The organism is Bacillus altitudinis (assembly GCF_001191605.1).
In the GTDB taxonomy this organism is placed as follows: Bacteria; Bacillota; Bacilli; order Bacillales; family Bacillaceae; genus Bacillus; species Bacillus altitudinis.
On record NZ_CP009108.1, the window covers coordinates 1,613,377 to 1,728,719 of the forward strand.

The following is a 115,343-nucleotide window of genomic DNA, read 5'->3' on the forward strand; positions in this document are numbered from 1 at the left end:
AATTCCAAGAGACAAAATGGGAAAATGGCGGGCTCGAACCATTAGATTTAAGCTATGACCTGACGATGAGTGACTTGCAATTCTCAATGCCGCTTGGTGTCAAAATGCGAAATGCTGTCATTATGGAGCCTTATACAGTGGAGATTGATAACTCTGTCAATCAGCTGTCCTGTGACCATGATCAAAGCTTCTTCAGTCTGATTGATCGAAAAGGCGAGTGGCGCGTGAACACAATGTTAAAAGGATTTGCAAACAAGGTGCAAGGATTTGTCAGCTCATTTTCAACCACTGGTGACATTTTAGTGATTGGGAAAAATAAAGATGATATGATGCTTGCTCATAAGCGAATGAAAGAAATTGGCGGGGGAATTGTGCTCGCAGAAAACGGAAAGATTTTGCATGAAATCCCGTTGCAATTATCAGGCTGTGCATCAGCTGAATCGTTTGAAACGGTTCTTCAGCAGGAGCAAACGTTACGCGAGCTACTCATTGAGCGCGGGTATCCATTTGACTGCCCGATTGATACACTTGTCTTTTTCCAAAGCACACACTTGCCGTATATTCGGGTGACACCAAGAGGAATATTTGATGTCATGAAAAAAACTGTACTCTTTCCGTCTATAATGCGTTAAAATATAACAGAGTGGAGCTGTATCATATTTGCTAGATTTCTGACCGCTGTTATAGGGCAGGAGTGAGCAATGGATCTCTTCGCTGCTAGATATGGTGACAAAGCATAGGGCTTTGACATGACGAATGAAGTGCCCAATTGTAAAATGAATCTGTCGGTTACGCTGGCCGACCAACATATTTTGAATAATTAAGCAAGGCGGGGCGCAGGTTTGTCGTCTCGCCAAGCTTTCTACACATACTGTTTTTTTAGGGAAAGACTTAACAGAGCAGAAGTGTTCTAGATATCGGAGGCAAACAAGTTTGTCAGATTGTCGCACAAGGAATATGACAAAACTTGTCGAATTTGTTTACGATAAAGAAGCTTCGGCTTACGAAAGAACCTGATGGCATTTTCAGCGTAGAACCAAACCTGTCATGATTCGTTCAAAGCTCATTGCTGAGGTTGAAAAAAATGAGTCAGGAAAGATACCGCTTTCTCGGAAAAGTCAGTGCGGAGCGGTGTGCCAATAGTAAAGGAGAAGATGTATAAAGATGCAAATTGATAAATTAAGGGGCAAAAGCTTAGATCAGCTATTCAACTCCATCTTATCCCTTAAAGACCTGGAAGAATGTTATCGATTTTTTGATGATTTGTGCACCATCAATGAAATCCAATCTTTATCACAGCGTCTTGAAGTAGCGCGTATGCTTCGCGAGGGAAATACGTATCATAAAATTGAGACGGAAACAGGTGCAAGTACAGCCACTATCTCACGTGTCAAACGCTGCTTGAACTACGGAAATGATGCCTATACGATGGCACTTGACCGCGTAGCAGAGCAACAAGCAACGGACGAAACAAAATAAAGCAGCTTTCACTGCAAACATTCTTTATGATTTGTCGTTTTGAAGTTGAACAAATAGAGCCATTTCATTTGAAATGGCTCTATTTGATGTCATCAAGTTCTCCCATAAACCATCGTTCACCTTCATAGGACACTTCATCGTCATCAGTGATTACTTCCTTAAAACCGATGGTTCGCATATTTTGTGCAACAGATAAATCCCATTCTTTTTGAATATTTCTCTGATCAGAAAGGGGAAGCCATGTCTGATACTCATCTTGTCTGTTGAAGAAATCTTTCACATAAGAAACCCCTTTAAACACAATAATTTGTGAATGCCATAATCCAGGCAGATCGACTGCGACCACGACACGATATATGTCCCCGTCGTTTGGTTTCAAATCAATGAGATGCTCAGCTCTATTCAATAGAGTTTGAATGCATAGACGTTTGATCTTTTTCGGTGTTCTGTTGGACGTCATAAAATCATAAGCCGCTGGTAGAGGCAGGTGCCAGTAGTCAGAAACATTCGCCGGAAACGACTGCGTATGTGCGTTCATTTCTTTTATGATCTGTTGAGTCTTTCGTTTCATACCGCGGACCTTTTCAAGCTAGACAGACTGCTCTGTGCCTGAGAACATAGGGACTTCACTTGTCTGGCCGTTTTCTTGTCTAAAAATAATATGTTTTTCGTTAAAATGAATAGGTGATTCAATTCCAGCTGCTGCGCATAAATTAAACAAACCTTCTCTAAGGGACAGGATATAATTGCAGACTCGGTATTTCTTTTCTTCAATGGATAAACCTTTTTGCAGCTTTGGATCTGTCGTGGCAACCCCAACAGGGCATTTATTTGTGTGGCATACTTGCGCCCGAATACAGCCAACCGAGAACATCAATCCTCGTGCGATATTCACAAAATCTGCTCCCATGGAAAGGGCAATGGCAATTTTATCAGGGGAGAGAAGTTTACCAGACGCAAACAGCTTGAGTTGATCTCGAACCGCATATTTTTTCAAAATTTGATGGACCATCGGTAGTGCGGTGAAAATGGGCAGGCCTGCGGAATCAGCCAGTTCATGAAAGGAAGCACCTGTGCCACCTTCTCCGCCATCCACTGTAATGAAATCAGGATGTTTTCCGCTTTTTTTCATATAGAGAGCAAGCTCCTCGATATCTTCTTTATGTCCAACAACTAGCTTGATTCCAACTGGTTTTCCACCGATGTTTCGCAGTTGTTCAATAAAATCAAGCATGTCAGGAATGGAGTCAAACATCTCGAACCGGTTCGGACTGTCAATGGATTGGTGTGGCGGCAGTTTACGGATTTGGGCAATTTCCTCTGTGACTTTTTCACCATCAATGTGTCCCCCGCGTGTTTTCGCCCCTTGTGCCAGCTTGAGTTCAAAGGCTTTTACCTCATCATGCTCACTTTTTTTCTTAAACTCTTCAAATGAAAATGCGCCATCCTCTGTTCGAACCCCAAATAAACCAGGCCCAATCTGGCAAATGATATCGGCGCCCCCTTTGAGATGGTAAGGCGAAAGCCCGCCTTCACCTGTGTTCATCCATGTGCCGCCAGCCATTTTTAAACCGGAGGATAGAGCCGTAATCGCCCGGTCGCCTAAGGAGCCGTAGCTCATGGCTGATTGACCGATCAATCCTTTGACGCGGAAAGGTTTTTGGCACGTATGTTCACCAATGATTTGTACATCTTCTTCATGGAGATAATAAGGTTTTGCTTCGACTTCTTTCGTGTGTTCACTTCTTCTCAGTAAATTGTCTTGATCGATCTGATACACTTTTGTTTGGATTTTTTCAGATTGATCGATGCGTAACTCATCTCGCTGCTTTGGAAATAGGACGTTGCGAATATAGTAACCAGGCTTGTCAAAATCACGTTTTGATCCAAAGCCCATTGTCCGGCTTTTGTACTTCCCAGACATGACAGCTTGCTCGTATTCTCTTCTTGAGAAAGGAAGCTCCTCTCGATCATTTAGAAACAGATATTGACGAAGCTCAGGTCCTATTTTTTCAAAAATAAACCGCAATTTTCCAATGACCGGATAATTTCGTAGGACAGAATGCTCTTCCTGTTTTTCATCTCGCATCCAAATCCAGATGAATAAAATGATTGGTATGATGAAAAAAATCACTAATAATGCGCCAATGACAATGAAAGTTGTTGTCACGAAAATCCCCTCTTTTCTCTATCATTACTGTTGTTATTCCACTTTTCATTGAAAGAGAAACCACTTCAACAGATTGTGACGTTTAGAAATGAAAAGGCGGGGTAACTTACAAATAAGATCATAAGGGGAGGGAACATACATGAATAAGCGTCCGAATGCGTATGTACTTGCAGGATTAGGGGTTGGTGGTGCCGTGTTATTAGCAGTGAAAAATAAACAGCATCTCAAAAAATGGGCAAGCATGTTCCGCTCAGATGAAAAGGTTCCTGAAAAAGCTGGTCACCCTGATCCGTTAGATATTCAAGACAACAAGATGGTCGATGAAGGGGCCATGACATCTGTTCATTATTTTAATGAAGTGAGACAATAGTTTAGAAAAACCGTTTTGACCATTCAAAACGGTTTTTTCTTGTCTTTTTTTTGATGTGATATCGAAGAGGATCGACAAGCGTAAAACCGATCAACCCTTCGTGATCAGGCGTCGAGAAAAGAAATTCAATGCCCGATAAATGATAGGTTGAGAGAACTTCCTGATCCGTAAAACGTAACGAAAGCTCGTCCTCATAAACGGGTGTGAGTTTCAACACCTTGGCTTCTTCTGCAAATAACTCCAGCCCAGCCACTCGGCCCTCTTTGTCGATGTCTACGTTCACACATTCATTCACGTCTAATTCAATGGTTTCTTTGATTGTCCCGATTCGAGGCGGGATGAGATAGATATATCCAATGCCGATCGTTTGATCATATGTGATGGTTCTTTTCAAATCATTCACCTGCTTGGTCGATAGTAAAATGTTCCTTTCATGTATAATATCATGTGATGAGATGAAGTAGCTCTCATTTCAGTTCAGCATCGATCTATTTATCTCCCTCAGCGCCTCTTGAATCATTCACCTCGCCTAAAATGAAAATCGACTATTTTCAAAAGAATGAAACTTTTAGCTGAAGGAGGTTACCCATTTTTTGCGGTGTCTGATTTTGTTATAATATTTAAATGGAATGAAACGAATGGAGGAACGTTTTTCATGTATGATGTTACCGAGTGGAAGCATGTCTTTAAACTCGATCCAAATAAAGAGATTTCCGATGAACAACTTGAAGCGATTTGTGAATCTGGTACGGATGCCATTTTAATTGGCGGCAGTGACAACGTGACAGAAGACAACGTGCTGCAACTGATGTCAAAGGTGCGCCGCTTTCTTGTGCCATGTGTCCTTGAAATCTCGACACATGAGATGATTGTGCCTGGCTTTGACCTGTATTTTATCCCCACTGTGTTAAACAGTGCTCATCCAGATTGGATTGTTGGTCTGCATAAGGATGCGATGAAGGAATACGGTGATTTGATGTCAATGGAAGAGATTGTGCCGGAAGGATATGTCATCTTAAACGAAGAGTGTAAAGCGGCTAAGCTGACAGAGGCAAATACGGCACTGGATATAGATGACGTAAGGGCTTATGCGAGAGTGGCAGAGCACTTGATGAAACTGCCCATCTTCTATTTAGAATACAGCGGAACGCTTGGAGATATAGAGCTTGTGAAAGAAACGAAAGCAGTGCTACATGAAACGGTTCTATTTTATGGCGGCGGTATTGAAAGCGAAGAGCAGGCGAAAGACTTTGCACAGCACGCAGACGTTGTCGTCGTGGGAAACGTCATTTATGACAATTTTAAAGAAGCGTTAAAGACAGTCGACGCAGTGAAAAAGTCATCATAGTCAAACAAGACGAAACGGGTTAAAATAGAACATAAGTTCGAATTGGCGGTGAATGAAATGAATGAAATATCGAATCATCTATTAGAAGGGCTGAATGACGCGCAGAAAGAAGCGGTCAAAGCAACAGACGGGCCGCTGCTACTGATGGCAGGAGCAGGTAGTGGAAAAACACGAGTGCTCACGCATCGAATTGCGTATTTAATGGCAGAAAAGCATGTGGCACCGTGGAATATTTTAGCGATTACCTTTACAAATAAAGCAGCAAGAGAAATGCGTGAGCGTGTACAAGCCATTTTAGGGCCTGGTGCGGATGACATTTGGATCTCTACGTTCCACAGCATGTGTGTACGCATTTTACGACGCGATATTGACCGTATTGGTGTGAATCGCAACTTTTCTATATTAGACACATCTGATCAGCTTTCAGTCATTAAGAACATTTTAAAAGAACGAAATATCGATCCTAAAAAGTTTGATCCACGTAGCATTTTAGGGTCAATCAGTAGTGCAAAAAACGAACTCATTGACGCAGAGGAATACGCAAAAACAGCCGGTGACTTTTACGATCAAGTCGTCAGCGACGTCTATACAGATTATCAAAAACGATTACTCAAAAACCAATCACTCGATTTTGATGATCTTATTATGATGACGATTCGTCTGTTTGAGCGGATACCTGAAGTATTAGAACACTATCAGCGAAAATTCCAATACATTCATGTCGATGAGTATCAGGATACAAACAGAGCGCAGTACATGCTTGTGAAACTGCTCGCGCAGCGTTTTCAAAATATATGTGTGGTCGGTGACTCGGATCAGTCTATCTATCGCTGGCGTGGAGCGGATATTACAAACATTCTTTCCTTTGAAAAAGATTATCCGTCCAGTGAAGTGATTTTGCTTGAGCAAAATTACAGATCGACCAAACGTATTCTGAATGCCGCAAACACGGTCATTCAAAACAATTCAAACCGTAAGCCGAAAAATCTTTGGACAGAAAATGATGAAGGAGCGAAGATTGCCTATTACCGTGCGGATAATGAATTCGGTGAAGGTCAATTTGTCGCTGGAAAGATTCATCAGCTTCATCAGAGCGGCAAGCGTAAATTATCTGATTTTGCGATCCTCTATCGAACGAACGCTCAGTCACGTGTCATAGAGGAAACGTTAATGAAGGCGAACATTCAATACAATATCGTCGGCGGTACGAAGTTCTATGACAGAAAAGAGATCAAGGACATTTTGGCATACTTACGCCTTGTGGCAAATCCAGATGACGATATTAGTTTTGCGCGCATTGTCAACGTACCAAAGCGTGGAATTGGGGCGACTTCTGTTGATAAAATTGCTGCATATGCAGAAATGAATGATCTTTCTATGTTTGAAGCACTTGGTCAGGTGGATTTCATTGGACTCAGTGCAAGAGCTGCCAATGCACTTGATGAGTTCAAGCAGCTCATTGATCAAATGACAAATATGCAGGATTATTTATCTGTCACAGAATTAACGGAAGAGATCCTAGAGAAAACAGGTTACCGTGAAGCGCTGAAGATCGAAAAAACGATTGAAGCACAAAGCCGCTTAGAAAATATTGACGAGTTTCTATCGGTCACCAAAAACTTTGAAGAACAAAATGAAGATAAATCACTTGTCACCTTCCTGACAGACCTCGCCCTTGTCGCAGACATTGATAAGCTAGATGAGGCTGAGGAAGAAGATCAGGATGCCGTCATTTTAATGACCCTCCACGCAGCAAAAGGACTTGAATTCCCCGTTGTGTTCTTAATGGGAATGGAGGAAGGCGTCTTCCCGCACAGCCGTTCATTAATGGAAGATGCTGAGATGGAAGAAGAGCGCCGTCTCGCTTACGTGGGGATCACACGGGCCGAAGAAGAGCTTTATTTATCAAGTGCGAAGATGAGAACGTTATTCGGCCGGACGAACATGAATCTGGAATCACGATTTATCAGAGAAATACCAGCTGATTTATTGGACAACCTAAATGAGAAAAAAGAAACGAAAACACCGTTTGGCCAAACGAGAGAAAGACCGCAAAGACGAGGGCCTGTCTCACGTCCACAAACGCAAACCATTCAAAACACAGGCGGCGGCAGCATTGGCTGGGCTGTCGGTGATAAAGCCGCTCATAAAAAATGGGGCGTTGGCACGGTTGTGAGTGTAAAAGGTAGTGGAGATAGTACAGAGCTTGATATTGCCTTCCCAAGCCCTACAGGCATTAAGCGTCTCCTTGCCGCATTTGCGCCAATCGAAAAGCAATAAACTGATAGGACTGACAAAACGGATGAAGTGAAAGGAAGAAGCAGATGGATAAAGAAGCAGCGAAACGCCGGATCGAGGAACTACACCAGATTTTGAATCAATACAACTACGAATATCACACACTGGATCGTCCAAGTGTTCCTGACGCTGAATATGATGCGCGGATGCGTGAGCTGATCTCTTTGGAGGAAGAATACCCTGATTTAAAAGCAGCGGATTCACCCTCTCAAAGAGTAGGAGGTGCTGTTTTAGACGCCTTCCAAAAAGTACGTCACGGTACACCGATGCTCAGTCTCGGCAATGCGTTTCATGAACAGGACCTTCTTGATTTTGACCGCCGGGTTCGTCAAGCAGTCGGTGACGACGTCGCTTACAATGTCGAGCTGAAAATTGACGGACTCGCTGTTTCTCTCCGTTATGAAAATGGCGTGTTTGTCCGGGGTGCCACGCGGGGTGATGGGACAACAGGTGAGGATATTACCGAGAACCTCAAAACCATTCGTTCCATCCCGCTCAAAATCAATCGGCCTCTGTCGATTGAAGTGAGAGGCGAGGCATTTATGCCAAAACCTTCTTTTGAAGCCCTTAACGAAAAAAGATTACAAAACGAAGAAGAGCCGTTTGCGAACCCGCGTAATGCGGCTGCTGGGTCACTTCGTCAGCTCGATACGAAAATTGCAGCGAAACGAAACCTTGATATCTTCGTCTACAGTATAGCGGAGCTTGATGAAATTGGTGTTGAAACGCAAAGCGCAGGACTTGATCTTCTCGATGAGCTTGGCTTTAAAACGAACAAAGAAAGACGGATGTGCCAAACCATTGAAGAAGTGATCGACCTCATTGAAACACTGAAAACAAAGCGTGCTGATTTCTCATACGAAATCGATGGCATTGTCATTAAAGTCAATTCATTGGCTCAGCAAGAAGAACTAGGCTTCACAGCAAAAAGTCCACGCTGGGCTGTTGCGTACAAATTTCCGGCCGAAGAAGTCGTGACGAAGCTGATTGATATTGAACTAAGTGTGGGGCGTACTGGCGTCATCACCCCAACAGCGATTCTTGAGCCTGTAAAAGTGGCAGGAACGACAGTGCAACGTGCTTCTCTTCATAATGAAGATTTGATCAAAGAGAAGGATATCCGCCTTTTTGATCAAGTGATTGTCAAAAAAGCGGGCGATATTATCCCAGAGGTTGCAGGGGTTCTTGTTGATCAGCGAACAGGAGAAGAAAAGCCGTTTCACATGCCGACTGAATGTCCAGAGTGTCATAGTGAGCTGGTCAGAATAGAAGGAGAAGTGGCGCTTCGGTGCATCAATCCACAATGCCCCGCCCAAATACGTGAAGGACTCATTCACTTTGTGTCTCGTAATGCGATGAATATTGATGGGCTAGGCGAGCGAGTCATTACACAACTTTTCAAAGAACAGCTTGTCTCTCGTGTATCAGACCTTTACCGTTTAACAAAAGAAGAGTTGATTCAGCTAGAACGAATGGGCGAAAAGTCAGTCGATAATTTACTGCGTTCGATCGAGCAATCGAAAGAAAACTCTCTTGAACGGTTATTATTTGGACTCGGTATTCGATTTATTGGTTCTAAAGCTGCGAAGACATTGGCCATGCACTTTGAGGATATCGATCAGTTAAAACAAGCGACGAAAGAGCAATTACTTGAAGTAGATGAAATTGGTGAAAAAATGGCCGATGCAGTTGTCACGTACTTTGAGAAAGAAGAAATTCTAGATCTGCTAAATGAACTAAAAGAACTTGGGGTCAATATGACCTACACAGGGCCAAAACCCGTGAAAGTAGAAGAAAGTGATTCCTACTTTGCAGGAAAAACGATTGTGCTGACGGGGAAATTAGAAGAAATGTCTCGTAATGATGCAAAGGCAGCGATCGAAGCATTAGGCGGCAAGTTAGCAGGTAGTGTAAGTAAAAAAACAGACTTAGTCATTGCCGGCGAAGCAGCTGGAAGTAAGCTGACAAAGGCAGAAGAACTCAATATTGAAATTTGGGACGAAGCCAAAATGCTCGAGGAGCTAAAGAAATAAGAGGAGTGTTTTCTATTGAAAAAGTTGCTATTGCTGCTGACAATGCTCACACTGGTATTGTCAGCGTGTGCACCTTTTGGGGGAAAGGATGAGGAAGAGGTCACACAAAAAACGGATGAAACGAAAGAAACAGCGATCATCCCAATGTACAACATCTCTGATTCCTATTACAAAATGGTGCTGCCGTTTAAACAAGGAGCGGCAAGAGGACTAACTGCAGAGCGTCTCAATACACGCTTAGACATTGATGAATTTGAAACAGGACTCATGCGCCTGGCAACAGAATCATTCAATACAAACGATTATCTATTCCAAGAAGGACAGCATTTAGATGAAGATACTGTTCTCAGCTGGCTTGCCCGCAAAAAAACAGGCAGTGATCTGAAAAAAGCTGAAAAAGAAGACAAAGACTTTAAGAACTTAGGCTTAAACCCTGCTCTTCCAAACTCAGGTTCAACAAAGTCAAAAAATGAAAATAGTCCAATCTACTTAGCTTCCATGCTAGAACATAATTACTTAATCAGAAAAGATAAAAATAGCTTACAGCTTGGCGGGGTTGTTATCGGTCTTGCGCTTAACTCTGTCTATTATTATCGCGAAAATATCGGAGATCCTCAGCAAGAGGTGACCATCGATTCATCGAAAAATTCAAAGAAACTTTTAGCAGAGGGCGAAAAAATTGCGGAACAAGTCATTAAACGAATTCGTCAAATGGACGGACTGCAAAAAGTCCCAGTCATGATTGCTCTTTATAAACAATCACCAAAATCATCTATTGTTCCAGGAAACTTCATCGCTAAAACTGATGTAAAAGCAGGATCAGCTGATATTGGCAGTTGGGATGCGATTAAAGAAGAGAATGTCTTCTTCCCTTCAGATAATGCCAAGAGCAGCTACAAAGATGATTCAGAGCGATTTGACCGCTTCAAGACAAAGGTAGAAGACTACTTCCCGAATTACACAGGTGTGGTAGGCAAAGGTTTCTATAAAAACGGGAACTTGCAAAAAATGAAAGTAGAAATTCCAATGCAATTCTACGGAAAAACAGAAGTCGTGGCATTCACGCAATACTTAACAGGTGAAGTCATGGATTACTATAAGAGCACCAATATAGAAATCAACATCACCTCTTCTGATCAGCAAGAAGCCCTCATCACAAAAAATGCTGAAGATAAAGAACCAACGGTCCATATATATGACTAAATAAAAACCGCCTTTTGGCGGTTTTTAGCGTGTAGACAAACCTCGCATTCTTTGTCAGTCCTGCGTGCTGGTGCTCACGAATGTGAAATTCGCTCCGCGCCAGTACTCGTCCTTCCTAGGGCTGCAAAGGTTTTCATCACGCTGAAAAGAAGACAAAGGGCTAAAATCAAGTTCATTTTCGCCCTTTGTCAACAATCTGAAAACCGCCTTTTGGCGGTTTTTTTATTTCTAATTAGAGGAATCTTTCAACTTTTGTCAAAGTATGTGAAGAAACCAAAAGGAAAGGCAGGTATGTTGATGCTCGTATAAATGCTGATTACCGTCATGTATAAGTAAAAAGACGATAAAAGGAGAATCAGCATGCATAAAGAAGTAAAAGCACGATACGATGAACAAATGGTCTTAAAGAAAGCGGCTCTACTCTATCATTTTCAGCCAGAACAGGTCACATTTCTAGCCGATGCAGAAAATTATGTGTATGAATATACGGATGAAAAAGGGTCGAGTTATATATTGAAAATCACCCATACCATTCGCCGCTCCCGCACATATATTCTAGGAGAAATGGACTGGATTCGGTATTTATCTCAACATGGAAGCTCAGTAGCTAAACCGGTTTTATCCGCAAGAGGAAAAGATGTTGAAGCGATTCCCGATCAAGCAGGAGGCGCTTTTTTGCTGAGAGTGTACGAAAAGGCGCCTGGCAGAAAAGTGACCGAAGCAGATTGGAATGGACAGTTGTTTCAAGCGTTAGGAGCCTATACAGGGCGTATGCATCAAACGACTAAACAATATCAAGTGAAAGATCCTCGCTATAAGCGTCAAGAGTGGTATGAGGAGGAGCAATTAAAGCTTGAAACGTATATTCCTTCTGATCAAACGGTTGTGTTGCAGCGAAAAGATGAACTGATGCAAAAGCTTCACCAGCTCCGAATATCCAAGGATGTCTATGGACTGGTGCATGCGGATTTACATCACGGGAACTTCCATTATCATCAGGGAGAAATCATTGCATTTGATTTTGATGATTGTGGGTATCACTGGTTTATCAACGATATGAGCATTTTGCTATACAACGTTCTTTGGTATCCGGTGATTCCGTATGAGGATAAAGCTGAATTTACGGGTGAATTTATGAGCCATTTTCTCAAAGGCTATCGACAGGAGAATGAGCTTGATGACGCATGGCTGGCGACAATACCAGATTTCCTTATGCTGCGTCATATGCTTATTTATGGGCTTTTACATCAAGCATTTGATCTCCGAACACTAAGCGCTGACGAAAGTGCCATGCTGGCGCGTTTTCGAAAGGAGATTGAGGACAAAACCCCAATTACGCCTTTTGACTTTCATCAGCTAACAACATAAATCAAAAGCCCCTTGCTGTTTGACATAGCAAGGGGCTTTTTATCCTACACTGTATCACACTTCACACCAACAACGCCTTCTAAATCTTTAATATCAAAGTACACATCGGTTGTATAGCGGTCTTTATGTACGCGAACACGTACTTCCATGATCGGATAGTCTTTTTCCTTTAAATCATCAATACGTACAGAATGAATCCGAATATTGAGTGCTTTCATTTCTTTTAAAATCTCTGTCATGCGGTTTCGATCAGAAAGTGACATTCTGATGCGGATTTCTTTTTCCTGTAAGCGAATGGGTCCAATCCGCTGGAAGAGCCAAGGTAAAAATTCCACACTGACAAGAATAAAGAAAAGACTGAGGAAGGCTTCTTTATAAAAACCTGCACCTGTTGCAACCCCAAGTCCTGCTGCTCCCCAAATCATCGCAGATGTCGTAAGACCTGAGATGACGTCATTGCTTTTGCGAAGAATCACACCTGCTCCAATAAAACCAACACCAGATATAATTTGCGCCGGTAACCTGAGTGGGTCCATTTGAAGCTTAGAGACTCGAGGGAAATTGTAGGCTGCATCAATGCTGATGATGGTTAATACGCAGGAGCTGACAGCAATGACAATACACGTTTTTAGCCCAAGCGGCTTTTTCTTAAGTTCGCGTTCAAGACCGATGATCAAACCGATTAAGGTGGCAACGGCTAATTTCAAGACCGTATCCCATTCAATTGTCCAAAACATGCGTATCGCTCCTTTCACTTCATGTACGTTTCACATCATGTATATGATCTTCTCACAGCCCATATGGCTGCACAACTTCTATTTTATTCAGAAACGGGAGAAAGAAAAGCATTTTATTTAAAAATAAAGAGAGTCATCCGCATAATGCAGATGACTCCTCATGTCTGGTTATTTTGTTTCTTCTTCGAGATGGTCTTCCATTTTGTTAAATAGCTGCTTTGATGCTTTTGTCGGTTTACTTGTCATTAAGCTCACAACAATTGCGGCTAAGCCACTTAACGTAAAGCCAGGAATCATTTCATAGATACCTGTTGAATGGTTGAGACCTGTCGTGATCCATGTAAGAACCACAACGGCACCCACAATCATTCCGACAAGTGCACCGTGATGATTCATTCGTTTCCAGTATAGGCAAAGCAAGATGACTGGACCGAATGAAGAACCAAATCCTGCCCAAGCATAACCGACGAGGTCAAGAATGGTGTCGCTTGGGTTTAGAGATAGACAAAGAGCAATAATCGCAACAACGAGTACAGACATACGACCAATCATCACAAGCTCTTTATCTGAGGCTTTCTTTCTAAAAAACGTTCTGTATAAATCCTCTGTCATGGCACTTGCTGTCACAAGCAGCTGAGAAGAAATTGAACTCATAATGGCTGCTAAAATGGCAGAAAGTAAGAATCCAGTAATGTAAGGATGGAACAATACTTTAGAAAAGACGATAAAGATCGTTTCAGGATCAGCAAGGTTCATACCCGTTTCATGTACGTATGCGACACCAACTAAACCAACAGATAGTGAACCAATGACAGAGATAATCATCCAGCTCATTCCGATTCGGCGTGCTGGTTTTAAATCTTTTACGGACGTAATCGCCATAAAACGTACGATAATATGAGGCTGTCCAAAGTAACCTAATCCCCAAGCGAGGAAGGAAATAATGCCAATGACGCTCGTTCCTCTAAAAATATCAAGCAATTTAGGGTCAATCTGTTGAATATCATTGAATGTGGCAACAGGTCCACCTAATTGAGTAAAGGCAACGATCGGCACGAGCACTAATGCTAAAAACATAATAGCTCCTTGGACAAAGTCCGTTAAGCTCACTGCTAGAAATCCACCGAACAGTGTATACAAAATCACGATACTTGATGTCAATATCAGACCAAACATGTAGTGAGCACCGAATGCTGACTCAAATAAACGTCCGCCTGATACCATCCCAGATGATGTATACAACGTAAAGAAGATTAAAATGATGACGGCTGAAACTGCTTTTAATAAAGCAGATGATCCTTTGAATCGTTTGTCAAAGAAATCAGGAATCGTAATGGCATCATCAGCAATTTCTGTATAAGAACGTAAACGAGGTGCAAGAATTAAATAGTTCAAATAAGCACCGACAATTAAACCAATTGCAAGCCAGGTTGTCGATAAACCTGTTTTATACATTTCACCTGGTACACCCATCAGCATCCAACCACTCATATCCGCAGCACCTGCTGATAGAGCTGTAACGAATGGACCAAGACCTCGTCCACCAAGCATATAATCATTTAAATCATGTGTTTTCCTAAACGCATACCAACCAATGGCAAGCATCCCGATAAAATAGATAGATAAGGAAATCGTAACTTCAATACTCATTTTGTTTTCTCACCTTTTTCGTATTAATTTGACATCACCTCAATCAAAATATACAGAAGTGCTAGACAGAAATGACATTTCACTGCCCTGCTCACTGCTATGGTTACTTAACCTATCAGAGTATTCCCAAGTGATCAACCTTCTTAAACATCTTTATCTTTAAGAAAAAATGCACGGATCGGTGATAAGCTTCTATATGTATGCGTTTACAAAAATAAACTAAAGTAAAAATTTTCTGAAAAATAAAAAGTCACCTTGATGAATATTTTAGACACTGGCTACACCACAATGACATATTAGTGGACAAAGCCTTTCTAGGCGTCCTCGTAAAGTTGCTTTAGAACAGTAAAATTTGATATGATAAAGTGTATATGACTTATGATCATGACCACGAACACGTATCATTTTTGGAGGTGAACCTGCATGTCAAGAATTTCAATAGAAGAAGTAAAGCATGTTGCGCATTTGGCACGGCTTGCAATTACAGAAGAAGAAGCTGAGATGTTTACAGAACAGCTTGATAGCATCATTTCATTTGCAGAGCAGTTAAACGAGGTAGATACGGAAAACGTTGAACCAACAACACACGTATTAAAAATGAAAAACGTCATGAGAGAAGATGTTCCGAATAAAGGTCTTTCCATTGAGGCAGTCATTAAAAACGCGCCTGATCATAAAGACGGCTATATTCGTGTGCCATCAATTTTGGACTAAAGGAGGCCTGAGGCATGTCACTGTTTGACCACAAAATTTCTGAATTAAAAGAGCTTTTACATAAAAAGGAACTGTCTGTTTCTGATTTAGTGGACGAGTCTTATAAACGAATCCATGAAGTAGACGGGAAAGTACAAGCATTCCTAGCGCTGGACGAAGAGAAAGCACGTGCGTACGCAAAAGAATTGGACGAGGCCGTTGGTGAAAAGGACGAGCTTGGTCTATTGTTCGGTATGCCGATCGGTGTCAAAGATAACATCGTGACGAAAGATTTACGTACAACGGCATCAAGTAAAATCTTGCAAAACTTCGATCCTATTTACGATGCAACCGTTGTGAACCGCTTAAGAGAAGTGGAAGCTGTCACAATCGGTAAATTAAACATGGACGAATTTGCGATGGGATCTTCTACGGAGAACTCGGGCTTCAAAGCAACGAAAAACCCGTGGAATTTAAACACCGTTCCAGGTGGGTCAAGTGGTGGATCAGCAGCATCTGTTGCAGCTGGAGAAGTACCATTCTCTCTTGGATCAGATACAGGCGGCTCCATTCGTCAGCCGGCATCATTCTGTGGTGTTGTTGGTCTTAAACCAACGTATGGCCGTGTATCTAGATACGGTTTAATCGCATTTGCTTCATCATTAGATCAAATTGGGCCGATTACGCGTAATGTTGAGGACAATGCATATGTTCTTCAAGCGATTTCTGGTGTTGATCAAATGGACGCAACGAGTGCAAATGTCGATGTCCCAGATTTTCTTTCTTCATTAACTGGCGACATCAAAGGCTTGAAAATCGCTGTGCCAAAAGAATATCTTGGCGAAGGTGTTGGCGAAGAAGCAAAAGAGTCTGTTCTTCAAGCGTTGAAAGTATTAGAAGGACTTGGTGCCACATGGGAAGAAGTGTCTCTTCCGCATTCTAAATATGCGCTTGCGACTTACTACTTGCTTTCATCTTCAGAAGCATCTGCAAACCTTGCGCGTTTTGACGGTATTCGCTATGGCTACCGTACAGACAATGCAGACAACCTGATTGATTTATATAAAAATACCCGTTCTGAAGGCTTTGGAGACGAAGTCAAACGCCGCATCATGCTAGGCACATTCGCTCTAAGCTCAGGATATTACGATGCATACTATAAAAAGGCACAAAAAGTCCGTACGCTGATCAAAAAAGACTTTGAAGATGTTTTTGAAAAGTATGATGTCATTGTAGGACCAACAACACCAACTCCGGCATTTAACATTGGTGAAAAGACAAGCGATCCACTCACGATGTATGCAAACGACATTTTAACGATCCCTGTTAACCTTGCAGGCGTTCCAGGAATCAGTGTGCCTTGTGGATTTGCAAATGGTCTTCCGTTAGGACTGCAAATCATCGGTAAACACTTTGATGAAGGAACCGTTTACCGCGTGGCTCACGCTTTCGAACAAGCAACAGATCATCATAAAGCAAAACCTGAACTGTAAGGGGTGAATCAGAATGAACTTTGAAACGGTAATTGGACTTGAAGTCCACGTAGAGCTCAAAACACAATCAAAAATTTTCTCAAGCTCACCGACGCCTTTTGGTGCGGCTGCCAATACGCAAACAAGTGTCATCGATCTTGGTTATCCTGGCGTACTGCCTGTGCTGAACAAAGAAGCGGTGAACTTTGCGATGAAAGCAGCAATGGCACTGAACTGTGAGATTGCAACTGATACAAAATTTGACCGTAAAAACTATTTCTATCCTGATAACCCAAAGGCGTATCAAATTTCTCAATTTGATAAACCGATCGGTGAAAACGGCTGGATTGAAATTGAAGTAGACGGCAAAACAAAACGAATTGGTATTACACGTCTTCATTTGGAAGAGGATGCAGGAAAACTGACGCACACAGGCGACGGTTATTCACTCGTCGATTTCAACCGTCAAGGTACACCACTTGTTGAAATCGTATCTGAGCCTGACATTCGTACGCCAGAAGAAGCGTATGCTTACTTAGAAAAATTAAAATCCATTATTCAATATACAGGCGTCTCTGACTGTAAGATGGAAGAAGGCTCACTTCGTTGTGATGCCAACATTTCTCTTCGTCCGATCGGCCGTGAAGAGTTTGGAACGAAAACAGAGCTGAAGAACTTAAACTCATTTGCTTTCGTCCAAAAAGGTCTTGAGTTCGAAGAAAAACGTCAAGAGCAAGTATTGCTTTCTGGCGGCTTGATCGAACAAGAAACTCGCCGCTATGACGAGGCGTCTAAAAAGACGATCCTCATGCGTGTCAAAGAAGGTTCTGATGATTACCGTTACTTCCCAGAACCAGATTTGGTGGAGCTGTATATTGATGACGAGTGGAAAGAACGTGTAAGAGCATCCATTCCAGAGCTTCCAGACGAGCGCCGCAAACGCTACATTGATGAACTAGGACTTCCTGCATATGACGCAATGGTACTGACGCTGACAAAAGAAATGTCTGATTTCTTTGAAGCGACCATTTCAGAAGGTGCTGAAGCGAAGCAAGCATCAAACTGGCTCATGGGTGAAGTATCTGCCTACTTGAACTCGGCTCAAAAAGAGCTGGAAGATACGAAGCTAACGCCTCAAGGACTGGCTGGCATGATCAAGCTTATCGAAAAAGGAACGATTTCTTCTAAGATTGCCAAAAAGGTATTCAAAGAACTTATCGAAAATGGGGGCGACGCAGAAACAATCGTCAAAGAAAAAGGACTTGTCCAAATTTCTGACGAAGGTGCACTGCTCAAACTTGTCACAGAAGCTCTTGATAACAATCCGCAATCCATTGAAGACTTCAAAAATGGAAAAGACCGCGCAATTGGTTTCTTAGTCGGACAAATCATGAAAGCATCGAAGGGACAAGCAAACCCACCGATGGTCAACAAGATTCTTCTCGAAGAAATCAAAAAACGATAAATCGCAAAAACCGCCTCATGGAAGAGGCGGTTTTTTTGTTGATGGATAATGACAGGGTCTTATCACAGATTCAGACCACCGCCGTATATCAATTCATTGGTTCTTTTTTTATAATGAAGCATAAGCTTTAGCACATATTCGAAGGGGATAAAGGTGAACTAAAGTGAACATCGCCACGTATTGTCATTGGAGGAATAGCTTCAATTGTTCCACAGCTCTTTGGACAGCGGAGTCCTCACACGTTTCTAAATTTGTCAGCATCCCTTGAATGACCGGCTTGCGCGGCTCATCTTTGGCCAATTCTTCTTCAATAACTTCAATGGATACAAGGGTATCATCCGAAAGCAGATGCTCAGATTTTAACAATCGAAGCTCTTCTTGAAGAGTAGCGGCATTTGGCGCTTCATCATCCCAAATGTTTTGCTTTAGAATCGGCTTCGCATGAGAACGGAGAAGCCCATGCACCAAATCATCAAATCGGTCGAGAATAAAGGATGAGAGCTCATCACATGATAATTGCATCTGATCTTGCAAAAGCAGTACTTGCACATAAGATTGGATGATTCCTTGAATCATGACTGACAGGTCAGTTATATATGGTTCGATCTCCTGTCCATACGTGGTCAAAATAGAAATTTGGATTTCATCATTCATCTGCTTTTTAACCGTTTTGGAATACTTTTTAATTTGCTGATTTTCCGGAATAATGTTCTCGCTGAGGATCAAAATGATAAAATCCTTGTTCTCAGCAAAGTGCTGGAACTGTTCAGCGATTTGTTTCTGAAAGATATCTCTAGGCGCAAGATGTTGATTTTCTTTTCGAATCTTTTCAATACTTTGCATAGACGTGTCGATATAATATTCAAACGCTCTGTTGAAAAGCTGTTCTTTTGATTTGAAATGCAAATAAAATGCACCTTTAGAAATTCCGCATTCATCTGCAATTTCCTGAATGGTCGTAGAAGAAAAACCTTTTTTCGCAAACAACTGAATGCTTGCTTTAATGATTTTTTCTTTTTTTTCGTTCATGAAATAAGGCCCCTTCAGCTTTAGAATGTTACGTCAAACGCAAGTGAAATGGTTGACGGCATTGTATATCACCGTTTATTATGATATAGAATGACCAGTCAGTCAATACATAAAGGAAAATGGAGGACATAATGAATTCGATCATCAATTTTGTATTAAAGAACAAGTTCGCTGTATGGCTCATGACGATTATCGTAACAGTTGCTGGTCTATATGCCGGATTGAATATGAAACAAGAATCAATCCCGAATATCAACACTCCAGTCATTACGGTTTCTACAACGTATCCTGGCGCAACGCCGGACGAAGTATCAGATAAGGTGACAGATCCAATTGAGAAGTCGATACAAAATCTCAATGGGGTGAATGTGGTCACTTCTAATTCTTTTGAAAATGCCTCATCGATTCAAATCGAGTACGATTACAATAAAGATATGGATGAAGCAAAGAAGGAAATTGAAGATGCCATTAGCAATATCAATTTTCCAGAAAATGCAGAAAAACCAAAAATCACACGTTTTAGCATCAATGCGATTCCAATCTTAGCTCTAAGTGTCTCCGGTGATAAAGAATCATTACAAGACCTGACACAAAAAGTGGAAAATGACCTTATTCCTTCTCTTCAAAGCTTAGAGGGTGTCTCGTCTGTCGAAGCTTCTGGACAACAAATCAAAGAAGTAGAATTTTCTTTTAAACAAAAGAAATTGAAGGAATATGGTTTAGATGAAGAAACTGTCCAAAACATGATCAAAGGCTCTGATGTCAATGTACCTTTAGGGTTATACACATTTGGCAACAAGCAAAAATCAGTCGTAGTGGATGGCAATATTTTAAGTGTTAAAGATTTGAAAAACATGCGAATTCCTGTCACACCAAGTGCAAGCGGCGGTGCGGGAAGCGCAGGAGCTGGTGCATCTGCTAGCGGCTCAGGAAATGCAGGTGCTCAAGGTACCGATCAACAGGCTGGAAGTGCAAGTCAGCAGCAAGCAGCAGCTCAGCAACAAACTGGTGCAGCAAGCGGTCAATCTGTAGAACTGCCGACGATCAAACTTTCTGAGATAGCAGATATTAAAGTCGTGAAAGATGCAGAATCGATTTCTAGAACGAACGGAAAAGACAGTATCGGTTTGCAAATTGTCAAAGGCTCTGATGCCAACACAGTGAGTGTAGCAGAAGCAGTCACAAAAGAACTTGAAACATTCAAAAAAGACAATAAAGGAATCAAAGTCAGCACGACATATGATCAAGCAGAGCCGATTAAAGAATCTGTCAGCACAATGCTGAACAAGGCGATCATCGGAGCAATCTTTGCGATCATTATCATCATGTTGTTCCTTCGAGATATCAAATCAACATTAATTTCGGTCATCTCCATTCCGTTATCCCTGTTGATTGCTGTTTTATTATTAAATCAGCTCGATATCACATTAAATATCATGACACTCGGTGCCATGACAGTCGCCATTGGACGTGTTGTCGATGACTCGATTGTTGTCATAGAAAACATCTATCGACGAATGGCGTTAAAAGATGAACCGTTAAAAGGCAAAGCACTCGTTAGAGAAGCCACAAAAGAAATGTTTATTCCGATTATGTCTTCGACGATTGTCACAATTGCGGTATTCTTGCCATTAGCGCTAGTGGGTGGAATGATTGGTGAACTATTCATCCCGTTTGCATTAACCATTGTGTTTGCTCTAATGGCTTCACTACTTGTCGCCATTACAATCGTTCCAATGATGGCTCACAGCCTATTTAAAAAGAACCTGTATGGCAAAGCGAAAAAGGTGAAAGAACACAAACCAAGCAAACTTGCTGGTGGTTATAGACGTGTACTCAATTGGACATTGAACCATAAATGGATCACGTCAGGAATTGCGATTCTGATGCTGGTCGGAAGCTTATTCCTCGCACCACTTGTCGGTGTCAGCTTCTTACCACAGGAAGCAGAAAAAACGGCAATGGTGACATACACGCCAGAGCCTGGACAAACAAGAGAACAAGCCATTGCTGAAACGAAAAAGGCAGAAGATTACTTAATGAAACGTGATCATGTCAATACAGTTCAATATTCATTAGGCTCTTCAAATGCAATGACAGCAAGTGTTGGCGGAAATTCTAACGGTGCATTATTCTTCGTACAATACGACGAGGACACACCGAACTTTGATAAAGAAAAAGATCGTATGGTTAAAGCCCTTCAAGACAAAACGTCTAAAGGGGAATGGAAATCACAAGACTTCTCATCTGCTGGCGCAAGCAATACAGTGACGTACTATGTGTACGGTGACAAAGCAAGTGATATTGAAGGCACAGTCAAAGATGTCGAGAACATTTTAAAAGATGAAAAGAACTTGAAAAACGTCAGCACAAGCTTATCTGAGAAATATGACGAATATACGTTTAATGCAGATCAAGAAAAACTGGCGAAACTAGGCTTAACCGCTTCACAAATCGCACAGGCGATCGCTCCTCAAAGTAATGAAACAACGTTGACGAAAGTAACAGAGGACGGCAAAGAACTAGATGTGAAGCTTCAAACGGAAAAAGATGAATACAAGAGTAAAAAAGATCTAGAGAATAAAAAGATCACAACATCAACAGGACAACAAGTCCGAATTGGCGATGTGGTGAAAGTGAAAGATGGCACAACAGCAAACACTGTGACAAAGCGTGATGGGAAGATTTACGCTGAAGTATCTGGTGACATGACAACAGACGACGTATCAAGTGTGACACAAGATGTCCAGAAGAAAGTTGACAAGCTTGATTTAAAATCTGGCGTTACGATTGATACAGGCGGTGTAAGTGCGGATATTGAGGAATCCTTTACACAGCTAGGACTCGCAATGCTTGCAGCGATTGCGATTGTATACCTCGTTCTCGTCATTACATTTGGCGGAGGTCTTGCACCATTTGCGATTCTGTTCTCACTTCCATTTACAGTTATTGGTGCACTCGTTGGATTGTTTGTAGCGAAAGAAACCATCAGTTTAAATGCCATGATTGGATTGCTGATGCTAATCGGAATCGTTGTAACAAATGCCATTGTCTTGATTGACCGAGTGATTCATAAAGAAAAAGAAGGCCTTTCAACAAGAGAAGCTTTACTTGAAGCAGGTACAACAAGATTACGCCCAATCTTAATGACGGCACTTGCGACAATTGGTGCATTGCTGCCACTCGCATTAGGTTTTGAAGGCGGAAGTCAGATCGTATCAAAAGGACTTGGCGTCACCGTTATTGGCGGTTTAACAAGTTCTACACTTCTCACATTGGTCATCGTGCCAATCGTGTATGAAATCTTAAGCAAGTTTAGACGTAAGAAAAAGTACGCTGAAGAAGAGTAAGAGGAAGCCCCGCTCATGAGCGGGGCTTTCAGCGTGTAGACAAACCCTCGCATTCTTTGTCAGTCCTGCGTGCCGGTGCTCACGAATGTCAAATTCGCTCCGCGCCGGTACTCGTCCTTCCTAGAATTCAAAGGTTTTCTATCACGCTGAAAAGAAGACACAGGGCTAAAAAAGTACATTTTAGTCCTTTGTCAACAATCTGAGCCCCGCTAATAAGCGGGGCTTTTTTATGATGAAATCTGACAAACCGCTTTTCTCATCAGCTCTTCAAATGCCTCGAAAAAGGCATCCCGATCGACGTGGTCAATGACTTGAATCAATTTTCCATCTGGATGTTCTTCAGTACGTCCTTGTCTTGGTGTTTCGGTATAAACAATTGCATTCATTTCTTTTGAACGGGTAAATGAGGTGGATGCAAGAGTGATCGTTGTCAGCACATCCCATAAGTAGTAAGTCGAGTTCGTTTCGTGATGAATGAGAGGCGGACAAAAGGCATAACATTGTCCAATAAAGTCAATCCCGATGTGAGAGCGAAGGGAAGCCCATCGTTGACGGACATCGAGTGTGAGCGGAACCTGATTTGTACTTTCCAGTGCGACCATTTCAATTGGAAAACGCTCTTGAAATACGGTGCTCACAGCATAAGGGTCCCAAAAAGCATTCCATTCTGCTGTTCCATCATGCTCTGGTTCTTCGACATTGCCTTTTTCAAGGAATGTGCCGCCCATCCACACCAGTTTCTCAATTTTATTTGAGATGGAAGGATCTTCTTCTAACGCGCGTGCAAGGTCTGTAAGCGGTCCTGTAAAGAGCAGCGTAACAGGTTCGGTTGACTTTTTCACCGTTTCAATCAGGTGAAGATGTGCAGGAAGCTTAGATACTTTTGTATCAACAGCGCCTTTTTCATTTAAAATCGGCAAAGCATCTACATAAAAAGCATGCATACGCCATTCCTTTGGAAATGGATTGACACCTCTAGAATTGGAAGCGGCTACTTCAATCTCATATGGGCTAAAACGATCAATAATTTTCTGAGAAGCGCTCAGCGCAGGCTCTAAATAACAATCAGCAGGAATCACAGACATCCCGATCACTTTCAGGTGTTCCATTTGAAGAAGTAGAAATAAGGACACAAGATCATCAACACCGCCGTCATGGTTGAAATAGACAGGCTTTTTCATGGCATACCATCCTTTTCATCGTTTTCTTTTATCTTATCAGAATGCTGATCTGCTGAGGGAAACGTACCGTGAGATTTCAAATATTAGGGGGGTGTTCTGTTGCCATTTTCAAATCTCATAGTATAATTAAAGGTTGTTAGTGGTGAAAATAGATTGCATAATGATAATAGGATGATGATGAATGAAACGTGCTCGAATTATATACAATCCGACATCTGGACGTGAACTCTTTAAGAAGAATTTACCGCAGGTTTTGCAAAAATTTGAACAGGCTGGCTATGAAACATCTTGTCATGCGACGACATGTGCAGGAGATGCAACACAAGCAGCCGAAAAAGCCGCACAGAGAGATTTTGATTTAATTGTAGCAGCTGGTGGAGACGGCACGATTAATGAAGTCGTCAACGGATTAGCGCCGCTTGAAAAAAGACCAAAATTAGGAATCATTCCAGTTGGAACGACCAATGACTTCGCAAGAGCACTTGGCATTCCAAGAGAAGATATTTTAAAAGCGACAGATGCCATCATTGATGGTGTAGCAAAGCCGCTTGATATTGGTAAAGTGAATGGACAGTATTTCATTAATATTGCGGGAGGCGGCCGATTAACAGAGCTGACCTATGAAGTGCCTAGTAAGCTGAAAACCATGCTAGGACAACTTGCGTATTATTTGAAAGGCATGGAGATGCTTCCTTCCATTCGCCCGACAGAAGTCGAAATTGAATATGACGGCAAATTGTTTCATGGCGAAATCATGCTGTTTCTTGTTTCACTAACAAACTCAGTAGGCGGCTTTGAAAAGCTCGCACCAGATTCCATTCTAGATGATGGGATGTTTGACCTGATCATTCTAAAGAAGGTCAATCTAGCAGAAGCCATTCGAGTGGTCAGCCTTGCACTCAGAGGCGAGCATATTCATGATAACAATGTCATCTACGCAAAAGCGAATCGCGTGAAGGTAGATGTAAAAGATAAAATGCAATTGAATTTAGATGGTGAATACGGCGGCATGCTGCCAGGTGAATTTGAAAACCTGTATCGCCATATTGAATTTATTGTGCCAAAAGCAACAGCTGAAAAAATAGGGTGAAGACTAAACTTGGTTCCTTATGGCGGCCAAGTTTTTCTTTGCAAATGAGGTGATAAAATTGGTGAAAATGAAACCGCCTGTTGAAAAAAATGAATACTACAATGTAACCTTCGAAGATTTAACGCACGAAGGTGCAGGTGTAGCGAAAGTTGAGGGTTTCCCTGTGTTTGTACCGAATGCCCTTCCTGACGAACAAGGGAAAATCAAAGTCACACGTGTCAAAAAAGGATTTGCTTTTGGACGACTCATGGAGCTGACAAAGGAAAGTCAGCACAGGCAAGATGCGCCATGTCCTATCTATAAGCAGTGCGGAGGCTGTCAAATTCAGCACATGAGCTATAAAGGCCAGCTGCTTTTTAAACAGAAACAAGTAAAGGACGTATTGGAGCGGATCGGCAAGCTTGATATGAGCCGTGTAAAAGTTCATCCTGTACTCGGCATGGAAGACCCTTGGAATTACAGAAACAAAGCACAAGTACCAGTTGGCGAACGGGAAGGAGGACTTGTTGCAGGATTTTATCAGCAGCGTACCCATGAAATCATTGATATGGAAAAATGTTTAATCCAGCAATCAGAAAATGACGAAGTAGTACAGGCAGTAAAAGACATCTGCAATGCGTTTGGCATCAAAGCATATAACGAAGAGCGGCATAAAGGCTGGCTCCGTCATGTCATGGTTCGCTACGGTATTGCAACAGGTGAAATGATGGTTGTGTTTGTCACAAGAACGTCTGATTTTCCGCAAAAGCAACAAGTGATTGAGCAGATTATAGCACGCTTCCCACACGTTCGGTCAATTGTGCAAAACGTGAATTCAAAGAAGACAAATGTCATTTTCGGAGACGAAACGACCGTTTTATGGGGAGAAGAATACATTTATGACACGATTGGCGACATCAAATTTGCCATTTCAGCCCGCTCGTTTTATCAAGTGAATCCAGCTCAAACAAAGGTTCTTTATGATAAAGCCCTTGAATATGCCGAGCTGCAAGGAGAAGAAACCGTGATCGATGCATACTGCGGAATCGGGACGATTTCCTTATTTCTCGCACAAAAAGCAGGCAGAGTATATGGCGTTGAAATTGTCCCAGAAGCAATTGAAGATGCAAAACGCAATGCTGCCTTAAACGGAATTAACAACGTCGAATTCGCCGTCGGCGAAGCAGAAACCGTTATCCCAAACTGGTATAAAGAAGGCATCAAAGCAGATACGCTAGTTGTCGATCCGCCAAGAAAAGGCTGCGACGAAGCACTGCTAGACACCATTTTAAAAATGAAACCGAACCGTGTTGTGTATGTGTCCTGTAATCCAGGGACGCTTGCTCGTGATTTGCGTATTCTTGAAGATGGCGGGTATGTGACGGAGGAAGTGCAGCCGGTGGATATGTTTCCGCATACGAGTCATGTGGAGTGCTGTGCGTTGCTTGAACTAGCTGACTAAGCCTAAGTTAACCATGCTTTTTACATGCTCAATACTTTGTTGTGTCTTTAAAATAGCTAACTTAATATTTATTGAAACATAAAAAGCAGATGGTTTAGAAATGCTATAATGCACTTCTAATTGACCATCTGCTTTTGCTGTTATTTTATTTTATGAATGAAAAGAGCTAGAATTGTTTGAGTTAGCTCTATAAGTGGTTGTTTATGATTTAATTGATTTATGATATATGCTTTCAAATTAGCAACATCTATTTTATTTCGCTCATACTGCAACAGATTTTAATGCAGTGATATCAAGGACTTTGGAATGATCAATACTTAACTGTAGCTGTGAATGAGTTCTAATATTGGTGAATAATACTATTAGGTGTAATTATATAATGTAATATGAATTTACACTAATTAAGTAATTATATGGTTTCGTGTATAATTGAATTAGCATTATTACCTTTTTATTTTTCGAATTATATTTATGGAAGCTTGAATGTGATTAGTTGAGAAATCGATGAAATGGCTTTTTTGGCAGACAAAGCTTTCGAAGAGAACGATGCAGAAACATTAAATCAAATTACAATAGATTGTTTAAAGTGATCACAATTCAATAAACATAACTTATTAGAAAAAGATATAGTAGCGTACCACGATGCAACGGCTTATAGTAATTTTATGGAATTGAAATATAAAAGACTAGAGTCTTTTAAAGAAATTCGCAATCATTTAGAGCATAAATATTTAAAAATCCATGACAGTTGGTTATTTCCTTGAGCTAGTAACAGGAAAGAAAATATGATCCTATCGCATTTTCTATTAGTTATGAAGAGTTTGTTGAAGCTGCACTGATTTTGATTTCATCTGTATTAGAAGCCATAATTTTAACATCTTTAGTAATCCTTCAAGAAGATGTGAGAAAAAGAAATGATACTAAAATTTTGCCAATTTTTTAGATAGTTATAGGGATGAGTGGAAATATTAAAGGAATGGGAAACTGTAATTAAGTATGGAGCAAAGAAATTATACGACACTTTTCAATGCTTTTTTTGAGTTGATTACAAAAAAATGTTGATATCTTGAAAAAAGAAAACAAATATGGTTTTAATGGTTTTTAAATCCTTTTTTGATCAATTTAATTGTAGGAGGAATTGGGGTTGGAATTATTAATGCATTTGGAAACGTCTTATTTTTCTGCTGTGTATTTATATTTTATTGCTTGATTATAATAGCTCTATCAGTTGCAATTTCAACTATGGTATTAAAAAAATATATATTTTGGAAGGAACGAAAAATTTTACTGGATTTTCCTGGGAATTTTCTTTCTATTCCTATATTTTATGCTTAATTTTTTTCTATAATCCTTTTTATTGCAGTTTTGGGATTATCCGCGTCCGCTAATTTAGTTAATATAAGCTTTATTTTTGAGTGGACAAAGCATAACAAGAACATTATAATTTTTACGATAATTTTTATAGAGTCTATTTTCTAGTTTGCTTATCATATTATTTATAAGACTACTCGCATTCAAGAAATAAAGATAATGATTACTTTATTGTCCGCAATAGCAGCACGTTTATTAGTTTTAGTCGAGATTAATATTTATGTCGAAAATTTCAAATTAATTATTATATATAGCTTACAGTTATTTTTGGATAAACTATTTAATCGAATTAAGTGGTAATAATTCATAAGCGATTTTGGGGGGATTTAAATGAATAAAGTGACAGAAAGTTATGTTCAAAAATTTATACAAATAAAAACACATATTAGTAATTTGAAAGAATATTATATATGGTTTTCTGATAATCAAAACACATTAAAAAATATTATTAATTTGGATAAGCAAAGATTGAACTTATCAACTCTAGATATGTTTTATAAAAATATTGATTATAGAATAACTAATTTATTAAATAGTGAAGAAGCAATAGATAATATTATTGAGAATATTACTACTTTGAGTATCTCTACACAATATAATATGTACTTGGAGAGAGAATTGCTAAGTATTAATTTCGGGAATTATCACTTAACAAGTCAGCATAATAAGGCTATTTTTAAAAATTTTATAGAGTCACTGAGAATTCAGAATTCTTTAGGAACTGAGGAGTTTAATGCTTTGGATGTATTAAAAATGATAATACATCAAGGTATCAAATATGAAAATGAACTTATTGGTAAAGTTGCATCAGTACGAATATTCAATAATATTCAACATATAGAAAATAATATAGTGATAATTGGACCAAATGGATCAGGGAAAAGCACATTTGCTAGAAATTTGAATGGAAAATTAAAAGGAAACATATCGATTATTTCAGCTCAACATTTACTTATATATATGAATCCGACAAGTATATCTGTTGGTAGAGATATGCAAGAACAAGTTAGGAGTTTTCAAAGAATAAATAAGTTGGGTAGTGATGAAGATTTACTAAAAATTATTACTAAAGATTTAGAAAACCTAATGATTGCTCTTTTTGATGAAAAAGCTGAAAGAGCAGATAGATTATATAATATGGTGGAAGAAAGAAAAGAATCGTTGTTAGATCAAACTATAAGCATATGGGAAAGTTTAATCACTCATAGAAAGTTAAAACAGAATTCTAGATATGGAATACATGTTGAAACTCTCGATGGAAAGCAATACGATTTTAATAGTTTGAGTGAAGGTGAAAAAGCTGTTTTTTATTATATAGGGCATATATTACTGGCAGATAAAGATAGTTATATTATAATTGATGAACCTGAAAATCATTTACATTTATCTATTTGTATACGTATGTGGGATTTATTGGAGAATTATAGAAGTGATTGTAAATTTATATACATTACTCATAACATAGATTTTGCAGTCTCGAGAAATAATAAAACTTTAATTTGGAATAAACATTATGAGGCACCATTTTCATGGGATTTTTCAATAATTAAAAAAGATGATAATATCCCAGAGCGACTTCTTTTAGAAATAATGGGAAGTAGAAAAGACGTTTTATTTTGTGAGGGTGACGATAGAAATAGTCTTGATTTTAAAATATACTCTAGAATATTCTCAAAACATAATGTTATTCCTGTAGGGGGACATGATAATGTTATTAATTATTGCAAGTCCTTTAATGCTAACCAAAGTGTTGGGAGATTAAGGGCATACGGTATAATAGATGGTGACACATGGAGTGAAGCACAGCGCCAAAAATATAAGGAAAATAACATTTTTGTCTTGCCATTCAACGAGATAGAGAATGCAATGTGTCAAAAGGTTTTTTTAAATAAAATAATTGAAGAAACAGTTGGCGATCCTCAAAAGATAAACGAGTTTGAGGAAGGTCTAATCAAATATGCATCAAGAGAAAAAAATAAAATTTCTACCTGGTATGCTAATAATAAAATAAATAATCAGTTGAAGCATAATTTATTAATTGAAATGAGAGACATAGAAGCATTAAAAGCCGAAGTAAGTCAAAATATAAACATAGACTTAATCGAATCTTATTATAACGAAATGCTTTCTAAGATAGACAATGATATATATACTAGAAATTTCAACTCGTTAATAGTTTATTTAAATGGAAAGAAAGCAATATCTACGGGTTTAGGAAATAAATTATTGCCAAACTTTGAAGAAGGCTTTATACGTCTAATGGATCAAAGAGGCAGTTTTAAAGAGTTAGTCATTCAAGAGTTAAGAGATAAATACTTTTATGAGTTAGGTGAACCTGCAAAATCTTCTTAAAATTATGAACCACTTCAACACATATCACATGTAGAATGTGTAGCAAGCCTTGTAATTAATCAGTAATTATTGAGAGACATCCCGATTTCATGAAAAACATCGATATCGGGATGTTTTTATTTTTGTTTGTTCAATCTGCATTAAAAAATGATATTTGGAAGTGGGATCAATATTTTCAGCCCTTATTTCATTACCAAATGTCCTTTTTTGCAATTTTACCTAGTTCATATTAAAGTATATAATGATAAAAATTGCTGTATGACTTCATAGAAGGACATGCCCTTTAGGCGCTATGTCATGAGAGGAATTGGATGAAAGATGAGTAAAAATTTCTGGCGTGATTTACCACGGCCATTTTTTATATTAGCACCAATGGAAGAAGTGACAGATGTTGTGTTTCGTCATGTTGTGAGTGAGGCGGCGAGACCGGATGTGTTTTTTACAGAGTTTACGAACAGTGAGAGCTACTGCCACCCTGATGGCATTCAAAGTGTGAAAGGCCGTTTAACGTTTACAGAGGATGAGCAGCCGATTGTTGCTCATATTTGGGGAGACAAACCTGAGAACTTTAGACAAATGAGTATTGGAATGGCGGAGTTAGGATTTCAGGGGCTTGATATTAATATGGGGTGTCCTGTCCCAAATGTCACACAAAACGGAAAGGGTAGTGGATTGATTCTTCGTCCAGACGTTGCCGCAGAGCTGATTCAAGCAGCAAAAGCAGGGGGATTACCTGTTAGTGTTAAAACAAGACTAGGGTTTACAGAGGTCGATGAATGGCGTGGTTGGCTCAGACACATTTTGGAGCAAGACATTGTGAATTTATCGATTCACCTTCGCACAAGAAAGGAAATGAGCCAGGTGGATGCGCATTGGGAGCTCATTCCTGAGATTAAGAAATTGCGTGATGAAGTAGCACCTGATACGCTTTTGACGATCAATGGTGATATTCCTGATCGTCAAACTGGTTTAAAGCTCGCTGAGCAGTATGGAGTGGACGGTGTGATGATTGGGCGTGGGATTTTCCATAACCCATTTGCTTTTGAAAAAGAGCCGAAAGAGCATACGAGTGATGAGCTGCTAGGTCTTTTAAGATTGCATCTTGATCTTCATGATCAATATTCTTCATTAGGTTTGCGACCATTTAAGGCACTGCATCGTTTCTTTAAGATTTATGTAAAAGGATTCAGAGGAGCGAGCTTCCTAAGAAACCAATTAATGAACACATCATCAACAGATGAAGTGCGTGCAATGCTAGATGAATTTGAAGCGAGAATTCAAGAACAATCATGATGAAAAAGAGGAGGGGAAGCAAGCCCTTCTCTTTTTTCTGTATTAATATAATTTAAATAGTGATGAAAATCCTTAATTTGTATTTAAAACCATTAATGTCCAAAGCGAGCCTCCGATATAATTATTGGAGGTGTTAGTATGTTCAAGTTTAAAAGAGGTGTTAAGCTTCCATGGAGAAGAGTAAAACAAATGTTAATTCCGTCTAAAAATTTATCTATTTTCCATGGACAACTGTGTATCTATTTTTTCTTGATAACTATAGTTGGGCTTATGATTAATCAGTCTCTATATGAATACAGTCTGTTTTTCTTTAGTAGTATTTTATCTATATCTTTTGCACATTGGAGTTTTTCTTATTTAAGTTTTCTAAAATTCAAAAAAGATCCTTTGTACTTTAAAGTGGTTAAACAAAAGGACTATCCCCACCAATATTCTGAGATTAATGATGTGTTGGATAGAATTGATGAAATTGAAGTTTCTGTTTTGAAATGGGCTAAAGAAAATGATGATCAGAACACTTTAGCAAAATTAAAAACACTCAATCTATATCACAGAGTGAGTTCGGGAAGAAAGGACTTAGATTTTTTATATCATTCACTAATAGTAGTTATTTTAGGAGTAATAACGTCAGTAATTTTTAATTCTAATATTATGACTAATTATAAAGAACACATAATTGAGCGATACTCCTTAGTCAACGAGTATGTGATTTACTATACGAATGCTGGGATTATATTTTATTTTGTAGTAACTGTAGCCCTCTTTTTCTTGAAAGAAAAACATCTGATGAACAGGAAGACTGAATTATATGAAAATATATTAGATAAAGTAATTAGTAAACTTGAGGATAAACAAAGTAAATGAAATTCTGTGAAATCTCATATTGATGTTTATATTAATGTGAATTTAACCCCCCTGTTGTTAGCAGGGGGGCAAACTATTACTCCGCACTCTCCTCAACATCACGGCTATCTTCTGTTTCACCAATATAAATAGGACCGTTTGCATGGTCGATTCGGATTGGCCATTCGTATGGGACTTGCAGGCGTCGTGCGATGGCTCTCCAAAATTTTGCAGAATCAAATTCTAGTTCTTGAAAGTCTTTAAGCAATTCTTTATAAGAAGAACCATCAAATTGAATGTACGAGTCTTGCAGACGCATAAAGGCGTAATGTCTCACTTCTAATGCTGCCGCAGCTTCCATTTCTTCTTCTGTTGCTTCGCCAATGATTGTTCCTGCGGGTGGAAGCATGTCGTATACGTTAAATTCCTCTTCTTCTTCGTGTGCTGCATTGTGCTGTTGATCTGACATTTTTTTCACTCCTTCTAGTCTTCATCAAGCTTTTATTCGTGCTTACTTCTATTATCGGAAGGAAATGCGAAATGTGGAATGAAAAAAGAAGCAGATCCACAATACTTGCTTTTTCTTCTCGAATCTTTTATGATCAATTACAGATATAAAAGGTCTACAATAGATAGAAAGGAATGTTTCTATGAAATATTCTAAAGCGACCAACTATGCGCTTCATACGATGGTATTTTTAACACTTGCACCAAAGGGGAAAGCAATAGGCGTTGAGCCTCTCGCCAAGATGCAAGATCTTTCACCCACTTATTTATCCAAAATTTTAACAAAGCTTGTGAAGGCGGGATTAATTGAATCAACACCTGGCGCAAAAGGCGGTTACACCATTCTGAAAAAGAAAGAGGACATTTCGTTTTTAGACGTCATTCAGGCGGTAGAAGGACAAACCCATTTATTTCGTTGTTCCTTAGCACATGATTCTTTCATGTCTCATGATGACTGTTTGATTGAACAAGTCATGCAGGATGTTGAAACAAAAATGCAGGAGACGTTAAGTCAAAAGCGGTTAGTTGATATTGCAAGCCAAATAGAGCAGACAGAAAAAAATCCATTTTTCAAGATGTGATTTTTTTGAATAAATTATAGATATTAAGAGTCTTTAAAGTCTTGGATAAAAAGGAGAGATTTATATGTTATTAGATTGTGCCATTATCGGAGGCGGACCAGCCGGATTAAGTGCAGCACTTGTTGTGGGAAGGGGAAGAAAACAGGTGATAGTATTCGATGACGAGATGCCGAGAAATCGAGTGACTCAGGAATCACATGGATTTATTACAAACGATGGAATGACACCGTTTGAGATCAGACAAGCAGGAGAAGCGGATCTCCAAAACTACCCCAATATCCAAATCAAACGAAGCACAATTGTGGAGATACAAAATCATGAGGACAACTTCGCGTTACTGACACAAGAGGGAGAAAGATTCGAAGCGAAGAAAATCATATTGGCAACAGGACTTCAGGATATACTGCCAGAAATGAAGGGGATTAATGAAGTGTATGGAAAGACGTTGTTTAGCTGTCCTTTCTGCGATGGCTGGGAGCTGAAGGACAAGCCACTTGCCCTGATTGCAGAGAACCAGCGTGCTTTGCATATGGCGAAACTTCTTTCCAATTGGACAAAGGATTTGATTGTGTTTACAAATGGACAGCAAGTGTTAGCTGAAGAGGAGAAAGCACTGTTATCAGCACATTCTATTCAAGTTATTGATGTGCCAATTGTAGCGATCCATCATGACAATGGTCAGCTACGCTCTCTTCAGCTTGCAAATGGAGAGATAGTGATAAGAGAAGGCGGATTTGTCGCAAGTGATTTCAAGCAGTCAACCCCTTTTGCTGAAAAACTAGGCTGTCAAATGACGAAAAATGGGGGCATTGAAGCAGATATTCTTGGGCGTACAACCGTCAGCGGTATTTTTGCATGTGGTGATAATTTAGGCGGGCCTGCTCAGCTTGTTCTTGCAGCAGCAGCCGGAAGTCAGGCAGGAATGGGCGTGATTCATGAACTTGTGCAGGAAGAGTTTCAACAAAAAACATCTCTGTAAAAAGAGATGTTCAGCGATGAGCGATTTTCCGTTTTGCTAAGACGTGAGCAGTCCATTCAAAAAGTGCGTAGATGACAAAGAAGATTAGGATCCAGCTACTGACATCGACCCATACATTGGTGATTTGAATGATGTTCGCCTGATCAAGTCCAGTCTGTATCCACATCGTGATCAATGCGGTGAGGAACACCTGTAAAAACCATTTTTTCAATTGGCCACACCTCCATCTCTTTCTATCATATAAGAAATGACAGTTTATTTCCAATTGAATTTCCATTAGTTTCAACGGTAAAATAAGAAATAAAACCAATGGAAGGACATGAGATGAGCGATCAAACCAATCGTTTTTTAAAAAGTCATTTTCCTGAACTTGTCCTCACACCGCCTCTTTTTTATAAGTGGCCTTTTGGTCTTCGCTTTGAAGTGGCAGATTGGTCATTAGGAGAAGAATCGGTTGTATTAGAAAAAGCAGGCAATCGGGCTTTGAAAATCGTTAGATATGCTTTTGATCCAGAAGACGATATTCTACTTGTCACGGATGTCTATACGCAGCATGAACATGAATTAACGAGGCAAAAGCTCCTTGTTTATCAAAAATATGCCGACCGACAAGTGCGTCACCGATTGCGTCACGAGCGTTTGACCTATATACAACCAAAACAAGAAGAAACAATGAAAATAGAGAGATTTACACTCAAGTGTCAGCTGCAAGATATTCGATTGCGCCCGCTTCTACAAGCCATATGCGAAGAGGATTTCTACAAACCGAATCAAATCTTGAAAGGAAAGCTTGGTTATGACATTTATCTCATCAATCTCTCAAAACAGATGATTTTCCACTTATATGATGATCGAGGCTGTGATCTTATTGCGGCAGATCCAGAACATCTGCGTCCAGTTTATGAAGGTTTAAAGCACTGGCTATTAGACTATGACCGTGCTCAGATGGATCGGTTGTTTGCCGGGAAATAAGAAAAACCGCACTTTTCACAAGTGCGGCTTCTTTTTATGCTTCTACTTTATTGAAAAACTGTGGTAAGTAGTCTTTGTGTGCTTCTAGCATTTCATCTAGGATGCTTTTTGCAATGGCATCTGATGGGACGAGCGGATTGATGGTCATGGCGACAAGTGCTGTGTTGTAGTCGCCTGTCACGGCTGCTTCAGCGGCTACACGTTCAAAGGATTTAATTTGAGAAATAAGTCCTTTGACAGCAACCGGCATTTCACCAACAGCGATTGGTTTTGGGCCGTCTTTTGTGATGACACAGTTCAGTTCAACGGCAGAATCATTTGGAATGTCACTGATGGCGCCATTGTTGATTGTGTTTACAGGCTGAATGTCGTGCTTGTCGTTATAAATGGATGCGATTAAGTTACATGCTGCATCACTGTAATAAGCACCGCCTCGTTTTTCAAGCTGTGGCGGCTTAATATCAAGATCAGGATCTTTGTAAAGTTCGAACAGGTCATTTTCTAGTGCACGGACGACTTCTGCACGAGTTCCTTCATTTTCTGCTGCTTTCTTCTCTTCAGCCAGCATATCACTTGTTTTGTAATAGTAGCGGTGGTATGGACAAGGAATCACACCAAGCCCTTTTAAGAAATCTGCATCCCACGGAATCGCTTGAATGTTGTTCATGGACATGGTGGAGTTTGGATCTGCCATGTCTTCGATCACTTGATCCATGATGCTTTTGCCATCTAAGAACACATTCAGTCCAAAGACCATATGGTTTAATCCAGCAAAGCTGACTTCGACTCTGCTTGCGTCGACATCAAGTCCTTTGGCGATGCCCATGCGAATGCCGATTGGTACGTTACATAAGCCGACGACTTTGCGGTGGTTTGAATAGCGAAGTACGGCTTCTGTGACCATACCAGCTGGATTTGTGAAATTCACAAGCCAAGCATCCGGGCATAATTCTTCAATATCTTTCACAATCTCAAGAATGACAGGGATGGTGCGCAGACCCTTGAATAGACCGCCTGGACCGTTTGTTTCTTGACCAATGACATCATATTTTAAAGGAATACGTTCATCCTTCATACGTGCTTCCAGTAATCCGACGCGGAATTGTGTTGTGACGAAATCAGCGTCTACCAGTGCTTTCCGGCGATCTAAAGTTAAATGAACCTCGATTGGAAGTCCCGCTTTTTTCACCATGCGTTTTGCAAGATTTCCGACGATCTCAAGCTTTTCTTTACCTGCTTCGATATCGACGAGCCAAAGTTCGCTAATTGGAAATTCCTCGTACCGTTTAATAAATCCTTCGACAAGTTCTGGTGTATAGCTTGATCCTCCGCCGATTGTGACAACCTTTAATCCTTTTGCCATGTTCTGCACCTCCGAATAATGTAACGCACAATGTTATAATAGAGTGAATCAATCTTTTATCATTTGTTTGTACATCTATAGCTTATCGTGAGAGTACCTTGTGCGTAAACGGTTTCAGCGTCTTTAGGCAAGGGTGCCCTATTTAGAGATTTGTTACATAAAAGAAACGTGTTGTGTCATGTTGTTGGAGAAAGGGGAAGTCAGATGTTTTCAAGTGAGGTCATTTCCAGCTTTAATGAACTAGAAAGCGCTTTATACCGATACATTATGGAAAACAGTGAAAAAGTCGTCTATATGAGAATTCGTGATTTGGCAGATGCCGCACATATATCGACCTCATCTGTCCTTCGCTTTTGTCGAAAAGTGAATTGTGAAGGATTTTCAGAATTTAAGGTGAAGCTCAAAATGTATTTAGAAGCAGAACAAACACCTTCTTTGAAAAGCACGCAGCATTTCTTGTATGAATTTATCGAACGGACACTTAAAGGAGATTTTGAGGAGAAGATTAAAGAGGCAGCGAAGCTCATTGCGGATGCAAAGAATGTGCTGTTTATTGGGACGGGCAGTTCTGGTATTTTGGCGCAGTATGGGGCAAGGTACTTTTCAAGTCTGGAGAAATTTTCGTTTTACATCAATGATCCGTTTTTCCCGATGAATATGCAGTATTTAGACAATAGTGTCACCATTGTGCTGTCGGTATCGGGAGAGAACAGTATTACGATTGATCATATTTCGAAACTAAAAAGAGAAGGCAGCACGATCATTAGTATTACAAACAATCAGCACTGTACAATTTCTCGTATTTCTGACTTAAATATTGCTTATTACGTCACAGACGAACGAGTCCATAGAGCCAACATCACCACACAGACACCCGTTGTGTATATCCTAGAAGCAATGGCGCGTGACATGTTTGCGATGTTAAAAGAAAAGTAAAAGAGTCGCTGCCTTAAACAGTGGCTCTTTTTTTCTGCATCATGAAGGTGGTGATGGCAATGCTTGAGCAGATGAGTACAAACAGTCCGCCTAACAAATACACAAATCTCGCTCCGAATGTATCCGCAATTAATCCAACAAAGAAAATAGATAAACTGACAGACATAGAAGAGAGAACGTATTGAGCCGAATACACCTTTGATAACTCATGGACTGGCGTTTCCGTTTGGAGGATGGTTTGCTGCGAAACATCCCGAATTTGATAGGCAGGCCCCATTAAAATACAGAGCAGCAATGCAAGCCATGGCAGGCTGTTTAGCGAAAATAGGATCGTCAGCACTGCATAAATAAAAGAGCCCGCTGCCATAAAGAGGAGAAGTTGTTTTTGAATCAACTGACTTAGCCATGCAGCCATGAGTCCGCCTATAATGGCACCTATATAATATGCGGCATTGATATATCCCCACCATTCCGCACCTTCATTTAAAACAAGTGTGACAAAGGCAAGCGTAACCGGTCCGACCCACAAAGCACCTGCAATATTTTCACTAACATCCATGAAAGTCAGGATGCGAACCGTTTTGTTTGTCCAAATGATCTTCCAGCCATCCTTGAACCCGTTCATCTTATTTTCTTTTTGAACCGTGTCTTCTTGCTTGAGTAGAGGAAAAACAGGGATGATCAATAGATAGGACAACACAATCATGAAACAAGAGGCCCACATTAAATAAAATGGACCAATCAACAGGACGAGCATTCCAGTAAACGAATAGCCGGCGATTTGAACAGATTGATAAAAAACGGAGGCTGTACTGTTCGCTTTCACAAGCTGATTTGCTGATACAAGCATCGGCATGATGGCCTGTAATAAAGGGCTGATGAACCCGCCTGTGATGGAAATCAATACGAACGCACTAAACAGCCAGATCAGGTGCTGCTGAAAGAAATCAAATTGGGTCGTGAATACGACGAGCATTCCAATACGTAAAAGAGGGACCCATTTCAATAGACGCTTGGCTTGAAAGAGTTCTGTCAAAACAGGAGAGAGGAGCCCAGCCAATAGCTGACATAGTGTTCTTATGAGCGGAAATACAGCCGCATAGGCGACAGATTGTGTATCTTGATAAATAACCAATGTGACTGTCATCAAAAATAGAATATCACTTAGCATGAGAAGGCTTTTACTGCCTGTATAAAACCAAAACTTATTTCCCATATCCAACCGACTCCTTTTCAAAAACAAGTTCAGTATAGCATGTTGGCGAAGTGTGCAGAGGTTTTCCATTGAAAAATACATCTTAAGGATGAGAGGATTGTGATAAGCTAAATGAAAGAACATCGTAAGGAAAGGGGTTCAATCCATTGAAAAAATTACCAGCACATGACTTTTTGGACAAGTATGGCATCCCGTATGACATCAAAACATTTTCTGCCGACACAGAGAAGGGCGCAGCGAATGTAGCGGCTGCTCTTGGTTTTAGAGAAAGACAAATGATCAAGACATTGATCTTTGAAACAGGGGAAGGGGAGCAGCTGCTTGTAATGGTGGGTGCTGACCAGCACATCAAATCAGGGAAACTAAAGAAAGCCGCAGGCTCTCGCAATATCAAAATGGCTTCACCAGACACAGTGCTTGAAGTGACGGGCTATCGGATTGGCTCGATTCCGCCATTTTGTTGGCAGCCTGAAGGGTTCCGCACGATTATCGAAGCATCGCTATTAGAAGAAGAGATATTAGGCGTTGGAGCGGGAGAATGGGGAAATGAAATCCTCATCACACCAGAACAATTAGTGATAGCCTCAAAAGCGGTCCCATTTGATCTTGTTCAGCCATCCGAGTAGAAAAAGTGCCTGTTTTTGAAGCAGGCACTTTTTTAATTGGAGGCAGGTGCTATAAAGGGTCCGATGTCTTTCATTTGCAGAAAAGCATTCACCGTCCTATTTTCCTCAAGGTCATTCGCCCGTTTGCAGACCACAACAGGTCTGATAATGTCAATTCCTTCGATATACACGCGCCCAATCTCTCCACGTTCTAAGCTTCGCTGAACAGCGTCACGAGGAACAAGGGTGATGCCATAGCCAGCTTTGATCATTTGAATGGCTTCGTGGACACCACTGAATTGTAAATCAACGGTCGGTTTTTTAATTCCTTTAGCGGTAAAAAGGGAAAAAAGCTTGTCTCTCGTCGAACTGCCTTCTTCTCGCATTAAAAAGGGTTCGTGGCTTAGGCGTTCTAGGGGGACGGTTTGTCCATTTAACGGATGATCCACAGGCACGATAAAGTCATAACTTAAATCAGTTAAGTGAGAGGTGTGAAGATCTTCGTGGTGCAGATCCTCTATTACGGCGATCGCCACATCTGATTGATATTGAAGCAGGCTTTCGATCACTTGAGCGGAGTTTCCGCTTTTTAATTCAATATCTGTCTGTGGCGATGCTGTTTTAAAAGAGGCAAGCCAATCAGGCAGTAAAAAGTTAAGTGGTACGTAGGTAGAAGCAATTCTGAGTCTTCCTTTTTTTCCGTTTTGCAGAAGAGTAATCTGATATTCTACTTCTTTTTCCGCCTCGAATACTTGCCGGGCATATGGATACAGGATCTTCCCCATCTCCGTCAGGGTAATCCCCCGGCCGTTTCGTTTGAAAAGACGAAAGCCGATCTCTCGTTCAATGCTTCGTAATTGTGCTGTCACAGCCGGCTGCGTCAAAGACAGCACGTCTGCCGTTTGTGTGACACTTTTTGTTTCGGCTACCTTTGCAAAAATACGGAGGGCATGTAAATTCATCTTTGCACCGCCTATCAATTATTTTGATGATTCAATCAAAAACATTCATTAGATTTATTATAAGGTATCCCTTATCGTAAAGGTAGCGAAGGGGGAAGAAAAAATGGATCGTCGTCAAAAGCAAGTGGTGTCAATTGCACTCATCACAGCATTTGCCCTTATTGGGGATTCAATGCTCTATATTGTTCTCCCGGTCTATTGGAAAGAGATTGGTTTATCATCCATTTGGGAGGTGGGGTTACTGCTGTCTATCAACCGATTCATTCGTATCCCGCTAGCACCTGTCGTATGGTGGCTTTATCGATATATTCCAATGAAGACCGGTGTACTGATCGCAATATTGATCGCGTCAGTGACCACGATATTATATGGTATGAGTGGATTTTGGCTGCTATTGATTTGCCGCTGTGCATGGGGTCTCGCTTGGACGTTACTCCGTATGAGTGGGATGAGGGTCCTAGCTGAAATGGACGAAGGCTCACAAGGACATTTGACGGGTCTTTATAATGGGCTTTACCGGCTTGGCAGTTTATTTGGCATGTTATTTGGGGGAATCCTTGCCAGCTTGATCGGTTTTCAGTCCATGACGCTTGTCTTTGGCTTACTCACATTAATGGGCTGCATTTTTTATGTATCGTTGGATGAAATTGAAAAGAGAGAAGGCACGCAGGTGTATCATGGCATCAAACAGAAGTGGTTTACACGAGATGTGGTAAAAGTACTGATAACAGGCATGCTGATCGCACTGATCATCCAAGGTTTATTCGCATCCACCCTGAGTCATGTCATTGAAGCAAAGATTGCCCAAGATGAATTGACTCTGTTTGGCTTTGTCATCGGAGCTTCGGCTTTAAGCGGTGTTATTCAAGCACTCAGGTGGGGATGGGAACCATTTCTCGCACCGAGAATGGGCAAATGGTTTGATCGTCTTGTGATGAAGGAACGAATGTTATGCTGGATGTTTCTTTCATTTGGAGGGCTCAGTTTTCTTGTGATCATGTTGAAGGTAAGCGGCTGGTTCCTATTGATGCTGCTTTTGATTCAACTAATGGCAACAATTGTCACAACGTTCACCGATACACTTGCCTTTCAAAAAGCTTCTGCTCAAACAGATAAGAACCGCTTTCTCGCCAGCTATTCTTTTGTTCAAGATATGGGGGCTGCTTTAGGACCTTTGTGTGGGTATACGTTGATCCAGTTTTTCGGAACAAACAGCGTCTTTTGGCTGATGCTTATCTTAAGTTTAATGCTCGTCAGCATGTGGATAAAAAGCGGGCAGCATGTTTCTTCTAGTGCAGTGTAAAAAATAAAGCGTTATATAAAAAACTGCCTCATGCAGCTGATCGCAGGAGGCAGTCATATTCTCTTATTCTAAGTCTGAATCATAGGCTTTTTGCGTCAGCTGGCTGACGACCTCTTTCAAGCCATTGGGTTTATGGAATTCAACAGGTGTGCTTCCTTTTTCAAATACAATTTGATCTGCTTCAACGAGCACGACATATCGATTGTTGACCTTTGCAATATGAATCGAGTGGCCGAAGTCGGCTAAAAGCCCTTTGATTTCTGTTTCGCCTAGACGCATCTTCATTGTGATGTCAGGGGTTTGTTCCACAATGTGTGAGGCCGCTAATGTGACCTGCTCTGTATCGAGGCGCTCCCTAATCTCCCGTTTTTCACTTGCTTCCCATATTTCAAGGTCCTCTTCAAATTGTTTTAATTCTTCACTTTCATCCTGTAATGTTTCAAATACGTGTTCCTGCACCATATTCATGACCTGTGATTTCATGATTTCAGGCATTGATTCTCCGTATTCGACGAATTTTAGAAAGTCTTCAAAATAACGAGCGTGGGAGGATTGGTGAATTTTCACTTCGGCATCTTCTGTCATGCCTTCTTCTGGCATAAACGGGTATTGAATCGATTTCATGTTTTTTGTTGTAATCGCCATTTCTACTTTTTTGATCAAGGTAGATGTATCAGCAATAGAAGCGACTTTCTGTTCAAAATCGCATTTCATGATAAAGACAAAAGAGTCATCGAAATACTTTTTAGGAACCGCAGATGCAACCAAAAACACGCCGCCTCTGACAGCACTTGTATCTAAATAGGTGCGAACAAATTGTTCACTGCATTCATTAAATACTTCTTTTGTATCTGCAAATCTCGTCTGATGAAATAAATTGTAGTTTGGATTTGAATCGAGTTCATGGCCGGGTTCGACAATGAAACGTCCGATTTTAGTCGGTACTTGCTCAGACTTAGGGTGTCTGTCCACTTTTCGTTTGACGATTTTTTTTAGCTCACCGTCTAGAAAGTCCTTCAGCTCACTTTGTTCAAATTCTTCTTGGTTTAATGTTTGGTAATGTTTAAACCGTTTATTTGCTTGTTCCTCTTTGCCTTCTACTTCAACCACATAGAATGATAGGAAACGTATCGTAAAATCCACTGATTGGTCACCACTTTTTCTTCTTTGGATATGTTGAGTATAGAAAAAGGAGTGAAAATCGTCAACGAATGGAGAAATATCGTGTCATTATTTCCCGAGAAATGTTTCGTGAAAAACGCTTGATAATAATTATCATTCTTGATAGAATGATAAAAGAAAAGAAGGAACCTGCCAGTTCCTTCATCTCAGAAAATCATGTATTATTTTGTTTCAAATGTTTCGCAATCCGTTTCAGCATTGCGAGTCACGTCAGTCATTGTGCTTTTACCAATTTTAATGGTAGAAGCTGTACAGCTGTTGTCAGCCCAAAAACGGCAAGAGTTCACTTCACAAAGTACATTTTGTGCCATGGGAATTCACCTCCGTGATTCATATTAAGAATGAAGCAAGCTGCCACTTGAGTTCATTCAATCTAGTAGTCTCTTTATCGAAAGAGGCTGTTTGTGCTGTATATGCACATGTTTATCATACCATCTACCCTGAAAATATACAATTTAAACTTTGAAAGAGCGAGAATACAAATCTCGCTCTTTTTTGTTTGTAAAAATAGTTAAATGCTAGGTGGCACCCTCTCTTATTCCAACATATGAATAGAGTAGATTCAAAACCTGATGTCGGACAAAGTATAAGGGTACATGTACTGATTTTCCGCATGAAGATAGGGTTTTCAATCAAAAATTTTCATAGAGAGATGAGGGGAGAAGATGAAAGCAGTCATTCTCTGCGGAGGAAAGGGAACGAGAATGAGTGAGGTCACACAAGCGCTTCCTAAACCACTTGCTATGATCGGAGATCGGCCTATTCTATGGCATATTATGAAAATCTATCAGTATTACGGTGTAGACGAGTTTATCTTATTGCTTGGATATAAAGGAGAGAAAATCAAAGAGTATTTTCTCAACTACGACTGGCGGCATCACAGCATGCAGCTGGATATGTCGACAGGGGAAATGAAGCTTTTAGGGAATTCGGAGAATTGGAAAATCACCTTTTTAGATACGGGTGAGAATACGATGACAGGCGGGCGGTTAAAGCAGGTACAGGATTATATTGGTGATGAGACATTTATGATGACGTACGGTGACGGACTTGCCAATATCAATATGTTTCATTTGCTCAAGCGCCATCAAGAGCTTGGAGCAGCTGCCACTGTCACAGGAATTGAAAAGAAATCACAGTACGGCACGCTGAAGGTGTATAACGGGATGGCACAATCCTTCTCTGAGAAGACAGACAGTATCGGGATGATCAATGGAGGATTTTTTGTGTTGTCTCCAAAGGTTTTTGATTATTTAACAGATGATGATCAGTGCGTCTTTGAAGCAGAGCCTCTTCAGAACTTGGCGAATGATGGCGAGCTTGCAGTCTATGAGCACCACGGATTTTGGACAGCAATTGATACGTATAAAAACTTGAAAGAAATCAACGGCATGTGGACTGAAGGAAAACAACCATGGAAGGTTTGGTGACAGCATGAGCGGATTTTGGAATGGGAAAAACGTATTTGTGACCGGGTGTACGGGATTGTTAGGGAGTTACCTCGTCAAGGAATTGATAGATCAAGGAGCAAACGTAACAGGGCTTGTACGTGATCAGGTGCCAAGATCGAACTTATATCAAGGCAGTCAATTTGAAAAGATGAATGTCGTCCAAGGCGCACTTGAGGACATGCAAACGATAGAACGTGCGTTAGGAGAATATGAGATTGATACGGTCTTTCATTTGGCCGCCCAAGCGATTGTTGGGGTCGCAAATCGTCACCCGGTCTCTACATTTGAAGCCAATATTTTAGGAACATGGAATGTGCTGGAGGCATGCAGAAGGCAGCCGCTTATCAAACGAGTGATTGTGGCATCGAGTGATAAAGCATACGGGGATCAAGAGCAGCTTCCTTATGATGAAGACATGCCGCTTAACGGCAAGCATCCATATGATGTGTCAAAAAGCTGTGCAGATTTAATTTCTCACACGTACTACAACACATATGGTCTTCCGGTTTGTATTACGCGCTGCGGTAATTTATATGGAGGCGGGGATTTGAATTTTAACCGAATCATTCCGCAAACCATCCAGCTTGTGTTAGAGGGAAAGGCGCCAGAAATTAGAAGTGACGGAACCTTTATCCGTGATTATTTCTATATTGAAGATGCGGTCAAGGCTTATTTACTGCTAGCTGAAAAAATGGAGGAAAAAGGGCTTGCAGGAGAAGCCTTTAATTTTAGTAATGAAATTCAGCTGACCGTGCTTGAGCTCGTTGATAAAATCTTAAAGGCGATGGGCAGTGAACTGAAGCCGCGTATTTTAAATCAAGGAACGCATGAGATTAAGCATCAATATTTATCAGCAGAAAAGGCGAGAAAGCTGCTTGATTGGAAGCCTGATTACTCCATTGATGAAGGGTTAGAAAAGACAATTGAATGGTATCGCGAATTCTTTCAAAAATAGAGGTGTATACAGATGAACAGCATATATTGTACGGTTCTATCAAGTGGAAGACTTTATCAAGCCATTGCGTTTTTCTTATCGTTGAAGCAAGTAGAAGATGATGCTGTCATCAAGACGTTATGTATGGATGATGCTGCATTTGATTTGCTTCATCAAATGAATTTCAAGCATGTCGATCTTGTTCATGTGCGTGAGCTTGAAACGCCGGAGCTTCTAGAGATCAAAAAGGAACGAAATGATTCGGAATATTGCTGGACATTAAAACCGATTTGGATTGAGTGGCTATTTAAGCAGGGCCAGGCGGAGGAAGTGACGTATCTTGATGCGGATTTGTTCTTTTATGAGCGTCCACAAGTGATTTTTCAAAATCAGCCTGATGCGTCTGTGCTGCTATCAAGAGGGGATATTGTCATTCCAAGCTTTGATCCAGAGGAAGTGAAGATGCTTCAGAAGCTTTTAGGGCGTTATAACTCAGGCTTCCTGCATTTTAAAGGAGATGAAGCCGGCCGAAAGTGCCTTAGCTGGTGGAAAGAAGAATGTCTAAAGGAATGCAAAAATGCGCCTGGAGAAGGAAAATTTGGCGATCAAGGGTATTTGGATCATATGCCGATGCTGTTTGAAAAAGTAGAAGATATTCAAACAAAGGGTGTGAATATTGGTCACTGGAATTATGGCCAGCATTCTTATCAGGAAGAGAATGGACGTATTTTGCTTGAGGATGGAAGCCCACTCATTTGCTATCATTTCAGTGGTTTTCGGATCTTAAGCAAAGATGATATGCAGCAAATCCATGAAAAAGGAAGAGATGATTTGCCATTTTTCCAAGAAGCCTATCGAGAAGTGCTGCGTCATGTGATTGAATCGGTAGAACAAGTCAATCCGATGTTTAACGGCTATGCCAAACTGGAGGAGGATGGCGCATGAATGAAAAGCCGAAGGTCAGCGTCATTATTCCGAGTTATAATGCGAAAGAGCGTTTAGAAGGGAGCCTCTTTTCCTTAACGCTTCAGGAAACCGATATTCCATTTGAGGTCATTGTTGCTGATAATGGGTCAACGGACGGCACGATGGAAATGCTCGAAAACATTGAGGTGAACTTTCCATTCAAAAAGGTGCGTATTCCTGTCAATCAAGGAATTGCCAAGGGGCGCAATCATGCCATTCGTGAGGCAGAGGGAGACCTCTTAATATTCCATGACAGCGATATGTTGGCAGAGCCCCAATTTATTCAAAAGCACGCAGAGGCACATGCTGATCATGAGGACCGTGTCATTTGCGGTGTATGCTGGAAGCGAATCTACCGTTATTTTTACACCGGTTTTGATAAAGATCATGTGAAACGATTAAAAAAACAAGGGCTGTATCAGCGGAAAATGAAAGACAAAACGTCTCTTGTGTCGATGGAGGAAATAAAAAACGGAGCATTTCTAGAGAGAAGCTTCGACTTGCAGTCCGAATTTATTGATATTCTGAAAGACATTTTAAACACGTACGACTATGATTTAAGTTCTTATCAATTGCCGTGGCGATTTTTTATCACAAATAACTCTTCCGTCAAGCGAAAGCATGTCATGGAACTAGGGATGTTTGATGAAAAAATCGTTCGATACGGGTTTGAGGATTATGATTTAGGCATTCGTCTGCATCAGCTTGGCCTCTCATTTGAGTTGCGTGAGGATATTTTAAGTGTGCATCAGGAACATCCAAGTAATTTAACGTCATTCGATGACATCAAATATAACATTTTGTATATGTGCGAGAAGTACAACAATATTGATTCGATTGATGTTCATTTGGCTTTCTCTGGTCCGTTTTCTCATACCGTGACAAATGATATCGTGAAAGACATTCGCCAGCTGCGTAAGAATGCAGCATATGATGATCTGCTTGCTTATTTTTTGGAGCTGCTTCATATGATCACAGAGCGGAATGTGGGCATTAAACGTGATCAAAAGGACGTGCTGACGGCAAAGCATTTCCCTTTGAAACAGCTGTCAGAGGCGGCCCAGCTTGCCAAGCAGGAACATGGATGCACGGTGCTGGTAGAAGCCATTCAAGGGCTCACAAAAGAGCTGCTGCATGTTGACTTGTTCCAAGTGGATGTGTTGTAGATGGCATCCTATCATTTCACAACCATTGTGTCGAATACCCATGTATTTAAGCTGCTGGCGCTGATTCATTCACTTGAGCAGACGGCTCAATCATACAAACTTTCTGTCTTATGTGCTGATCCTTTGGCTTACAAGGTGTTAAGTCAGTTTCCTCATCCACATGTCCAATATGAACAGCTTGAAGATGTGGAAGATGATTCGCTGCGAAAAGCAAAGGCGGATCGTACGTTCCATGAGTATTGCTGGACGCTTAAGCCTGCGTTTCTACTCAAAATTCTTGAGTCCTCTGATGCAGATTATCTCGCTCATTTGGATACGGATTTGTATTTTTATCATGATCCAGAGGCGATATTTGCAGAAAATCCACTCGCTCATGTATTTTTGACAGATCATATGAATTCCAAGCGATTCTATCGTTATTACGAGTTGTCTGGCCGCTTTAATACTGGGTTTGTAGGCTGTCGTAACACAGATATTGCCAAACAGGCAGTCACGCAGTGGAAAGAGAACTGCATTGCGCACTGTACAGTAGAAATGGATACGGAAAAAAAGACATATGGTGATCAGCGGTATGTTGAAAGATGGGTCGATGATTTTGAGGGTGTCCATGTGGTGGCATCTAAAGGTGCCAATGCAGCAATTTGGAATATTGAAAACTATAAGCTTTCCGTTGTGAAAGGAGATATGTATCTCGACGAATGTCCACTGCTGTTCTATCATTTTTCTGCCTTTACGATCATTGATGAAAAAAACTTTAATCTGAATTGGTATTACTATATGACAGAACACACTCTTGTGGATCATTTGTATATTCCGTATGCGGATTTGATTCATCTGAAAATTAAACAGGTGCAAAAGGTCTTTCCAGACTTTCAGCAGGGGTTTATTGCAAAGAAGCATGTTCCTGACACGCATTTTTATAAGATATGAAAAAACCGCTCATTTATTGAGCGGTTTTTACCTTTTATGATTCATTCCATTTCGCTATGGTCTGATCGCTTGGCAGTAAAAAGGCTAGGATGCCTAATATCGGTAAAAAGGCGACACCGATCATGGTAGGCGTTAAACCGACTGCATCAATTAATGAGCCGAGGGCAACGGATCCGATCGCTCCCATACCAAACGCAAGCCCAACAGTTAAACCAGACATTGTGCCAATTTTCCCGGGAAATAGTTCTTGGGCATAGACCACGGTGACAGAGAAGCTTGAAGTCAGAATGACCCCAATAAGTCCAAGTAAAACATAAGCAACAACCGGTCCGGCAAATGGGAGAAGTAGGGCAAGCGGAAAGGATGCTAATAAGGAAATTAAAATCACGGTTTTCTTGCCGAAGCGGTCTGCAAGCGGTCCGCCTAAAAATGTCCCAATCGCACCTAATATAAGAAATAAGAAAATATAAGTTTGTGATTCTTTAATCGTCAAACCATATTGTTCAATCGCATAAAACGCATAGAAATTCGAGATCGCATTTCCATACCAAGAACGTGCGAAAATAAGAAAGACGATAATGCCAAGTGCTGTGAGCGCTGATTTGCGGTGAAGTTCAGATCTTGCTGCTTTTGCAGGCGCTTTTTTCGCTTGTGCTCGAATGGTTTGAAGTCTTCCTGCGTACCATCTTGAAATATAAAGAAGGAAACCGACAGCAATCATTCCAACAATCGTAAACCAAGCCACACCTGGCTGACCGAGAGGGACGAGCATGAATGCAGCGATTAGCGGAGCAAAGGCTTGACCTGTATTTCCACCGACTTGATAGATGGATTGAGCAAGACCCCGTCTAGGACCAGCTGCCATGTTGGCAACCCGTGAGCCCTCTGGATGGAAAATCGCAGAGCCGAGTCCAATAAAGACGACGCACAGTAGGATGGTTGCAAATGATGGCGCAAACGCAAGGCCGAGAATGCCGACAGCACTTGAAAATAATGCGATAGGCAGTGCATAGGGCATCGGCCGTTTATCTGTGTACCACCCGATCGCAGGCTGCATGACAGAGGAGACCATATTTAATGTAAAGGCGATTAGCCCTAATTGAGTAAAGGTCAGCCCCATTGAGCGTTCTAAAATAGGGAACATGGCAGGAATCACGGCTTGCAATGTGTCGTTGAGCATATGGCAAATACCAATAATCAATAAAATAGGATAAACCGTTGAACCGGTGACCGCTTTTTGAGGTTTATTCTTTGTTTGAGCAGCAATAGCCAATGAGACTTCCTCCTTTCATTCAACTTGTTTCTTTTTTTCATTCTCCTCATTTTATTCATAAGGTGAACTATAAAACAATAGCAAATTGTCATGATTTAGAAAAAAAGAGACACATGCGCTTGATGGAGCGTGTGTCTCTAAAGGGTTATTTATAGAAAGAAGCGATGACAGGCTTCATTTTTTGAATGACAAGTCCACTGCCTCCACGGTTTTTCACACCTTCAATCATGCCGACGAGGACGTAATCTTCTTTTTTAGGATTAAACGCAAGTAAAAATCCATTTTCAGTACCGTCTGTCGCACCTTGTTTGCTCTTGAGTTCCGCTGTTCCCGTTTTAGCGGCTATATCAGCCCCTTTTATTTGCAACGAGTGAGCGGTTCCGTTTGAATTGGTGACGACTTGAGTCAGTGCGTCCTTCACCGTATTTGCAGTATCTTCTTTGATGATCTGTTTTGGTGATGCTGTTTTTTCATCCTGAATGACTCGAGGGTACACAAGCTTTCCTCCTGTTGCAAATGGAGAATAGGCATGTACTTGTTCAATTGGTGACATGAGTAATTCTCCTTGGCCATATGCTGAGTCGGCAAGTAAGATGTCTGATTTGATTCCGTCGTTAGACACTTGTGCCGGTTTCATTGTAAACGGCATGTTTAAATCATCACCAAACCCAAATGTTTTCACTTTTTTCTCGTAAGTATCTTTGCCGATTTCAAGGGCTTCCTGTCCAAAATAAATATTATCTGAGTACACGAGGGCATCGACCATATTGACTTGTTCTTTGTCATGAACCCGTGTAATGCGATAATTTCCCCAAGATTGATCCTTCTGCCATTTCAGTCCATGAATGGTGCGTACTTTATTAGGTTTTGTGACACCTGTTTCCAGTCCAATCGCTGCTGTAATGGTTTTGAAAGTAGATCCTGGTGCATATCTGCTCGCATATCGAGCTTGGAATGGGAGATCAGGATTTTCACTGTATGCTTGATATTGTTTAGGCGTGATCCCGTTGGTCATTAAATTGACATCGTAAGAAGGGGTGCTAACAAGCGCTAATAAATCACCTGATGATGGGTTCATAATGGTGACAGCCCCTTTTTCACCTTTCAGCTGTTGATAGGCTTTTTTCTGTAAAGATGCATCAATGGTCAGCTTGACTGTTTTTCCGTCTTTTCGGTCTGTTTTTTGTAATGTTTCTTCAATACCTGTTTCATCATGGATAATGAGGATGCTTCCGCCATCTTGTCCTCTTAAGTTCTTGTCAAATGTGAATTCAAGGCCGGTTTTGCCGATGATTTGATCCGCCTTTAAAGCTGGATTTCTTTTGATATCATCCGCATTTGCTTTTCCCACATAGCCTGTCAGATGGGCAGCGGCTTCGTTATATGGATAGTAGCGCATTTCCTTCGTTTGATAGGTGACGCCATTTATGTCTTTTGGAATCGGCTTTTGCTCTAACATAGACTTTAGCGGGACAAATGTGTCATCTGTAACCCATGCTTGTTTCAGCTGATTTTGAATCAGCTCTTCATCTATATCAAAAGCGCTGCTGATTTTTTTGATGTTGCTTTCTTTTTCCGTGCCTGTCCCGAGTTTTCCAGGGATGATGCCAAGTGCGTGTCCACCAGTTGTTTCGGCTAACGTGCGCCCTTTTCGATCTACAATATTTCCGCGTACCGCAGGATCCGTTGTCACTTTGATGGTGTCACCCGTTTCCATTTGCGGGAAGATGAGATTTGGTTTCCAGTCTACTTTCCACTCGTTATCCTCTTCGGAGAGAACGCCCTTGTAAGAGAGTTTGTTCAGTTTTCCAAGTGACGTTTTCATCGTGACTTCATAGGTGAATTGATACCCATTTCCTTTGTCCTGTTTTTCTACGTTGACGTTTGAGACGTTTAGATCACTTGCACCAATGCCGCTAAAGATCTTATCGTATTTTTCGGCAAGTTGTTTTTTAGAAAAGTCACTGGCTTTCAGAGAGCCACTTGTGACCTCATCTGCCAGTTTCGTGAATTCTTTTTTCTCCAGATGTTTCGTAAAGGATTCAGCGGCTTTCAGCGCCTCTTTTTCTTTTGAGAAAAGCGTTTCTTTTAAGAAAAAGAGAGCAGCAGCAATCGCGATGATGCTAAGAAGGGGAATGATGACTTTTTTCTGTTTCCAAAATGATTTTCGTTGATCTGTATACAATGAAAACACCTCAATTTTTGATTAGATCCTCTATAGTTTACAGTTACTGTGTAGGATTTGTATAGTTTCTCCTATGAAAATAGACCAAGACATGAAGTGGAAATATGAATTAAGACACAGTTGCTGCTGAAGAATCTCTTCATTTTTTCTTATGATTTAAAGGATTTTTTATGTGATCATAGAATGTGAAAAATTAGAAAAATTTTAAAAGCGTTTTCATGAAGGGGGAATTGTGATCGTTTATAAAAAAGTGAATCTAACTGGACTTGTTCTTGGACCGATCTTCTTTTTGCTTATTTTTTTGCTCATTCCAGAAAGTGAATTGACCTATGCAGCGAGAGTGGTACTTGGCATCACAGCATGGACTGCGACATGGTGGGTCACAGAAGCTTTGCCTATACCGGCTACCTCTTTATTGCCCATCATCCTTTTGCCAACACTTGGCGGGCTATCGATGGAGCAAACATCAAGAGCTTATGGAGACCCGATTGTTTTTATGTACATGGGCGGATTTATGATTGCCATTGCCATTGAAAAATGGAATTTACATAGAAGAATGGCCTTACATATTTTAAACATCATTGGCACAAGAAGTGACCGCATTGTATTAGGGGTTATGATGGCAACGGCTTTTCTATCTATGTGGATTTCAAATGCAGCCACAGCACTGATGATGCTGCCTGTAGCACTGGCTGTGATTAAAGAGGTGAAGGCGAACGATATTTTGTCAGGTGCATCTCTTGACCGATTCAGTAAAAGCATCCTATTATCGGTCGCTTATTCAGCCTCTATTGGCGGACTGGCGACACTCGTTGGGTCTGTACCAAATGCTGTTTTTGCGGCGATGTCAAAAAAGCTGTTAGATCGAGAAATTATGTTTTTTGAATGGTTTTTGTTTGGTTTTCCGGTGGCGGCTGTTCTGCTCATTCTCTTATTTCTGTATTTGACCAAGATACAGTTTAAGGTAGAGCACACAGGGGAAATGGGAGCAGCGTTTATACGGAAGGGTTTAGAGGATTTAGGCAAAATGAAACAAGAAGAAAAATGGGTTTTTGCTATTTTTCTTATGACGGCTTTTTTATGGATTTTTAAAATCTTTTTGTTTGGCGGGCTTCCTGTCTCGGATACGTCGATCGCAATTTTTGGGGCGATGCTGTTATTTCTCATTCCAGCGACAAATGGAGAGAGAATACTAGAATGGCAGGATATGAAGCAGTTGCCATGGGGGCTTTTGCTTTTGTTTGGAGGCGGGCTTTCGCTCGCTACAGGATTTGCGGAAACGAATCTAACAGGATGGATCGGGGAAAATTTACAGCATTTAAATGGGCTGTCTTACCTCATGCTGCTAATTATTTTAACGGCTTCAATTTTATTTATGACCGAAATTATGTCTAATACAGCAGTTGCGAACATGATCATTCCAATTACAGTAGGGCTTGGACTTGCAATTGGCATGGAGCCGTATGGCTTAATGGCTGCGGCTGCGTTAGCTTCCTCATGTGCATTTATGCTGCCAATCTCCACACCGCCAAATGCGGCTGTCTTTAGTGCAGATGTGCTGAAAATATCTGATATGGTCAAGGCTGGCTTTTGGCTAAATGTGATCAGTATTGTAGCGATTGTGCTTGCGGTTTATTTCTGGCTTCCGGTCGTGCTGAGATGAAGACTTTGATCGAATGGAGACTTTTGGTGTTTTTGTTTCTTTTGGCTTCGGTACTGAAGCTGCCTTTTTGAGGTGCGGGTCCTTTGGCGTGTAATAGGTGGCTCCAATGTTGAGTCTGCCTTTAAGCTGATCAATGGAAAGCTCACCAAACTCTAAATGGTAGTCAATTTTGTCCACATGCAGTGATTCAATGTGAATGTGCGTATCCTCAGAGACAGGCGGAGCAGGTGCAGACATTTTCTGCTCAAGAGCGGTGAGTCTTTTTTCCAGCTCGACGACAGAGGGGGATGGACTGGCTTCGGTTTTTTTTAAGAGTGAGTGAATGAAATGTTTCAAGTGGACCACAACCTTTTCTTTCGCCTTGCTCTAGTCTATGGAAAAGCTGCCCGGTATATACTTATAGAGATACATGAAAGGGGAGAAGGGCATGCTGCCTACACGCATTCAGATTACCCATATGAAGACGAATACGATTGGTACAGGGTCCTCGATGACATTCGGCTCAACGATCGTACGAAATCACTGCTCGACGATCAAAAGAAACAATGGTTTTGGTGAACAAAATGCCGATAGAGTGATCACGATCTTGCCGATTGAAACGATTGATGATCGTGATCTAATAGACGCAGTCAGTATCAATATTCGTCATCTATGATTATCGCAGTTGCTTTTCCTTCATCCTTTTGCAGGCGAATGTATAGCACGCCGTCTTTAAAGGCCGCATTCATTTGACCAAGAATCATATCTGGGAGCCGAATTTTTCTTTCAAACGGACCATACTTTCCTTGTTTTTGGCGAAAATCCTGTTCGTTAAAAAAGGAAAAACGCTGTCCTTTCACAACCAAATATTCACCATATGAAAGCACCTGAACATCTTCCTTCCGGTAGCCAGGCAGATAAATTAAGTACTGAAATTCAGTAGGGGTTTCCACAATGTCGACTGGTGGAAACGATGCATCTGTTCCTCGCTGATCTTGCTGCGAGAATGTAAATGGAGACGGACCATTTGCCATAAAGGGAGATCTTTGCTCATCATCGAATATCATTTTCCAAAAATCATCTCCATGCATTTGCTGGGCAATGTCCATCCACTGCTTCATTTTTTCGAAGTCCATGTGAAGACCTCCTGTTAACATACTTGATGGGTGCTCGCATATACCTATAAAAAGGAGGTTTATCTGTGGTTCAACCAACTCCGTATATCAATATTAATATTTTCATGTTAAAAATTAATTCCTTTGAAAATGCGTCGGCGGTGAATGTCGGACAAAATTTGTTAGCAGAGTGGCAAAACTCAGATAAAAAAAATCAGGGGTACGGACAGAATTTTGGAGATGCTAGCGGTTTTGTCGGAACAAAGAGCCATGTAGATGATCGAGATCAAGTGGACTCACCTGCCTCTTTTTCGCCAGCAGCTAAACCTATTCCAAGGAAGTGATGTGTGATGTTATTCTCACCCTCAGTCGTCAATGTCGGTGCTTTTAAAATCAATGCAATGGATCGGGGGGCATCACTGACGCTAGGGCCTTATCAGCAGATCGATTATTTTCTCTCGATGAAATTGAACCAAGGTTTTGGTGAGGACAATGGAGATTGTTCACCGCTTGTCATTCCGATTTCAAGCGTACTCGATCCAGATATGGTGGACTCGAATTCAGTGAAAAACAGTGTGATTTAAACAAAAAAAGAGACCGGGATTCCCCGTGTCTCTTTTCTATTGTGTTTGATTCAGATGGCTTTTGCGTCTTGCGTAGGTAAAATACACAACGACACCAATGGCTACCCAGATGAGGAAGGCTCGCCATGTCTCCCATTTCAGTGTGGCAGCCAAGATCATACAAATGACCGCACTAATGATGGGAAGAACAGGAACAAAGGGTACTTTAAACGCTGTTTTCATATTCGGATGTTTTTTCCGGAGTATGATCACAGCGATCGAGATCACCGTAAAGGCCGCAAGTGTACCGATGCTGACTAAATTAGCAAGTGTTGATAAGTTGACGAAACCAACGATACATGCCGCAACAGCGCCTGTCAGCCAAGTGTTGGCAACCGGTGTCTTCGATTTTGGATGAACGTTTGAAAAGATTTTTGGCATGAGTCCATCTCGGCTCATGGCAAAGGTTAAACGAACCTGAGCGTAGACAAGTGCAATTAACACGGTCGTAATCCCAATAATAGCACCTGCCGATATAATACCAGCGACACTATTCAGTCCAACCACTTGTAAAGCAAAAGCGACAGGGTCACTGACATTCAGTTTCGTATAGTGAACCATGCCGGTTAAGACAAAGGATACCCCGATGTATAAAATTGTACAAACACCGAGCGCGCCAATAATTCCGATTGGCATCGCTTTTTGCGGGTTTTTGACTTCTTCTGATGCATTAGCGATTGCATCAAATCCAAGGTAAGCAAAAAAGACAGTTGCCGCTCCAGCAATCACGCCATGGAAGCCCATTGGCATAAAAGGTGTCCAATTTTCAGGTTTAACGTAAGCAAAGCCTGAAATGATAAAGAGGAGGACAATGGCAATTTTGATGAGCACAATGATGTTATTCAGCTTCGTGCTCTCTTTTACGCCTCTTGAGACAATAAAGGTAATGAGTAAAATAATGAGTGCGCCTGGCAGGTTGAAGATGGCCCCATCAGCGGCTCCGGGTGCAGCCGATAAAGCCTTCGGTATGTGCAGACCAAATCCACTGAGCAGTGATTGAAAATAGGATGACCATCCGCTTGCCACAGCAGAGAGCGCAACAACATATTCAAGCATTAAATCCCAGCCCATTAAAAAGGCGAGGAATTCTCCAAGTGTTGCGTAAGAATACGTATAGACACTTCCTGACACTGGAATGGACGAGGAAAATTCAGCATAGCAAAAAGCAGCAAGGGCGCATGCGATCGCAGCCAAAATAAAAGATATAATAATCGCAGGTCCCGCATCTTTCGCAGCCGCAACCCCCGTTATCACAAAAATTCCAGTCCCGACCACACAGCCAATGCCAAGCAAGATTAAATCAAATGTATTCAAAGAACGGCTCAGCCGCTTCGTTTGACTTTCAAGCATGAGCTGGTCGAGAGACTTTTTTCTAAATAAAGAACTCATGTTGACCTCCTAATGGATAAATCTTTTCGTAAGACGAATGTTAGTATATGCGTAAATGACAATTTAGTCAATTGGTTGAAAAACGCTTTAAATCACTAAAGTGTTAAATGTCACAAAAGTCTAATATGTATCAAAAGACATCCGCCGTCATTGACAGGCGGATGTGATAACAGGAGATTTACGTTTCTTCAGCAAATATTTTTTCATTGTACAGCACACTAGGATGGGTTGGGTAATGGGCTGAGGATGCAAGATGATGGGTTTTGGCTTGAGCCAAATCACCGAGCTGATAATAACAATAGCAAAGCTGAAGGTGAGGATACCATGTTTTATATTGTGTCAGTGTAAAGGCTGTTTCGATTTCAGGTGCCTTCAGTGCCTGCTCATACCAATAGATGGCCGCTTTGTATTTATTTTGTGCTTTGAAATGATCCCCAATCCGGCAGCAAAATTCTGGACGGGGCTGATCATATAAGAAGGATCTCAATAAGGAGGATAGGGCGGCTTCCTCAAAACCGACTGCATAATAGCAGTCAGCTAAATTTTGGCATGTGCGAATTTCATCCTCAATCCAGCATTGTTTTGTGGCTAAAAATTTGTGATAAAAGCGAATCGCCTTCACATGCTGCTTGTTATCTCGTAATTCATTGGCGAAGTAAAAGAGATCACGAGGCGTCATCTCTTCGCCTTTTGCAAGCATGTTTTCATAAATGCGCAGATTGCGTCCAGGCTCTCCAGCGGTTGTTTTCTTACGCTTTTGATGGGTGACGGCGATGTCAGCCGGTAAGATGTTGCCATACACTTGAAGGAATTCATGAACGGCACCATACCACTGAAAGTTCAAGGCACGCTTGACGAGCCGATTTCTTCTATATTTAAAATTCACCTGACCGTCTTCACTAAATCCAACGTGGTAAAACATCGAGACAGCATCTACTGCGGGATCAAGCGTCTGTTTGAGCTGAAGCAGTTTTTGCTGATCCTCTTCAAGCAGGACATCGTCGGCATCCAGCCATAAGATATACTCTTTTGTTGCATGGGAAAAAGCGAAATTGCGTGCTTTTGCAAAATGCTGGACCCATTCAAAGTCGAGTACCTTTGCTGAAAAGGAGTGAGCAATGTCCTTTGTTTGATCCGTTGATCCTGTATCAACAATGATCATCTCATCTACAATGTCTTGAACAGAAGACAGGCAGTCAGCCAAAACCTCCTCTTCATTTTTCACAATCATACATAAACTAATGGTTATCATCTTTAGATCACCTCTTCATAGTGTATCGAGCATCAAAAGGAAACATTCTTTTCAGCAGCGGGTTTTTTTAAAACTAGTTTTCTGCTACTGGCTGATTTAAAATAAAGGAAGAATCTATGTAAGGACTGATAAAATGAGTTTATTGAATGTAGAAGGATTATATAAAACCTATGGCGAAAAAACGCTGTTTGATCATATCTCTTTTCATATAGAACCAAAGGAACGCATCGGGTTAATTGGACCTAATGGAACAGGGAAGTCAACGCTTTTAAAAGTCATTGCAGGACTTGAATCATTTGAGGAAGGCGACATTACAAAGGCAGGGACACTTGATATCGAATTTCTTGAGCAAGATCCTGAAATGAGCGGAGATGAAACGATTCTCGACTATATTTTTTCAGGAACAGCACCAATGATTCAAACGATGAAAGCCTATGAACAGGCGCTGGCTGATTTAGAGCATGATCCACAAAACGAGGCAAAACAAGAAGCGCTTATGCGTATGCAAAATAAAATGGATCAGGACGACGCATGGGATGCGAACCTTTCGGCGAAAACGATTTTGACAAAGCTTGGTGTCAAAGATGTGAGCCGTTCTGTTCATGCGTTATCAGGCGGACAGAAAAAGCGTGTGGCGATCGCCAAAAACTTAATTCAGCCTGCGGGTTTGCTGATTTTAGATGAGCCGACAAACCATCTAGACAACGCAACCATTGAATGGCTTGAAGGATATTTGAGTCAATACAGCGGGGCTGTCATTCTTGTAACCCATGATCGTTATTTCTTAAACCGCGTCGCCAATCGGATTTATGAATTAAATCAGGGGCAGCTTTACACATATAAAGGAAATTATGAAGTCTTTTTAGAAAAAAGAGCGGAACGAGAAGCAGAAGCTCAAGTAAAAGAAACGAAACGTCAAAACCTGCTTAGACGTGAGCTTGCATGGTTGAGAAGAGGGGCCAAGGCTCGAACGACAAAGCAAAAAGCGCGTATCGGCAGAGTGGAAGAGCTAAAGGATCAAAAGGGACCTGATGCAAAAGGAGAGCTTGATTTTGCGATCGGTTCTCACCGGCTTGGAAAACAAGTGATTGAGGCAGAAGAGATCAGCATCACATTTGCTGGTCAAACCCTTGTGGATCAGTTCAGCGATTTAGTCGTGCCAGGTGATCGCATCGGATTTATCGGACCGAATGGAGTGGGCAAAACGACTTTACTCAATTGCCTGGCGGGTAAAATAGAACCGACGAACGGACAATTGACCATTGGACAAACAGTCCGCATTGGCTATTACACGCAGGACCATAATGAAATGAATGAAGAGCTGAATATCATTGATTACATCAAAGAAACAGCTGAAATTGTCAAAACGGCAGATGGCGTCATTGTGACAGCAGAGCAGATGTTGGAGAGATTTTTATTCCCTAGATCCATGCAGCGCACGTTTATCCGCAAGCTGTCAGGGGGAGAGCGCCGCAGATTGTATTTATTGAAGGTATTGATGGAAGAGCCGAATGTTCTCTTTTTAGATGAGCCGACGAATGATCTTGATACAGAGACGCTCAGCATTTTAGAGGATTATTTGGAGCAGTTCCCAGGCGTAGTCATCACCGTGTCGCATGATCGTTATTTCTTAGACCGAGTCGTCCATCGTCTGCTTGTGTTTGAAGGAAATGGACGCATTTCACACTTCCAGGGTGCTTACAGCGATTACATGGAGCAAGAAAAAGAACAGAAGCGAACAGAGACAAAACCTGCTGAAAAACCAGTAGAAGCTGCACCGAAAAAGAGGAAAAAACTATCCTATAAGGACCAGCTTGAATGGGATGGGATTGAAGATCGGATACAAGCACTAGAGGACAAACACCAGCAGCTCGAAGCCAGCATTGCTGAGGCTGGCAGTGATTTTGGGAAAATTCAAGAGCTGATGGACAAGCAAAAAGCCGTCGCTGAAGAATTAGAACATGCGATGGATCGCTGGACAGAACTGTCGATGATGATTGAGGAATTAGAAAGTAATGAAAAATAAAGGCTGTTAAAAAAACTGTAGAGACATTCTACAGTTTTTTTTGATAAGAACATTTGGCATAAGCATCGTGCTGATGAATGGATTCTTCATTTCGGCACTCAATTTGAAACCCTTTGATCCAGTTTTGTTCATATAGCTCTGCTGCAATTAATCTCGCAACATCCTCTACAAAACGTGGATTTTCATAGGCCTCTTCTGTCACTTGTTTTTCATCTGGTCTTTTGAGTACAGGGTAAAGAGGCGCACTCGCATTAGACTCGATGATCTGCAGTAGATCTGCTTTCATGTCATCAGGGAGTTGACCTTGTTCAAACAGCTCTACCTGAATCGATACAGTGCCGCGCTGATTATGTGCGCCGTATTCACTGATTTCTTTTGAACAAGGACATAACGTTGTCACCTGAGCAGTGCAGCCAATATGACAAATCCATCCGTTTTCTTCATGAAAGTGGATGTCATATTGCACGTCTGCATGCATCAAACCGGACTTTCTGCTGATGGGACTCTTTTTTTCCATGTACCACGGAAAGGAAACTTGAATCGAGGCAGATGGCTGATTCATTTGCTTGGCAAGCTGTGCCGTCAATTCTTTTAAGGAATCCACATCAACCGGCTTTCCGCTCTCATAAAATGAGTGAAGCTGCTCGGTGAGACGGCTCATATGAATGCCTTTTTGATGAGCTTGCAAATATGTACTCAGCGTAAAATCAGCGGAAGAGGTTTGGTGCTGTGGAGCCGTTTTAGACAAAATATGTACAGGGTACGACACACGGCAAATTCCGACCTGTTCCAGATCAAAATAAAAGTCCTGTTCGGTTTGTTGGATGTCTATCATGTCCTCTTTTTGACAAGGTTTTGTTCTAGCGCTTGGCGGGACAGAACCGAATTGGGCGTGTCGTTCTTTTTTGGATGGAAATGAACGCATAGGGTACCTCCTTTAAAACGTAATGATTACTATTTATTCTGCATCAAACCACAATAGAAATCAAGTGATCAAACATTAACGTTTACGTTAAGGTCATAAAGGTGTATAATAAAACATGAATTGATGAGCAGGAGGCACTGGTGATGGAATGGATGAAAATTGATCAAGTGGCGAAAAGAAGCGGTCTGACGAAACGGACCATTCGTTTCTATGAAGAGATTGGTTTATTATCAGCACCAAAGCGGACAGAGGGCGGTGTCAGACTTTACTCAGAGGATGACATGGAAGAACTGGAGAAAGTGATGCAGGCCAAAGAAGTACTTGGCTTTTCTTTACAAGAGCTTCAATCGTTTATGGAAATAGGAAAACAGTTAGAGCTGAATAAAGAAGGCTACTTGCTGTCACTTGACCCGAAGGAACGATTAGAGAAACTGTTAGATATTGATGCGCAGCTGACTGTGCAGCATCAATTGATTACAAAAAAGCTAGAAACGATTCAATCCTTTAAAAAGGATCTTGAAATGATGAAAGAAAGAGCGGCTCATGCCATTGAGCAATTACAAAAATAAACACCTCAGCGTGTTTATTTCAGCGTGTAGACAAACCCTCGCATTCTTTGTCAGTCCTGCGTGCTGGTGCTCACGAATGTCAAATTCGCTCCGCTCCAGTACTCGTCCTTCCTAGACTGCAAAGGTTTTCTATCACGCTGAAAAAGAAGACAAAGAGCTAAAATAAAGTTCATTTTAGCTCTTTGTCAACAAAATAAAATAAACACCTCAGCGTGTTTATTTTATTTTGTTAAACAACTGTAGGAAAGGTTCTGATGGAATGAAGGAAGAAGAAGTATTGAAACAGCGTACGAGTTTGCTTAGACAGCCAAAGGCCGTCTGGGCGGTGGCCTTTGCTTGTGTGATTTCATTTATGGGAATAGGGCTTGTAGACCCGATTTTGCCAGCCATTGCATCGCAATTACATGCATCTCCAAGTCAGGTGTCTCTTTTATTTACGAGCTATTTGCTTGTCACCGGCTTTGTGATGTTTTTTACCGGTTTTATTTCTAGTCGTATTGGTGCCAAATGGACGTTATTATTAGGACTCATCTTTATTATTGTCTTTTCTGCTTTAGGCGGTACTTCTTCAACCATTAATGAATTAATTGGTTTTAGAGGCGGATGGGGCATTGGGAATGCCTTATTTATTTCAACGGCATTATCAGTCATTGTCGGTGTGTCTGTTGGAGGAAGTGCGAAAGCCATCATTTTATATGAGGCGGCACTAGGTCTTGGGATTTCTGTCGGGCCGCTCCTTGGTGGTGAGCTTGGAACGATCTCTTGGCGCGGGCCATTCTTTGGTGTGGCAGTGTTAATGCTCGTTGCTCTTTTAGCCATTACCTTTATGCTTCCACCTATGCAAAAGCCGCAGAAAAAGGTGAAGTTATTTGAAGCTGTTGGAGCCTTGAAATATAAGGGGCTTTTAACGATGGCATCTGCTGCTTTCTTATATAATTTTGGATTCTTTGTTCTTCTAGCTTATTCGCCATTTGTGCTTCATCTTGATGAGCATGGTCTTGGCTATGTCTTTTTTGGATGGGGATTATTTTTGGCTGTGACATCTGTCTTCTCAGCGCCGGTCATTCATCGCAAATTGGGGACATTGACAGCTCTTGTTGTTCTCTTTGCTTCGTTTGCTGTGATTTTATTCGGCATTGGAATATGGACATCACATGTGGTCGTGGTCATTTGCGGTATTGTGATTGCTGGGGGCATCCTCGGCATGATCAATACGGTGCTGACGACGGCTGTGATGGGATCAGCTCCTGTTGAGCGTTCAATTGCATCATCTTCATACAGTGCTGTACGATTTATTGGTGGTGCGATTGCGCCTTGGATTGCGGGAGTTCTCGCTGAAACTTACACAGCAAGTACCCCTTATTATGTAGGGGCGGGTGTTGTTCTCTTAGGAATGGTCATCCTGCTTCTTGGCCGTAAGCATTTGGTGAATATCCAGGCAGGTCATTAATAGAAAAAAGCCTTATATCTGCAAACGATATAAGGCTTTTTTGTCTTTATAATACTTTGGTTGTCCAGGATTCGCAATTCCAAGTTTCGGTTGCCACATCTTGATAAAATTCAGGTTCGTGGGAAATCAATAAGATGCTGCCTTTATATTCTTTTAACGCGCGTTTTAGTTCTTCTTTTGCATCGACATCTAAGTGGTTTGTCGGCTCATCGAGAACAAGCAAATTGGTTTCTTCGTTAATGAGCTTGCAAAGGCGGACCTTCGCTTTTTCACCACCACTTAAAACAGACACACGGCTTTCAATATGTTTTGTCGTTAAACCGCATTTGGCAAGGGCAGCTCTGACTTCATATTGTGTGTACGATGGGAAGGTGCTCCACACCTCTTCGATACAAGTGTTGCTGTTTTGCTCTTTTACTTCTTGTTCAAAGTAGCCAATATGCAGGAATTCTCCGCGTTCCACCTCACCAGAAATGGGGGAAATTTCTCCAAGCAGGCTTCGGAGCAGTGTCGTTTTTCCGATACCGTTGGCACCGTATAACGCAATTTTTTGCCCGCGTTCCATTTTTAAATTCAATGGACGAGAGAGCGGTTCGTCATACCCAATGACTAAATCTTTCGTTTCAAAAATTAATTTCCCTGATGTACGTGCAGGTTTAAAGTGGAATTCTGGTTTTGGTTTTTCTGCCGCTAATTCAATCATGTCCATCTTATCCAGTTTCTTTTGACGAGACATCGCCATATTTCTTGTGCTGACACGTGCTTTATTTCTCGCGACAAAATCCTTTAATTCAGCCACTTCCTGCTGCTGCCTTTTATACGCTGCCTCTAGTTGCTGCTTTTTGACTTCGTAAACTTGTTTAAATTGATCATAATCACCAACGTATCGCGTGAGTTCTTGATTTTCGACATGATAAATCAAGTTAATGACACTGTTTAGGAACGGAATATCATGTGAAATGAGGATAAACGCATTTTCATATTCCTGCAAATAGCGCTTCAGCCACTCAATATGCTGTTCATCTAAATAGTTGGTCGGCTCGTCAAGAAGAAGAATTTCAGGCTTCTCTAACAGCAATTTCGCAAGCAGTACTTTTGTCCGCTGTCCGCCGCTCAGCTCTGTCACATCACGATCGAGCCCGAGATCTGTTAACCCAAGACCTCTTGCAATTTCCTCTACCTTGGAATCAATGATATAAAAATCATTGTTCGTCAGGGCATCCTGAATGACGCCTACTTCTTCTAAAAGCTTTTCTAGCTCATCAGGATCTGCTTCACCCATTTTTTCGTAAATGTCATTCATTGCGGCTTCCATTGAGAATAAATAATGGAATGCATCTTGAAGGACTTCACGAATGGTTCTTCCTTTTTCAAGCACGGTATGCTGATCGAGGTAGCCGACACGGACATTTTTTGCCCATTCGACTTTTCCTGCATCTGGCTCAAGCTTGCCAGTAATAATATTCATAAACGTTGACTTTCCTTCACCGTTGGCGCCGATCAAGCCGACATGCTCGCCTTTTAATAACCGGAAGGAGACTTCGTGGAAAATGGCTCTGTCGCCAAAGCCATGACTTAAATCTTTAACAGATAATATCATTTTTTACACCTCAAATAGATTCAAAACGGCTAGTGCCTCTCATGATTATATCGAACTGTCCGGCTCGATAAAAGCATCAAAAGAAAAATTGCGTTTCAAAGCTGATTTTGAGATACTTAAGGATAGATTGAATGAGGATAAAGGAGATCAACATGACGGAAAATTGGGCATTTTTTAAAGAAGCAAAGCCATTTATTCAAAAGAACTTTGAAGCGGCTGGCTTTGAGAAGCCAACAGCGATACAAGAACAAACAGCAGAGTGGATTACGGAAAAACGCGATGTGATCGCAGAATCACCGACTGGAACAGGGAAGACACTTGCGTATGTTCTGCCGCTTTTAAATAAAATTGATGTGACTATCAAACACCCGCAAGTCTTAATCTTGGCACCTTCAAGAGAGCTTGTGATGCAAATTTTTGATGTCGTGCAAGAGTTCAAACAAGGTTCAGACATCAAAGCTATTTCCTTAATAGGCGGGGCAAATATCAAGAAGCAGCAGGAAAAGCTAAAAAAACACCCGAATATCGTGGTGGCGACACCGGGTCGCGTACAAGAGTTAATCAAAATCAAGAAACTGAAAATGCACGAAGTCAAAACGATTGTATTAGACGAAGCAGATCAACTTCTTGTCCCAGAGCATATGAAAACGATCCAAGCGATCATTAAATCCACATTAAAAGAAAGACAAATCCTTTGTTTTTCTGCAACATTGAAAGAAGAAACCGTTCAGCTGATCAAAGACATTGCATCTGAACCAGAGGTATTGAGAATTAGCAGAAGCCAAGAAGAAGCGCAGAAGGTAGGGCATTATTACCTGTTATGTGATCAGCGCGACAAGGTGAAATTACTGCAAAAGCTATCACGGCTTGAGGACATGCAGGCACTTGTCTTTGTGCGAGATATTACGAATTTGAGCATTTATGCAGAAAAATTAGCGTATCACCATGTCGACCTTGGTGTGCTTCACAGTGAAGCGAAAAAAGCAGAGCGTGCTGTCATCTTAAAGGCATTTGAACAGCGTGAATTCCCGCTCCTCCTTGCAACAGATATTGCAGCAAGAGGAATCGATATTGATGATCTGCCATATGTGATTCATGCAGATATGCCAAATGAAGAGGGTTACATCCACCGTTCAGGTAGAACCGGACGCGCAGGAAAAGAAGGCGCAGTCATCAGTCTTGTCACACCTCAAGAGCAATCAATGCTGAAAAAAATGGCGAAAAAGCTGAATCTTTCGCTTGAAGAAATTGTGTATAAGCAAGGCCAGCTGCACCTTGCGCCCAAGCAGGCATAAGAAAAGGACCCTCCATAATTGGCGGGTCCTTTTTGTGTTATGAAATTTTGACAAGTTGTTTTCCGACATTTTCCCCTTTGAATAGTCCAAGGAATGCATCTGGAATATGGTCAAAACCTTCGATAATGGTTTCTTTGTAAGTCAGTTTGTCTTCTTTTACCCATTGTGCGAGATCTTTTGCCGCCTCTTCAAAACGATCAGAGTAGTTGGCAACAATGAAGCCCTGCATTAATGCACTTGTTTTAATGAGTTTTGTTTGCACACGAGGGCCAATGTCTTCGCTTGCACTAATGTTATAAGAAGAAATGGCGCCGCAGACTGGAATACGTGCAAAACGGTTCAAATGATTCATCACAGCATCAGAGATGTCGCCGCCCACATTGTCAAAATACACATCGACACCGTTTGGACAGGCTTTTGCAATGGCGTCATCTAAATCATTTGTTGTTTTATAATTAATGGTTTCATCAAAGCCCAGTTCTTTTAAATAAGCCAGCTTATCATCAGATCCGGCAATTCCAACGACGTGGGCACCTTTGATTTTAGCAATCTGTCCGACAACAGAACCAACGGCACCTGCGGCTCCAGAAATGACAACCGTTTCGCCTTCTTTTGGCTGACCAATCGCAAGAAGTCCAAAATAGGCGGTTTGTCCTGGCATGCCCAAAATCCCTAAGTAATAAGATAACGGCGCAATGGATGGATCAATTTTTGTCAGAGACTCTGCTTTGGCAGTAGAATATTCCTGCCAGCCAAGGAATCCAAGTACAAAATCACCTTTCTCAAATTGAGGAGATTTGGACTCGACGACTTCTCCGACCACACCACCCTGGATCACTTCATTGAGTTTAAACGGAGGTGTATAGGATTTTGTATCTTGCATTCGTCCTCTCATGTAAGGATCTACAGACACATATTTTGTTTGAATCAAGACTTCGCCATCTTGCGGCGTTGGTATATCAACTGTTTCAAAATGAAAAACATCTTTAGTAGGTAACCCTTTTGGACGTTTTGCTAATTGAATTTGTTTTTGTTGACTCATGTCAAATCCTCCCTTTCACTTGCAACCTAGATTTACATTAACATGATGCTTCTTTTCGTTCAAAACATACGGTCTTTTCCAAGCACATACAAAAAAGCAGCCACCATCTAAAAGAAGGGGACTACTTTTTTTGAAGAGAGACAGAAAGGAGCGGCGGGAGACAACCAAACAGTTGATACTCATCCGCATCACGTTCTTTTAACAAATATTCATTTGCATTTTGCATGGAGGCTTTCATCATATCGTGCGTCACAAAAGGAAAAAGGATATTTAAATATGAGGACAACAGGTCTTGTGGATCTTGTTCGATTGACTCGATATCTCCAATGTTAATAATAATAGAAAAGAGATAATCGATGCAGATGTGAAAGTGCTGTTCAGCAAACAAAGTAAGCGGCTTTGCTTTTGATTCTTCAGGATTCCATTTTTGAAAAAGCTGTTTCACCAAATCACTGACAACCCATGCATTAAACTGCTGCTCAGCTGAAAAATAATACATCAGCTCCACCCCATTTCTAGCCTCCAGTATAAGAATTGTACAACAAATGACAAGGAATGAATACGATTTTTTCAGAAAATTTAGTCATTTTACAGTCTTTTTGTCAAAAATAAGTCCATAGACGCATGAAGTTCACAGAGTAAAAATGGATGTGCTGGAGGAAGGTTTAATGACAAAAGTGACGGGTAAAAGATTCGTAAGACGTTAAAGGAGGAATAATAAATGAAACCTGTTGTAAGAGAGTATTCAAATGATGAAACACTTCAAAGAGATGTGGAGCAATTAAAACAACTCGGTGTTGCAAGAGAGGACATTTATGTTCTGTCCCATGACGATGATCGAACTGAGCGTATTGCAAGCAACGCAGATGCCAATACGATAGGTCCAAAAGAAGTTGGACTCAAGCATGCGGTTGGAAACATCTTTAGCAAAAAGGGAGATGAACTCCGCAATAAGATTCACGAAATTGGTTTCTCAAAAGAAGAAGCTGAGACATTTGAAGAACATTTAGACGAAGGAAAAGTTCTTCTCTTTGTGACTGACCATGAAAAAGTGAAAAATTGGGCATAAACGCCATCGTAAAAAGCCTCTTACTTTTGTAAGAGGCTTTTTTCAGATTTTTGACAAAGGGCTAAAATGAACTTGATTTTAGTCCTTTGTCTTCTTTTCAGCGTGATAGAAAACCTTTGCAGTCTAGGAAGGACAGCTACTTGCGTGGAGCGAATTTGACATTCGTGAGCACCAGCACGCAGGACTGACAAAGAATGCGAGGGTTTGTCTACACGCTGAAAGCCTCTTACTTTTGTAAGGGGCTTTTTTTCATACTGCGATAATTAAAATCTACCATCTGTCTTTTTCACTATAATAAGACAGGTTAAAAAATTGGGATAAACAGTAAAATGTCTAATTGAAAATATAGAAATATCAAAGGATACCATCAAAAAAAAGAAAAAAGTAGTGAAAATATCACAAAAAACCATTCGGGAAATAATTATGATATCTTTATTTTTATCTCAAAATGAAATAAAAATCTTGTGTAATTTAGTAGATAAATTTCTTAGTTCTATTGGTTTAAGTTATATTTTTGTGTAGAAATAAGTGTTTTAAGGTCAAAAAACCACGAAATATACCTGTATTTTCAATTAGAAAATCATTCTAATGTTTAGGAAATAATTTGTTGACAAAATAATCTAAAAACAATATATTTGGCTTAATCAAGTCATTATGGAATTAGTTGTTAAATTTTTGATAGGTGGATTTCAGGATCAATTCTGTAAATGATGATGCATTAAGACCTAAGGGAGAGCGCTTCTGAGGCAGAGCGATACGGAAGAAATATCTATTAGACAAAAAAGAATAGATGAAAGATAGCTTAGAATAGTAGATTCGTCTTTCTACTATGCCTATTTCTCAATAATATTGTTCAAGGTATTCAGAGGATCATCATAAAGAAAGCGCTTTCTAAACGATGTTAAGGAGGTGAACCCATATGAAGAAAATGTATAACAAACTGAGGCGCTGTAACAGTTGAATGGCTGTGGTTGTATGTGAAGATGAGTGCTGAAAAAGAAGAGTGACATGTGGGATGCTTCTCTCCTTTTTCAGAAAACAGATTTCCTAAAAAATCCATCTTTCATTTTATCATAAGGCTTTTTGCTTGAAAACCACCTTTGTTAGGAAAGGTGATTGTGAATTGAAGGAGGTCACGTGATGAAAAAGGCTTTGTATCATGAAGACAGCGGGTTGTATTTAGAAAAAATGCGTATGGCTTTTCAAGAACACTATGAGCAAAGAACAGATATGTGGTCCACTGATCCATCGTTAACAGATGCTGCTGTGATGTCTCTGAAGGCATGGCGTTCCAGGGAAAAGGATGCACTTGCTTCTGTGCTGGATATCGGCTGCGGGAACGGCAGGGTTCTTGAACATTTACAAGGACTGTCGGCATATACCGGCATTGATCTTTATGAGCATGAGGAATGGCAAGGATTAAAGAAGAGAAAAGAGGTTCCTGTCCATTTTTATCATCAAGATTTTATGTCCTGGTCGATGAATCAAGGGCGCGAGCTGACGTTTGATCTGATTTTAGATCATGGCTGCTTTCACCATCAGCACCCTGATGACCACGAACGATACTTAAAGCAGATTTCCTCGCTGCTTCATGAAGGTGGTGTGTTTTCCCTTGTTGTATGGGGAGAAGAGTGGAAAACAGGCTTAATCGGAGAAGATGGACGCTTCCATTTTTCATTCTCAGATACTCAGCTTGGAGAAAAGATTTGTACATCAGGACTTGAGCTCGTTTCGATTACACCATTACAAGCGAAGGCTGGGATCAGCCAGCATCATGTCATTGCTGTCAAAATCTAGTGCAAAGGAGGATAAACGCGATGTTTGATGTGATGGTTCTTGGTGCATACCTAGGCGGGTGTCATGCTTCAATCAATGTAGCTGAATTGAAGTACGGACTATTCATCCAATCAAAGGGTACAACCGGATGACGTGCATTTGAAGAACCAGAGCTTCTAGTAAAGGAGAAAGCAGCTCGAAGCTAGCAGAGATATTCTTTTAGAGAAAGAGCATGTCAGTTTCCATTCAAGAATCATCCAATGGTGTTGCTCTCTTACAGAGAATACAGCGTATGAAGCTCGATTTCTGCTCCTTTGTACTGGACAAGTGACAGTCTAAAAAGAGTCTTTATGAAAGGTACTGATGGATGATTGGCATCGCACATCTATTCAGCCAGTATGACAGGAAATTTCTCCTGAGCCATGATTCTAGCTGGAACCGGTGCTCAGGATGCAAAGGGAGTGCATACACATATTCATCACGCCATCACTGCGCTGAGAGAGTTCAATGGGGTGCAGTGATGAATAGGGGGAGACAAATGAACAAGTTTGTAGCTGAACTACAATCAATGATTCATCATTTTACATTTCAAGAAAAACACTATTTGCTCGTGGGGCCAGTGAACCTGCCGATCTCTATTGAACATGAAGAAGTGCAGTTTACATGGTATGCCTTTGCGTCTGTAGAAGCTGATACAACGCCAACGGTTGAGTCTATTGTACAAATGAGTACCGAGCAGCAAACATTTTCCTCTTGTCTCCTTTTTGGCGACTTTGAAAATGAAGTGCCGCCGCTTGTGCGAATTCATAGTGTCTGCCAAACAGGGGATGTGTTTGGGTCACTGAAATGTGATTGCGGTCCACAGCTTGCATCATCGCTAAAAAAAATCACCGATTACGGAAAAGGCATGCTTGTGTATATGGCCAATCAAGAAGGGCGCTCTATTGGGTTAATGGCCAAAGCCTTCACGTATAAATTACAGGAAATGAAACTAGATACATTTGAGGCGAACAGGTTGATCGGCTGCGGAGATGATGATCGGCATTACGAGGAAGCAGCGGCTGTCTTGCACTATTTAAACAAAGGGAAACCATTGCATCTCTTAACCAATAATCCAGATAAAGTCGATTCCATTGCTGCTTACGGTCTTCCGGTTTTACGGTTTGATCATACGGTAGAAGCCTCTCTCTATAATGAAGCATATTTAAAGGCAAAAGCAGCATCAGGGCATATGGTCGATGAGAAGAAATTAATTAATCAGTAGATGAGTTTATTTAAAGAAGGCGGGAGAAAAGCGTGAAACCTGATATCAATTGGATTCAAATCCCAAGCGGCTATGCGACGATTGGAAGTAATGAAGAAGATATGAAAAAGGCATCAGAATTTTGGAAGGACAAACTTCTGAATCCAGCCTATGGCCGTGAGAAAAAATTTCAAAAATGGTTGTACAAAGAATTTCCATCTTATCAGCCGTATATGAGCGAATTTTTCATTTCAGATACGGTCGTCACAAATGAATGGTATCAAAGCTATTGCGACGAGACAGGAAAGCCTTATCCAGAGAGCTTGACGAACCTAGAACTTGGCGGGGGAAAAGACCATCCAGCTTGGGGCATGGACATCGAGGAAGCTTTCTCATTTTGTCAGTGGCTGAGCGGGAAGCTTGGATATGAGGTATCGATCCCTACTGAGGAAGAATGGGAATATGCTGCCCGGGGCAATACGAGACATCAATATCCTTGGGGAGATGAGTTTGACCCCTCTTATTGTAATACGCACGAATCAAATATTGAAAAAACGACACCTGTCCGTCATTACGAAAAAGGAAGATCTCTATTTGGACTATATGATATGGGTGGCAATGTCGAAGAATGGGTCAACACCAAGTATCACATATATGAAGGCGGAATTGAGGTTGTAGATGATTTAACCGAGACACTCGGCAGTGATTACTACATTTTAAAAGGTGGCTCCTTCGCAAGAGGCGGAGATTTATGCAGAGTCGCAAGAAGACACGGGAAACACCCAGACCCTGTTTTTCGATTTACTGGTTTTCGTGTAGTTACTCGTCAAAAACAACATATAAAGGTGGGAGTGTAAAACCATGCATAGAGGACCGATTACATCCGTTTTATCAACTCAGCATGACCAAATTGTCTACACAGGTGGCTATGACCGCTGTATTTATAAATGGGACCGTGCCACGGGAGAAGGAACATTTATTGGCAGTCACGAGCATATCATCAACTCTTTATCCCTTTCGGAAAATGGAACGTATTTAGCGAGTGCATCGTCAGACTATACCATTCAATTATATGATACTAGCACACATACAAGAATTCGTACGCTATATGGTCATGCGGATGATGTGGAAGCTGTCGCATTTGCAAAACAGGATACGCTTCTTGTATCGGTGTCCAGAGACAGAAGATGCTTAGTTTGGGATATTGAAACGGGAGCCATTTTAAGAGAATTTCATGGACATAGCAAGGATGTATTAGCTGTATGGATTCATGAGGATAAAGCTTATACAACTGGTGACGATGGCTATGTCCTTGTATGGCTCTATGAAACAGGAGAAATTGTAGGTGAAATTGGCCCGTTTGATTATGAGCTGGATACCATCAGCGGCAGCAATCAAAAAGAAGTATTCGCCCTTGGCAGAGATGATGGCACAGTTATCATTTATGATGCCGCTACATTACAGGAGAAAAAAATCATTAAAGCTCATTTACAAGGTGTGAAACGTGTGAATTTTTCACCGAGCGGTAACTACTTGCTTACAGCGGGTTATGACCATCTAATTAAGCTGTGGAATTATGAAACCGGTGATTTAATTGATACGTTGCTGCCTCATAAATATCAATGGGAGCGCTCGCTTGTTTGGACAGAAGACGAGCAAGCCATTTTAGGAGCCAGCTTTGGGAAAACGTATTGTGAATGGTCCATTCAAGAAGGAAAAGTGATCTCTGATGAGCAGGAATTGGCGACACCTTCTATTAATGATATTGCGTTGACTGAAGCGGGTGATATTATCACTGCATCAGATGACGGAAAATTCAGAAAGAATGGAATCGAAATCGCAAAATCAACAGGTGTTCTCACAAATGGAGTGGCTGTTGCACGGGATGGAAGCTATTATGCATGGGGCGATCATGCGAGTCAGGTGCATATTGTACACGAGTCATTGCAGCAAATGGTCTCTTTTGATCTCAACACAGGTCCTGTCAATAGTGTGTATTTCCATGAGGAGGATCGTCAATTTTATATTGGCACTTATGGCGGTTATGTGCATGTCATTTCGACAGAACACTTAAAGGAAATCGGCCGTTCTAAAGCACATGATTGCGCAGTCAAAGCATTAAAGGTAGAAGGAGATCATATCATCACAGCGGCAGTTGAAGGAACCATCTGTCTTCTCGATAAAAAGAGTTTGTCCTTAACAGCAGAATATATCGGGGCGACAGAGCTGTTAAATGATGTATTTATTGATAGCAAAAGAGATCGTATTGCCATTGTCAGCCGTGATAAAAACGTCCGATTGTTTGATTTGCATACAGGCAGAATTTTAAATCAGCACAACGAGCATCAATATTCCATTAAATCCATCACTGTGACAGACTCTGGCTATATTGTGAGCGGAGACTATTGGGGGTATATTGTGGTCTGGAATCCAGAGCTAGATGTCAATACAGGTCCGATTCGAATTGCTAAGAATGGTATTAGTGCCATTAGACAACTAGGAAATGATGTGTATGCAAGCTCATATGACGGTGGTATTTATCATATTCGAGAAGATGGCACACATACGGAAGTACTGCGCTTATTTGAACAATTTCCGAAAGAAGTAATCTCTCATTAAGAAAAAGAATGTAAGCGGGGGATTCTCATGATAAGTGTTTGCAAGGAACATATGAAAAAAGGTCTGACTGTACTCAATTGTCCGCATGTGCTCCTCATTAATAAATATGAATGTCGCAAATGCTGTTTTTGTAAACAACGAGCATCATATAAACTGTTTTATTCCTTGCCTTACTATGATCGATCTGAAAAGAAACGGCTTGAGAAAGTATAGCACATGAGAATAGAACTCCTTCATTTTCTGAAGGAGTTCTTTCCCTTGAGAGAAGAAAGGAGCCCGAGATGAAAGACGATGTTTTTTATATGAAGCTGGCGATTGCCAACGCGAAGGCGATGAAAGGACAAACCTCACCCAATCCGCTTGTTGGTGCAGTGATTGTTCAGAGCGGTGAGATTGTTGGGATTGGTGCGCACATGAAGGCTGGCGAACCTCATGCTGAAATTCATGCGCTGCAAATGGCAGGAGAAAAGGCGAAGGGAGCTGACATGTATGTGACACTCGAACCTTGTACACATCACGGAAAAACAGGCCCTTGCACCGAAGCGATCATTAGCAGTGGTGTGAAGAAAGTGTTGATTGCCACTCAAGATCCGAATCCGGTTGTTGCAGGAAAAGGAATTGCCTTTTTGAAAAAGGCTGGAATTGAAGTGGAGCAAGGTATATGTAAACACGAAGCAGATCGTTTAAATGCTCCTTTTTTTCATTTGATGCAAACAAACCTTCCTTATGTCATCTTAAAATCAGCTATTTCGATAGATGGGAAAATTGCCACGGCTGATCAAGAAAGCAAATGGATCACTGGAATAGAAGCGAGAACAGAAGTGCAGCGCTTACGTCAAGAAGTAGATGCGGTGCTGACAGGAGTGGAAACGATTATTCAAGATGATGCCGGCTTAATTGTAAAGGATTCATTCAACCATCAGCCCATTCGTGTCATTTTAGATTCAACATTAAGGATACCGCTTCATGCCAAATGCTTAACAGATCATAGGGCAGAAACCATAATTTGTACATCACAAGATTATGATCATCAAAAGTATCAACAGTTGATACAAAAAGGTCATCAAGTATTTGTCACAAGCGGAGAACACCGGACAGATCTTCAGGATGTGTTACACCTGTTGAAGAAGCGCTCTGTGATGTCAGTGCTTGTAGAGGCAGGGGGCAGTGTGAGTGCGTCATTTTTAGAAGCATCACTTGTGAACGAAGCTGTTATCTATATGGCACCTTTATTAATCGGAGGGAAAGATGCACCTACTTTTTTTGAAGGAGAAGGTGTGAAAAAACTAAAAAAGGCGATCCGTCCAGCGGATATTGAATATAGTATGGTAGGAAAAGATTTAAAAATGACGATGACATTTTAACGATGGAGAGAGGTCCTTGCACGTAGAGTGCAAGGCCTTTCAAATTTTTTGATAAAAATAAAATTGTACATACACCTTTATCGATCATGATGAATACGATGGATGGGGGTGATTCTATGAGAAAATGTAGACAATGCGGAAAGATATACCCAACTCATTCGACCGACCACTACCAAAAAGGAAGCTGGTATGATGCGTATAAGGATGATGGCTGGGAATGTGATAGTTGTAAGAAAGGTAAATCAGACAAACCAAGGAAACCAGTAAAAAATCCATGCTGTGGAAAAGATCCTTGTGTGTGTGTCATTCAAGGACCGCCAGGGGGAAGAGGAAGGAGAGGCCCAGCAGGTCCGGCAGGTCCAGTGGGTCCAGTTGGCCCAGCGGGTCCAGCAGGAGCAACGGGCGCAACAGGCGCCACCGGTGTAGGTTTAACCGGTATCGTGGCATTTGATCCAGCGGATGCCCCAACCTATCCAGAAGGTCAAGTGGTGACATTTGATGGAAGTACGTATGTGGCGAATACAGCTTCACCAACAGGTACGCCAGGTACGTCTCCAGATTATACATTGTTAGCAGCTGCGGGAGATACGGGCGCCACGGGTGCCACAGGAGCCACAGGAACAGGAGCGACCGGTGCTACAGGAGATACAGGCGCAACCGGAGCGACCGGAGCCACAGGAGATACGGGTGCCACAGGAGCCACAGGAACAGGAGCGACCGGTGCTACAGGAGATACAGGCGCAACCGGAGCGACAGGAGCCACAGGAGCAACGGGCGCAACAGGAGCCACAGGAACAGGAGCGACCGGTGCTACAGGAGATACAGGCGCAACCGGAGCGACAGGAGCCACCGGAGCAACGGGTGCCACAGGAGCAACAGGAACGGGAGCGACAGGAGCCACCGGAGATACCGGCGCAACCGGAGCGACAGGAGCCACCGGAGCTACGGGTGCCACAGGAGCAACAGGAACGGGAGCGACAGGAGCCACCGGAGATACCGGCGCAACTGGAGCGACAGGAGCCACAGGAGCAACGGGAGCCACAGGAGCAACAGGAACGGGAGCGACAGGAGCCACCGGAGATACCGGCGCAACCGGAGCGACAGGAGCAATTGGAGCGACCGGTGCAACGGGAGATACGGGAGCGACTGGAGTAACTGGAGCCACGGGTGCAACGGGTGCAACGGGAGATACAGGAGCGACAGGAGCAATCGGAGCGACCGGTGCAACGGGAGATACGGGAGCGACCGGAGTAACCGGAGCCACAGGAGTAACGGGAGATACGGGAGCGACTGGAGTAACCGGAGCCACAGGTGTAACGGGAGATACGGGAGCGACTGGAGTAACCGGAGCTACAGGTGCAACAGGAGATACGGGAGCGACTGGAGTAACCGGAGCCACTGGCGCTACGGGAGCTACAGGTGCAACAGGAGATACGGGAGCGACTGGAGTAACCGGAGCCACTGGCGCAACGGGAGATACGGGAGCGACTGGAGTAACCGGAGCCACAGGTGTAACGGGAGATACAGGAGCGACTGGAGTAACCGGAGCTACAGGTGCAACAGGAGATACGGGAGCGACTGGAGTAACCGGAGCCACTGGCGCAACGGGAGATACAGGAGCGACTGGAGTAACCGGAGCCACAGGTGCAACGGGAGATACGGGGGCAACCGGAGTAGGGTTAGCTGGTATTTTGGCATTTGACCCAGCAACAGCTCCAACCTATCCAGTAGGTCAAGTGGTGACATATGAAGGTGGAACTTATATCGTAAATACAGCACCACCAACTGGCACACCAGATACGTCTCCAGATTATACGTTATTGGCAGCCGCAGGTGTGACAGGCGCAACGGGAGATACGGGAGCGACCGGAGTAACTGGAGCCACGGGTGCAACGGGAGATACGGGAGCGACTGGAGTAACCGGAGCCACAGGTGTAACGGGAGATACAGGAGCGACCGGAGTAACCGGAGCTACAGGTGCAACAGGAGATACGGGAGCGACTGGAGTAACCGGAGCCACAGGTGTAACGGGAGATACGGGAGCGACCGGAGTAACCGGAGCAACTGGCGCTACCGGAGCCACGGGAGCAACCGGAGTAACCGGAGCCACAGGAGCCACGGGAGATACGGGAGCGACCGGAGTAACCGGAGCCACGGGAGCAACCGGAGTAACCGGAGCCACGGGAGCAACCGGAGTAACCGGAGCCACGGGAGCGACCGGTGCAACAGGGGCTACAGGAACCGGAGCCACGGGCGCAACCGGTGCAACAGGTGTGACAGGATCAAGTGCGATTATTCCATTTGCATCTGGTACGCCAGCTGTTTTAACCACAATCGCAGGCGGTCTAGTTGGAACATCTAGCTTGGTCGGATTCGGGAACTCGGCGACAGGTGTCAGTATTGTAGGAGGAATCATTGATTTAACCGGAGCAGCAGGAACATTGTTAAACATGGCATTCTCCGTTCCAAGAGCTGGAACCATTACGTCATTTGCTGGCTATTTTAGCACGACTGCAGCCCTTTCTTTAGTTGGCACGAGTATTACTGTAACTGCTAGTCTGTTTGCTTCACCAACACCAGATAACAGCTTCACTCAAGTAGCGAGCGTTACATTGGCACCGGCGTTAACCGGTATTTTAACGATAGGGGCTATTTCAAACGGTATCGCTACTGGTTTAAGTGTACCAGTCACACCGCAAACAAGATTGCTTGTCGTATTCTCGGCAACAGCTACTGGTCTTTCCTTAGTGAATACTGTAGCAGGCTATGCAAGTGCTGGTTTATCCATCACGTAATAGGCACACAGGGATGACTCAATACTGAGTCATCCTTTTTTGTCTGTGTGAATTTTCTCTTAACTTCATGAGAAAAAATGATATGATTTTCTTAGAGTCTATTCGGGTGAATCTACTGAATTAGGGGTTGTGGCGGTGAGGATGGGCAAAAGGAAAGTCACTTTACAAACAAAAATTTTGGGGTTAATTATTGGTCTTTTACTTGTTGTTATTGCCTTATTGACCATTTGTTTTGGTTTTTTGCAGACATCAGAAAGGCAGAGCCAAGCTGAACAGCTGGCGGTGCAAACTGCTAGAACGATATCTTATATGCCGCCTATTAAAACATCGGTGGCCACGGGAGATTCGCAAAATGAAGAACAGGCTGTGCTTGAGCAAATGAAGGAGCAAGTAAGAGCGCATGCCATTTTTATCACCAATCAAAAAGGAAAGGTTCTTTTTCATACGAATCATGAGGATGTAGGGAAAACCATCAGTGTGTCGGAAGGAAGAAGTACACTGCTATTTGGAGGAACTTCCATATCAATGGGTGATTCTGATGGTGAAACCGTTGTCAGAGGAAGTGCTCCGATTATGAAAGAAACTGGCAGTCATGAAGAAATTATTGGGACCGTCAGCGTCGAATTTTTAAAAAGAGATATCGATCAAGCGACAGCTCATCAACTCTTCAAATTAAGTTATATTGCCCTTCTTGTGCTCTTGCCTGGGGTTTTTGGAGCGATTTTTTTAACAAGGAGTATTCGAAAAGATATATTAGGGCTTGAACCGCATGAAATTGCTTCATTATATCGAGAAAGAGAAGCGATGCTGCATGCGATTAAAGAGGGAATCATTGCATTTGACCGTAAAGGTGCCATTACGATGATGAATACGTCAGCTGAACAGATGCTACGCGTCTCTTCAACGCTGCCTCTTCATATTGATCAAGTGTTGCCAAATGCCAATCTTCTTTCCTATCTAAAGGTAGAGACGATTGAACCTAACATAGAATCAGTCGTCAATGATAAAACCTTCGTGCTAAATGTCAAAAAAGTGGTGCAGGACAATCGAGTATTTGGAGGAATTGTGAGCTTCAGGGAGAAAACCGAGCTGACAAAGCTGCTGGATACATTGACAGAGGTCAGTCAATATTCAGAAGACCTTAGAGCACAAACACACGAATTTTCGAATAAGCTGTACGCTATTTTAGGCTTGCTTGAGTTGAAACAAGTGGATGAAGCCATTGAGTTAATTAAAGAAGAGTATACACTTCAAAATCGCCAGCATGATTTACTCATGAAGCAAATTCGCTCTCCGAAGATACAAGCCATTTTACTTGGGAAGTTAGGAAAGGCATCTGAGAAAAAGGTCCATTTTCACATTGATGAAAATAGTTCATTGGAGCCGCTCCCAGCCCATTTGAGTTTATCTCACTTTATTACCATCATTGGCAATCTCGTAGATAATGCGTTTGAGGCTGTATTGAATAAGGAGACAAGAGAAGTCAGCTTGTTCATCACAGATATTGGATTTGATATTATCATAGAGGTATCTGATTCAGGGGACGGTGTAGATGAAGGAGCCATTTCACAACTTTTCACAAGAGGACATTCATCAAAGGGAGAAGGGCGAGGTTATGGACTTGCCAATGTCAAAGAAGTGCTAGATGAACTTGGGGGCTGGATTGAAGTTGCGAACCAAAAAGAAGGCGGTGCCATCTTCACTGTTTACATACCGAAAGGCACAAAGGGGGAATAGGTTGTGATCAAGGTACTCATTGCGGAGGACGATTTTCGAATCGCTGCGATTCATGAATCTTATATACAAAAGGTACAAGGCTTTCAAGTTGCCGGCAAGGCAAAGAGTGCAAAGGATCTGTGGGGGGCACTTCAAAAAGAACAAGTGGATCTCATTTTACTTGATGTCTACATGCCTGATGAGCTCGGCACGAACCTTTTGCCGCTGTTAAGAGAGCGCCATCCTGAAGTGGATGTGATCATTATCACGGCTGCAACGGAAACGATGCTGTTAAGAGACGCCCTGCATTATGGAGTCGTTCATTATTTAATCAAACCAGTGACCGCCCAAAAATTCACGCAGGTGTTAACCGAATATAAAGAGAAGAGAGAGTTAATCAATTCAAAAGATGAAGTCAATCAAACGATGATTGATCTGTTTTTTGGTCAAATACAGGAAGAATCGCAACAAAAGGATGAGCGAGACTTGCCAACAGGCATTAATTCACTGACTTTGGACAAAGTGAAAACATTCATGGCAGCAGAGATGAACGGAATTACAGCAGAAGAACTCGGAGAAAAAATGGGCGCATCACGCACAACAGCAAGACGATACGTAGAGTATCTTGTGACAACGGGAGAATGCCGGGCAGAGCTGGCATATGGAATCATTGGTAGACCAGAACGAAAATATTATCCCGCCAAAAAACAAACGGAGTCATAAAAATGAAAAAAGGAATACTCTTACTCATTTTGGTCTGCCTTTGTACAACGCTCACCTTTAATGAAAAAACAGCAAAAGATTCTTTCCTGGAGCACAGCCCATTATACATTGTGGTATCAGGTGTACCTGACGGCGGATTTGACCAAACGGCTCAAGTGATGAAAACCGTACTAGAACAAGAAAAACTAGTGGAAGAGCCTGTGCATATTCTTTATCAAAGAGGCGGAACGGTTGATAAAGGATGGACCTATATGATGGAGCGAGATGCCAATTATATTAGTTTAAATTCAAGCTTATTATTAAGCCGTAATTTGCTGGGCAGCAGTAACGTGACCATGAATGATGTTACCCCGCTCGCTATTCTTGCGGAAGAGTGGCAGGTAGTCGCAGTGCCAGTTGATTCTCCTTTCTCAAATGGAAAAGAGCTATTACACGCACTAAAAAAGAAACCGGATTCCTTAAAAATTGGGTTTGCCCCGGACTTTGGAAATGATGATCAAATCTCATTCGCACGGGCTGCCGAAATGGCAGGGATAGATCCGTACCGCATTCAGTTTTTAAAATTTGACAGTGCAGATGATTTATTCCAAGCACTCATTGACCATGAGGTAGATGCGGCAACTACAACCATTACGGAGGTTCGCCACGATTATGAAAAGAAAAGACTGAAGCTTGTTGCGACCACAACGAATCAGCGTTTAGAAGGATTCAAAGACGTGCCCACTTGGAAAGAACAAGGGATTCCGCTCATCTTCTCTCATTGGCGTGGTGTGATGGGACCAAAGCAAATGAATCAGCACGACATTCGAGCATGGGATCAGCTTCTTCAAAAAATGACGCAAACGAAGTCATGGAAAAAGCAGTTAAAACAAAAAGGCTGGACAGGCCGTTATATGAATAGTAAAGAAGCAAAGGTCTATATGGAAGATCAATTAAGGCGTTATGAGCAATTTATACAAGGAGAAAAAGCGGTCAAATGAGACCGCTTTTTTCATGGAACCAACAAAGAACAACAATTGCACAAAATGAACAAAAAGCATTTATCGACCAAAAAAGAATTAAAATTCATAATATTTACTTCAATTAAGGCGTCAGATATCATGACAGAAAGGGTTGGAAATGGGATACCAACATTTAATGAAAGCGTATACAACATAAGGGGTGAACGAAATGTTAGCGATCTTAGGATTTCTTATGATGATTGTATTTATGGTTTTAATTATGACGAAACGTATGTCTGTTCTAACGGCATTGGTATTAACACCGATTGCATTTGCTCTTATTGCAGGTTTTCATTTTACAGAAATTTCAGACATGATTGTCAAAGGTGTACAGCAAGTTGCACCAACGGCGGTCATGATCATGTTTGCCATTTTGTACTTCGGGATTATGATTGATGCAGGTTTATTCGATCCAATGGTGGCGAAAATTTTAAAGATCGTCAAAGGCGATCCATTAAAAATTGTTGTCGGAACAGCCGTCCTGACGATGCTTGTCGCACTTGACGGTGATGGAACCACAACGTACATGATTACAACAACAGCCATGCTTCCACTATTTACACTGCTTGGCATTCGTCCGATTATTTTAGCGGGTATCGCCGGAGTCGGCATGGGGATTATGAATACGATTCCATGGGGAGGGGCAACACCTAGAGCGGCAAGTGCACTTGGCGTTGATCCATCACTTTTATTTGGCCCGATGATTCCAGTCATTGGTGCAGGGGTTTTGAGCATGATTGTGGTGGCATACTTTCTTGGGAAGTCTGAAAGAAAACGTCTTGGTGTTATTGAGCTCGAACAGCCGATTCATGCAAATGAAATGGCAGCAGCGCTGCAAGATGATATTAAGCGACCGAAACTTTGGTGGTTTAACCTGACACTGACTTTGCTTTTGGTTCTCTTGCTTGTGTCTGGAAAAGTAAGCTTAACGGTTCTGTTTGTTCTTGCCTTCTGTGTCGCCATTATCGTGAACTATCCGAATTTAGAACAGCAGCGTGAGCGAATTGCGGCTCATTCCACAAATGTTTTGGCGATTGCTTCCATGATCTTTGCAGCAGGGGTTTTTACAGGCATCTTAACTGGGACGAAAATGGTTGATGAAATGGCGATTTCGATTGTTTCGGCTATTCCAGAGCAGCTTGGCGGGTTTATTCCAGTCATTGTTGCGCTAACAAGCGGGATCTTCACTTTCTTTATGCCGAATGATGCATACTTTTATGGGGTACTGCCGATCCTATCAGAAACAGCGGCAGCATACGGTGTCGATAAAATTGAGATTGCGAGAGCATCTATCATTGGTCAGCCGATTCATATGTTAAGCCCACTTGTTCCATCGACTCATTTACTTGTTGGACTCGTTGGGGTATCACTAGATCAGCATCAGAAATTTGGCATGAAATGGGCGGTTCTTGCAGTCGTCGCCATGACAGTGATGGCGGTTCTCATTGGGGCCATTTCGATCTGGTAATGAGAAGAGTGTCTGTTGCTCATGCAGGCGCTCTTTTTTAGGTCCTATTGCAGGGCAAGCTCCATTCATTTGCCCTATATAAAGACATGCATGATTCCTCCAAAAGATATATTTTTGAAAAATGCTGACACTTTTGCTGTTTTTTTCTTTATAATGCAAATCAACGAAGGGAGAGGATAGCATGTCCAAACAGAAAAGCACATTTCTTTTTGCTGCTGTATGCCTCATGGCAGGAAGTTTGTCGATGGTGACCCCAGCTTCAGCGAATGCAGAGACCCCTTATTATGGAAAAAGCTATAAGCAGCCAGCCTCGGTTCAAAAACTGTATCCTGAGCCTGACGAAACGTTTGATACCCCTGCCTTTCAGAAAAAAGGAGAAGCATTTACCACACAAGAAGAGCTTCAAGATTTTTTACGTGACATTGTCAGTAAAAGTCCTTACGCCACGCAGAAACAGATTGGAACATCCATTGAAGGCAGGTCCATTCCAGCCCTCTATTTTACAAAGGACCGCCACATCTCTCCACTGTCAAAAAAGCCAACGATCTGGCTTCAAGCACAAATACACGGAAATGAACCAGCCTCCGGTGAATCTGCCCTTGTCATCGCCAAACGACTAGCAGGTGATGAAGGAGAGCGTATACTGAGCTATGTCAACGTCATCATTGTTCCAAGAATCAATCCAGATGGTTCTTATGCATTTGACCGCAGGCTTGCAAACGGAATGGATGGCAACCGTGACCACATGACACTAGAATCTCCAGAGCTGACAGCCCTTCATCAAGAATTTAATCGCTTTGCGCCCGAGGTCGTCATCGATGCCCATGAATATGATGTCGGTCAAAAGCAGTTTGAAGACATCGGTGCATCAGGTGCTCTCAAGTATCACGATTTGCTGATATTATCCGGTAAGAATTTGAACATTCCTGAAAGCATTCGATTAACGTCAAATGAATTGTACGTCAACGGAGTGCGTGAAGCATTGACGAATAAGGGATTTTCCAACGATTTATATTATACAAACACAAGAGGGAAGGACGGAAAAATCGATCTTTATGAAGGCGGAACTGATGCACGAATTGGCCGAAATGCCCTAGCGCTTTCACCAGCTTTATCCTTTCTTGTAGAAAGTAGGGGGATTGGAATTGGCAGAGAGGACTTTACCCGGCGCGTGGCAGCACAAGTTACCACTCATGAAAAAATCATTGAGACAACGGTGAAGCATGCTAAGCAGGTGAAGCAGCAAATGGTGACGGAGCGGCTGAAACTTGTGAAAAAAGGTCTTCAATCAAACGATGATGATCAAGTGGTCATTCAAGATGCTTTCAAGGCGCCTGTGAACGATTCACTTGAAATGGTGGATATTGAGAAAGGACAAACCACCAATGTCCCGGTACGTTTTCATAGTGCAAGTGATGCGGTTCCTGTATTGACAAGAGAACGGCCGACAGCTTATCTTATTCTCCCAGGACATGAAGGAGTAGATAGAAAGCTCAGAACTTTAGGGTTAAAAAGTGTGACACTTCCTGTTGGCATGAAAGTACCTGTACAAGCCTATCAGGTAACAAAACGAGTGGAAACAAGCAAAACAGATATTCAGCTTGAAACGAGACTCGTTGAAAAGAAACGTCAACTGCCAAAAGGAACAAAGGTATATGTGACGGCACAGCCAGAGACCAATTTGTTGTCACTTGCCCTTGAACCAGAATCAAAAGACAGTTATATGTCATCAGGTTTTATTGCATCAAAAGTAGGCGATGAACTACCAGTTTACCGATTCTTGTTATCTCAAAAGACGTTAGGTATGAAATAAAAAGGACTAAAATCAAGTTCATTTTAGTCCTTTGTCAATCACCCTAGAAGCGGCACAGTGCGTGCCGCTTTTTCTATTTTCGTCCAGCTCTGATCTCATCGGTCATGCCTTCATACGGTGCTTCTGCGATAATCGTTTCATCGTTTACCCCAGCATGGTGGATGTACGTAATGTCTGCGAATTCTGGTACGACATACTTCGGATAGGTTTCATATTTTTCACGGGATTCTTTCATGAGGTCGATATAGTCATTTTGATAGCAAACGGTGATATCTGGACGTTCATGCACCCATTTTGGGAAGAAAATGACCCCATGCATGCGTTTCTCCTCAGGCATAAAGTTTAAAGACACGTCTGTCCCAGTCGGTTCCGTCCAGGAAACTTTGTATACCCCTTTTGTCAGCTTCACAATATTCACTTCTTGATCACGAACCCAGCGGCCTCCAACCATTCCGCTATGAATGCGGTAATCAATGGTGTGATCATTTTTAATGTAAATCTCATATTCCCAGCCATTTTCATACGTATAAATCATATGAAGTCCAACGAATTGATCCATGTTTATTCCTTCTTTCAATTAAAATGATGTTGTTTCAAACATGTCATGATTTACATGTTTATTTTAGGGTGTATGGTATACTATTGTCAAAGAATATGCGTTGGAGGCATGTCATGAGAGTACTGAAATATGCCATTCTTGGCTTACTAGATCAGCGTGAGCTGACGGGATACGATATGAAGAAACACTTTGAAGATTCCCTTGGACAGTTTTGGAGTGCGAAGCATAGTCAAATATACCCTGAATTAAAGCGGCTAACAGAAGAGGGTTTTATTGAATTTGATATTCACATACAAGGAAAGAAGCTAGAGAAGAAGGTTTATCAAATCACTGATGCAGGAAAAAGAGAACTGCATGAATGGTTAAGGGAAAAAGGCCCGATTCCAGACACAACAAAAGATGAATTTATGTTAAAAACGTTCTTTATCTCATCTATGGATCAAAAAGAAGCGGCCGGTCTGTTCGCACATCAGCTGCTGGAGCGAACAAAGAAAGTAGAGATGCTTGAACAGAAACTGAACGTTTTAACAGAAGAAGATCCATCTGCCCAATCACTGCATTCAACACAATTCGGGCATTATTTAGTACTGACAAGAGCAATTGAAAGGGAAAAAGGGTATGTTCGCTGGCTCCAAAAGACCCTTGAAGTCATTGATTCATCCATTGTCTAAGGACAATCGTCGCACGATATGATAAAAAATGGTTTGAAACAAGTGAATTTATCAATAGAAACCGCTACAATGGATATATTCGTATTAAAGTGAGGCGAGTATGTTTGAGTAACCAAGAAGCGTTGTGGAATGAAGCAGAAGCTTTTATTTCTGTATGCTATGAAGAATTAGGCAAATCAAATGAAGAAAAAGCAGCACGTCTGCATGAAATAAAACAAGAAATTGAGTCTGACGGCATGTATACTCATACGCAGGAAGAATTAGCTCACGGGGCAAAAATGGCATGGCGCAACAGCAACCGGTGCATTGGGCGCTTGTTTTGGTCAACACTGCATGTGCATGACTGCCGGCACGTGACAACAGAAGATGAGGTGAAAGAGGCACTCTTTCATCATATTGAGTATGCGACAAATGGGGGTAAAATCAAACCGTCCATTACCATCTTCCCACCAGAGAATAAGGGACGGAAGGAAGTCGTTATTTATAATCATCAGCTCGTTCGTTATGCGGGATATGAGTCGGAATATGGCATCATTGGGGACGAGGCATCACTTGAATTAACCAAGTTGTGTGAAGCGCATGGCTGGAAAGGCGAAGGCACGCATTTTGACCTTCTGCCACTGATGTTTCAGCTAAAAGATCAGCCGCCGGTTCTGTATGATCTTCCGAAAGAGATCGTTCAAGAGGTAGAGATCACTCATCCTGAATATGATGGGTTCGGTGATTTAGGACTGAAATGGTATGCTGTTCCGATTATTGCTGATATGAAATTAGAAATTGGTGGCATTCATTACAATGCGGCACCGTTTAATGGATGGTATATGGGAACAGAAATTGGCGCACGTAATCTAGCTGACGAAAACCGCTACAATATGTTGAAAAAAGTCGCTTCTATTTTAGGGCTCGATACAACAAAAAATTCGTCACTTTGGAAAGACAAAGCCATTGTCGAATTGAATGTCGCGGTTCTGCACTCTTATCGCGAGGCAGGGGTGACCATTGTGGATCATCATACAGCTGCCCATCAGTTCAAACAATTTGAAAAACAGGAGGAAAAGGCTGACCGTAAGCTGACTGGTGATTGGACATGGCTGATTCCGCCAGTATCACCAGCTGCTACGCATATCTTCCATCGTCACTATGACAATACGATCGTGAAACCGAATTATTTTTATCAGGAAAAACCATACCACGGGACGGAAAGAGCCTAGCGAAAAGCTAGGTTTTTTTGTATGAAATGAGTCTTTGGAATGTTGTTTGATTTGGAAAATGATGGTTTAATGGCGGTGAAATCAAAAAGGGGGAATATAGATGAAAAAAATGACGTTGCTCATATTTTTGGCTGTATTCAGTTTCAACGGATTTCTACCACTAGGTGATGAAAGAGCTAAAGCAACGACTGGAGCAATGGTTCAGAATGACATCGTTTTAAAGGTGACAACCGATCGTTCAACTTATACTTCGCTTCATCCTCAGGTCAACGTCAACATGACCGCAACAACAAATGAAACACTTTATTATACAGCTGCTATTCGAAAACTTACTTTCCCAGTGACACCAGTCTTTACACACGAAGGGTCTATCTCTGGACAAAACGCTTTCGCAGCACCTACTCGTTTATTACTTCCTAACAGTGGATCAGCCAATTATGATGTTCATGTGAGTCTCTACAAAGATGCTTCACGTACAACCTTGATTGGTTATTATGTTGCAAACCCATTTACTGTTGTGAAATAAAGGACACACATCAACTATCCTTTAATCCGAAAGTCTTGATAATGGGCGAACTTGGTGAGCGGCTCCATGTCCAAATGTGTGACTTTTGAAAAAGGACTACCTTTACGGACGGTCTCTAAAAAGTCAAACACCTCCTGCTGCTCTCCTTCTACTTTTAACTCCACGTGACCCTCATCTGTGTTGCGTACCCAGCCTTTTATCCCTCGATTGACGGCTTCTCCTTGAACAAAATAACGAAAACCGACTCCTTGAACTCGTCCTTTTACAATAGCGTGATAATGAACCAATGTCATCTCTCCTTTTTTCTCATCGTACCATAACCTGTCTCGTTCCTTCACGTACCGACTATGATTTGACTGTCAAACCATGTAAAATAAAAGCAATCAGACAATCAAAGGAGATGGCGAGAGTGGGGCAGACAAGGTACGACATCGAAGGAATTCAAGTAGGACAACCTATCACCACCTATGTGAATGGAAAAGAAATCAAAACAGCCATCAACAAAAAGCGTATTCACGAGCCTGTTTATTTGAGTAAGCTCAATTTTGATGGAGATGGACAAGGTGATTTGGTCCATCACGGAGGTGATGATAAAGCCGTTTGCGTCTTTCCATATGATCACTATACTTATTTTGAGCAATTTTTAGGGGTGCCGTTACAGGAGGCAGCCTTCGGTGAAAACGTGACCGTGCATCAGCTTGTAGAGACAGAAGTTCGTATTGGAGATGTATTTCAGCTTGGGGATGCGCTAGTTGAGGTCAGCCAGCCAAGACAGCCATGTGTGAAGCTCTCTCTTAAGCATGGAAACATGAAGCTTGTAAAGGAAGTGCAGCAAACGGGATATACCGGTTTTTATTTGCGTGTGCTGAAAGAAGGAATGGTCTCTCCTGATGAAGCTCTTGTGTTAGTCGAAAAAGCGCCCCATCCCATCACAGTCCACGAAGTCAATGAAGTCAAATACCGTCAAGTAGATCAAAACAGGCTGAAAGCAGTTCTTGAAGTAGATGCCTTAGCAGATGTGGTCAGAAAATCTTTAGAAAAACGTGTTCAGCCCATATAAAAAAGCCGTACATCTGCTATGGATGTACGGCTTTTCAACATTTAAGAGCTCGTTTTCTTTTGCTCAAGAAGATTTGCAAGGAAATAAGTTTTAAAGCTTTGAAGCTTTCTTCCTTCATGCTTGGTCACACCAAGCTTCTTTAATTCTTCGACATACCAGCCTTTGCTACCATAATGCATGATAGAAAACTCCTTTCAATGGAAACTGCCTGCATTGTAACATCTCAAAAAAGGACGTGAAAAGTGTGCAGGTGTTTAGAAATGAAAACTGATTCTATCTGCCTATGATCCATGTATATGCTGGAAATAATTATTTATGAATTTGGCGGGTTGAGGGTAACGATGATCATGCCCACTGTCATAATCATGATGACAATACCGAGGTAGGTCATCATGGATTGTTTTTTCTTAATACCTACAACCGTTAAAATAATACTTTCAATAAAGAAGATAACACCGATGATGATGAACCACATATCAAATAAGACCCCTTTCGCATATCTTTGCCTATTTTACCACAGGCATTTTTGTTTAGTCGTGACAGATTCGTGAAAGGGATTGCAGATTGTTGAGAAAGGGCTAAAATGAACTTGATTTTAGCCCTTTGTCTTCTCTTCAGCGTGATAGAAAACCTTTGAAGTCTAGGAAGGACGAGTACTGGCGCGCAGGACTGACACCGAATGCGAGGGTTTGTCTACACGCTAAAATCCCCTCCAGTGAAGGAGGGGACCCGCTTGCTTACAGCTTTGTTAAAATAATCGGTTCGTCTTTTGTGATCACAATCGTATGTTCAATCTGTGCGACCAGACTCTTATCAGGTGTTTTAAATGTCCAGCCGTCATCCGCTTGATAAATCGACTCAGCATTTGTTGAAATGAAAGGTTCAAAGGCGATGACTGTCCCATTCTTAAACAAAGCATTATCGAATGGATCATAGTAGTTCAAAATATGGTTAGGTGCTTCATGCAGGCTTTTCCCAATGCCGTGTCCTGTCAAGTTCTTAATGACGGTAAATCCTTGTTCTTTCGCCGTATTGTAGACCGCACGGCCAATTTGATTTTGTCTTTTTCCGGCTTTCGCATGCTTTAATCCTTCAAGGAATGCATCCTCTGCACACTGGCATAATGCTTCAAGACGAGCATCTCCTGTACCTAAAACGAATGAAATCCCAGTATCGGAATAATATCCATCAAGCTCTGCTGAGATATCAATATTAATGAGGTCGCCCTCTTGTAAAATGGTTTTTTCACTTGGAATGCCATGTGCGACTTCATCATTGACACTGATACAAGTCGTACCGGGGAAATCATATTCTTTTTCAGGAGCTGAATTGGCTCCATGTTCTTCTAATATTTTTTTCCCTATCAAATCTAATTCTTTTGTAGACATGCCTGGTTTCGCTTGGCTTTTCATTTCTTCTCTTGCCAAAGCGACAATTCGGCCGACTTTTTTTAAGGCTTCTAACTCATGATCATGTTTGACAATCACTGTTCATTCCCGCTTTCTATAACTTCATTCTATTCAATAGCTTACCACATTTTACGCCAAAAGAGTAAAGGCTGAGATTTGGGTGAGATGTGGACAAATTGGTATAGATAACTAGATGTGCATATGATATATTTTTTATGAACATCATGAGAGATTTGTTCATGATGATGACGAAGGGGGGAGAAATAAGATGGTGTTTCAGTTTTTTCAAAAGTTAGGAAAATCATTTATGCTTCCAATCGCTGTGCTTCCTGCAGCGGGTATCATTTTGGCTATTGGGCGAGAAGATGTATTCAACATCCCGTTTATTCATGCGGCAGGAAATGCAATTTTTGCGAATTTGGCTTTAATTTTTGCTATGGGTGTAGCGATTGGTATTTCAAAGGACGGTAACGGGGCAGCGGCGTTATCTGGAGCGATCTCTTATTTTATTTTGTCAGCTGGTACCACGTCGATCAATTCGACCAACAATATGGGGGTATTGGGTGGTATTTTGTGCGGACTTTTGGCAGGTTACGTTTACAATAAATTTAAGGACACGAAACTGCCGGAATACTTAGGTTTCTTTAGTGGAAGACGGCTTGTGCCAATTATGACAGCACTTTTTACCATTCTATTAGCAGCCGTTTTTGGATATGTATGGCCTCCAATTCAAAGTGTGATCAATGATTTAGGGGAGTGGATTTTAAGTCTTGGAGCAACGGGTGCCGGGCTGTTTGGCTTCTTTAACCGCCTGCTCATTCCATTAGGACTTCATCATGTGTTGAATAATCTATTTTGGTTTCAATTCGGTGAATTCAGCGGAGCGACAGGTGATTTAGCGCGGTTCTTCAAAGGCGATCCAAGTGCAGGTGTCTTTATGACTGGTTTCTTCCCAGTGATGATGTTCGGGCTGCCGGCGGCATGTCTCGCGATGGTTGTGACCGCAAAGCCTGAAAAACGAAAGGCAACAGCCGGTCTTATGATTGGAATGGCACTGACGTCATTTATTACAGGAATCACAGAACCAATTGAATTCTCATTTATGTTTTTATCTCCACTTTTATATGGTGTTCATGCGATATTAACTGGTCTTTCGCTCTTTATTGTCAACACCTTAGGCATTCATAGCGGTTTCGCTTTTTCAGCCGGTGCGATTGATTACGTTTTAAGTTTTGGAATTGCGCAAAAACCCATTCTGTTACTTGTGGTTGGGGTCATCTATGGCGTGATTTACTTTGTTGTTTTCTATTTCCTGATTAAATTGTTAAAGCTAAAAACACCGGGCAGGGAAGATGATGACATCGAAGATATTTCAGGGGATGATACACATACTGCCGGAGCAAGTATGCTCGTAGAGGGACTAGGCGGCAAAGGCAATATCACCACAATTGACCATTGTGCGACCCGTCTTCGTTTAACAGTAGAAGATACAGATTTATTAAATGAAGGTACATTGAAAAAAGCAGGTGCCAAAGGGGTACTGACGTCAGGAAAAACTTCTGTACAAATCATCATTGGAACAAATGTCGAATTTGTCGCCGATGATCTTCGCAAGGAAGTCGCTCGGGACTAAAAAAAGCGTTCAGCCAGATCAAATGGGCTGAACGTTTTTTTGTTTTCGCTGTTCGATCACCAGTACAATGCTGATGACAACAAGTAAAAACCATGAACTGATTTTACCAAGATGGACGAGAGACCAAGCATGCTGCTGATTTGGATATTGCCATGCTCCTAAAAAGGTCGTGACATTTTCGGCCACCCAAATAAAAAAGCCAATCAGCAAAAACGAGATAACAAGCGGCATACGAAAGGTCGATGAACCGACCTGAAAGGAAACGGCTGTTTTTCGAAACACAACCACTAGGAGTAATGTCAGCCACCAGCGTAAATCATAGATCCAGTGATGAGTAAAGAAATTGAGGTAAATACATAAACTGATCCCAATCGAAAGGTACGGCTGAGGCCATGCTTTCACCTTCACGTGAAGCCGAGTCAGTGCCTGATAAATATAGCTTGCCACGCTCGCATACATAAAACCGCTATAGAGCGGAACCCCCAAAATTTTCGTATAAGCTTCTTCAGGATAGGACCATGAACCCATATGTACTTTGTAGATTTCTAAGCCTATTCCAATCACATGAAAGAGACAAATAACCTTCAACTCTGTCAGCGTCTCAAGCCGTAGCATCAGCATGAGAAGCTGTGCCATGAGGCAAAGCAGAAGAATAACATCATATCGATGAAGAAAAGGAATAGACACGACCTTTGATAGGGCAAGCGCCGTAAAGATCATGACAGGAAATAGACAAGAGATGGCCTGTAAATAAGCAAAATGAAATAATGTTTTCATACAAAATGTAACCCCTTTTTACTGTCTGAAATAACTTAGACGGCAATAGCAAGGGGAAAGTTTACCTCGACTAGATATTCATGAACAATTTGTGAATATATATGTGAAAAGGATCACAAATGTATATTAAGTAGTATAATAAGATCATAAAGAAAATGTGAAATATTTCACATAATTTAAAAGGAGGCATCATCATGTTTACAAAATTCTTACAAACGAATGTATGGGCAGCGGTTATCCTTTTGGCAGCAAGACTTTATATCGGATGGACTTGGCTGACATCTGGTATTGGAAAACTAACAGGCGGATTCGATGCATCAGGATATTTGCAATTTGCCATAGCTGAACCTGTTGTGAAAGATGGACATCTTGTTTATCCGTTCTATGTCTGGTTTTTAGAAAATGTCGCGTTGCCAAATGCCGGACTCTTCAGTGCCATGGTCATGTGGGGAGAAATCTTAGTTGGTCTAGGACTAATTGTTGGATTGTTCACAACAACAGCAGCCTTTTTTGGAAGCGTGATGAATGTCTCTTTCTTACTAGCTGGAACCGTTTCTGTTAACCCGCTTCTTCTTCTAATCGCCGTCTTCATTATGGCAGCGAAAGGAAATGCCGGAAAACTTGGCCTTGATTATGTAGCAGGTCCAGTCCTTAAGAGAAAACTGAAAAGAAAGCCGCATTTAGAAGTGGCATCTTAATAAAAGAAAGCATCCTGAGCGAAAACTCAGGATGCTTTTTATTTAGGAACCGGCTTTGATGAGGTTAATATGCACCACAGTCAGCTCGTGCTGACTGATATCTGGATCATGTCCGACGATAAATTCGAGCTCATAATTACCGGTCTGATAAACGTATTTTTTCTCTTTTGTTTGCGGGATGGTGCTGACTGAATCTGCTGATCCAAGCTGTTTCTTTAATAGGGAAGGAGTCATTCCTCCGATATTCGTTTCTTTTTCTACATTTGTTCCAAAATAACGGATTTCGTTAATCTTGCCTTTTTTGTCATAGTGAAAAGCAAATCCAGGGTTGCCCATCTCAGCATGATACAAATCAAAGCCGCTTTGATCTGTTGCTGGATAAGGCTGTCCTAATTTATGCCGTACGTCTTTTTTTGTTTGAACCCCTATTTTGAGTCCTTCTGCATAGTATGGCATTTGTCCTTTATGCGCCAGCTGATAAATGCTGTTTAGTGCTGCTTTCGGACCTTGAGGAATGGATTGTTCTGCCTGCGTTTGGGTCAGGGCGTGCGCTGAAATCGCCGGGCTGAAAGCAAATAAGGTGGAAGAAGCGAGTGAAGCGGTCACGAGAAATGCTGCTGTTTTTTTCATGATCAATAATCCCTCCTTCTTCACCTATACCCGGTGTCATGCGGATCAAACGTAAAAAGCCCCAGCTGATCTTGGATCGGCTGGGGCTTTAAATGAGAAAGTTATTTGGAAGACGAGCTGGATTCATCTTTGGCGGAAGAGGAATCTTTTTCATCCTGTACTTTCTTTGTGTAGTCATAATCATTTCGCTCAATTGGTGTAAAGCCTTTAGGTTTGTAGAAACGGAGTAAATCTTCCGTGACAATCTTATCAGATGTCTCTAGCATCTTTTTCACCGTTTCGTTTTCTTGTGATGCCTTTTCAGTCGGCTCGATTTTTTCACCTGTTTTGTTGCTGTAATAGTTGTTGCCTACTTTCGTGTAGTCCTTAGACACGAAGTCTCCATTTCTAAATGGCACAAGCTCTTTAAAGTTCTTCGATAAGATATCAGAACCAGACATTAAATAGTTCTTTGTATCATCTCCGAGCAGGTGGAGAAGGGTAGGCGCAACATCCACTTCACCAGAGTATTTATGAATCTGTCCGCCTTTTACGCCTGGCACATGGATAAAGAGCGGCACACGCATAAGCTGGGCATTTTCATAGTCTCCAATTTTTTCGCCAGTCACTTTTTCCATCGCTTCATTATGGTTTTCTGAAATGCCGTAATGGTCACCGTACATAATGACGACGGTATTGTCATAGAGACCGGATTTCTTCAAGTCATTAAAGAACTGTTCAATGGCTTCATCTAAATAATGAGCAGATTGGAAGTAGTTATCAACGACGGAGTCTCCGAAGTCGCCAGGTTCAAAATCGGTATCACCTTCATCCATACCAAATGGGAAGTGGTTTGACAGCGTAATGAATTTCGAATAAAACGGCTGTTTTAGATTTTCAAGCATTGGCATGGATTCTTTGAAGAACGGTTTGTCTTTCAATCCATAGTTCTTCGTATCTTGTTCATTCATATCGTAGTACTCAGAATCGTAAAATCTGTCATATCCAAAGGACTTAAACATTTCATTCCGGTTCCAGAACGTTTTCGTATTTCCGTGGAATTCAGCGGACGTGTATTGGTCCTTTTTCAAAATGCCAGGAAGCGCCTGATATGTGTTTTGAGCTTTGTTAATAAACACAGAGCCTTGTGATAATGGGAAAAGCCCCGTATCCATCATAAATTCCGCATCAGATGTCTTTCCTTGTCCTGTTTGATGGAAGAAGTTATCAAAATAAAACGTTTTGTTGTCATGGGCTAATGAATTGAGGAAAGGAGTGACCTCTTTTCCATTCACCTTGTAATCAATGACAAAGTTTTGCAGTGATTCAAGAGAAATCGTAATGACGTTCATGCCTTTCGCTTTCCCGTAATAAGCCGGGTTTGGATCAGCGCTGTTCGCCTTTAGATAATTCTCTACATCTGTTACGTCACTTGAATTTGCCAGGGCACGCTGGCTGTTTGATTTCACATTTTGAATGGCATCAAACACCGTAAAATTATAAGCACCCAAGTATTTGACTAAATAATTGCGGTCGAACGATCTTGATAAAAGCTCTGGGCGATCAATTTCTGCTGCGATTAAGTTGACAACAAAGATCAGAACAGAGGACACAAGAACGAGTCTAAACGATTTTGTTTTTTGAACAGGTACAGTTGCTGTACTTGTTTGCTGCTGTCTTTTCATGCGGACTGCGAGTACGATCAAGATGATGGTATCGAGAAAGTAAAACATATCAGTCCAACGCATGAGTGAAAATGCACTATCACCTAATTGTCCGCCATTCGTTCCTGCCTGCATCACTGTAGGCAGCGTGATAAAGTCATTGAAGAATCGATAGTACACGATGTTTGCGTAAAGTAAAAAAGACATGAAAAAGTGAATCACAATGATAGCGGCAGGCTGCCATTTTTTCTTGAACAATAAAGCAAAGCCAAGAAAGAACAAGCTGGAGCTAATAGGATTCACAAAAAGCAAAATATGCTGAAGCACATTTGATATACCAAGTTTAAATTCGATTAAATAAGCTGTATACGTCTTGAGCCATAACAAGATGGCTGCAATTACAAAGAAGCCGAGGCCCCTTTTTTGAATAAATGTTTTCATTTAAACACTCCTTTTCTCCGTTAAACGGAAGAGGCGGAACGAAAGAAAACGAACCATTAGAATATACCATGAAATGCACAAATAGAAAAGTCATAACCGGTGAGCACCTAAGGCAGCCTGTCCGAGCTAGAAATGGGAAGACATCGAAAATATTCGATCTCCGAAAAACTTTTTGTGAAATTCATCCTAATAATTACAGAAAATTCTGTATTTTTCCTGTTGCTATATCAATAAAACAGGTAAAAAGACACAAGCCTAAAGAATTAATTTGATTTCTACAATGGTGTATTTAGGCGTATTTCCAGTGTTTATTAATGTTTATGCAGGTTAAGTAAAAAAAATGAATGAATAAACCGCTGAATTGTCTGGATAATAATTCCTTCAAGAAAGTATATTGATATATATTGTTGTTTCACAAACATAATGGTTTTGATGTGTATTGTAAGGGTTTTATTCTTTTTGATGGGTGAACAAATTATCTAAATATACTTAAGTGAACAGTTCGACACTATAAACTTTTGAAACGGGGTCGATATAGACAGTGACAGGAAATCTTCCATTGAAAGGATTGATAGTATATGACTGTACGAGCACAGAACCTCGTTCAGAACTGGTTTCCGAGTGAGGACGGAAATGCAGAAGAGCGGAAAGAACTCATTAAATTAATGGAACAGATCATTTCAGGGGTCGATGACCTGAAGGATCCGAACCGTGCTCACCTAAAAGGTGAAAAGAATCGCGAGGAGGACTTTTACAAAAAGCTCACTGAAACAAGTCAAATTCCGATGAACGGACAACAAGCGGAACTTGTGAATGAAGAATTACTGAAGCTTTTACATAATCATCCATACCACACGAAGTATTTCTTCACGAACATTTTGCCAATGGCAAGTACACCAGGAATTCTAGGCATGCTGACGGCTATGCTGGTTAACGGAAACAACCTATGGGATGTGTATGGACCAGCAGGGGCGGAAGCTGAGGTCAGAGTGGTCTCAATGATGTCTAAGCTCATCGGATATGATCCAAATGTGAGCGGGGGCTACACAACATGGGGAGGTCAAGGGGCTATTTTCTCAGGGCTTCGTTTAGCGATTGCGAAAGTTGCACCGGAGTCATTACGAAAAGGTGTCCCGCAAAATCTTTATGCGTTTTGTTCTGATGCAGCACATTACAGCTTATTTAAGTCAATGGAAGCAACAGGGATTGGCACAGACAACTTAATCAGAATTAAGACGAATAAAGATCATTCGATGGATATGGAAGATTTGCGTTGTCAAATGGAACGTGTTGCCCAAAATGGCGGAATTCCCGTTTATATTGTGGCAACAACCGGAACAACAGATGCCATTGCAATTGATGATGTAAAAGGGGTGCGTGAAACGGCAGAAGCCATTGCTGAGAAGTATGGTCTCAAGGTGCCGCATATTCATGCAGATTCGGCGCTTGGTGGATTCTTTGCTTTCTTTAATGAGTATGATGTATCTGAAAACCCGCTGCAATTCTCAGACGGTGTTCTTCGTATGTTAAAAGAAATCAAAGCAAAGTTTCAGCATCTTTCTCTTGCTGATACGATGTGTTTTGATTTTCAAAAACTTGGACAAACACCGTACACATCTAGTTTATTCTTAGTGAAAAACGCTGCTGACTTAAAGCGCTTGGATCTAGAAGAACAAGAAACACCATATGTTGGACATAGAGGATACGGGGAATACCATACCGGTTATACGCTTGAATGCTCAAGAATGGGAAGCTCCATCAGCATGCTAAGTGTGCTGCTAACGTTTGGAATTGAAGGATACCAGCGCTTGCTCGGTCAATTTTTAGAGGTGAACCTTGCATTTAGAGAAGCACTTCGTCAGGAAATTCCACAAGCAGAAGTCGTCAATGATGACAATGTCGGAATGGCTACATTGTTTAGAATTTACCTAGACGGCTCTCCTCGTTTTAAGGAAGAAATATCTGGAGAAGCAACTGCTATGGAAATTGAGCGCAACAATGATTTGAACAAAATCCTCTTTGAAAAGCTTGGAGAGAAAAGAGACGAAATGTTCTTTGGCGATACAACGAAGTTTTTACAAGTCAATGCCAAAGAAGGTCAAGAATTCTATCTAAGTGTGAGTAAATTTTTTGTGATTTCACCTTATACGTTACCGGAGCATATCCCTCATATCGTATCTTATTTAAAAGATGTCATTGCATCTGTTTGTGGACAATTTGAAAGTGTAGAGGCTTAAATTAAAATTGAGAGTGGAGATGTAGAAAAAAATGGCGAAACAAAGGAAGTTTGGAGGACTTACGATATCCTCCAAAATCATGTCAGTCGTTGTCGTAACATTACTCGCAACCGTTGCATTATTCGTTCTAACATTTTATTTAGTTAGCCAGGATTTATCTTCGCAATTATTAAAGCAATTTGATTATCGATTAACAACAGATATTGATACAGCGAAAAAAGAAATCGATAATATGGATGGAAATGTCCTTAGCATTAGCGGGAAGGATGATCCTATTTATGTGGAGATCAAAAAGAAATTCACAGAGCTGAAAGAAGATCATACGCTTGAGAACTTATACGTGTTATCAAATAAGGGCGGAAAAGAAAGAATCATCGTACTAACAGGGGAAGACAATGATTTTGATCAAGATTATGTCTTTTCAGATGAAATGAAACAAGCTCTTTCTGAAGATAAAATGGTCAAAAGTGACATTTACGTTGATTCGTATGGGACTCATAAATCCGTCTTTTTACCAATTAAAGATTCAGGCGGTGAACTCACGGGGATTTTAGGAATTGACTTAGATGCCTCTGTTGTTCCAGCAACAACGAAAAAGCTGACAATTTATATCACAGTAGCATCTGCGATTGTGCTCATCGGCGGATTACTCTTCTCATTCTTCATGGGAAGAAGAATTGCAAAACCAGCACGCTCATTAATGGAATCAGCGGATCGAATTGCAGATGGTGATTTAACTGGCATGGTAGAAGTTCAAAGTAAAGATGAGATCGGTCAATTAGCGGCTTCCTTCCAGAAAATGCAGGGACGGATCAAAGAGCTTATTGGAAAGATCTCAAACTCATCAAGTGAAGTGTCGAAAATGTCTTCACAGCTTCGCACAGTGACAACGGAATCTAGTCAAAGTGCACAACAAGTGTCAGAAGCGATGACGAATATGAGTGAAGGAATCAATGATTCAGTCGCAAACATTACAGACTGCACAACATCTGTTGCGGAAATCGATACACAAATCGAAGGCGTGACAAAAGAAGTGGATGAAATGAAATCTGTTTCATCAGAAGTACAAGAGCAGTCAGAATCTGGTCAAAAATTGGTGCAGCATGTGCTTGAACATCTCAACATGTTACACGACATGATGACAAGCTCCAAGCAAGCGGCAGAAGAATTGCAATCACATTCAACAGAAATTGAAAGTGTCATCTCCATTATTACGGACATTTCAGCGCAAACGAATCTGCTTGCACTGAATGCTTCTATTGAAGCCGCACGTGTAGGAGAAGAAGGAAAAGGATTTGCTGTTGTGGCTGATGAAGTCCGTAAGTTAGCTGAACAGTCAGCTGATGCAGCTAAAACGGTCTCAGACTTAGTCATTGGCACACAGGAAAATAGTCAGCGTGTCCTTGAAAGCGTGGAGGAAAGCAGTAAAGCAGTGGAAGAAGGCCGTGAGCAAATGAAAGGCACCTCGCAGAACTTCGCTGGTATTTATGATGGAGTGTCTCAATTTGCAAGCAGAACGAACAATTTGCTTCAATCTATTCAGCAGGTAGAACGAGCATATCAAACAATTTCTACATCGATTGAACAAATTTCGGTCGTGTCAGAAGAACATGCGGCAAGCTCTCAAGAAGTAGCGGCAGCAACAGAACAGCAAAGTGCTGGCATGCAGCAAATTTCAAGTGCGATTGAACAGCTCTCTGACATGTCAGAGGACTTGGCACAAATGGTATCTACTTTTAAAATCGACAAAAAATAATGAGAAAGCTGGCTCTTGGAAGAGAGCCAGCTTTTTTGCTATGCTTAACCAAATATCAGACGATTTGAAAGGAGACGTGTCATGGATTTTGCGCAGAGATTGTCAGAAGAACGGATCAAAAAGGCGATGGACAATGGAGCTTTTGAAGGACTATCAGGCTTTGGGAAACCTCTGCCAAAGGATGATGCTGCTCATGTACCTGAAGAGCTGAGGATGGGCTATCGAATCATGAAAAATGCAGGCTTTGCCGGGGAAGAAACAGCTTTGAAAAAAGAACTAATGACTGTCAAAGAGTTACTGAAAACGAGTATAGATGGAGAAGAAAGAAAAAAACTCTCTCTCGTGTGTGAGGAAAAACAAAAACGTCTTGATGAACTCACATCCAAGCGCCAAACGTTTGCTCGTCCAGCCTCCTCCTTTTATAAGAATAGGGTCTACGAAAAACTAACGGAGCATAAAAAAAGATGATGACACGCTGCCTCTCTGAGCACATTGAGGGAGCTTTTTTTATGAAAGCGCTACATTTTCTTATTGACTACATGTATATACAAATATAAAATATGAAGTGAACATGTATATACAAGTTTTGATTCTTTTTTCTTATAAAAAAACGATCTCGGAGGGGATAGCATGGCTGATTATCAGGCAGCGGCAGATCAGATTGTGAAAGCCATTGGCGGCAAAGAAAACATTGATCAAGCCACACATTGTGTGACAAGACTTCGTTTTGTGCTAAAAGATGAAGCTAAGGTGGATGAGAAAGCACTAGAACAAATTGATGAAGTGAAGGGATCTTTCTCAGCGAATGGCCAATACCAAGTGGTCATTGGTCAAGGAGTGGTGAATCGGGTTTATGCCGAAATGGTCAAACAGACGGGAATCGGCGAAGCGACAAAAGAGGACGTCAAGCGTGCCTCTGATCAGAAATTAAACCCACTTCAGCGTGCGGTGAAAACGCTTGCAGATATCTTCATTCCAATCCTTCCAGCTATCGTGACAGCCGGTTTATTGATGGGGATTAATAATATTTTAACAGCTCCTGATATTTTCTTTGATCAAAAATCCATTGTGGATGTGTATCCGGCATGGGCGGATTTAGCAAATATGATCAACTTGATTGCAGGTACTGCCTTTACCTTTTTGCCAGCATTAATCGGCTGGTCGGCTGTCAAGCGGTTTGGAGGTAATCCACTTTTAGGGATGGTCCTCGGACTGATGCTTGTACATCCAGATCTGTTGAATGCGTGGGGATATGGAGCGGCGGAAAAGACAGGTGACATTCCTGTCTGGAATTTGTTTGGACTTGAAGTACAAAAGGTAGGTTACCAAGGGCAGGTTCTTCCGATACTTGTCGCCTCCTATTTACTCGCAAAGCTCGAATTATTTATTACAAAGCGGACACCTGAAAGTATTCAGTTGTTAGTTGTTGCACCAATTACATTACTACTCATTGGATTTTTATCATTTATCGTCATTGGTCCCGTTACATTTGCGATCGGAAACGTATTAACATCTGGACTCGTCACTGTATTCCAGCAATTCGCAGCACTTGGCGGCCTTTTATATGGTGGATTATATGCAGCGTTAGTCATTACAGGCATGCACCATACGTTCCTAGCTGTCGATATTCAGCTGATTAACTCAAAACTGCACGGCACGTTCCTATGGCCAATGCTCGCACTATCTAATATTGCTCAAGGATCAGCGGCACTTGCGATGATGTTTGTCTTAAAAGATGAAAAGCAAAAAGGGCTCTCGCTGACATCAAGTATTTCTGCTTACTTGGGGATTACTGAACCGGCGATGTTTGGGGTGAACTTGCGCTATAGATTCCCGTTTATTTTTGCCCTGATCAGTTCAGGGATAGCTGGTATGTTTATTGCCTCACAAGGGGTACTGGCAAGTTCAGTCGGCGTTGGAGGCATTCCAGGAATCTTCTCGATCATTCCGAAATATTGGGGGGCATTTGCCATCGGAATGGTGATTGTGCTGATCGTCCCATTCATTGGTACCCTTTTATATGCAAAACTTAAGAAGAAGGATGTATCACAAGAACTTAACTAGTGGTGGTGAAGGAAATTGAATCAACAAACAAACGAACCGTGGTGGAAAAAAGCCGTGGTCTATCAAATCTATCCGAAGAGCTTTTTAGACACAACAGGCTCTGGTACAGGTGATATCAATGGTGTGACGAAAAAGCTCGACTATATTAAAGAGCTAGGGGCGGATTGTATTTGGCTGACTCCTATGTATGAGTCACCACAGCATGACAACGGTTATGATATTAGTGATTATACAAAAATCCATGACATGTACGGCACAATGGCCGATTTTGAGCACATGCTGAAAGAAGCACATGAACGAGGGATTCGTGTCATCATGGATCTCGCTGTGAACCATACGTCGATTTTCCATGAGTGGTTTCAAGCCTCCCGAGAGTCGAAGGAGAACCCGTATCGAGACTATTATATTTGGAAGGAGCCGAAAGCGGACGGCTCTCCTCCGAATGACTGGCAGTCAAAGTTTGGCGGGCCAGCGTGGGAATTAGATGAAGCGACAGGTGACTATTATCTTCATTTATATGATGTTACCCAGGCAGACCTCAACTGGGAACATGATGAAGTACGCAGGAAAGTATATGACATCATGCACTTTTGGTTTGAAAAAGGGATCGATGGATTCAGACTGGATGTCATCAATAACATTTCAAAGGATCAACGCTTTTTAGATGATGCCGGGCAATCAGTGCAAGGTGATGGACGTATGTACTATACAGATGGGCCGAGAATTCATGAATTCTTGCATGAAATGAACCAGGAAGTGTTTTCGAAATACGATAGCATGACCGTGGGGGAAATGTCTTCAACGAATATTGCAGACTGCATTCGGTATACAAGACCTGATCGGCAGGAGCTGGATATGACGTTTAATTTTCATCATTTAAAAGTTGACTATCCTAACGGTGAAAAATGGGCCATTGCGCCATTTGATTTTCTAGAGTTGAAGTCAATTCTGTCAGAATGGCAGACGAAAATGCATGAGGGCGGCGGCTGGAACGCACTCTTTTGGTGCAACCATGATCAGCCACGCATCGTGTCTAGATACGGTGATGATGGCACGTACCATCAGCAATCAGCGAAGATGCTGGCGACCACCATTCATTTGATGCAAGGCACTCCTTATATTTATCAAGGTGAAGAAATTGGGATGAAGAATCCTCGCTTTGAGGACATTTCGTCATACCGCGATATCGAATCACTCAATATGTACGAAGTCATGCTTGAAAAAGGGAAAACAAAGGAAGAAGCTTTGGCGATTTTACAGGTCAAATCAAGAGATAACGCAAGGACACCTATGCAATGGACGGCGGAAAAAAATGTGGGGTTCTCAAAAGGTACGCCTTGGATTGAACCAGCTCAAAACGGCATTTCAGTAGAAGCTGCCTTAAAAGATGAGACGTCGATTTTTTATCATTATCAAGCTCTTTGCAGACTTCGAAAAGAACTTGATGTAATCACCTATGGAAGCTTTACTTTATTGCTGGCAGATGATCCAAAGGTGTTTGCGTATGTCCGAGAAGGCAAAGATGAGAAGATTCTCGTGATCAACCATTTTTATGCAGGCGAGACGGACTTTACACTTCCAGATGAGCTTGCAAAGGATGTCAATGAAATGGAAGGGCAAGTCCTGCTGTCCAATTATGAGGATGTGCCGGCAGATATCAAGGGATTTACGTTGCGCCCATATGAGTCAATCGTTTATCATTTAACCAAACGCTAGTAAATGGGGCGGAAGGAAAATGAAAGAGAATAAGTTTCGAGTGATCTATGATCAGCTCGCAAGACGAATTGAACAAGGTGAATGGCAGGATAAAGGCATCCTCCCATCAGAACATGAGCTGTCTGTCATGTATGACACATCCCGTGAGACGGTGAGAAAGGCATTAAACATCCTTGTGCAAAATGGCTATATCCAAAAAATTCGCGGGAAAGGCTCAGTATTGCTGAACCGAGAGAAAATGCAGTTCCCAGTTTCGGGTCTTGTCAGCTTTAAAGAGCTTTCCCAAACGCTTGGGCGCAAGACGGTAACAACGGTTCATGAGTTCGGTTTAATCAAGCCAGATCAGTATATTCAGTCTCAGCTGAAAATCAGTGGGCAGGAGGACGTTTGGGAAGTCATTCGCTCTCGCAATATTAGCGGAGAAGAAGTCATTTTAGACAAAGATTACTTTTTGCAAAAACATGTGCAGGTCTTGTCTAAGGACATTTGTGAAGGATCGATTTACGAGTATATTGAAGGAGAACTTGGGGTCTCGATTAGTTATGCTCAAAAGGAATTTGTGGTCGAGCCATGTACTGAAGAAGATGAAAGGTATCTCGATTTGAACGGGTTTGATCATGTGGTAGTGGTGAAGAATTATGTGTTCTTGGAGGATACGAGTCTATTCCAATACACAGAAAGCCGCCACCGCCTAGATCGTTTCAGGTTCGTGGATTTTGCTAGAAGAGAGAAGTAGACAGGGCCGAGGCTCTGTCTATTTCAGGTTTTAGGGAAACAAGAGCAACATTCTAGGAGGACAAATGATCAGACTGAATAGACCATTAAAATTAAGAGATTTAGAAATTTTTAGCGTGATGAAAGATCACAGGATTTTATGTTATGTCATCATTGAAGACACGCGAAAACCGTTTACGGAAGAAGATAGAAAATTAGAGCCATTATGTGATATGGATGAAGAAGACATTCAAGCGATTTTGAATGTGTTTCATATTTCAATTATCAGTGATGAAACATTAAATGAAGAAGATTTAACCCTAGTGAAATCGTACTTTGCTGAATTTGTGAATAATACGAACTTAACGAATTTCATTACGAGAGAATATGTTCAAGAGGATTTATATGCCGTTGATGATGAAGATGATATCACGTTCTTTAATAGAATGCTGCGTCATATAGGGTCAGATGATGTGAAAAAATTTGATGACCGTCATTGGATGTATTTATCCCAAGATTGATAGTGAGATGGAAAAAGGACAGAGCCGAAGCTCTGTCCTCAGCGTGTAGACAAACCCTCGCATTTGTTGTCAAATCTGTGCTCCGGTGCTCGACTTTCCTAGACTGCAAAGGTTTTCTATCACGCTGAAAAGAAGACAAAGGGCTAAAATAAAGTCCATTTTAGCCCTTTGTCCTCAATCTGAAAGGACAGAGCCAATGCTCTGTCCTTTTCTATTAAGATGATACTTTGTTTCGTGTGCGCTTGCGCTGGTAGTAATAAAGGATACCGCCTGAGGCGAGCATGAGTAAGCCAATCAATACCGCTGTATACATCATCGTTGCAGTATTCGGCAGAGTGCCGCCTGGCATGCCGCTTCCATCTTGATTTGGATCCGATCCGCCTGGAGCAGAAGTTCCACCGTCTCCGCCATTTTGGTCTGGACTTGTTCCAGCAGCTTCACTTTGATTGAGTACGGTGTATTCACTAAAGTGCTCCGTTTTACCTGAGACAATCCCGTTTTCGAATGAACCGTTACTTGTTTTGGCATAGCGGTTTTTCTCACGATCGACATAATAGACACCTGGTTTTTTCGCTTTTTCAGGCGCATCTAATGTAAAGAACAGTGTGACGGGATCTTTAAAGGTAGACACATTTTTCTGATCTTGTTTGATTTGGAAATCGTAAGTGTCGGTTAATGCGTTTTTCACCTTATTTGTTTTTGCCATTGATATATCTGCTTGTTGCTCTGACAAATTGGAGAGCGGTAATGCTAGACCGACTTTGTCATGATAGATGGTGACGTTTGGATCTTGCTCTCGTTTCTTCAGTTCAGCTACTTGCCCTTTTGATAGAGACAATTGAACCTTTTTCGCTTCGGTTGCTTTGTCTAAATAAAGCAATGCTTTGTTCGTATGCTGCACATACGTTTGGAATTTCTCATCATCTTGAATGTCATAGGCGCCTTTTCCTTTCAAGCGAGGAAGGAATACTTCTTTCACTCGATGGTCAATGACTGGAGAAATATGACCGTCTGCCTGTTCAATTTGCTCTTTGAAAATTTCATAGTCAACATAGCCTAAGTCTTCACCATGAGACGCTTCTGTAAAGACGCTGTAGCCATCACCGCCTGTGCCGACAAATGCATTAGTCGCCACGCGGTATGTTTTCTGATCATCAATATCAGTCAGATTGCCCTTTTGATCTTTCAATTTGACATCAATCAGTCTGCTGCCAGCCGGTTTACTCAGTGTAAACGTATATTCAATACCGGCTACATGAGGGAATGCGCCTCCGCCTTCTTCAATGCCTGAAAGACCTTGTTCAAGCGCTTTTTTAATTTGACTGCCTTTTAAATCTGCGACATATAGTGTGTTTCCAAAAGGCATCACCGTTAAAATATCCCCTAATGTGATATCTCCTTTTTCAATGCTGCCTCGAATACCGCCACCGTTTGTAATGGCAAGGTCAGCCCCAGCAGATTCTTGTGCTTTCTTTAACATGCCATCTGCAATAAAGTTTCCAAGGTTCGTTTCCTTTGCACGGACGTGTTCACGCTGTCCATCTAAGAAGACATCTGACGTCCCGACTTTTTCGGTTTTTAAATCTTGGATATCTGCCTTGTACTGATCAAGAATCGCTTTTGCGTCCGCATCTTCTTTCACAGAGTCGTCGATCGTGATGAGGTCAAAAGTAGATTCTTTTGGCTGTACGACGCCTTTTTTGTCAAAGGCCACGTCTACTTTTCCTAAAAATTGTCCGTAGTCTTTTACTTGCGCAACAATCGTTGGTTCTTTTTTATTGATGACCTTTAATTTTTCAACAAGGGTGTGGGTGTGACCACCAATGATGAGATCAATGCCATCTACTTTTTGAGCCAGTTCTAGATCACGGTTATAGCCAATATGTGTAAGCGCAATAATTTTATTGATTTTTTCTTCAGTTTGAATGGTTTTGACTGTTTCTTTTGCTTTTTTGTATGCATCTTGAAATTGAATGTTTGGACCACTGCTGGATGTAATGGCTGTGTCTTCAGTGGTTAGACCGAATACAGCGACCTTTTCACCATTTACATCAAGCAGAATGTAAGGGTAAATGCCAGCTTCTTTTTTCTCACCAGCTTTAAATGTTGCTGGTTTTTTCACTAAGTCGCTTAACTGTTTTTCCTTAGAGACATTCACGTTTGATGACACGATTGGGAAGTTCGGTTTTTCAAACTGGTGACGGTTTTTAGCATCTACACTGGATGCGTCACCTGTCAGGAATTGACGTAGGACAGATGGACCTTTGTCAAATTCATGATTCCCAAACGTCATGGCATCGTATTTCATTAAGTTCATCAGTTTCAGATCGGCAAGTCCTTGCCATTTTGTGAAATAGAGATCACCAGAGAAGACATCTCCAGCGTCTAATAAAATATTGTTTTCGCTTTGGGCGCGAACTTCTTTGATCTTGGTTGCGCGTCTTGCTGCATCATCCAGATGGGCATGTGTATCGTTTGTATGCATCACCGTTAAATGCCAATTGTCTGTTGCAGGTGGTTCTGTTGTACCATCATCTTTAAACGCTAGCTTGTACACGCCAAGTCCGTCTGTGCTGGCATTCCGAATAAAGTCGACGCTGCTTGATTTCTCTGCGAACGGTTTGGCTAAAAGAGAAGATTCAAAAGTGACGGTTGCGCCTTTGATCGGTGCAATGGACCAGTTTTGATCTGCGCTTGGGTTAATGGTTTTTTGTTCAATAATATAATCCATCAGCACTTGGCGGTTCTCATCTGCTGAGGCGAGCACGACTTTATCTTGTGTGAGGTGCGGGAAGCCTCCGCCGCCAGATGCACGGTAATTGTTTGTCACGACTAAAAATTCTTGATTGTCAGAAACGGGTTTTCCGTTGTAAGACAAGTTTTTGATGCGGTTCGCACTAGCGTTAACAAGTGTGCCTGTTGTGCTGTATTTAGCAGGCTGTGTGACATCTACTTGGTACGTCACACCATCGATTACATCAAAATTATATGAGCGGTATTCTTCGTTTAAAATAGGCTGTTCATTTGAAGTATTTGGTTTGATTTGGTTAAACTGACCAGCAGACATTTCAAGCCAGTCTTTTACTTCACTACCTTTTAGTTTTACAATCTGTACGGTGTTATCGTAAAGATAGAGATCGCCGATGTTTTTAATCGCTAAATCACCTTTTGCGATATTTGTATAATAGTTCACACCATTGCGTCCGCCGGCTTTAAATGGTGCACCTGCAGAGAGAATCGGCAAGTTTTTGTACGAAGTATCTTTCATTTTTTCTTGTGCATACCATTTCTGGGCATCTGTCACGATTTGAATAGAAGGGTCATCCATCACTTGAGCGAAAAAGCTGTTAATGTCTGCTTCTGTTTTTCCAACTGGCTTTCTGACGTAATCTAGGGTGTTTTGGTGAGTTGTTTGAATGGCATTTTTCACTGTACTGTTTTGAGATGTCACCCCGGCAACGGATTCAATTTTGCCTGTTCCGTCTGTGACTTTCCAGTTGCTGCCGTCTGGCTCTAGTGTTAAATCAATGACTCCGAGGTAGCTTCCCCAGTTTTTTGACATGACGACAGGAATGCCATTAATGGTTCCCTTTGCGACATCAAATTTGTCTACGCCGCTATATTCAGCGCTTGGGAATGTGCCATGCTGGTGGCCAGACACAATCGCATCAATGCCTTTTGTTTTCGTGGCAAGGTCAAAGATCATATTTTCTGATCCTTTAGGTGAAGCTGTTTTTTCAATTCCTGTATGAGCAAGAGCGACGATGACATCTGCGCCTTTTGCTTTCATTTCTGGAATGGTTTCATTGGCAGACTCCACAATATCCTGCACTTGAACTTGTCCATCTAAATGCTTCTTATCCCACGTCATAATTTGTGGTGGTACGAATCCTATGTAACCGACTTTCACAGTTTGGGAGGCTCCGTTTGCATCTTTAAAGGTTTTATCCTGAATGACATAAGGAGTAAATCGGTGTTCTCCGTTTAACTTTTTGACGTTCGCATTGACAATCGGGAAGTTGGCGCCCGCAATGGTACCGTCAAGAAAAGATAAACCGTAGTTAAATTCATGATTGCCGAGTGTACCTGCATCATATTTTAATTTGTTGAGTGTATGAATAATGGGGTGAACCTTTGTTTGATTGATGATGCTGTCTTTTTCATTTTTATAAACGTATTCTCCAAGAGGGGTTCCTTGAATCAGGTCTCCGTTATCAACAAGGAGTGTATTGGGATTTTGTGAACGGTGCTTGTCAATCAGCTCGGCTGTTTTTGCCAAACCGAATTCATTTGTGTCTTTGTCGCTGTAGTAATCATAATTCATCATGTTCGCATGAACATCCGTTGTGGCTAAGATACTGACCTTTACGGCGCTGCCGCTTTCTGTTTCTGCATGAGTAGGTACTGCTGGGAGAATGAGACTAATCAACATCATGGAAGTGAGCAGAATAGACAGGTTTTTCCTTCGTTTAGACCTATGTGCTTGCTTCTTCACCTGATCTCCGCCTTTCTAATTTTTTTGACCACAATACCTATTGTAGAAATGTTTCGTTAACTTTTGTAGTTATTTTTTGCAGATTATTGTAAAGATAACATAAATCATACGAATTACCTTGTTAAGGGAATGTGAATGAGTCTAAATGCTTATTTTCTGAAAGGGGGTTTTCTCATAGGGATAGGATGTTTGATTTCAATTGGCGGGGGTATAGTGTGTAGTGTAAACGATAATCAAGCAGGAGGGTTTCTACATGGGTAAGAAAATTGCAGTTGTCTTAACAGATTACTTTGAGGATGTTGAATTCACCGAGCCTGCAAAAGCCTTTAAAGACGCAGGCCATGAGATCACAGTGATTGAAAACGAAAAAGGAAAAACAGTGAAAGGAAAGCAAGGAGAGGCAGAAGTAAGAGTCGATGCGTCTATCGATAACGTGAAACCAGAAGACTTCGATGCACTTCTGATTCCTGGCGGTTTCTCACCAGACATTCTGCGTGCGGATGATCGCTATGTGCAATTCACAAAAGCCTTTATGGACGAGAAAAAACCAGTATTTGCGATCTGTCATGGACCGCAATTGCTTATTACAGCGAAGACGCTGGAAGGAAGAGGCGCAACCGGCTATACATCCATTCAAGTAGATATGGAAAACGCAGGCGCCAAATTCAAAGATGAAGAAGTTGTCGTTTGTCAGGATCAGCTTGTCACAAGCCGTACACCTGATGACATTCCAGCATTTAACCGTGAATCATTAAAACTGCTTGCAAAATAAGTAGTTTTGACAGGATAAACAAAGCCAGCACCTTGCGAGGTGCTGGCTTTTTCTGTGCATGGATGTAAGAAAGCGGCGTCAACCGCAATTCAGTATCAGGTGCACGATTATTTTCTTAAGCTTTTCAGCTCGCTTGCAATGGCTTGCATTTCACTTGGGCTGAATGAAGATTTTTTCATCACCATTTGGTGAAGAAATTCAATATCTTCATACTTATCTGGACTGAAGTCTTCGGCTTTGATGACTCCAATATTCAGCATATTGAGCTTTTGTGAAATGTCTTCAATCAGCTGATTGACTTCAGCCGCTTTTTGCTGTGACAAGGGCGGCACGTCCTTTCCTGCATGTGTCGAATAATATGTCTATTTTAACAGAAAAGCAAAAGAATAAAAGGGCTATTATGACGACACTGAAATGTTTTTTTCCTTTTTCTCCTCTTTGATCTTATCAATGATTCGTTTGGATTCAAACACCACAACACCTGATAAACCGATGAGTCCAATTAAGTTTGGAATGGCCATCAGTCCATTGAGCATATCTGCTACGCCCCAGACGAAGTCATTCTTAAACACGGCACCGAAAAAGACAGCTACCACGAACACGATGCGATAATACATGACATACGAATCCTTCACCAAATATGTAAAGCATTTCTCTCCATAATAGGACCAGCCAATGATGGTTGAATAGGCAAACAGGAGCAGCCCGATTGCCACAATAGTTGAGCCAGCTGGACCGAGGAAGTGAGCAAAGGATAACGAAGTAAGCGCATCACTTTTTTCTGTTAAATACATATCTGCCATGACAATGGTAATGCCAGTAATGGAACAAACAATGATTGTATCAATAAATACTTGTGTCATAGACACAAGAGCTTGCCGGGCAGGCAAATCCGTTTTGGCAGCAGCTGCGGCGATTGGTGCGGAACCAAGACCTGCTTCGTTCGAGAAGACGCCTCGTGCCACACCCCAGCGAATGACGGTTCCAATCGCACCACCTGCTACGGCTTGACCTGTAAAGGCATCTGAAAAAATCAGCCCAACTGCGCCTGGAACAAGATCAGCATTCATGACAAGAATGATCAGACCACAAATGACGTAAAATAAAGCCATGACTGGTACAAAAATAGATGTCACTCGGCCGATACTTTTAATTCCGCCTAAAATCACGAGTGCCGTAAAGGCAGTAATGATGATACCTGTTACCCATGTTGGAATTTGAAAAGTAGAATTCATGACGCCTGAGATGGAATTAGACTGTACCAGGTTGCCGATCCCAAAGGCAGCACTGGCACCGAAAACAGCAAATAGCACCCCTAGCCATTTCTGTTTTAAGCCATGCTCTAAATAATACATAGGTCCGCCAGACATTTCGCCTTTTTCGTTTTTGACCCTGTATTTCACAGCAAGAACTGCTTCTGCAAACTTGGTGGCCATCCCGAAAAATGCAGCAAACCACATCCAAAATACAGCTCCAGGACCACCTGCAATCACTGCGGAGGCAACACCTACGATATTCCCCGTGCCGACAGTAGCAGCAAGAGCCGTCATTAATGCTTGGAAATGGGAGATATCTCCCTCTGATGTTTTGTCTTGTTTTGAAAAAGCGAGCTTTAAAGAATAAGGAAGTAATCTAATTTGAATGAAGAGGATGCGAAAGGTGAGGTAGATTCCAGTACCAACAATTAAAATCAACAGGGGAGGCCCCCACAAAAAATTGTTCATCGTCGTGACAAACTGCTCAATGATTCCCATCTAATGTCCCCCTTTGTTTGTGTAATTCTCCTAAAGTTTCTCCTTTTTTTGTGTATTTTGTCAATGCCGATGGGAGTTTTTCTTGCAAAGTTTCCAAAAGAAAAAGGGCTTGATATGATAGAGAAAAGGTTTTCCAAAGGGATTCTTAGGGAAAAGATAGGAGGAGAATGAAGGATGATTCATGTATTATTTGTGTGCCTCGGCAATATTTGCAGGTCACCGATGGCAGAGGCGATGTTTAGAAAACGAGTCGAAGACGAAGGGCTGAGTGAACACTTTGTGATTGATTCAGCAGGCATTGGCGGCTGGCATCAAGGCAGTCCTCCGCATGAAGGAACACGAAAGCTGCTTGATGAAAAGGGTATCAGCTATGAAGGAATGACTGCAAGACAAATCATGGATAAGGATATCACCACATACGACTATATCATTGCGATGGATGCTGAAAATGTAGGCGCCCTCCGCAGTTTAGCTGGCTATGGAAAACATCACTTTATTGGCCGTCTTCTTGACTTTGTAGAAGACGACGATCGAGACGATGTGCCAGATCCTTATTACACTGGGAACTTTGAGGAAGTACATGATTTAATTGAAACAGGAATTGATCGTTTTTTGACGTATGTAAAAAAAGAGAAACACCTTTAACTGAAAGGAGATCAGATGAGATGGAAGAGAACAAACAAATCGTGCTTCGGGGAGCTGTTATAGGTGCAGCCTGCGGCATATTGCTGACATTATTTCATCGTCCAACAAGAATTGCACTGAAAGAAAAATGGAATCACTGCCAGCAAAAGCTGGATGAATACCGCCTGGAGCCTGGCAGGATGTCTGCTTGCGTGAAGGAAAAAATGGAAGAAACGAAGCAATTGATGAGAACGGTCTCAGATGATTTGTCTTTTCTGAATGAACAGGTGAATCAGTTAAAGGAAACAACACCAAAGGTATTAGAGATTATTGAAGAAACAAAGGATCACTTTCAAAAGAAACAGAAAGATTGATCATTGGAGATGAGGCGTATGGGTTTTGTTAAAGCGTTAATTGGACGCTTTTTGCTGCATGAAGGACCGGCAAAATCAGCTGAACTTGCGTATTTCTTTTTGCTTTCATTATTTCCGTTTCTCATCTTCGTGCTGACACTTGTTGGTTATTTGCCGCTGACATCAAAGGATGTTCTAAGCGTCATTTCTGGTTATGCGCCAGAGGGAGCGCTTTCGATGATTGAATCCATTGCCGAAGAGACGCTGAATAACCGTAACGGCGGATTGTTGTCATTCGGGATTATTGCGGCCCTCTGGTCTGCATCCAACGGCATTAATGCGGTTGTCAGAGCATTTAACCACGCTTACGAAGTTGAGGAAAATCGTTCCTTCATTCTCGTACGTTTAACATCGATCATCTTAACCATTGCGATGGTGCTTACGATTATTTTTGCCTTGATGCTGCCTGTCTTTGGAAAAGAGCTTGGCTTATTCGTTGCCAAATTAGTAGGGCAGTCAGATGCGTTTCTCACCATCTGGACAGCCATGAGATGGATTATTAGTCCACTGATTTTACTGATTGTTTTTACATCCCTATATTATTTTGCCCCTAATATCAGGCTGAAATTGAAATTTGTGCTGCCAGGCGCCATATTTGCATCTGTTGGCTGGATTCTCGTCAGCATGCTGTTCTCATTTTATGTAGGCGAATTTGCCAACTATAGTGCGATGTACGGAAGCATTGGGGGAATCATAATATTAATGATCTGGTTTTATTTAACCGGCATTATGATCATCCTCGGCGGCGAGCTCAATGCGCTTTTACATAAGCGTAAAATCGTACCAGGCAAGGTGTGAAGAAATCCGGGCATCCTAAAGGAGAACGAACATGTTCAATCTTGACGGATGGGGGAATACTGAATGTCTAAACAATCGAAAAAAGGCGGAAGCAACACAAAACAAAACAAAGGCCATCAGCCAAAGCACAAAACAAGCGGAAGTGCGAATGGGCAAAATGGGTATCACTAGATGAAAAAACTCCTCTGCATAGGTGCAGGGGAGTTTTTAATGAGAAATGGATTCGTTTGGAGTGTCAACCACTGCCAGCGTCTTCCCAAATCGAACACAACAAAACACAAATAAAATCACAATGCTGACAAGGTAAAGTAAATTCATGCCCTCGAACGTCTGCACAAAGAATCCGCCAAGAACCGGACCGAGAATACTTCCTGCACTAAACGCCATCCCGCACATCAAATTCCCAGCAGGCAGCAGATGCTTTGGCAATAAGTCCGTCATATAACTGATGCCAAGTGAGAAGGTCGAACCTACAGCCATACCTGCGATAAAGAAACAGATCGCAACAGACAAAACGGACTGAATAAAAATTCCTGCTAAAAGGAAAAAGAATGAACCGACGAGTGTCACAACTAAAATCATGCGTCGTCTGCCGAACCGGTCACTCAGCATCCCGAGAGGAAGCTGAAAAACAATACTCCCAATTGCAAACGCAGGTAAAATAAACGCAACAGCATCTATCGTCACCCCGCTTCTCAGCGCATACACAGGGAAGTTACTATTGAGTGTCGTTTCTAAAAAGCCATAGCAAAACGGCATCATAAACGCTACCCAGCCAAATTGAAACGCCTTCTTGAAGCGCTTCAAACTATTTGTCTGCTCTGACGTCTGCATTTCACCTGTATCAGGATATGTATTTTTTAAAACAAACACAAGTAGCCAAATACACAAACTAACTGCACCAGACACAATAAACGGCAAAGATGGATTGATTTCAATAAGTGGTGTTAAAAAAGGGCCGGCGGCAAAACCGAGTCCAAAGGATAACCCATACAATGAAATATTTCGCCCGCGATTTCTAGATGATGAGGCATAGGTTACCCACGTCTGTGTGGAGAAATGAAGCATATGATCACCGATGCCGATCATCAGCCGCAAGAAGAACCAGACGACATAAGATTCAATAAAGACAAAGCTAAACAAACTTAAAAAGACAGCAGCGCCCCCAATGACGATCAATGGTTTAAATCCGAAGCGGCGAAGCGGCGCTTCCATAAAAGGAGACGCAAGCAGCACGCCGAGATATAAGCCGGTGGCATGCAGTCCGTTTAACGTCGGGGAAGTGCCGGCATGTTCGAAAATAATCGAAATAACTGGCAGTAAAGCTCCCTGCGAAAAACCAGATACGGATACAAGTAAAATTAAAATCATAAAATGAATTCTCGACATAAGAAGCTCCTTACAAGTTCATGCTTTCATCGTACAATGGAACCATAGGGGTTTCAATAGAAAGGTGGAAAAGGAATGAAGCTGATATACGAAAATGATCGGTGGATCGCAAATGCTGATCAAAGGCAGCTGCCTATTTCGGGAAATGAAGAAGCGGGATACAGGCCGTATCAATTGTTCACCTCGGCTATTGCGGGCTGTTTTGGAGAAATGGTCATTCATGTTTGCCGAAAAAAACGAATATCCTATCAAGGGCTGACCATTACACCTGAAACGACAAGAGAAGGAACTGTAAACAAAATCACTCATATTCATTTACATATGATCTTTGAAAGCATCAGCACCTCTGATGAACAGCTGGAAAAAGTAATGAAACTTGCGTTGAAGCATTGCTCCATGGTGCAATCCGTGAAAGGAACGATTGATATCACCCTTTCACACGAACGAATCTAAATGTATATGATGCCGGCACTCACGAAAGAATAACAGTCAGATATGATGTAAAGGAGATTGGCTGTATGAATCGTTTGTTTCTTGTGATTGTCGCAATCGGTGTTCCATTATCTGTAA

The 115,343-nt window shown here is 41.6% G+C and carries 103 protein-coding genes (2 of these 103 only partly in view); 67 read left to right on the forward strand and 36 right to left on the reverse strand.

The window, feature by feature from the left end; genetic code table 11:
- Positions 1-632 carry the final stretch of an adenine deaminase C-terminal domain-containing protein gene (locus ID12_RS08130; RefSeq protein ID WP_007496880.1) on the forward strand. Its footprint begins 1,111 nt before the window's first position, so only the last 632 of its 1,743 coding nucleotides appear in the window; its start codon lies off the left edge, out of view; it ends in the stop codon at positions 630-632.
- Between the two features lie 532 nt (positions 633-1,164).
- Entirely contained in the window at positions 1,165-1,479 is a 315-nt protein-coding gene (locus ID12_RS08135; RefSeq protein ID WP_007496879.1) for a YerC/YecD family TrpR-related protein, read from the forward strand.
- Between the two features lie 79 nt (positions 1,480-1,558).
- On the opposite strand, the gene ID12_RS08140 is transcribed toward ID12_RS08135, so the two are convergent.
- Both ID12_RS08140 and ID12_RS08145 read right to left on the reverse strand, forming a co-directional pair.
- Entirely contained in the window at positions 1,559-2,050 is a 492-nt protein-coding gene (locus ID12_RS08140) for a DUF3916 domain-containing protein (RefSeq protein WP_050827028.1), read from the reverse strand.
- 18 nt (positions 2,051-2,068) lie between these two features.
- A complete protein-coding gene (locus ID12_RS08145) occupies positions 2,069-3,649 on the reverse strand; it encodes an FMN-binding glutamate synthase family protein (RefSeq protein ID WP_050827029.1) in 1,581 nt (526 codons plus the stop codon).
- Positions 3,650-3,788: 139 nt separating this feature from the next.
- On the opposite strand from ID12_RS08145, the gene ID12_RS08150 reads away from it, so the two are divergent.
- Complete coding sequence (locus ID12_RS08150) at positions 3,789-4,019, forward strand: hypothetical protein (protein ID WP_017366762.1); 231 nt, start codon at positions 3,789-3,791, stop codon at positions 4,017-4,019.
- Between the two features lies 1 nt (position 4,020).
- Here the strand turns inward: ID12_RS08150 and ID12_RS08155 are convergent, their stop codons facing one another.
- Complete coding sequence (locus ID12_RS08155) at positions 4,021-4,422, reverse strand: DUF2283 domain-containing protein (RefSeq protein ID WP_223255673.1); 402 nt, start codon at positions 4,420-4,422, stop codon at positions 4,021-4,023.
- Between the two features lie 252 nt (positions 4,423-4,674).
- On the opposite strand from ID12_RS08155, the gene pcrB reads away from it, so the two are divergent.
- From pcrB to ID12_RS08185, 5 genes are all read left to right on the forward strand, one after another.
- Positions 4,675-5,367, forward strand: a complete 693-nt coding sequence (gene pcrB, locus ID12_RS08160) for a heptaprenylglyceryl phosphate synthase (RefSeq protein WP_008344257.1) — start codon at positions 4,675-4,677, stop codon at positions 5,365-5,367.
- 57 nt (positions 5,368-5,424) lie between these two features.
- Positions 5,425-7,647 (forward strand): DNA helicase PcrA, encoded by a 2,223-nt coding sequence (gene pcrA / locus ID12_RS08165; protein ID WP_039962675.1) that lies wholly within the window; start codon positions 5,425-5,427, stop codon positions 7,645-7,647.
- Positions 7,648-7,691: 44 nt separating this feature from the next.
- On the forward strand, positions 7,692-9,698 hold the full coding sequence (gene ligA / locus ID12_RS08170; RefSeq protein WP_007496867.1) for an NAD-dependent DNA ligase LigA: 2,007 nt from the start codon (positions 7,692-7,694) through the stop codon (positions 9,696-9,698).
- 15 nt (positions 9,699-9,713) lie between these two features.
- Positions 9,714-10,901, forward strand: coding sequence for a CamS family sex pheromone protein (locus tag ID12_RS08175; protein ID WP_050827031.1), 1,188 nt, complete (start codon positions 9,714-9,716; stop codon positions 10,899-10,901).
- A 360-nt stretch (positions 10,902-11,261) separates the two neighbouring features.
- Positions 11,262-12,269: a phosphotransferase enzyme family protein gene (locus ID12_RS08185; protein WP_035703559.1), complete on the forward strand. Its 1,008-nt coding sequence runs from the start codon at positions 11,262-11,264 to the stop codon at positions 12,267-12,269.
- Positions 12,270-12,313: 44 nt separating this feature from the next.
- On the opposite strand, the gene ID12_RS08190 is transcribed toward ID12_RS08185, so the two are convergent.
- Together ID12_RS08190 and putP are read right to left on the reverse strand one after the other, a co-directional pair.
- Complete coding sequence (locus ID12_RS08190; RefSeq protein WP_008344247.1) at positions 12,314-13,006, reverse strand: MgtC/SapB family protein; 693 nt, start codon at positions 13,004-13,006, stop codon at positions 12,314-12,316.
- A gap of 168 nt (positions 13,007-13,174) precedes the next feature.
- Complete coding sequence (gene putP / locus ID12_RS08195; protein WP_017359800.1) at positions 13,175-14,656, reverse strand: sodium/proline symporter PutP; 1,482 nt, start codon at positions 14,654-14,656, stop codon at positions 13,175-13,177.
- Between the two features lie 423 nt (positions 14,657-15,079).
- Between putP and gatC the strand changes: the two genes are divergently transcribed.
- The 3 genes from gatC to gatB are packed head-to-tail and all read left to right on the forward strand — an operon-like array spanning position 15,080 to position 18,286.
- Positions 15,080-15,370 (forward strand): Asp-tRNA(Asn)/Glu-tRNA(Gln) amidotransferase subunit GatC, encoded by a 291-nt coding sequence (gatC, locus tag ID12_RS08200; protein WP_003213898.1) that lies wholly within the window; start codon positions 15,080-15,082, stop codon positions 15,368-15,370.
- Between the two features lie 14 nt (positions 15,371-15,384).
- Positions 15,385-16,842, forward strand: coding sequence for an Asp-tRNA(Asn)/Glu-tRNA(Gln) amidotransferase subunit GatA (gatA, locus tag ID12_RS08205; protein WP_050827032.1), 1,458 nt, complete (start codon positions 15,385-15,387; stop codon positions 16,840-16,842).
- Between the two features lie 13 nt (positions 16,843-16,855).
- The gene (gene gatB / locus ID12_RS08210) at positions 16,856-18,286 is read left to right on the forward strand and encodes an Asp-tRNA(Asn)/Glu-tRNA(Gln) amidotransferase subunit GatB (RefSeq protein ID WP_007496855.1); all 1,431 of its coding nucleotides are present in this window, start codon (positions 16,856-16,858) and stop codon (positions 18,284-18,286) included.
- A 183-nt stretch (positions 18,287-18,469) separates the two neighbouring features.
- On the opposite strand, the gene ID12_RS08215 is transcribed toward gatB, so the two are convergent.
- Positions 18,470-19,315, reverse strand: a complete 846-nt coding sequence (locus ID12_RS08215) for a TetR/AcrR family transcriptional regulator (RefSeq protein ID WP_017359798.1) — start codon at positions 19,313-19,315, stop codon at positions 18,470-18,472.
- Positions 19,316-19,446: 131 nt separating this feature from the next.
- Between ID12_RS08215 and ID12_RS08220 the strand changes: the two genes are divergently transcribed.
- The gene (locus ID12_RS08220; RefSeq protein WP_050827033.1) at positions 19,447-22,665 is read left to right on the forward strand and encodes an efflux RND transporter permease subunit; all 3,219 of its coding nucleotides are present in this window, start codon (positions 19,447-19,449) and stop codon (positions 22,663-22,665) included.
- A 227-nt stretch (positions 22,666-22,892) separates the two neighbouring features.
- On the opposite strand, the gene ID12_RS08225 is transcribed toward ID12_RS08220, so the two are convergent.
- A complete protein-coding gene (locus ID12_RS08225; RefSeq protein WP_048002028.1) occupies positions 22,893-23,846 on the reverse strand; it encodes a nucleoside hydrolase in 954 nt (317 codons plus the stop codon).
- A gap of 181 nt (positions 23,847-24,027) precedes the next feature.
- Here ID12_RS08225 and ID12_RS08230 point away from each other — a divergent pair, with 181 nt between their 5' ends.
- From ID12_RS08230 to ID12_RS08250, 5 genes are all read left to right on the forward strand, one after another.
- Positions 24,028-24,936: a diacylglycerol kinase gene (locus ID12_RS08230; RefSeq protein ID WP_007496845.1), complete on the forward strand. Its 909-nt coding sequence runs from the start codon at positions 24,028-24,030 to the stop codon at positions 24,934-24,936.
- Between the two features lie 61 nt (positions 24,937-24,997).
- Positions 24,998-26,377: a 23S rRNA (uracil(1939)-C(5))-methyltransferase RlmD gene (gene rlmD, locus ID12_RS08235; protein ID WP_050827673.1), complete on the forward strand. Its 1,380-nt coding sequence runs from the start codon at positions 24,998-25,000 to the stop codon at positions 26,375-26,377.
- Positions 26,378-28,078: 1,701 nt separating this feature from the next.
- Positions 28,079-30,100 (forward strand): AAA family ATPase, encoded by a 2,022-nt coding sequence (locus tag ID12_RS08240; RefSeq protein ID WP_050827034.1) that lies wholly within the window; start codon positions 28,079-28,081, stop codon positions 30,098-30,100.
- Positions 30,101-30,418: 318 nt separating this feature from the next.
- Entirely contained in the window at positions 30,419-31,393 is a 975-nt protein-coding gene (locus tag ID12_RS08245; protein ID WP_050827035.1) for a tRNA dihydrouridine synthase, read from the forward strand.
- Between the two features lie 138 nt (positions 31,394-31,531).
- Positions 31,532-32,257 (forward strand): hypothetical protein, encoded by a 726-nt coding sequence (locus ID12_RS08250; protein WP_050827036.1) that lies wholly within the window; start codon positions 31,532-31,534, stop codon positions 32,255-32,257.
- A gap of 76 nt (positions 32,258-32,333) precedes the next feature.
- Here the strand turns inward: ID12_RS08250 and ID12_RS08255 are convergent, their stop codons facing one another.
- Positions 32,334-32,705, reverse strand: a complete 372-nt coding sequence (locus ID12_RS08255; RefSeq protein ID WP_007496834.1) for a hypothetical protein — start codon at positions 32,703-32,705, stop codon at positions 32,334-32,336.
- A 181-nt stretch (positions 32,706-32,886) separates the two neighbouring features.
- On the opposite strand from ID12_RS08255, the gene ID12_RS08260 reads away from it, so the two are divergent.
- Together ID12_RS08260 and ID12_RS08265 are read left to right on the forward strand one after the other, a co-directional pair.
- Positions 32,887-33,324 (forward strand): Rrf2 family transcriptional regulator, encoded by a 438-nt coding sequence (locus ID12_RS08260; RefSeq protein ID WP_048002030.1) that lies wholly within the window; start codon positions 32,887-32,889, stop codon positions 33,322-33,324.
- Between the two features lie 64 nt (positions 33,325-33,388).
- On the forward strand, positions 33,389-34,303 hold the full coding sequence (locus ID12_RS08265) for an NAD(P)/FAD-dependent oxidoreductase (protein ID WP_050827037.1): 915 nt from the start codon (positions 33,389-33,391) through the stop codon (positions 34,301-34,303).
- A gap of 10 nt (positions 34,304-34,313) precedes the next feature.
- Here the strand turns inward: ID12_RS08265 and ID12_RS08270 are convergent, their stop codons facing one another.
- Positions 34,314-34,514: a hypothetical protein gene (locus tag ID12_RS08270; RefSeq protein ID WP_017360433.1), complete on the reverse strand. Its 201-nt coding sequence runs from the start codon at positions 34,512-34,514 to the stop codon at positions 34,314-34,316.
- A gap of 113 nt (positions 34,515-34,627) precedes the next feature.
- Here ID12_RS08270 and ID12_RS08275 point away from each other — a divergent pair, with 113 nt between their 5' ends.
- A complete protein-coding gene (locus ID12_RS08275; RefSeq protein WP_050827675.1) occupies positions 34,628-35,275 on the forward strand; it encodes a DUF3885 domain-containing protein in 648 nt (215 codons plus the stop codon).
- A gap of 34 nt (positions 35,276-35,309) precedes the next feature.
- Here ID12_RS08275 and ID12_RS08280 read toward each other — a convergent pair whose 3' ends face one another.
- Complete coding sequence (locus ID12_RS08280) at positions 35,310-36,638, reverse strand: 6-phospho-beta-glucosidase (protein ID WP_017366779.1); 1,329 nt, start codon at positions 36,636-36,638, stop codon at positions 35,310-35,312.
- 204 nt (positions 36,639-36,842) lie between these two features.
- Here ID12_RS08280 and ID12_RS08285 point away from each other — a divergent pair, with 204 nt between their 5' ends.
- On the forward strand, positions 36,843-37,574 hold the full coding sequence (locus ID12_RS08285; protein ID WP_017366780.1) for a MurR/RpiR family transcriptional regulator: 732 nt from the start codon (positions 36,843-36,845) through the stop codon (positions 37,572-37,574).
- Positions 37,575-37,587: 13 nt separating this feature from the next.
- Here ID12_RS08285 and ID12_RS08290 read toward each other — a convergent pair whose 3' ends face one another.
- A complete protein-coding gene (locus tag ID12_RS08290) occupies positions 37,588-38,790 on the reverse strand; it encodes an MFS transporter (protein ID WP_050827038.1) in 1,203 nt (400 codons plus the stop codon).
- Between the two features lie 146 nt (positions 38,791-38,936).
- Between ID12_RS08290 and ID12_RS08295 the strand changes: the two genes are divergently transcribed.
- Positions 38,937-39,416 carry an aminoacyl-tRNA deacylase gene (locus tag ID12_RS08295; RefSeq protein WP_025206890.1) on the forward strand — a complete coding sequence of 160 codons (480 nt, stop codon included), beginning with the start codon at positions 38,937-38,939 and terminating at the stop codon, positions 39,414-39,416.
- Positions 39,417-39,448: 32 nt separating this feature from the next.
- Here the strand turns inward: ID12_RS08295 and ID12_RS08300 are convergent, their stop codons facing one another.
- Positions 39,449-40,357 carry a LysR family transcriptional regulator gene (locus ID12_RS08300; RefSeq protein ID WP_025206891.1) on the reverse strand — a complete coding sequence of 303 codons (909 nt, stop codon included), beginning with the start codon at positions 40,355-40,357 and terminating at the stop codon, positions 39,449-39,451.
- Between the two features lie 103 nt (positions 40,358-40,460).
- On the opposite strand from ID12_RS08300, the gene ID12_RS08305 reads away from it, so the two are divergent.
- Positions 40,461-41,660, forward strand: a complete 1,200-nt coding sequence (locus tag ID12_RS08305; RefSeq protein WP_050827039.1) for an MFS transporter — start codon at positions 40,461-40,463, stop codon at positions 41,658-41,660.
- Between the two features lie 63 nt (positions 41,661-41,723).
- Here ID12_RS08305 and ID12_RS08310 read toward each other — a convergent pair whose 3' ends face one another.
- Positions 41,724-42,803 (reverse strand): DUF3900 domain-containing protein, encoded by a 1,080-nt coding sequence (locus ID12_RS08310; RefSeq protein ID WP_050827040.1) that lies wholly within the window; start codon positions 42,801-42,803, stop codon positions 41,724-41,726.
- 200 nt (positions 42,804-43,003) lie between these two features.
- Positions 43,004-43,153: a DUF1540 domain-containing protein gene (locus ID12_RS18850; protein WP_008344201.1), complete on the reverse strand. Its 150-nt coding sequence runs from the start codon at positions 43,151-43,153 to the stop codon at positions 43,004-43,006.
- Positions 43,154-43,507: 354 nt separating this feature from the next.
- Here ID12_RS18850 and rfbF point away from each other — a divergent pair, with 354 nt between their 5' ends.
- From rfbF to ID12_RS08335, 5 genes are read left to right on the forward strand one after another with little or no spacing between them, the layout of a single operon-like run.
- Complete coding sequence (gene rfbF, locus ID12_RS08315) at positions 43,508-44,272, forward strand: glucose-1-phosphate cytidylyltransferase (RefSeq protein ID WP_019743935.1); 765 nt, start codon at positions 43,508-43,510, stop codon at positions 44,270-44,272.
- A gap of 4 nt (positions 44,273-44,276) precedes the next feature.
- Complete coding sequence (locus tag ID12_RS08320) at positions 44,277-45,248, forward strand: GDP-mannose 4,6-dehydratase (protein ID WP_025092661.1); 972 nt, start codon at positions 44,277-44,279, stop codon at positions 45,246-45,248.
- A 12-nt stretch (positions 45,249-45,260) separates the two neighbouring features.
- Positions 45,261-46,172: a putative nucleotide-diphospho-sugar transferase gene (locus ID12_RS08325; protein ID WP_035391402.1), complete on the forward strand. Its 912-nt coding sequence runs from the start codon at positions 45,261-45,263 to the stop codon at positions 46,170-46,172.
- Positions 46,169-47,359: a glycosyltransferase family 2 protein gene (locus ID12_RS08330; protein ID WP_050827041.1), complete on the forward strand. Its 1,191-nt coding sequence runs from the start codon at positions 46,169-46,171 to the stop codon at positions 47,357-47,359. Before ID12_RS08325 ends, ID12_RS08330 begins: the two co-directional genes overlap by 4 nt.
- Positions 47,360-48,289: a putative nucleotide-diphospho-sugar transferase gene (locus ID12_RS08335; RefSeq protein ID WP_007496806.1), complete on the forward strand. Its 930-nt coding sequence runs from the start codon at positions 47,360-47,362 to the stop codon at positions 48,287-48,289. It abuts the gene before it with no gap.
- A gap of 34 nt (positions 48,290-48,323) precedes the next feature.
- On the opposite strand, the gene ID12_RS08340 is transcribed toward ID12_RS08335, so the two are convergent.
- Both ID12_RS08340 and pbp4 read right to left on the reverse strand, forming a co-directional pair.
- Entirely contained in the window at positions 48,324-49,562 is a 1,239-nt protein-coding gene (locus tag ID12_RS08340; protein ID WP_050827042.1) for an MFS transporter, read from the reverse strand.
- A 145-nt stretch (positions 49,563-49,707) separates the two neighbouring features.
- Positions 49,708-51,747 carry a penicillin-binding protein PBP4(5) gene (gene pbp4, locus ID12_RS08345; RefSeq protein WP_050827043.1) on the reverse strand — a complete coding sequence of 680 codons (2,040 nt, stop codon included), beginning with the start codon at positions 51,745-51,747 and terminating at the stop codon, positions 49,708-49,710.
- A gap of 232 nt (positions 51,748-51,979) precedes the next feature.
- On the opposite strand from pbp4, the gene ID12_RS08350 reads away from it, so the two are divergent.
- Entirely contained in the window at positions 51,980-53,410 is a 1,431-nt protein-coding gene (locus ID12_RS08350; RefSeq protein WP_019743929.1) for an SLC13 family permease, read from the forward strand.
- Here the strand turns inward: ID12_RS08350 and ID12_RS08355 are convergent.
- A complete protein-coding gene (locus tag ID12_RS08355; RefSeq protein WP_050827044.1) occupies positions 53,342-53,746 on the reverse strand; it encodes a hypothetical protein in 405 nt (134 codons plus the stop codon). The genes ID12_RS08350 and ID12_RS08355 overlap by 69 nt on opposite strands.
- A gap of 91 nt (positions 53,747-53,837) precedes the next feature.
- On the opposite strand from ID12_RS08355, the gene ID12_RS08360 reads away from it, so the two are divergent.
- Positions 53,838-54,065, forward strand: a complete 228-nt coding sequence (locus ID12_RS08360) for a hypothetical protein (protein ID WP_050827045.1) — start codon at positions 53,838-53,840, stop codon at positions 54,063-54,065.
- Here ID12_RS08360 and ID12_RS08365 read toward each other — a convergent pair.
- Positions 54,046-54,525, reverse strand: coding sequence for an Hsp20/alpha crystallin family protein (locus ID12_RS08365; protein WP_008344182.1), 480 nt, complete (start codon positions 54,523-54,525; stop codon positions 54,046-54,048). The two genes, ID12_RS08360 and ID12_RS08365, sit on opposite strands and share 20 nt — an antisense overlap.
- A 65-nt stretch (positions 54,526-54,590) precedes the next feature.
- On the opposite strand from ID12_RS08365, the gene ID12_RS08370 reads away from it, so the two are divergent.
- Positions 54,591-54,848 carry a hypothetical protein gene (locus ID12_RS08370; protein ID WP_008344180.1) on the forward strand — a complete coding sequence of 86 codons (258 nt, stop codon included), beginning with the start codon at positions 54,591-54,593 and terminating at the stop codon, positions 54,846-54,848.
- 6 nt (positions 54,849-54,854) lie between these two features.
- Complete coding sequence (locus ID12_RS08375; RefSeq protein ID WP_008344178.1) at positions 54,855-55,088, forward strand: hypothetical protein; 234 nt, start codon at positions 54,855-54,857, stop codon at positions 55,086-55,088.
- A 36-nt stretch (positions 55,089-55,124) separates the two neighbouring features.
- On the opposite strand, the gene ID12_RS08380 is transcribed toward ID12_RS08375, so the two are convergent.
- Both ID12_RS08380 and ID12_RS08385 read right to left on the reverse strand, forming a co-directional pair.
- Positions 55,125-56,516, reverse strand: a complete 1,392-nt coding sequence (locus ID12_RS08380) for a branched-chain amino acid transporter BcaP (protein WP_008344176.1) — start codon at positions 56,514-56,516, stop codon at positions 55,125-55,127.
- Between the two features lie 178 nt (positions 56,517-56,694).
- Positions 56,695-57,768, reverse strand: a complete 1,074-nt coding sequence (locus ID12_RS08385; protein WP_050827046.1) for a tetratricopeptide repeat-containing glycosyltransferase family 2 protein — start codon at positions 57,766-57,768, stop codon at positions 56,695-56,697.
- A 133-nt stretch (positions 57,769-57,901) separates the two neighbouring features.
- On the opposite strand from ID12_RS08385, the gene ID12_RS08390 reads away from it, so the two are divergent.
- Positions 57,902-59,794 (forward strand): ABC-F family ATP-binding cassette domain-containing protein, encoded by a 1,893-nt coding sequence (locus ID12_RS08390; protein ID WP_048003362.1) that lies wholly within the window; start codon positions 57,902-57,904, stop codon positions 59,792-59,794.
- A 28-nt stretch (positions 59,795-59,822) separates the two neighbouring features.
- On the opposite strand, the gene folE2 is transcribed toward ID12_RS08390, so the two are convergent.
- Positions 59,823-60,719 (reverse strand): GTP cyclohydrolase FolE2, encoded by an 897-nt coding sequence (gene folE2 / locus ID12_RS08395; RefSeq protein ID WP_050827047.1) that lies wholly within the window; start codon positions 60,717-60,719, stop codon positions 59,823-59,825.
- Positions 60,720-60,862: 143 nt separating this feature from the next.
- On the opposite strand from folE2, the gene ID12_RS08400 reads away from it, so the two are divergent.
- Together ID12_RS08400 and ID12_RS08405 are read left to right on the forward strand one after the other, a co-directional pair.
- Positions 60,863-61,288, forward strand: a complete 426-nt coding sequence (locus ID12_RS08400) for a MerR family transcriptional regulator (RefSeq protein WP_017366797.1) — start codon at positions 60,863-60,865, stop codon at positions 61,286-61,288.
- A 259-nt stretch (positions 61,289-61,547) separates the two neighbouring features.
- A complete protein-coding gene (locus ID12_RS08405; RefSeq protein ID WP_050827048.1) occupies positions 61,548-62,738 on the forward strand; it encodes an MFS transporter in 1,191 nt (396 codons plus the stop codon).
- 46 nt (positions 62,739-62,784) lie between these two features.
- On the opposite strand, the gene ID12_RS08410 is transcribed toward ID12_RS08405, so the two are convergent.
- Entirely contained in the window at positions 62,785-64,338 is a 1,554-nt protein-coding gene (locus ID12_RS08410; protein WP_050827049.1) for an ABC-F family ATP-binding cassette domain-containing protein, read from the reverse strand.
- A 152-nt stretch (positions 64,339-64,490) separates the two neighbouring features.
- Between ID12_RS08410 and ID12_RS08415 the strand changes: the two genes are divergently transcribed.
- Positions 64,491-65,633: a DEAD/DEAH box helicase gene (locus ID12_RS08415; protein WP_008343190.1), complete on the forward strand. Its 1,143-nt coding sequence runs from the start codon at positions 64,491-64,493 to the stop codon at positions 65,631-65,633.
- 37 nt (positions 65,634-65,670) lie between these two features.
- Here the strand turns inward: ID12_RS08415 and ID12_RS08420 are convergent, their stop codons facing one another.
- Both ID12_RS08420 and ID12_RS08425 read right to left on the reverse strand, forming a co-directional pair.
- Positions 65,671-66,675 (reverse strand): NADP-dependent oxidoreductase, encoded by a 1,005-nt coding sequence (locus ID12_RS08420; protein WP_008343189.1) that lies wholly within the window; start codon positions 66,673-66,675, stop codon positions 65,671-65,673.
- Between the two features lie 121 nt (positions 66,676-66,796).
- Entirely contained in the window at positions 66,797-67,174 is a 378-nt protein-coding gene (locus ID12_RS08425; protein ID WP_017366799.1) for a YfmB family protein, read from the reverse strand.
- A 222-nt stretch (positions 67,175-67,396) separates the two neighbouring features.
- On the opposite strand from ID12_RS08425, the gene ID12_RS08430 reads away from it, so the two are divergent.
- From ID12_RS08430 to ID12_RS08485, 12 genes are all read left to right on the forward strand, one after another.
- Complete coding sequence (locus ID12_RS08430) at positions 67,397-67,744, forward strand: YflT domain-containing protein (RefSeq protein ID WP_007496775.1); 348 nt, start codon at positions 67,397-67,399, stop codon at positions 67,742-67,744.
- Positions 67,745-68,884: 1,140 nt separating this feature from the next.
- Complete coding sequence (locus ID12_RS08435) at positions 68,885-69,541, forward strand: class I SAM-dependent methyltransferase (RefSeq protein ID WP_035391380.1); 657 nt, start codon at positions 68,885-68,887, stop codon at positions 69,539-69,541.
- 517 nt (positions 69,542-70,058) lie between these two features.
- Positions 70,059-70,784, forward strand: a complete 726-nt coding sequence (locus ID12_RS08440) for a GTP cyclohydrolase II (protein ID WP_017360404.1) — start codon at positions 70,059-70,061, stop codon at positions 70,782-70,784.
- A 32-nt stretch (positions 70,785-70,816) separates the two neighbouring features.
- On the forward strand, positions 70,817-71,620 hold the full coding sequence (locus tag ID12_RS08445) for a formylglycine-generating enzyme family protein (protein ID WP_024718589.1): 804 nt from the start codon (positions 70,817-70,819) through the stop codon (positions 71,618-71,620).
- Between the two features lie 4 nt (positions 71,621-71,624).
- Complete coding sequence (locus tag ID12_RS08450; protein WP_035391378.1) at positions 71,625-73,382, forward strand: WD40 repeat domain-containing protein; 1,758 nt, start codon at positions 71,625-71,627, stop codon at positions 73,380-73,382.
- Positions 73,383-73,663: 281 nt separating this feature from the next.
- Complete coding sequence (gene ribD / locus ID12_RS08455) at positions 73,664-74,746, forward strand: bifunctional diaminohydroxyphosphoribosylaminopyrimidine deaminase/5-amino-6-(5-phosphoribosylamino)uracil reductase RibD (RefSeq protein WP_025206907.1); 1,083 nt, start codon at positions 73,664-73,666, stop codon at positions 74,744-74,746.
- Positions 74,747-74,862: 116 nt separating this feature from the next.
- Positions 74,863-77,541, forward strand: coding sequence for an exosporium glycoprotein BclB-related protein (locus ID12_RS08460; RefSeq protein ID WP_272914029.1), 2,679 nt, complete (start codon positions 74,863-74,865; stop codon positions 77,539-77,541).
- Positions 77,542-77,682: 141 nt separating this feature from the next.
- A complete protein-coding gene (locus ID12_RS08465; protein ID WP_035391373.1) occupies positions 77,683-79,278 on the forward strand; it encodes a sensor histidine kinase in 1,596 nt (531 codons plus the stop codon).
- Positions 79,279-79,281: 3 nt separating this feature from the next.
- A complete protein-coding gene (locus ID12_RS08470) occupies positions 79,282-79,980 on the forward strand; it encodes a response regulator (RefSeq protein ID WP_050827051.1) in 699 nt (232 codons plus the stop codon).
- Between the two features lie 2 nt (positions 79,981-79,982).
- Positions 79,983-80,960 carry a tripartite tricarboxylate transporter substrate-binding protein gene (locus ID12_RS08475; RefSeq protein ID WP_046342937.1) on the forward strand — a complete coding sequence of 326 codons (978 nt, stop codon included), beginning with the start codon at positions 79,983-79,985 and terminating at the stop codon, positions 80,958-80,960.
- Between the two features lie 190 nt (positions 80,961-81,150).
- A complete protein-coding gene (locus ID12_RS08480; RefSeq protein WP_008341779.1) occupies positions 81,151-82,449 on the forward strand; it encodes an Mg(2+)/citrate complex secondary transporter CitM in 1,299 nt (432 codons plus the stop codon).
- Positions 82,450-82,630: 181 nt separating this feature from the next.
- The gene (locus ID12_RS08485; RefSeq protein WP_050827052.1) at positions 82,631-84,262 is read left to right on the forward strand and encodes a M14 family metallopeptidase; all 1,632 of its coding nucleotides are present in this window, start codon (positions 82,631-82,633) and stop codon (positions 84,260-84,262) included.
- Positions 84,263-84,335: 73 nt separating this feature from the next.
- On the opposite strand, the gene ID12_RS08490 is transcribed toward ID12_RS08485, so the two are convergent.
- The gene (locus tag ID12_RS08490; RefSeq protein WP_008341777.1) at positions 84,336-84,821 is read right to left on the reverse strand and encodes a phenolic acid decarboxylase; all 486 of its coding nucleotides are present in this window, start codon (positions 84,819-84,821) and stop codon (positions 84,336-84,338) included.
- 113 nt (positions 84,822-84,934) lie between these two features.
- Between ID12_RS08490 and ID12_RS08495 the strand changes: the two genes are divergently transcribed.
- From ID12_RS08495 to ID12_RS08505, 3 genes are all read left to right on the forward strand, one after another.
- The gene (locus tag ID12_RS08495; protein WP_050827053.1) at positions 84,935-85,492 is read left to right on the forward strand and encodes a PadR family transcriptional regulator; all 558 of its coding nucleotides are present in this window, start codon (positions 84,935-84,937) and stop codon (positions 85,490-85,492) included.
- Positions 85,493-85,596: 104 nt separating this feature from the next.
- On the forward strand, positions 85,597-86,703 hold the full coding sequence (locus ID12_RS08500; RefSeq protein ID WP_007496564.1) for a nitric oxide synthase oxygenase: 1,107 nt from the start codon (positions 85,597-85,599) through the stop codon (positions 86,701-86,703).
- A 100-nt stretch (positions 86,704-86,803) separates the two neighbouring features.
- Entirely contained in the window at positions 86,804-87,229 is a 426-nt protein-coding gene (locus tag ID12_RS08505) for a hypothetical protein (RefSeq protein WP_041090675.1), read from the forward strand.
- A gap of 14 nt (positions 87,230-87,243) precedes the next feature.
- Here ID12_RS08505 and ID12_RS08510 read toward each other — a convergent pair whose 3' ends face one another.
- Entirely contained in the window at positions 87,244-87,516 is a 273-nt protein-coding gene (locus tag ID12_RS08510; RefSeq protein WP_035391366.1) for an acylphosphatase, read from the reverse strand.
- Positions 87,517-87,638: 122 nt separating this feature from the next.
- Here ID12_RS08510 and ID12_RS08515 point away from each other — a divergent pair, with 122 nt between their 5' ends.
- Positions 87,639-88,289 carry an MOSC domain-containing protein gene (locus ID12_RS08515; RefSeq protein WP_046342941.1) on the forward strand — a complete coding sequence of 217 codons (651 nt, stop codon included), beginning with the start codon at positions 87,639-87,641 and terminating at the stop codon, positions 88,287-88,289.
- A 41-nt stretch (positions 88,290-88,330) separates the two neighbouring features.
- On the opposite strand, the gene ID12_RS18860 is transcribed toward ID12_RS08515, so the two are convergent.
- The 3 genes from ID12_RS18860 to map form a co-directional block, all read right to left on the reverse strand.
- Positions 88,331-88,468: a YflJ family protein gene (locus tag ID12_RS18860; protein WP_008341771.1), complete on the reverse strand. Its 138-nt coding sequence runs from the start codon at positions 88,466-88,468 to the stop codon at positions 88,331-88,333.
- Positions 88,469-88,602: 134 nt separating this feature from the next.
- The gene (locus ID12_RS19350; RefSeq protein ID WP_008341770.1) at positions 88,603-88,764 is read right to left on the reverse strand and encodes a hypothetical protein; all 162 of its coding nucleotides are present in this window, start codon (positions 88,762-88,764) and stop codon (positions 88,603-88,605) included.
- A gap of 262 nt (positions 88,765-89,026) precedes the next feature.
- Complete coding sequence (gene map / locus ID12_RS08520; protein ID WP_008341769.1) at positions 89,027-89,776, reverse strand: type I methionyl aminopeptidase; 750 nt, start codon at positions 89,774-89,776, stop codon at positions 89,027-89,029.
- 190 nt (positions 89,777-89,966) lie between these two features.
- Here map and nagE point away from each other — a divergent pair, with 190 nt between their 5' ends.
- Positions 89,967-91,331, forward strand: a complete 1,365-nt coding sequence (nagE, locus tag ID12_RS08525) for an N-acetylglucosamine-specific PTS transporter subunit IIBC (RefSeq protein WP_050827054.1) — start codon at positions 89,967-89,969, stop codon at positions 91,329-91,331.
- Positions 91,332-91,349: 18 nt separating this feature from the next.
- On the opposite strand, the gene ID12_RS08530 is transcribed toward nagE, so the two are convergent.
- Entirely contained in the window at positions 91,350-92,108 is a 759-nt protein-coding gene (locus tag ID12_RS08530) for a DUF817 domain-containing protein (RefSeq protein ID WP_050827055.1), read from the reverse strand.
- A gap of 194 nt (positions 92,109-92,302) precedes the next feature.
- Here ID12_RS08530 and ID12_RS08535 point away from each other — a divergent pair, with 194 nt between their 5' ends.
- Positions 92,303-92,806, forward strand: coding sequence for a DoxX family protein (locus ID12_RS08535; RefSeq protein ID WP_007496570.1), 504 nt, complete (start codon positions 92,303-92,305; stop codon positions 92,804-92,806).
- A gap of 42 nt (positions 92,807-92,848) precedes the next feature.
- Here the strand turns inward: ID12_RS08535 and ID12_RS08540 are convergent, their stop codons facing one another.
- Together ID12_RS08540 and ltaS are read right to left on the reverse strand one after the other, a co-directional pair.
- Positions 92,849-93,436 (reverse strand): YjgB family protein, encoded by a 588-nt coding sequence (locus ID12_RS08540; protein WP_050827677.1) that lies wholly within the window; start codon positions 93,434-93,436, stop codon positions 92,849-92,851.
- Between the two features lie 101 nt (positions 93,437-93,537).
- Positions 93,538-95,520 (reverse strand): lipoteichoic acid synthase, encoded by a 1,983-nt coding sequence (gene ltaS, locus ID12_RS08545; RefSeq protein ID WP_017358781.1) that lies wholly within the window; start codon positions 95,518-95,520, stop codon positions 93,538-93,540.
- 578 nt (positions 95,521-96,098) lie between these two features.
- Here ltaS and ID12_RS08550 point away from each other — a divergent pair.
- The 7 genes from ID12_RS08550 to ID12_RS08580 all read left to right on the forward strand — a co-directional run bounded on the left by ID12_RS08550 (position 96,099) and on the right by ID12_RS08580 (position 104,528).
- A complete protein-coding gene (locus tag ID12_RS08550; RefSeq protein WP_007496575.1) occupies positions 96,099-97,757 on the forward strand; it encodes a pyridoxal phosphate-dependent decarboxylase family protein in 1,659 nt (552 codons plus the stop codon).
- Positions 97,758-97,788: 31 nt separating this feature from the next.
- Positions 97,789-99,513, forward strand: a complete 1,725-nt coding sequence (locus tag ID12_RS08555; protein ID WP_050827056.1) for a methyl-accepting chemotaxis protein — start codon at positions 97,789-97,791, stop codon at positions 99,511-99,513.
- A gap of 81 nt (positions 99,514-99,594) precedes the next feature.
- A complete protein-coding gene (locus ID12_RS08560; protein WP_019743529.1) occupies positions 99,595-99,981 on the forward strand; it encodes a DnaJ family domain-containing protein in 387 nt (128 codons plus the stop codon).
- Positions 99,982-100,143: 162 nt separating this feature from the next.
- Entirely contained in the window at positions 100,144-101,577 is a 1,434-nt protein-coding gene (gene treP / locus ID12_RS08565) for a PTS system trehalose-specific EIIBC component (RefSeq protein WP_035703666.1), read from the forward strand.
- 15 nt (positions 101,578-101,592) lie between these two features.
- Positions 101,593-103,293, forward strand: a complete 1,701-nt coding sequence (treC, locus tag ID12_RS08570; protein ID WP_046527354.1) for an alpha,alpha-phosphotrehalase — start codon at positions 101,593-101,595, stop codon at positions 103,291-103,293.
- Positions 103,294-103,312: 19 nt separating this feature from the next.
- Positions 103,313-104,029 (forward strand): trehalose operon repressor, encoded by a 717-nt coding sequence (treR, locus tag ID12_RS08575; RefSeq protein WP_007496585.1) that lies wholly within the window; start codon positions 103,313-103,315, stop codon positions 104,027-104,029.
- 64 nt (positions 104,030-104,093) lie between these two features.
- Entirely contained in the window at positions 104,094-104,528 is a 435-nt protein-coding gene (locus ID12_RS08580; RefSeq protein ID WP_048002063.1) for a hypothetical protein, read from the forward strand.
- 214 nt (positions 104,529-104,742) lie between these two features.
- On the opposite strand, the gene ID12_RS08585 is transcribed toward ID12_RS08580, so the two are convergent.
- A complete protein-coding gene (locus tag ID12_RS08585; RefSeq protein ID WP_050827057.1) occupies positions 104,743-109,023 on the reverse strand; it encodes a multifunctional 2',3'-cyclic-nucleotide 2'-phosphodiesterase/3'-nucleotidase/5'-nucleotidase in 4,281 nt (1,426 codons plus the stop codon).
- Between the two features lie 253 nt (positions 109,024-109,276).
- Here ID12_RS08585 and ID12_RS08590 point away from each other — a divergent pair, with 253 nt between their 5' ends.
- Positions 109,277-109,795: a type 1 glutamine amidotransferase domain-containing protein gene (locus tag ID12_RS08590; protein ID WP_007496591.1), complete on the forward strand. Its 519-nt coding sequence runs from the start codon at positions 109,277-109,279 to the stop codon at positions 109,793-109,795.
- A 107-nt stretch (positions 109,796-109,902) separates the two neighbouring features.
- Here ID12_RS08590 and ID12_RS08595 read toward each other — a convergent pair whose 3' ends face one another.
- Both ID12_RS08595 and ID12_RS08600 read right to left on the reverse strand, forming a co-directional pair.
- Positions 109,903-110,118, reverse strand: coding sequence for a DUF1128 domain-containing protein (locus ID12_RS08595; protein WP_008341757.1), 216 nt, complete (start codon positions 110,116-110,118; stop codon positions 109,903-109,905).
- A gap of 75 nt (positions 110,119-110,193) precedes the next feature.
- Positions 110,194-111,549 carry an alanine/glycine:cation symporter family protein gene (locus ID12_RS08600; protein ID WP_008341756.1) on the reverse strand — a complete coding sequence of 452 codons (1,356 nt, stop codon included), beginning with the start codon at positions 111,547-111,549 and terminating at the stop codon, positions 110,194-110,196.
- A gap of 174 nt (positions 111,550-111,723) precedes the next feature.
- Here ID12_RS08600 and ID12_RS08605 point away from each other — a divergent pair, with 174 nt between their 5' ends.
- Genes ID12_RS08605 through ID12_RS08615 form a run of 3 tightly spaced genes read left to right on the forward strand, consistent with a single transcriptional unit; the run spans position 111,724 to position 113,384 of the window.
- A complete protein-coding gene (locus ID12_RS08605; protein WP_008341755.1) occupies positions 111,724-112,194 on the forward strand; it encodes a low molecular weight protein-tyrosine-phosphatase in 471 nt (156 codons plus the stop codon).
- Between the two features lie 20 nt (positions 112,195-112,214).
- Positions 112,215-112,547 carry a hypothetical protein gene (locus ID12_RS08610; RefSeq protein WP_050827058.1) on the forward strand — a complete coding sequence of 111 codons (333 nt, stop codon included), beginning with the start codon at positions 112,215-112,217 and terminating at the stop codon, positions 112,545-112,547.
- 18 nt (positions 112,548-112,565) lie between these two features.
- Positions 112,566-113,384, forward strand: a complete 819-nt coding sequence (locus ID12_RS08615) for a YihY/virulence factor BrkB family protein (RefSeq protein WP_008341753.1) — start codon at positions 112,566-112,568, stop codon at positions 113,382-113,384.
- A 207-nt stretch (positions 113,385-113,591) separates the two neighbouring features.
- Here ID12_RS08615 and ID12_RS08620 read toward each other — a convergent pair whose 3' ends face one another.
- Entirely contained in the window at positions 113,592-114,773 is a 1,182-nt protein-coding gene (locus ID12_RS08620) for an MFS transporter (protein WP_050827059.1), read from the reverse strand.
- Positions 114,774-114,848: 75 nt separating this feature from the next.
- Here ID12_RS08620 and ID12_RS08625 point away from each other — a divergent pair, with 75 nt between their 5' ends.
- On the forward strand, positions 114,849-115,226 hold the full coding sequence (locus ID12_RS08625) for an OsmC family protein (RefSeq protein ID WP_046527358.1): 378 nt from the start codon (positions 114,849-114,851) through the stop codon (positions 115,224-115,226).
- Between the two features lie 65 nt (positions 115,227-115,291).
- Positions 115,292-115,343 carry the 5' portion of a calcium/proton exchanger gene (gene cax / locus ID12_RS08630; RefSeq protein ID WP_046527359.1) on the forward strand. 1,016 nt of this gene lie beyond the right edge of the window, so only the first 52 of its 1,068 coding nucleotides appear in the window; it begins with the start codon at positions 115,292-115,294; its stop codon lies off the right edge, out of view.

Excerpts from the sequence above, each read along its gene's own strand:
- ligA (WP_007496867.1), top strand. The coding sequence starts at position 7,692 with ATGGATAAAGAAGCAGCGAAACGCCGGATCGAGGAACTACACCAGATT.
- ID12_RS08535 (WP_007496570.1), top strand. The coding sequence starts at position 92,303 with ATGTTTACAAAATTCTTACAAACGAATGTATGGGCAGCGGTTATCCTT.
- ID12_RS08375 (WP_008344178.1), top strand. The coding sequence starts at position 54,855 with ATGTTATTCTCACCCTCAGTCGTCAATGTCGGTGCTTTTAAAATCAAT.
- ID12_RS08335 (WP_007496806.1), top strand. The coding sequence starts at position 47,360 with ATGGCATCCTATCATTTCACAACCATTGTGTCGAATACCCATGTATTT.
- ID12_RS08600 (WP_008341756.1), bottom strand. The coding sequence starts at position 111,549 with ATGGGAATCATTGAGCAGTTTGTCACGACGATGAACAATTTTTTGTGG.
- pcrB (WP_008344257.1), top strand. The coding sequence starts at position 4,675 with ATGTATGATGTTACCGAGTGGAAGCATGTCTTTAAACTCGATCCAAAT.
- ID12_RS08400 (WP_017366797.1), top strand. The coding sequence starts at position 60,863 with ATGGAATGGATGAAAATTGATCAAGTGGCGAAAAGAAGCGGTCTGACG.
- ID12_RS08435 (WP_035391380.1), top strand. The coding sequence starts at position 68,885 with ATGAAAAAGGCTTTGTATCATGAAGACAGCGGGTTGTATTTAGAAAAA.
- putP (WP_017359800.1), bottom strand. The coding sequence starts at position 14,656 with ATGAGTATTGAAGTTACGATTTCCTTATCTATCTATTTTATCGGGATG.
- ID12_RS08260 (WP_048002030.1), top strand. The coding sequence starts at position 32,887 with ATGAAATATTCTAAAGCGACCAACTATGCGCTTCATACGATGGTATTT.
- ID12_RS08325 (WP_035391402.1), top strand. The coding sequence starts at position 45,261 with ATGAACAGCATATATTGTACGGTTCTATCAAGTGGAAGACTTTATCAA.
- ribD (WP_025206907.1), top strand. The coding sequence starts at position 73,664 with ATGAAAGACGATGTTTTTTATATGAAGCTGGCGATTGCCAACGCGAAG.
- ID12_RS08360 (WP_050827045.1), top strand. The coding sequence starts at position 53,838 with ATGCTGCCTACACGCATTCAGATTACCCATATGAAGACGAATACGATT.
- ID12_RS08620 (WP_050827059.1), bottom strand. The coding sequence starts at position 114,773 with ATGTCGAGAATTCATTTTATGATTTTAATTTTACTTGTATCCGTATCT.
- ID12_RS08460 (WP_272914029.1), top strand. The coding sequence starts at position 74,863 with ATGAGAAAATGTAGACAATGCGGAAAGATATACCCAACTCATTCGACC.
- ID12_RS08590 (WP_007496591.1), top strand. The coding sequence starts at position 109,277 with ATGGGTAAGAAAATTGCAGTTGTCTTAACAGATTACTTTGAGGATGTT.
- ID12_RS08385 (WP_050827046.1), bottom strand. The coding sequence starts at position 57,768 with ATGATAACCATTAGTTTATGTATGATTGTGAAAAATGAAGAGGAGGTT.
- ID12_RS08305 (WP_050827039.1), top strand. The coding sequence starts at position 40,461 with ATGGATCGTCGTCAAAAGCAAGTGGTGTCAATTGCACTCATCACAGCA.
- ID12_RS08495 (WP_050827053.1), top strand. The coding sequence starts at position 84,935 with ATGAGAGTACTGAAATATGCCATTCTTGGCTTACTAGATCAGCGTGAG.
- ID12_RS08505 (WP_041090675.1), top strand. The coding sequence starts at position 86,804 with ATGAAAAAAATGACGTTGCTCATATTTTTGGCTGTATTCAGTTTCAAC.
- ID12_RS08450 (WP_035391378.1), top strand. The coding sequence starts at position 71,625 with ATGCATAGAGGACCGATTACATCCGTTTTATCAACTCAGCATGACCAA.
- gatA (WP_050827032.1), top strand. The coding sequence starts at position 15,385 with ATGTCACTGTTTGACCACAAAATTTCTGAATTAAAAGAGCTTTTACAT.
- gatC (WP_003213898.1), top strand. The coding sequence starts at position 15,080 with ATGTCAAGAATTTCAATAGAAGAAGTAAAGCATGTTGCGCATTTGGCA.
- ID12_RS08485 (WP_050827052.1), top strand. The coding sequence starts at position 82,631 with ATGTCCAAACAGAAAAGCACATTTCTTTTTGCTGCTGTATGCCTCATG.
- ID12_RS08225 (WP_048002028.1), bottom strand. The coding sequence starts at position 23,846 with ATGAAAAAGCCTGTCTATTTCAACCATGACGGCGGTGTTGATGATCTT.
- ID12_RS08555 (WP_050827056.1), top strand. The coding sequence starts at position 97,789 with ATGGCGAAACAAAGGAAGTTTGGAGGACTTACGATATCCTCCAAAATC.
- ID12_RS08490 (WP_008341777.1), bottom strand. The coding sequence starts at position 84,821 with ATGGATCAATTCGTTGGACTTCATATGATTTATACGTATGAAAATGGC.
- ID12_RS08425 (WP_017366799.1), bottom strand. The coding sequence starts at position 67,174 with ATGTATTATTTTTCAGCTGAGCAGCAGTTTAATGCATGGGTTGTCAGT.
- ID12_RS08610 (WP_050827058.1), top strand. The coding sequence starts at position 112,215 with ATGGAAGAGAACAAACAAATCGTGCTTCGGGGAGCTGTTATAGGTGCA.
- ID12_RS08185 (WP_035703559.1), top strand. The coding sequence starts at position 11,262 with ATGCATAAAGAAGTAAAAGCACGATACGATGAACAAATGGTCTTAAAG.
- ID12_RS08230 (WP_007496845.1), top strand. The coding sequence starts at position 24,028 with ATGAAACGTGCTCGAATTATATACAATCCGACATCTGGACGTGAACTC.
- rfbF (WP_019743935.1), top strand. The coding sequence starts at position 43,508 with ATGAAAGCAGTCATTCTCTGCGGAGGAAAGGGAACGAGAATGAGTGAG.
- ID12_RS08390 (WP_048003362.1), top strand. The coding sequence starts at position 57,902 with ATGAGTTTATTGAATGTAGAAGGATTATATAAAACCTATGGCGAAAAA.
- gatB (WP_007496855.1), top strand. The coding sequence starts at position 16,856 with ATGAACTTTGAAACGGTAATTGGACTTGAAGTCCACGTAGAGCTCAAA.
- ID12_RS08215 (WP_017359798.1), bottom strand. The coding sequence starts at position 19,315 with ATGAACGAAAAAAAAGAAAAAATCATTAAAGCAAGCATTCAGTTGTTT.
- ID12_RS08245 (WP_050827035.1), top strand. The coding sequence starts at position 30,419 with ATGAGTAAAAATTTCTGGCGTGATTTACCACGGCCATTTTTTATATTA.
- ID12_RS08430 (WP_007496775.1), top strand. The coding sequence starts at position 67,397 with ATGAAACCTGTTGTAAGAGAGTATTCAAATGATGAAACACTTCAAAGA.
- ID12_RS08300 (WP_025206891.1), bottom strand. The coding sequence starts at position 40,357 with ATGAATTTACATGCCCTCCGTATTTTTGCAAAGGTAGCCGAAACAAAA.
- pcrA (WP_039962675.1), top strand. The coding sequence starts at position 5,425 with ATGAATGAAATATCGAATCATCTATTAGAAGGGCTGAATGACGCGCAG.
- folE2 (WP_050827047.1), bottom strand. The coding sequence starts at position 60,719 with ATGCGTTCATTTCCATCCAAAAAAGAACGACACGCCCAATTCGGTTCT.
- ID12_RS08190 (WP_008344247.1), bottom strand. The coding sequence starts at position 13,006 with ATGTTTTGGACAATTGAATGGGATACGGTCTTGAAATTAGCCGTTGCC.
- ID12_RS08220 (WP_050827033.1), top strand. The coding sequence starts at position 19,447 with ATGAATTCGATCATCAATTTTGTATTAAAGAACAAGTTCGCTGTATGG.
- ID12_RS08615 (WP_008341753.1), top strand. The coding sequence starts at position 112,566 with ATGGGTTTTGTTAAAGCGTTAATTGGACGCTTTTTGCTGCATGAAGGA.
- ID12_RS08530 (WP_050827055.1), bottom strand. The coding sequence starts at position 92,108 with ATGAAAACATTATTTCATTTTGCTTATTTACAGGCCATCTCTTGTCTA.
- ID12_RS08255 (WP_007496834.1), bottom strand. The coding sequence starts at position 32,705 with ATGTCAGATCAACAGCACAATGCAGCACACGAAGAAGAAGAGGAATTT.
- nagE (WP_050827054.1), top strand. The coding sequence starts at position 89,967 with ATGGTGTTTCAGTTTTTTCAAAAGTTAGGAAAATCATTTATGCTTCCA.
- ltaS (WP_017358781.1), bottom strand. The coding sequence starts at position 95,520 with ATGAAAACATTTATTCAAAAAAGGGGCCTCGGCTTCTTTGTAATTGCA.
- ID12_RS08140 (WP_050827028.1), bottom strand. The coding sequence starts at position 2,050 with ATGAAACGAAAGACTCAACAGATCATAAAAGAAATGAACGCACATACG.
- ID12_RS08380 (WP_008344176.1), bottom strand. The coding sequence starts at position 56,516 with ATGAGTTCTTTATTTAGAAAAAAGTCTCTCGACCAGCTCATGCTTGAA.
- ID12_RS08265 (WP_050827037.1), top strand. The coding sequence starts at position 33,389 with ATGTTATTAGATTGTGCCATTATCGGAGGCGGACCAGCCGGATTAAGT.
- ID12_RS08320 (WP_025092661.1), top strand. The coding sequence starts at position 44,277 with ATGAGCGGATTTTGGAATGGGAAAAACGTATTTGTGACCGGGTGTACG.
- ID12_RS08280 (WP_017366779.1), bottom strand. The coding sequence starts at position 36,638 with ATGGCAAAAGGATTAAAGGTTGTCACAATCGGCGGAGGATCAAGCTAT.
- ID12_RS08330 (WP_050827041.1), top strand. The coding sequence starts at position 46,169 with ATGAATGAAAAGCCGAAGGTCAGCGTCATTATTCCGAGTTATAATGCG.
- treP (WP_035703666.1), top strand. The coding sequence starts at position 100,144 with ATGGCTGATTATCAGGCAGCGGCAGATCAGATTGTGAAAGCCATTGGC.
- ID12_RS08550 (WP_007496575.1), top strand. The coding sequence starts at position 96,099 with ATGACTGTACGAGCACAGAACCTCGTTCAGAACTGGTTTCCGAGTGAG.
- ID12_RS08415 (WP_008343190.1), top strand. The coding sequence starts at position 64,491 with ATGACGGAAAATTGGGCATTTTTTAAAGAAGCAAAGCCATTTATTCAA.
- ID12_RS19350 (WP_008341770.1), bottom strand. The coding sequence starts at position 88,764 with ATGTGGTTCATCATCATCGGTGTTATCTTCTTTATTGAAAGTATTATT.
- ID12_RS08365 (WP_008344182.1), bottom strand. The coding sequence starts at position 54,525 with ATGGACTTCGAAAAAATGAAGCAGTGGATGGACATTGCCCAGCAAATG.
- ID12_RS08410 (WP_050827049.1), bottom strand. The coding sequence starts at position 64,338 with ATGATATTATCTGTTAAAGATTTAAGTCATGGCTTTGGCGACAGAGCC.
- ID12_RS08150 (WP_017366762.1), top strand. The coding sequence starts at position 3,789 with ATGAATAAGCGTCCGAATGCGTATGTACTTGCAGGATTAGGGGTTGGT.
- ID12_RS08420 (WP_008343189.1), bottom strand. The coding sequence starts at position 66,675 with ATGAGTCAACAAAAACAAATTCAATTAGCAAAACGTCCAAAAGGGTTA.
- ID12_RS08285 (WP_017366780.1), top strand. The coding sequence starts at position 36,843 with ATGTTTTCAAGTGAGGTCATTTCCAGCTTTAATGAACTAGAAAGCGCT.
- ID12_RS08240 (WP_050827034.1), top strand. The coding sequence starts at position 28,079 with ATGAATAAAGTGACAGAAAGTTATGTTCAAAAATTTATACAAATAAAA.
- ID12_RS08465 (WP_035391373.1), top strand. The coding sequence starts at position 77,683 with ATGGGCAAAAGGAAAGTCACTTTACAAACAAAAATTTTGGGGTTAATT.
- ID12_RS08135 (WP_007496879.1), top strand. The coding sequence starts at position 1,165 with ATGCAAATTGATAAATTAAGGGGCAAAAGCTTAGATCAGCTATTCAAC.
- ID12_RS08605 (WP_008341755.1), top strand. The coding sequence starts at position 111,724 with ATGATTCATGTATTATTTGTGTGCCTCGGCAATATTTGCAGGTCACCG.
- ID12_RS08480 (WP_008341779.1), top strand. The coding sequence starts at position 81,151 with ATGTTAGCGATCTTAGGATTTCTTATGATGATTGTATTTATGGTTTTA.
- ID12_RS08580 (WP_048002063.1), top strand. The coding sequence starts at position 104,094 with ATGATCAGACTGAATAGACCATTAAAATTAAGAGATTTAGAAATTTTT.
- ID12_RS08560 (WP_019743529.1), top strand. The coding sequence starts at position 99,595 with ATGGATTTTGCGCAGAGATTGTCAGAAGAACGGATCAAAAAGGCGATG.
- ID12_RS08250 (WP_050827036.1), top strand. The coding sequence starts at position 31,532 with ATGTTCAAGTTTAAAAGAGGTGTTAAGCTTCCATGGAGAAGAGTAAAA.
- ID12_RS08625 (WP_046527358.1), top strand. The coding sequence starts at position 114,849 with ATGAAGCTGATATACGAAAATGATCGGTGGATCGCAAATGCTGATCAA.
- treR (WP_007496585.1), top strand. The coding sequence starts at position 103,313 with ATGAAAGAGAATAAGTTTCGAGTGATCTATGATCAGCTCGCAAGACGA.
- ID12_RS18860 (WP_008341771.1), bottom strand. The coding sequence starts at position 88,468 with ATGCATTATGGTAGCAAAGGCTGGTATGTCGAAGAATTAAAGAAGCTT.
- ID12_RS08475 (WP_046342937.1), top strand. The coding sequence starts at position 79,983 with ATGAAAAAAGGAATACTCTTACTCATTTTGGTCTGCCTTTGTACAACG.
- ID12_RS08275 (WP_050827675.1), top strand. The coding sequence starts at position 34,628 with ATGAGCGATCAAACCAATCGTTTTTTAAAAAGTCATTTTCCTGAACTT.
- ID12_RS18850 (WP_008344201.1), bottom strand. The coding sequence starts at position 43,153 with ATGGCACAAAATGTACTTTGTGAAGTGAACTCTTGCCGTTTTTGGGCT.
- ID12_RS08540 (WP_050827677.1), bottom strand. The coding sequence starts at position 93,436 with ATGAAAAAAACAGCAGCATTTCTCGTGACCGCTTCACTCGCTTCTTCC.
- ID12_RS08405 (WP_050827048.1), top strand. The coding sequence starts at position 61,548 with ATGAAGGAAGAAGAAGTATTGAAACAGCGTACGAGTTTGCTTAGACAG.
- ID12_RS08440 (WP_017360404.1), top strand. The coding sequence starts at position 70,059 with ATGAACAAGTTTGTAGCTGAACTACAATCAATGATTCATCATTTTACA.
- ID12_RS08290 (WP_050827038.1), bottom strand. The coding sequence starts at position 38,790 with ATGGGAAATAAGTTTTGGTTTTATACAGGCAGTAAAAGCCTTCTCATG.